At 72.8% G+C, this 110,958-nt stretch carries 105 protein-coding genes and 6 pseudogenes (2 of these 111 cut by a window edge); 61 read left to right on the plus strand and 50 right to left on the minus strand.

Annotation, left to right across the window (positions count from 1 at the left end; genetic code table 11):
• Positions 1–220, minus strand: the start of a protein-coding gene (locus ACVV2G_RS01310) for a DoxX family protein (protein ID WP_453840656.1). It extends 323 nt beyond the left edge of the window; 220 of the gene's 543 nt are visible here — the first part of the coding sequence; it begins with the start codon at positions 218–220; its stop codon lies off the left edge, out of view.
• A gap of 155 nt (positions 221–375) precedes the next feature.
• Between ACVV2G_RS01310 and ACVV2G_RS01315 the strand changes: the two genes are divergently transcribed.
• The gene (locus tag ACVV2G_RS01315) at positions 376–702 is read left to right on the plus strand and encodes a nuclear transport factor 2-like protein (protein ID WP_453840657.1); all 327 of its coding nucleotides are present in this window, start codon (positions 376–378) and stop codon (positions 700–702) included.
• Positions 703–1,033: 331 nt separating this feature from the next.
• Here the strand turns inward: ACVV2G_RS01315 and ACVV2G_RS01320 are convergent, their stop codons facing one another.
• The gene (locus ACVV2G_RS01320) at positions 1,034–1,822 is read right to left on the minus strand and encodes an SDR family oxidoreductase (RefSeq protein WP_453840658.1); all 789 of its coding nucleotides are present in this window, start codon (positions 1,820–1,822) and stop codon (positions 1,034–1,036) included.
• A gap of 132 nt (positions 1,823–1,954) precedes the next feature.
• Between ACVV2G_RS01320 and ACVV2G_RS01325 the strand changes: the two genes are divergently transcribed.
• Positions 1,955–3,607 (plus strand): alkaline phosphatase D family protein, encoded by a 1,653-nt coding sequence (locus ACVV2G_RS01325; RefSeq protein ID WP_453840659.1) that lies wholly within the window; start codon positions 1,955–1,957, stop codon positions 3,605–3,607.
• On the opposite strand, the gene ACVV2G_RS01330 is transcribed toward ACVV2G_RS01325, so the two are convergent.
• On the minus strand, positions 3,594–4,643 hold the full coding sequence (locus ACVV2G_RS01330; protein WP_453840660.1) for a Gfo/Idh/MocA family protein: 1,050 nt from the start codon (positions 4,641–4,643) through the stop codon (positions 3,594–3,596). The two genes, ACVV2G_RS01325 and ACVV2G_RS01330, sit on opposite strands and share 14 nt — an antisense overlap.
• Positions 4,644–4,748: 105 nt before the next feature.
• Between ACVV2G_RS01330 and ACVV2G_RS01335 the strand changes: the two genes are divergently transcribed.
• The 3 genes from ACVV2G_RS01335 to ACVV2G_RS01345 all read left to right on the plus strand — a co-directional run bounded on the left by ACVV2G_RS01335 (position 4,749) and on the right by ACVV2G_RS01345 (position 8,462).
• Positions 4,749–6,143 (plus strand): multidrug effflux MFS transporter, encoded by a 1,395-nt coding sequence (locus ACVV2G_RS01335; protein ID WP_453840661.1) that lies wholly within the window; start codon positions 4,749–4,751, stop codon positions 6,141–6,143.
• A 77-nt stretch (positions 6,144–6,220) separates the two neighbouring features.
• On the plus strand, positions 6,221–7,273 hold the full coding sequence (locus ACVV2G_RS01340) for a serine hydrolase domain-containing protein (RefSeq protein WP_453840662.1): 1,053 nt from the start codon (positions 6,221–6,223) through the stop codon (positions 7,271–7,273).
• A gap of 199 nt (positions 7,274–7,472) precedes the next feature.
• A complete protein-coding gene (locus tag ACVV2G_RS01345; RefSeq protein ID WP_453840663.1) occupies positions 7,473–8,462 on the plus strand; it encodes a small ribosomal subunit Rsm22 family protein in 990 nt (329 codons plus the stop codon).
• 123 nt (positions 8,463–8,585) lie between these two features.
• Here the strand turns inward: ACVV2G_RS01345 and ACVV2G_RS01350 are convergent, their stop codons facing one another.
• Positions 8,586–8,828: a DUF6243 family protein gene (locus ACVV2G_RS01350; protein ID WP_453840664.1), complete on the minus strand. Its 243-nt coding sequence runs from the start codon at positions 8,826–8,828 to the stop codon at positions 8,586–8,588.
• Positions 8,829–8,971: 143 nt separating this feature from the next.
• Between ACVV2G_RS01350 and ACVV2G_RS01355 the strand changes: the two genes are divergently transcribed.
• Complete coding sequence (locus ACVV2G_RS01355; RefSeq protein ID WP_453840665.1) at positions 8,972–9,622, plus strand: TetR/AcrR family transcriptional regulator; 651 nt, start codon at positions 8,972–8,974, stop codon at positions 9,620–9,622.
• A 152-nt stretch (positions 9,623–9,774) separates the two neighbouring features.
• Entirely contained in the window at positions 9,775–10,506 is a 732-nt protein-coding gene (locus ACVV2G_RS01360) for a bifunctional DNA primase/polymerase (RefSeq protein ID WP_453840666.1), read from the plus strand.
• Between the two features lie 49 nt (positions 10,507–10,555).
• On the opposite strand, the gene ACVV2G_RS01365 is transcribed toward ACVV2G_RS01360, so the two are convergent.
• The 5 genes and pseudogenes from ACVV2G_RS01365 to ACVV2G_RS01385 form a co-directional block, all read right to left on the minus strand.
• Positions 10,556–11,557, minus strand: a complete 1,002-nt coding sequence (locus ACVV2G_RS01365) for an SCO2278 family lipoprotein (RefSeq protein WP_453840667.1) — start codon at positions 11,555–11,557, stop codon at positions 10,556–10,558.
• Positions 11,532–11,654 (minus strand): annotated as a pseudogene (locus tag ACVV2G_RS01370) (iron transporter); the annotation flags it as partial. The pseudogene ACVV2G_RS01370 and the gene ACVV2G_RS01365, both read right to left, overlap by 26 nt.
• A gap of 3 nt (positions 11,655–11,657) precedes the next feature.
• Positions 11,658–12,518 carry a heme ABC transporter ATP-binding protein gene (locus ACVV2G_RS01375; RefSeq protein WP_453840668.1) on the minus strand — a complete coding sequence of 287 codons (861 nt, stop codon included), beginning with the start codon at positions 12,516–12,518 and terminating at the stop codon, positions 11,658–11,660.
• Positions 12,515–13,606 carry a FecCD family ABC transporter permease gene (locus ACVV2G_RS01380; RefSeq protein ID WP_453840669.1) on the minus strand — a complete coding sequence of 364 codons (1,092 nt, stop codon included), beginning with the start codon at positions 13,604–13,606 and terminating at the stop codon, positions 12,515–12,517. Before ACVV2G_RS01380 ends, ACVV2G_RS01375 begins: the two co-directional genes overlap by 4 nt.
• On the minus strand, positions 13,603–14,643 hold the full coding sequence (locus ACVV2G_RS01385; RefSeq protein WP_453840670.1) for a heme/hemin ABC transporter substrate-binding protein: 1,041 nt from the start codon (positions 14,641–14,643) through the stop codon (positions 13,603–13,605). Before ACVV2G_RS01385 ends, ACVV2G_RS01380 begins: the two co-directional genes overlap by 4 nt.
• A gap of 100 nt (positions 14,644–14,743) precedes the next feature.
• Here ACVV2G_RS01385 and ACVV2G_RS01390 point away from each other — a divergent pair, with 100 nt between their 5' ends.
• The 5 genes and pseudogenes from ACVV2G_RS01390 to ACVV2G_RS01410 all read left to right on the plus strand — a co-directional run bounded on the left by ACVV2G_RS01390 (position 14,744) and on the right by ACVV2G_RS01410 (position 19,206).
• On the plus strand, positions 14,744–16,186 hold the full coding sequence (locus ACVV2G_RS01390; RefSeq protein ID WP_453840671.1) for an HtaA domain-containing protein: 1,443 nt from the start codon (positions 14,744–14,746) through the stop codon (positions 16,184–16,186).
• 66 nt (positions 16,187–16,252) lie between these two features.
• A complete protein-coding gene (locus tag ACVV2G_RS01395) occupies positions 16,253–17,848 on the plus strand; it encodes an HtaA domain-containing protein (protein ID WP_453840672.1) in 1,596 nt (531 codons plus the stop codon).
• Between the two features lie 210 nt (positions 17,849–18,058).
• Positions 18,059–18,523 (plus strand): annotated as a pseudogene (locus ACVV2G_RS01400) (PhzF family phenazine biosynthesis protein); the annotation flags it as partial.
• A 174-nt stretch (positions 18,524–18,697) separates the two neighbouring features.
• Positions 18,698–18,931, plus strand: a pseudogene (locus tag ACVV2G_RS01405) (PhzF family phenazine biosynthesis protein); the annotation flags it as partial.
• Between the two features lie 104 nt (positions 18,932–19,035).
• Entirely contained in the window at positions 19,036–19,206 is a 171-nt protein-coding gene (locus ACVV2G_RS01410) for a hypothetical protein (RefSeq protein ID WP_453840673.1), read from the plus strand.
• A gap of 81 nt (positions 19,207–19,287) precedes the next feature.
• Here the strand turns inward: ACVV2G_RS01410 and ACVV2G_RS01415 are convergent, their stop codons facing one another.
• Together ACVV2G_RS01415 and map are read right to left on the minus strand one after the other, a co-directional pair.
• Positions 19,288–19,935, minus strand: a complete 648-nt coding sequence (locus ACVV2G_RS01415; RefSeq protein ID WP_453840674.1) for a biliverdin-producing heme oxygenase — start codon at positions 19,933–19,935, stop codon at positions 19,288–19,290.
• Between the two features lie 134 nt (positions 19,936–20,069).
• Complete coding sequence (gene map, locus ACVV2G_RS01420; RefSeq protein WP_453840675.1) at positions 20,070–20,927, minus strand: type I methionyl aminopeptidase; 858 nt, start codon at positions 20,925–20,927, stop codon at positions 20,070–20,072.
• A gap of 58 nt (positions 20,928–20,985) precedes the next feature.
• On the opposite strand from map, the gene ACVV2G_RS01425 reads away from it, so the two are divergent.
• A complete protein-coding gene (locus tag ACVV2G_RS01425) occupies positions 20,986–21,219 on the plus strand; it encodes a hypothetical protein (RefSeq protein WP_453840676.1) in 234 nt (77 codons plus the stop codon).
• 188 nt (positions 21,220–21,407) lie between these two features.
• Here the strand turns inward: ACVV2G_RS01425 and ACVV2G_RS01430 are convergent, their stop codons facing one another.
• On the minus strand, positions 21,408–22,010 hold the full coding sequence (locus tag ACVV2G_RS01430; protein ID WP_453840677.1) for a hypothetical protein: 603 nt from the start codon (positions 22,008–22,010) through the stop codon (positions 21,408–21,410).
• Between the two features lie 142 nt (positions 22,011–22,152).
• Between ACVV2G_RS01430 and npdG the strand changes: the two genes are divergently transcribed.
• Both npdG and ACVV2G_RS01440 read left to right on the plus strand, forming a co-directional pair.
• Positions 22,153–22,860 carry an NADPH-dependent F420 reductase gene (npdG, locus tag ACVV2G_RS01435; protein ID WP_453840678.1) on the plus strand — a complete coding sequence of 236 codons (708 nt, stop codon included), beginning with the start codon at positions 22,153–22,155 and terminating at the stop codon, positions 22,858–22,860.
• 81 nt (positions 22,861–22,941) lie between these two features.
• A complete protein-coding gene (locus ACVV2G_RS01440) occupies positions 22,942–23,133 on the plus strand; it encodes a hypothetical protein (protein ID WP_453840679.1) in 192 nt (63 codons plus the stop codon).
• A 6-nt stretch (positions 23,134–23,139) separates the two neighbouring features.
• Here ACVV2G_RS01440 and ACVV2G_RS01445 read toward each other — a convergent pair whose 3' ends face one another.
• Positions 23,140–23,937 (minus strand): site-2 protease family protein, encoded by a 798-nt coding sequence (locus ACVV2G_RS01445; protein ID WP_453840680.1) that lies wholly within the window; start codon positions 23,935–23,937, stop codon positions 23,140–23,142.
• A 122-nt stretch (positions 23,938–24,059) separates the two neighbouring features.
• Between ACVV2G_RS01445 and ACVV2G_RS01450 the strand changes: the two genes are divergently transcribed.
• Positions 24,060–27,593 (plus strand): AfsR/SARP family transcriptional regulator, encoded by a 3,534-nt coding sequence (locus ACVV2G_RS01450; protein ID WP_453840681.1) that lies wholly within the window; start codon positions 24,060–24,062, stop codon positions 27,591–27,593.
• A 27-nt stretch (positions 27,594–27,620) separates the two neighbouring features.
• Here ACVV2G_RS01450 and ACVV2G_RS01455 read toward each other — a convergent pair whose 3' ends face one another.
• The 3 genes from ACVV2G_RS01455 to panB all read right to left on the minus strand — a co-directional run bounded on the left by ACVV2G_RS01455 (position 27,621) and on the right by panB (position 30,532).
• Entirely contained in the window at positions 27,621–28,439 is an 819-nt protein-coding gene (locus ACVV2G_RS01455) for an ABC transporter permease (protein ID WP_453840682.1), read from the minus strand.
• The gene (locus tag ACVV2G_RS01460; RefSeq protein WP_453840683.1) at positions 28,436–29,461 is read right to left on the minus strand and encodes an ATP-binding cassette domain-containing protein; all 1,026 of its coding nucleotides are present in this window, start codon (positions 29,459–29,461) and stop codon (positions 28,436–28,438) included. The genes ACVV2G_RS01455 and ACVV2G_RS01460 overlap by 4 nt, the downstream gene beginning before the upstream one ends.
• 195 nt (positions 29,462–29,656) lie before the next feature.
• Positions 29,657–30,532 carry a 3-methyl-2-oxobutanoate hydroxymethyltransferase gene (panB, locus tag ACVV2G_RS01465; RefSeq protein WP_453840684.1) on the minus strand — a complete coding sequence of 292 codons (876 nt, stop codon included), beginning with the start codon at positions 30,530–30,532 and terminating at the stop codon, positions 29,657–29,659.
• 314 nt (positions 30,533–30,846) lie between these two features.
• Here panB and ACVV2G_RS01470 point away from each other — a divergent pair, with 314 nt between their 5' ends.
• A complete protein-coding gene (locus ACVV2G_RS01470; RefSeq protein ID WP_453840685.1) occupies positions 30,847–31,899 on the plus strand; it encodes an endonuclease/exonuclease/phosphatase family protein in 1,053 nt (350 codons plus the stop codon).
• Between the two features lie 145 nt (positions 31,900–32,044).
• Positions 32,045–32,590, plus strand: a pseudogene (locus ACVV2G_RS01475) (MFS transporter); the annotation flags it as partial.
• Between the two features lie 3 nt (positions 32,591–32,593).
• Here ACVV2G_RS01475 and ACVV2G_RS01480 read toward each other — a convergent pair.
• Positions 32,594–33,217 (minus strand): annotated as a pseudogene (locus tag ACVV2G_RS01480) (MFS transporter); the annotation flags it as partial.
• 165 nt (positions 33,218–33,382) lie between these two features.
• On the opposite strand from ACVV2G_RS01480, the gene ACVV2G_RS01485 reads away from it, so the two are divergent.
• The 6 genes from ACVV2G_RS01485 (at position 33,383) to ACVV2G_RS01510 (ending at position 38,510) form a co-directional block, all read left to right on the plus strand.
• Positions 33,383–34,153 (plus strand): helix-turn-helix transcriptional regulator, encoded by a 771-nt coding sequence (locus ACVV2G_RS01485; RefSeq protein ID WP_453840686.1) that lies wholly within the window; start codon positions 33,383–33,385, stop codon positions 34,151–34,153.
• Between the two features lie 200 nt (positions 34,154–34,353).
• Positions 34,354–34,521, plus strand: a complete 168-nt coding sequence (locus ACVV2G_RS01490; RefSeq protein ID WP_453840687.1) for a hypothetical protein — start codon at positions 34,354–34,356, stop codon at positions 34,519–34,521.
• A 325-nt stretch (positions 34,522–34,846) separates the two neighbouring features.
• Complete coding sequence (locus ACVV2G_RS01495) at positions 34,847–36,202, plus strand: MFS transporter (RefSeq protein ID WP_453840688.1); 1,356 nt, start codon at positions 34,847–34,849, stop codon at positions 36,200–36,202.
• 499 nt (positions 36,203–36,701) lie between these two features.
• Complete coding sequence (locus tag ACVV2G_RS01500) at positions 36,702–37,388, plus strand: ATP synthase subunit B family protein (RefSeq protein ID WP_453840689.1); 687 nt, start codon at positions 36,702–36,704, stop codon at positions 37,386–37,388.
• A gap of 7 nt (positions 37,389–37,395) precedes the next feature.
• Complete coding sequence (locus ACVV2G_RS01505) at positions 37,396–37,830, plus strand: phage holin family protein (RefSeq protein ID WP_453840690.1); 435 nt, start codon at positions 37,396–37,398, stop codon at positions 37,828–37,830.
• Positions 37,806–38,510 carry a DUF3618 domain-containing protein gene (locus ACVV2G_RS01510; RefSeq protein ID WP_453840691.1) on the plus strand — a complete coding sequence of 235 codons (705 nt, stop codon included), beginning with the start codon at positions 37,806–37,808 and terminating at the stop codon, positions 38,508–38,510. Before ACVV2G_RS01505 ends, ACVV2G_RS01510 begins: the two co-directional genes overlap by 25 nt.
• Positions 38,511–38,779: 269 nt before the next feature.
• Here ACVV2G_RS01510 and ACVV2G_RS01515 read toward each other — a convergent pair whose 3' ends face one another.
• Complete coding sequence (locus tag ACVV2G_RS01515) at positions 38,780–40,141, minus strand: glutamine synthetase family protein (protein WP_453840692.1); 1,362 nt, start codon at positions 40,139–40,141, stop codon at positions 38,780–38,782.
• A 276-nt stretch (positions 40,142–40,417) separates the two neighbouring features.
• Here ACVV2G_RS01515 and ACVV2G_RS01520 point away from each other — a divergent pair, with 276 nt between their 5' ends.
• Positions 40,418–41,086, plus strand: a complete 669-nt coding sequence (locus ACVV2G_RS01520; RefSeq protein ID WP_453840693.1) for a thioredoxin-like domain-containing protein — start codon at positions 40,418–40,420, stop codon at positions 41,084–41,086.
• Positions 41,083–41,709 (plus strand): DUF305 domain-containing protein, encoded by a 627-nt coding sequence (locus ACVV2G_RS01525; protein WP_453840694.1) that lies wholly within the window; start codon positions 41,083–41,085, stop codon positions 41,707–41,709. Before ACVV2G_RS01520 ends, ACVV2G_RS01525 begins: the two co-directional genes overlap by 4 nt.
• Before the next feature lie 133 nt (positions 41,710–41,842).
• On the opposite strand, the gene ACVV2G_RS01530 is transcribed toward ACVV2G_RS01525, so the two are convergent.
• The 3 genes from ACVV2G_RS01530 to ACVV2G_RS01540 form a co-directional block, all read right to left on the minus strand.
• Positions 41,843–42,289, minus strand: a complete 447-nt coding sequence (locus tag ACVV2G_RS01530) for a VOC family protein (RefSeq protein ID WP_453840695.1) — start codon at positions 42,287–42,289, stop codon at positions 41,843–41,845.
• A gap of 141 nt (positions 42,290–42,430) precedes the next feature.
• A complete protein-coding gene (locus ACVV2G_RS01535) occupies positions 42,431–42,685 on the minus strand; it encodes a Txe/YoeB family addiction module toxin (RefSeq protein ID WP_453840696.1) in 255 nt (84 codons plus the stop codon).
• The gene (locus tag ACVV2G_RS01540) at positions 42,682–42,945 is read right to left on the minus strand and encodes a type II toxin-antitoxin system Phd/YefM family antitoxin (RefSeq protein WP_053129810.1); all 264 of its coding nucleotides are present in this window, start codon (positions 42,943–42,945) and stop codon (positions 42,682–42,684) included. The genes ACVV2G_RS01535 and ACVV2G_RS01540 overlap by 4 nt, the downstream gene beginning before the upstream one ends.
• Before the next feature lie 154 nt (positions 42,946–43,099).
• Here ACVV2G_RS01540 and ACVV2G_RS01545 point away from each other — a divergent pair, with 154 nt between their 5' ends.
• Positions 43,100–46,105: a bifunctional [glutamine synthetase] adenylyltransferase/[glutamine synthetase]-adenylyl-L-tyrosine phosphorylase gene (locus ACVV2G_RS01545; protein ID WP_453840697.1), complete on the plus strand. Its 3,006-nt coding sequence runs from the start codon at positions 43,100–43,102 to the stop codon at positions 46,103–46,105.
• A 113-nt stretch (positions 46,106–46,218) separates the two neighbouring features.
• On the opposite strand, the gene ACVV2G_RS01550 is transcribed toward ACVV2G_RS01545, so the two are convergent.
• Both ACVV2G_RS01550 and ACVV2G_RS01555 read right to left on the minus strand, forming a co-directional pair.
• Entirely contained in the window at positions 46,219–47,082 is an 864-nt protein-coding gene (locus tag ACVV2G_RS01550; protein ID WP_453840698.1) for a phosphatase PAP2 family protein, read from the minus strand.
• Between the two features lie 103 nt (positions 47,083–47,185).
• Positions 47,186–48,220, minus strand: a complete 1,035-nt coding sequence (locus ACVV2G_RS01555) for a LacI family DNA-binding transcriptional regulator (protein ID WP_453840699.1) — start codon at positions 48,218–48,220, stop codon at positions 47,186–47,188.
• Between the two features lie 401 nt (positions 48,221–48,621).
• Between ACVV2G_RS01555 and ACVV2G_RS01560 the strand changes: the two genes are divergently transcribed.
• From ACVV2G_RS01560 to ACVV2G_RS01590, 7 genes are all read left to right on the plus strand, one after another.
• On the plus strand, positions 48,622–49,893 hold the full coding sequence (locus tag ACVV2G_RS01560; RefSeq protein ID WP_453840700.1) for an extracellular solute-binding protein: 1,272 nt from the start codon (positions 48,622–48,624) through the stop codon (positions 49,891–49,893).
• Between the two features lie 111 nt (positions 49,894–50,004).
• Positions 50,005–51,009: a carbohydrate ABC transporter permease gene (locus tag ACVV2G_RS01565; protein WP_453840701.1), complete on the plus strand. Its 1,005-nt coding sequence runs from the start codon at positions 50,005–50,007 to the stop codon at positions 51,007–51,009.
• A 13-nt stretch (positions 51,010–51,022) separates the two neighbouring features.
• Positions 51,023–51,934 (plus strand): sugar ABC transporter permease, encoded by a 912-nt coding sequence (locus tag ACVV2G_RS01570; RefSeq protein ID WP_453840702.1) that lies wholly within the window; start codon positions 51,023–51,025, stop codon positions 51,932–51,934.
• 149 nt (positions 51,935–52,083) lie between these two features.
• Positions 52,084–53,766, plus strand: coding sequence for a glycoside hydrolase family 13 protein (locus ACVV2G_RS01575; protein ID WP_453840703.1), 1,683 nt, complete (start codon positions 52,084–52,086; stop codon positions 53,764–53,766).
• Between the two features lie 265 nt (positions 53,767–54,031).
• On the plus strand, positions 54,032–55,405 hold the full coding sequence (locus ACVV2G_RS01580; protein ID WP_453840704.1) for an alpha-amylase: 1,374 nt from the start codon (positions 54,032–54,034) through the stop codon (positions 55,403–55,405).
• Positions 55,406–55,548: 143 nt separating this feature from the next.
• Positions 55,549–60,963, plus strand: coding sequence for a pullulanase-type alpha-1,6-glucosidase (gene pulA, locus ACVV2G_RS01585; protein ID WP_453840705.1), 5,415 nt, complete (start codon positions 55,549–55,551; stop codon positions 60,961–60,963).
• A 68-nt stretch (positions 60,964–61,031) separates the two neighbouring features.
• Positions 61,032–61,388 carry a 5-carboxymethyl-2-hydroxymuconate Delta-isomerase gene (locus tag ACVV2G_RS01590; protein ID WP_453840706.1) on the plus strand — a complete coding sequence of 119 codons (357 nt, stop codon included), beginning with the start codon at positions 61,032–61,034 and terminating at the stop codon, positions 61,386–61,388.
• A gap of 4 nt (positions 61,389–61,392) precedes the next feature.
• Here the strand turns inward: ACVV2G_RS01590 and ACVV2G_RS01595 are convergent, their stop codons facing one another.
• From ACVV2G_RS01595 to ACVV2G_RS01605, 3 genes are all read right to left on the minus strand, one after another.
• Positions 61,393–62,058, minus strand: coding sequence for a TetR/AcrR family transcriptional regulator (locus ACVV2G_RS01595; RefSeq protein WP_453840977.1), 666 nt, complete (start codon positions 62,056–62,058; stop codon positions 61,393–61,395).
• Positions 62,059–62,221: 163 nt separating this feature from the next.
• The gene (locus ACVV2G_RS01600) at positions 62,222–64,153 is read right to left on the minus strand and encodes a hypothetical protein (RefSeq protein WP_453840707.1); all 1,932 of its coding nucleotides are present in this window, start codon (positions 64,151–64,153) and stop codon (positions 62,222–62,224) included.
• Between the two features lie 49 nt (positions 64,154–64,202).
• Positions 64,203–64,712: a tetratricopeptide repeat protein gene (locus ACVV2G_RS01605; protein ID WP_453840708.1), complete on the minus strand. Its 510-nt coding sequence runs from the start codon at positions 64,710–64,712 to the stop codon at positions 64,203–64,205.
• A 153-nt stretch (positions 64,713–64,865) separates the two neighbouring features.
• Here ACVV2G_RS01605 and ACVV2G_RS01610 point away from each other — a divergent pair, with 153 nt between their 5' ends.
• Complete coding sequence (locus ACVV2G_RS01610; RefSeq protein WP_453840709.1) at positions 64,866–65,297, plus strand: hypothetical protein; 432 nt, start codon at positions 64,866–64,868, stop codon at positions 65,295–65,297.
• 71 nt (positions 65,298–65,368) lie between these two features.
• On the opposite strand, the gene ACVV2G_RS01615 is transcribed toward ACVV2G_RS01610, so the two are convergent.
• The 5 genes and pseudogenes from ACVV2G_RS01615 to ACVV2G_RS01635 form a co-directional block, all read right to left on the minus strand.
• The gene (locus ACVV2G_RS01615) at positions 65,369–66,886 is read right to left on the minus strand and encodes a DUF1996 domain-containing protein (RefSeq protein WP_453840710.1); all 1,518 of its coding nucleotides are present in this window, start codon (positions 66,884–66,886) and stop codon (positions 65,369–65,371) included.
• Positions 66,887–67,018: 132 nt separating this feature from the next.
• Positions 67,019–67,270: pseudogene (locus ACVV2G_RS01620) on the minus strand (DNA-binding response regulator); the annotation flags it as partial.
• Positions 67,271–67,316: 46 nt separating this feature from the next.
• Entirely contained in the window at positions 67,317–68,357 is a 1,041-nt protein-coding gene (gene glnII / locus ACVV2G_RS01625) for a glutamine synthetase (protein WP_453840711.1), read from the minus strand.
• Between the two features lie 391 nt (positions 68,358–68,748).
• Positions 68,749–69,480 carry a hypothetical protein gene (locus ACVV2G_RS01630; protein WP_453840712.1) on the minus strand — a complete coding sequence of 244 codons (732 nt, stop codon included), beginning with the start codon at positions 69,478–69,480 and terminating at the stop codon, positions 68,749–68,751.
• 250 nt (positions 69,481–69,730) lie between these two features.
• The gene (locus ACVV2G_RS01635; protein WP_453840713.1) at positions 69,731–70,090 is read right to left on the minus strand and encodes an arsenate reductase family protein; all 360 of its coding nucleotides are present in this window, start codon (positions 70,088–70,090) and stop codon (positions 69,731–69,733) included.
• A gap of 174 nt (positions 70,091–70,264) precedes the next feature.
• Between ACVV2G_RS01635 and ACVV2G_RS01640 the strand changes: the two genes are divergently transcribed.
• Positions 70,265–70,579, plus strand: a complete 315-nt coding sequence (locus ACVV2G_RS01640) for a hypothetical protein (protein ID WP_453840714.1) — start codon at positions 70,265–70,267, stop codon at positions 70,577–70,579.
• 76 nt (positions 70,580–70,655) lie between these two features.
• Here the strand turns inward: ACVV2G_RS01640 and ACVV2G_RS01645 are convergent, their stop codons facing one another.
• From ACVV2G_RS01645 to ACVV2G_RS01655, 3 genes are all read right to left on the minus strand, one after another.
• The gene (locus tag ACVV2G_RS01645) at positions 70,656–71,840 is read right to left on the minus strand and encodes a winged helix DNA-binding domain-containing protein (RefSeq protein ID WP_453840715.1); all 1,185 of its coding nucleotides are present in this window, start codon (positions 71,838–71,840) and stop codon (positions 70,656–70,658) included.
• Between the two features lie 89 nt (positions 71,841–71,929).
• Entirely contained in the window at positions 71,930–72,202 is a 273-nt protein-coding gene (locus tag ACVV2G_RS01650; RefSeq protein ID WP_453840716.1) for an SCO2583/SCO2584 N-terminal domain-containing protein, read from the minus strand.
• A gap of 470 nt (positions 72,203–72,672) precedes the next feature.
• Entirely contained in the window at positions 72,673–73,410 is a 738-nt protein-coding gene (locus ACVV2G_RS01655) for a GntR family transcriptional regulator (protein WP_453840717.1), read from the minus strand.
• A 197-nt stretch (positions 73,411–73,607) separates the two neighbouring features.
• Here ACVV2G_RS01655 and ACVV2G_RS01660 point away from each other — a divergent pair, with 197 nt between their 5' ends.
• The 11 genes from ACVV2G_RS01660 to ACVV2G_RS01710 all read left to right on the plus strand — a co-directional run bounded on the left by ACVV2G_RS01660 (position 73,608) and on the right by ACVV2G_RS01710 (position 79,535).
• A complete protein-coding gene (locus ACVV2G_RS01660) occupies positions 73,608–73,853 on the plus strand; it encodes a helix-turn-helix domain-containing protein (protein ID WP_453840718.1) in 246 nt (81 codons plus the stop codon).
• The gene (locus ACVV2G_RS01665) at positions 73,850–74,260 is read left to right on the plus strand and encodes a hypothetical protein (RefSeq protein ID WP_453840719.1); all 411 of its coding nucleotides are present in this window, start codon (positions 73,850–73,852) and stop codon (positions 74,258–74,260) included. The genes ACVV2G_RS01660 and ACVV2G_RS01665 overlap by 4 nt, the downstream gene beginning before the upstream one ends.
• A complete protein-coding gene (locus ACVV2G_RS01670) occupies positions 74,260–74,409 on the plus strand; it encodes a hypothetical protein (protein ID WP_453840720.1) in 150 nt (49 codons plus the stop codon). Before ACVV2G_RS01665 ends, ACVV2G_RS01670 begins: the two co-directional genes overlap by 1 nt.
• 5 nt (positions 74,410–74,414) lie before the next feature.
• Entirely contained in the window at positions 74,415–74,729 is a 315-nt protein-coding gene (locus ACVV2G_RS01675) for a hypothetical protein (protein WP_453840721.1), read from the plus strand.
• The gene (locus ACVV2G_RS01680) at positions 74,726–75,097 is read left to right on the plus strand and encodes a DUF6907 domain-containing protein (RefSeq protein WP_453840722.1); all 372 of its coding nucleotides are present in this window, start codon (positions 74,726–74,728) and stop codon (positions 75,095–75,097) included. The genes ACVV2G_RS01675 and ACVV2G_RS01680 overlap by 4 nt, the downstream gene beginning before the upstream one ends.
• Positions 75,094–75,294 (plus strand): hypothetical protein, encoded by a 201-nt coding sequence (locus ACVV2G_RS01685; RefSeq protein ID WP_453840723.1) that lies wholly within the window; start codon positions 75,094–75,096, stop codon positions 75,292–75,294. Before ACVV2G_RS01680 ends, ACVV2G_RS01685 begins: the two co-directional genes overlap by 4 nt.
• Positions 75,291–76,544, plus strand: coding sequence for a hypothetical protein (locus ACVV2G_RS01690; protein ID WP_453840724.1), 1,254 nt, complete (start codon positions 75,291–75,293; stop codon positions 76,542–76,544). The genes ACVV2G_RS01685 and ACVV2G_RS01690 overlap by 4 nt, the downstream gene beginning before the upstream one ends.
• Entirely contained in the window at positions 76,541–76,858 is a 318-nt protein-coding gene (locus ACVV2G_RS01695; protein WP_453840725.1) for a hypothetical protein, read from the plus strand. The genes ACVV2G_RS01690 and ACVV2G_RS01695 overlap by 4 nt, the downstream gene beginning before the upstream one ends.
• Positions 76,859–76,944: 86 nt before the next feature.
• Complete coding sequence (locus ACVV2G_RS01700) at positions 76,945–77,151, plus strand: hypothetical protein (protein WP_453840726.1); 207 nt, start codon at positions 76,945–76,947, stop codon at positions 77,149–77,151.
• Between the two features lie 3 nt (positions 77,152–77,154).
• Positions 77,155–77,316, plus strand: a complete 162-nt coding sequence (locus tag ACVV2G_RS01705; RefSeq protein ID WP_453840727.1) for a DUF6257 family protein — start codon at positions 77,155–77,157, stop codon at positions 77,314–77,316.
• A 95-nt stretch (positions 77,317–77,411) separates the two neighbouring features.
• Positions 77,412–79,535: a zonular occludens toxin domain-containing protein gene (locus tag ACVV2G_RS01710; RefSeq protein ID WP_453840728.1), complete on the plus strand. Its 2,124-nt coding sequence runs from the start codon at positions 77,412–77,414 to the stop codon at positions 79,533–79,535.
• 147 nt (positions 79,536–79,682) lie between these two features.
• Here the strand turns inward: ACVV2G_RS01710 and ACVV2G_RS01715 are convergent, their stop codons facing one another.
• Positions 79,683–80,249 carry a hypothetical protein gene (locus ACVV2G_RS01715; RefSeq protein WP_453840729.1) on the minus strand — a complete coding sequence of 189 codons (567 nt, stop codon included), beginning with the start codon at positions 80,247–80,249 and terminating at the stop codon, positions 79,683–79,685.
• 167 nt (positions 80,250–80,416) lie between these two features.
• Here ACVV2G_RS01715 and ACVV2G_RS01720 point away from each other — a divergent pair, with 167 nt between their 5' ends.
• The 9 genes from ACVV2G_RS01720 to ACVV2G_RS01760 all read left to right on the plus strand — a co-directional run bounded on the left by ACVV2G_RS01720 (position 80,417) and on the right by ACVV2G_RS01760 (position 87,524).
• Positions 80,417–80,635 (plus strand): helix-turn-helix domain-containing protein, encoded by a 219-nt coding sequence (locus ACVV2G_RS01720; RefSeq protein ID WP_453840730.1) that lies wholly within the window; start codon positions 80,417–80,419, stop codon positions 80,633–80,635.
• Positions 80,636–80,930: 295 nt separating this feature from the next.
• Positions 80,931–81,815: a bifunctional DNA primase/polymerase gene (locus ACVV2G_RS01725; RefSeq protein ID WP_453840731.1), complete on the plus strand. Its 885-nt coding sequence runs from the start codon at positions 80,931–80,933 to the stop codon at positions 81,813–81,815.
• Positions 81,812–83,524: a DUF927 domain-containing protein gene (locus ACVV2G_RS01730; RefSeq protein WP_453840732.1), complete on the plus strand. Its 1,713-nt coding sequence runs from the start codon at positions 81,812–81,814 to the stop codon at positions 83,522–83,524. The genes ACVV2G_RS01725 and ACVV2G_RS01730 overlap by 4 nt, the downstream gene beginning before the upstream one ends.
• 298 nt (positions 83,525–83,822) lie before the next feature.
• The gene (locus tag ACVV2G_RS01735) at positions 83,823–84,113 is read left to right on the plus strand and encodes a hypothetical protein (RefSeq protein ID WP_453840733.1); all 291 of its coding nucleotides are present in this window, start codon (positions 83,823–83,825) and stop codon (positions 84,111–84,113) included.
• Between the two features lie 2 nt (positions 84,114–84,115).
• The gene (locus ACVV2G_RS01740) at positions 84,116–84,721 is read left to right on the plus strand and encodes a hypothetical protein (protein WP_453840734.1); all 606 of its coding nucleotides are present in this window, start codon (positions 84,116–84,118) and stop codon (positions 84,719–84,721) included.
• 523 nt (positions 84,722–85,244) lie between these two features.
• Positions 85,245–85,703, plus strand: coding sequence for a hypothetical protein (locus ACVV2G_RS01745; protein ID WP_453840735.1), 459 nt, complete (start codon positions 85,245–85,247; stop codon positions 85,701–85,703).
• The gene (locus ACVV2G_RS01750; RefSeq protein WP_453840736.1) at positions 85,700–85,993 is read left to right on the plus strand and encodes a hypothetical protein; all 294 of its coding nucleotides are present in this window, start codon (positions 85,700–85,702) and stop codon (positions 85,991–85,993) included. The genes ACVV2G_RS01745 and ACVV2G_RS01750 overlap by 4 nt, the downstream gene beginning before the upstream one ends.
• Positions 85,990–86,328, plus strand: a complete 339-nt coding sequence (locus tag ACVV2G_RS01755) for a hypothetical protein (protein WP_453840737.1) — start codon at positions 85,990–85,992, stop codon at positions 86,326–86,328. Before ACVV2G_RS01750 ends, ACVV2G_RS01755 begins: the two co-directional genes overlap by 4 nt.
• 77 nt (positions 86,329–86,405) lie before the next feature.
• A complete protein-coding gene (locus ACVV2G_RS01760) occupies positions 86,406–87,524 on the plus strand; it encodes a tyrosine-type recombinase/integrase (protein ID WP_453840738.1) in 1,119 nt (372 codons plus the stop codon).
• 3 nt (positions 87,525–87,527) lie between these two features.
• Here the strand turns inward: ACVV2G_RS01760 and glnA are convergent, their stop codons facing one another.
• Positions 87,528–88,937, minus strand: coding sequence for a type I glutamate--ammonia ligase (gene glnA / locus ACVV2G_RS01765; protein WP_453840739.1), 1,410 nt, complete (start codon positions 88,935–88,937; stop codon positions 87,528–87,530).
• Positions 88,938–89,190: 253 nt separating this feature from the next.
• On the opposite strand from glnA, the gene ACVV2G_RS01770 reads away from it, so the two are divergent.
• Positions 89,191–89,658: an RDD family protein gene (locus tag ACVV2G_RS01770; RefSeq protein WP_453840740.1), complete on the plus strand. Its 468-nt coding sequence runs from the start codon at positions 89,191–89,193 to the stop codon at positions 89,656–89,658.
• A gap of 150 nt (positions 89,659–89,808) precedes the next feature.
• On the opposite strand, the gene ACVV2G_RS01775 is transcribed toward ACVV2G_RS01770, so the two are convergent.
• The 4 genes from ACVV2G_RS01775 to lipB all read right to left on the minus strand — a co-directional run bounded on the left by ACVV2G_RS01775 (position 89,809) and on the right by lipB (position 93,008).
• Positions 89,809–90,513: a DUF4191 domain-containing protein gene (locus tag ACVV2G_RS01775; RefSeq protein ID WP_453840741.1), complete on the minus strand. Its 705-nt coding sequence runs from the start codon at positions 90,511–90,513 to the stop codon at positions 89,809–89,811.
• An 81-nt stretch (positions 90,514–90,594) separates the two neighbouring features.
• Entirely contained in the window at positions 90,595–90,795 is a 201-nt protein-coding gene (locus ACVV2G_RS01780; RefSeq protein WP_453840742.1) for an SCO2195 family GlnR-regulated protein, read from the minus strand.
• 267 nt (positions 90,796–91,062) lie between these two features.
• On the minus strand, positions 91,063–92,016 hold the full coding sequence (lipA, locus tag ACVV2G_RS01785; protein WP_453840743.1) for a lipoyl synthase: 954 nt from the start codon (positions 92,014–92,016) through the stop codon (positions 91,063–91,065).
• Positions 92,017–92,207: 191 nt separating this feature from the next.
• Complete coding sequence (lipB, locus tag ACVV2G_RS01790; RefSeq protein WP_453840744.1) at positions 92,208–93,008, minus strand: lipoyl(octanoyl) transferase LipB; 801 nt, start codon at positions 93,006–93,008, stop codon at positions 92,208–92,210.
• A gap of 235 nt (positions 93,009–93,243) precedes the next feature.
• On the opposite strand from lipB, the gene ACVV2G_RS01795 reads away from it, so the two are divergent.
• Positions 93,244–94,707: an NsdA family TPR-like regulatory protein gene (locus ACVV2G_RS01795; protein ID WP_453840745.1), complete on the plus strand. Its 1,464-nt coding sequence runs from the start codon at positions 93,244–93,246 to the stop codon at positions 94,705–94,707.
• A gap of 107 nt (positions 94,708–94,814) precedes the next feature.
• Here ACVV2G_RS01795 and ACVV2G_RS01800 read toward each other — a convergent pair whose 3' ends face one another.
• Both ACVV2G_RS01800 and ACVV2G_RS01805 read right to left on the minus strand, forming a co-directional pair.
• The gene (locus ACVV2G_RS01800) at positions 94,815–96,218 is read right to left on the minus strand and encodes an NAD(P)/FAD-dependent oxidoreductase (protein WP_453840746.1); all 1,404 of its coding nucleotides are present in this window, start codon (positions 96,216–96,218) and stop codon (positions 94,815–94,817) included.
• Positions 96,219–96,710: 492 nt separating this feature from the next.
• On the minus strand, positions 96,711–97,655 hold the full coding sequence (locus ACVV2G_RS01805; protein ID WP_453840978.1) for a TIGR01777 family oxidoreductase: 945 nt from the start codon (positions 97,653–97,655) through the stop codon (positions 96,711–96,713).
• A 101-nt stretch (positions 97,656–97,756) separates the two neighbouring features.
• Here ACVV2G_RS01805 and ACVV2G_RS01810 point away from each other — a divergent pair, with 101 nt between their 5' ends.
• Entirely contained in the window at positions 97,757–98,278 is a 522-nt protein-coding gene (locus ACVV2G_RS01810; RefSeq protein WP_453840747.1) for a GNAT family N-acetyltransferase, read from the plus strand.
• Here the strand turns inward: ACVV2G_RS01810 and ACVV2G_RS01815 are convergent.
• Complete coding sequence (locus ACVV2G_RS01815; RefSeq protein ID WP_453840748.1) at positions 98,268–99,452, minus strand: MarP family serine protease; 1,185 nt, start codon at positions 99,450–99,452, stop codon at positions 98,268–98,270. The genes ACVV2G_RS01810 and ACVV2G_RS01815 overlap by 11 nt on opposite strands.
• Positions 99,453–99,622: 170 nt before the next feature.
• On the opposite strand from ACVV2G_RS01815, the gene ACVV2G_RS01820 reads away from it, so the two are divergent.
• Together ACVV2G_RS01820 and ACVV2G_RS01825 are read left to right on the plus strand one after the other, a co-directional pair.
• Entirely contained in the window at positions 99,623–100,483 is an 861-nt protein-coding gene (locus ACVV2G_RS01820; protein ID WP_453840749.1) for a peptidoglycan recognition protein family protein, read from the plus strand.
• 87 nt (positions 100,484–100,570) lie between these two features.
• The gene (locus ACVV2G_RS01825) at positions 100,571–100,804 is read left to right on the plus strand and encodes a hypothetical protein (RefSeq protein ID WP_453840750.1); all 234 of its coding nucleotides are present in this window, start codon (positions 100,571–100,573) and stop codon (positions 100,802–100,804) included.
• A gap of 16 nt (positions 100,805–100,820) precedes the next feature.
• Here ACVV2G_RS01825 and ACVV2G_RS01830 read toward each other — a convergent pair whose 3' ends face one another.
• The 7 genes from ACVV2G_RS01830 to ACVV2G_RS01860 all read right to left on the minus strand — a co-directional run.
• A complete protein-coding gene (locus ACVV2G_RS01830) occupies positions 100,821–101,342 on the minus strand; it encodes a DUF4240 domain-containing protein (RefSeq protein WP_453840979.1) in 522 nt (173 codons plus the stop codon).
• The gene (locus ACVV2G_RS01835) at positions 101,342–102,400 is read right to left on the minus strand and encodes a helix-turn-helix transcriptional regulator (RefSeq protein WP_453840751.1); all 1,059 of its coding nucleotides are present in this window, start codon (positions 102,398–102,400) and stop codon (positions 101,342–101,344) included. Before ACVV2G_RS01835 ends, ACVV2G_RS01830 begins: the two co-directional genes overlap by 1 nt.
• Before the next feature lie 62 nt (positions 102,401–102,462).
• On the minus strand, positions 102,463–105,165 hold the full coding sequence (gene aceE / locus ACVV2G_RS01840; protein ID WP_453840752.1) for a pyruvate dehydrogenase (acetyl-transferring), homodimeric type: 2,703 nt from the start codon (positions 105,163–105,165) through the stop codon (positions 102,463–102,465).
• 300 nt (positions 105,166–105,465) lie between these two features.
• Positions 105,466–106,089 carry a GntR family transcriptional regulator gene (locus ACVV2G_RS01845; protein WP_453840753.1) on the minus strand — a complete coding sequence of 208 codons (624 nt, stop codon included), beginning with the start codon at positions 106,087–106,089 and terminating at the stop codon, positions 105,466–105,468.
• A gap of 204 nt (positions 106,090–106,293) precedes the next feature.
• Positions 106,294–108,135 (minus strand): 2-oxoglutarate dehydrogenase, E2 component, dihydrolipoamide succinyltransferase, encoded by a 1,842-nt coding sequence (gene sucB / locus ACVV2G_RS01850; protein WP_453840754.1) that lies wholly within the window; start codon positions 108,133–108,135, stop codon positions 106,294–106,296.
• Positions 108,136–108,200: 65 nt separating this feature from the next.
• Complete coding sequence (gene lpdA, locus ACVV2G_RS01855; RefSeq protein WP_453840755.1) at positions 108,201–109,589, minus strand: dihydrolipoyl dehydrogenase; 1,389 nt, start codon at positions 109,587–109,589, stop codon at positions 108,201–108,203.
• Between the two features lie 297 nt (positions 109,590–109,886).
• Positions 109,887–110,958: the 3' portion of a leucyl aminopeptidase gene (locus tag ACVV2G_RS01860; protein WP_453840756.1), read on the minus strand. Its footprint extends 467 nt past the window's final position; the window shows 1,072 of its 1,539 coding nt (coding positions 468–1,539); the start codon falls outside the window, past its right edge — the gene reads right to left on this strand; its stop codon occupies positions 109,887–109,889.

Genomic DNA, 110,958 nt, shown 5'->3' on the forward strand with positions numbered 1-110,958 from the left:
GCGCCAGCAGCGTCCCGCCGCCGGCCTCGGCCAGCCCCGCCGCGGTGGCGCTGGCGCGGCCCGGCGCGTAGCCCATGGCCTCCATGGCCTGGCCGGTACCCTCGATGCCGCCGCCGCCGAACCAGCCGAGCAGCTTCTGCGCGCCGTGCGCGGCCAGGACGCCGCCGGTGCCCAGCCGGAGCAGCAGCAGCCCCAGGTCACGCCGGTCAGAACAGTTCACGTCGACTCCCTCGCAGACAGCGGCGGCTCACCTCCCCACCGTCACCCGTCCCGGCCGTGCGGGCCTGCCGCGGACGCCGTTCGGGTGGTCGTGGGGGACTGGGCCGGCCGACGGGCCGGGTGGCGGGGGCCCGGAGGCGGTGTGACGCTGCCGGCATGACGATTCAGACCACGCGACTCAGCGATCCGGCCGTCCGCGCCTTCGTCGCCGCCGTCAACGCCCACGACCGCGAGGCCTTCCTCGCGCTGCTCGCGCCGGACGCCACGATGGCCGACGACGGGGACGACCGGGACCTCGCCCAGTGGGTCGACCAGGAGATCTTCTCCTCCAACGGCCACCTGGAGGTCGACAACGAGTCGAACGGCGGTCGCGCCCTCCTCGCCCGCTACCGCAACGACACCTGGGGCGAGATGCGGACGCGGTGGAGCTTCACCGTGGACGAGGACGGCCGGATCGCGCGGTTCGAGACCGGGCAGGCGTGACCCGTGCTCACGTGATCCGCGCGGCAGGTGTGACCCGCACTCACGGGACTCACGCGGCAGGTGTGACCCGTGCTCGCGTGATCCACGCGGCAGCCGTCGCGCCCACCGGCGTGCATCCCGCGGTCCTACGCGGGATCCACCCCCGGCCGGTGCGGCGGGACGGCTGCCGCCTCCCCCCTCGGTGTGGCCTGCGGAGCCGTACGGAAGGCGTGGCGCCGACTGTGAAGCTCCGGTGAAGGAAAGTTGAGCACACGTCCGCAGTCGGCCGCAATATCGCGGGCTGCGGAACTCCGGCGGTGTGCTTCCGGCCAGGGTCCCGGCCGCGCCGCCCTCAGCCGCGTCCCACGTACGGCATCGCCGTCGCCATGACCGTCGCGAACTGCACGTTCGCCTCCAGGGGCAGCTCCGCCATGTGCCGCACCGTGCGCGCCACGTCGGCGACGTCCATCACGGGCTCGGGTGCCGTCTCCCCGTTGGCCTGGAGCGCCCCGGCCTGCATGCCGGCCGTCATGTCGGTCGCCGCGTTGCCGATGTCGATCTGGCCGACCGCGATGCCGTAGGGCCTGCCGTCCAGGGACAGCGACTTGGTCAGACCCGTCAGGGCGTGCTTGGTCGCCGTGTACGCCACCGAGTGCGGGCGCGGGGTGTGGGCCGAGATCGAGCCGTTGTTGATGATCCGGCCGCCCTGCGGGCGCTGCTCCTTCATCTGCCGGTACGCCGCCTGCGCGCACAGGAACGCGCCGTTCAGGTTGGTGTCCACCACGTGCCGCCACGCCTCGTAGGGCAGCTCCTCGACCGGCACACCGCCCGGGCCGAACGTCCCGGCGTTGTTGAACAGCAGGTCCAGTCGTCCGAAGCGCTCGCGTACGGCGGTGAACAGGGCCGCCACGTCCTCGGGGCGTGACACGTCGGCGCGGACGGGCAGCGCCGTGCCGCCCGCGGGCGCCAGGGCGGCCGTCTCCTCCAGGGTCTCGGGGCGCCGGCCGGCGAGGGCCACGGACCAGCCGGCCGCCAGCAGTTCGGCGGCGACGGCCCGGCCGATGCCGGATCCGGCACCGGTGACGACGGCCGTCCTCTGCGCACCGGCGGTTTCCTCGGCGGCGGTTCTCACGGTGTTCATGAGTCGGCAGCGTACGCGTGGCGGAGCATGCGGAACTCATCCATCCGACATGGGTTCGCCATGTCCGCGCCAAGCCAGGGTCGTCCCCGGCCATTCGAATGCCCCGTGCAACCACCGCATGGGGAGGAACGGATGTCACCCGCGAACCACCAGGCCGAGTCCCAGCCCTCGCACGCACCCGAACTCCGCGCCGCCGCCCGGCACCTGGGCCGCCGCGGCTTCCTGACCGTCACCGGCGCCGCCGCCGCGCTCGCCTTCTCGGTGAACCTGCCGGCCGCCGGCACCGCGAGCGCCGCCGAACTCGACGCGGCACGGCTCACCGCCGACCCCTTCACGCTCGGCGTCGCCTCCGGCGACCCGCAGTCCGACTCCGTCCTGCTGTGGACGCGCCTGGCTCCCGTCCCGTACCAGGCCGACAGCGGACTGCCCGCCCAGCGCGTCGAGGTGAGCTGGGAACTGGCCCTGGACGAACGGTTCCGCCGGGTCGTGAGACGGGGCACGGCCACCGCCCACCCCGAGTTCCACCACACCGTGCACGTCGAGGTCGGCCACCTCGTGCCCGGCCACGTCTACCACTACCGCTTCCGCGCCGGCCGCTGGGTCAGCCCGGCCGGCCGCACCCGCACCGCGCCCGCCCGGCAGAGCCGGCCCGCCGACCTCACCTTCGGCGTGGTCTCCTGCCAGAAGTACGACGACGGCCACTACACCGCGTACAAGCACCTGGCCCAGGAGGACGTGGACGTCGTCTTCCACCTCGGCGACTACCTCTACGAGTACGCCGTCAACGCCGTCGGCGGCTCCCGCGCCTACCCCGCGGGCACCCTGCCGGCCCTCTTCGACCACGAGACGGTGACGCTGGAGGACTACCGCCTGCGGTACGCCCTCTACAAGTCGGACCCCGACCTGCGGGCCGCGCACGCCGCGCACCCGTTCGTCGTCACCTGGGACGACCACGAGACCGAGAACAACTACGCCGACGGCACGCCGGAGAACAGCGTCCCGCCGGAGGAGTTCCTCATCCGCCGGGCCGCCGCCTACCGGGCCTACTGGGAGAACATGCCGCTGCGCCGCCCGCAGCTGCCCGACGGCGCCGACCTGAAGCTCTACCGCCGCCTGCACTGGGGCCGGCTGGCCCAGTTCGACGTCCTGGACACCCGCCAGTACCGCTCCGACCAGGCCTACGGCGACGGCTGGCAGTTCCCCGGGCCCGAGTCCGAGGACCCGGGCCGTACGCTGACCGGCGACGCCCAGGAGCGCTGGCTGGTCAACGGCTGGCAGCGGTCCGACGCCCTGTGGAACGTGGTGCCCCAGCAGGTCACCTTCTCGCAGCGGTACAACATGACCACCACGCCGTCCAGGGTCTCCATGGACTCCTGGGACGGCTACCCGGCCTCCCGCGAGCGGGTGCTGGCCGGCGCGCAGGCCGCCGGCGTCGAGAACCTCATGGTCCTCACCGGCGACGTGCACGTCTCCTACGGCTTCGACATCAAGCGCGACTTCTCCGACCCGGACTCCCGGACCCTGGGGACGGAGATCGTGACGACCTCCGTCACCAGTGGCCGCGACGGCTCGGAGAAGCCGTCCAACTGGGACACCCTCATGACCGCCAACCCGCACCTGAAGTTCTTCAACGGGCGGCGCGGCTACACGACCGTGCAGCTCGGCCGGCGGCTGGCGCGCGCCGACTTCAAGACCGTGTCGCACGTGACCACGCCGGGCGCGCCGCTCACGACCGCCGCGTCCTTCGTGACGGAGGTGGGGGAGCAGGGGCTCAAGCCGGCGTGACCGCGCGGTCCTCGGCCTTCTGGCCGGGGTGCTCGCCGGGGTGCTCGCCCGGGTAGCGGACGCCGACGCGGTCCCGGATCGCGTCGAGCGTCCGCATCACGGCCAGGGTGCCGTCGAGCGGGACCAGCGGGGACTCGGTCTCCCCGGCGCGCAGGGCGCGCATCACCTCACGGGCCTCGTGCGCGAGACTGGCGCGGGGCCCGTCGGCCGGATCGGCGCGGAACTCCTCCGGGTCCCGGCCGTCGCGGTGCAGTACGAAGTGGTCCGGGAAGAAGAAGCCGTTCGGGACGTCGATGCGGCCCTGGGAGCCGGTGATCGAGGCGGAGTTGGGCGTACCGCCGCTGATGGAGCAGTGCACCGAAGCGAGAGCGCCGCTCTCGTAGGAGAGCAGTGCACCTGTCTGGAGATCGACGCCCTCGTCCGAGAGCACCGCTCGCGCCGTGACGTCCGACGGCTCACCGAGCAGCAACTGCGTGAACGACACCGGGTACACGCCCAGATCGAGCAGCGCGCCGCCCCCCTGGGCCGGGTCCCGCAGCCGGTGCGCGGGAGGGAAGGGCCCCGCGAGTCCGAAGTCGGCCTGGACGCTGCGGACCTCGCCGATCGCGCCGTCGTCGACCAGCGCCTTCAGCCGCCGCACCAGCGGGTTGCAGTACATCCACATCGCTTCCATGAGGAAGCGGCCGCCCTGCCGGGCGAGCGCGACCAGTTCCTCCGCCTCGCGCGCGTTCAGCGTGAACGGCTTCTCGCACAGCACGTTGCGCCCCGCCTCCAGGCACAGGCCGGCGGCCGTGCGGTGCGCCGAGTGCGGGGTCGCGACGTACACCACGTCGACGTCCTCGTCCCGCGCCAGCGCCTCCCAGCCGCCGTACGCCCGCGGTATCCCGAACCGCTCCGCGAACGCCGTCGCCGACGCCTCGGTCCGCGAGGCCACCGCCACGACCTCCGCGTCCGGCAGATCGACCAGATCCGCCGTGAACCTCGCCGACATCCCGCCGGTCGCCAGAATTCCCCAGCGCACCTTCTGCCCGGTCACCGCTGACACGCTGCCCCACCCTCGCTCAGGTTGTTCGAGTCTGTTCGTTCAAGTGCGTACGAGCTGAGAGCATAGGTGCCGGATCTGCAGAAGAGGGAGGGGCACATGCCCGAGCGCGGGCCGTCCATACCGCACACGTCACCGGACACCACACCGAAGACCTCGAGCCCGGCGCGGGCGGCCGGGCCGGAAACGGGGCCGGCCGCCCGACCGCCGCGGGCCACCCGCCGCACCGGTCTGCTCGTCACGTTCATCCTCGGCGGCCTGACCGCCACGCCGCCGCTGGCCATGGACATGTACCTCCCGGCGCTCCCGGAGGTCACCCGGTCCCTGGGCGCGCCCGCCGCGACCGTCCAGCTCACGCTCACCGCCTGCCTGGCCGGCATGGCCCTCGGCCAGCTCGTGGTCGGCCCGATGAGCGACAAGTGGGGCCGCCGCCGCCCGCTGCTGGCCGGGCTCGCCGTCTACGTCGTCGCCACCGCCCTGTGTGCCTTCGCGCCCACCGTCGGACTCCTCGTCGCCTTCCGGCTGGCCCAGGGACTCGCGGGCGCCGCCGCGATCGTCATCGCCCGCGCGGTCGTCCGCGACCTGTACGACGGTGTGGCCATGGCCCGCTTCTTCTCCACCCTGATGCTGATCTCCGGCGTCGCCCCGGTCGTCGCGCCGCTGATCGGCGGCCAGGTCCTGCGGGTGACCGACTGGCGGGGCGTGTTCGCCGTGCTCACGGTGGTCGGGGTGGCACTGGGCGCCGTCGTGTGGGCCAAGCTGCCGGAGACGCTGCCGGAGGGCGAACGGCACGCGGGCGGGGTCGGCGACACCCTCCGCGCGATGCGCGGGCTGCTCGCCGACCGCGCCTTCACCGGGTACATGCTCACGGGCGGCTTCGCCTTCGCCTCGCTCTTCGCCTACATCGCGGCGTCCCCGTTCGTCGTCCAGGAGATCTACGGCGCCTCCCCGCAGACGTTCAGCCTGCTGTTCGGCCTCAACTCGATCGGCCTGGTCGTCGTCGGGCAGATCAACGGCAAGATCCTGGTCGGGCGGGTCCGGCTGGACCGGGTGCTGGGGCTCGGCCTCCTGATCGTCGTCGCCGCCGCCACCGCCCTGCTGCTGATGTCCCTCGGCGTCTTCGGCGAGGTCGGGCTCGCGCCGGTCGCCGCCGCGCTGTTCGTGCTGATGTCCGCGATGGGGATCAGCCTGCCCAACACCCAGGCGCTGGCGCTGATGCGGGTCAGGAAGTCGGCCGGCTCCGCCTCCGCGCTGCTCGGCACGTCCTCCTTCCTCATCGGCGCCGTCGCCTCTCCGCTCGTCGGGATCGCGGGAGAGGACACCGCGCTGCCGATGGCCGTGGTGCAGCTGGTGGCGGCGCTGGTGGCGCTCGCCTTCTTCGTGGGGATGTGCCGTCCCACGGCCGGGCGGACCGCCGGGCGGGAGACCGGGGAAATCGAAGAGGCCGGGGAGACCGGGAAGGCCGGGAAGGCCTGGGAGGGGGCAGAGCGCTGAGCGCTCCGAGACTGCGCAGCGGCACCCCGGAGCGGGCCGGACTCGACCCCGGGCAGCTGCGCCGTGTCGTCGAGGAGGTGCACGCCCTCACCGCCGGCGAGCGGCCCTGGGCGGCGGGCGCCGTCGTGGCCGTCGGACGCGGTCCCGTGCTCGCGGTCGAGGAGGCGGCGGGCTGGGCGGTGCGCTACGCGTCCTACGACCCGCGCACCGACTCGGGTGTGGAGCTGCCCGCCCGCTCCCGGGTGCCGGTCAGCACCGGTACGCCCTTCGACCTGGCGTCCCTGACGAAGGTGTTCACGGCGGTCGCCGCCGTGCAGCAGATCGAACGCGGCACGCTCGGCATCGACGCGGAGGTCGGCGCCTACCTGCCGGACTTCCGGGCCGCCGCCGCGCACCGCGTCACCGTACGGCAGCTGCTCACCCACACCTCCGGGCTGCGGCCCGAACTCCCGCTGTACGACTGCGCCGACGACGAGGAACGGCTGCGGCGGCTGCGGGCGGAACCGCCGGTGGGGGTGCCCGGCACGTACTGCTACTCGGATCTGAACATGCTGCTGCTCCAGCAGGTCCTGGAGCGCGTCACGGGACGCACCCTCGACGTCCTGGTGAACGACGGGATCACCCGGCCGCTGGGCATGACGGCGACGCATTTCGGGCCGTGCCCGGGTGCGGCGGCGACGGAGGACCAGCGGCGGCCGTGGGCCAAGGCGGACCGGGGGATGCTGCGGGGCGTCGTGCACGACGAGAACGCCTGGGCGCTGGGCGGGGTGGCCGGGCACGCGGGTCTGTTCTCGACGGGGCGGGACCTCGCGGTCTTCTGCCGTGCCCTGCTGGCGGGAGGCTCGTACGGGCCGGCGCGCATCCTCGGGCCGGACTTCGTGGAGCTGCTCCTGACCGAGCCCGGGCTCGGCTTCGCCCTGGACCAGCCGTGGTTCATGGGAGGGCTGGCGGGGCGCGGGGCGGCCGGCCACACCGGATTCACGGGCACGATGCTGGTGCTCGACCGGGTGACGGACACGTTCGCGGTGCTCCTCGCCAACACGGTCCATCCGCGTCGCCGCGCACCGGACAACAGACCCCGGGCGGCCCTGGGAACGCGGGTGGCCCGGGCGGTGCGGGAGAAGATCTGACCGGAGGCGTCCGCGGCGGCCGGTCCGCGCTCCGTACCCGGTACTCCGCCGCCGCCGCCGGCCCGCCCGGCCCGCCCGGCCGCCTGGCGGTCTGGCGGTCTGGCCGCTTGGCTGTCCGGCTGTCCGTCTGGCCGCTTGGCTGTCCGGCTGTCCGGCCGTCTGGCCGCCCGGCCGGCGGCCACCCCCGTAGAATCGCCGGGTGAACGACCCCGCCACCCCCGCCGACGCCCTGCGTGCCGCCCTCGCCGGTCTGGTCGACGGGCTGCCGCCCCGGCAGGCCGCACAGGCCGTGGAGCGGCTGATCGCCAACTACCGCGGGGACACCCCGACGGACGCCCCGATCCTGCGGGACCGCTCGGACGTCGTCGCCTACGCCGCGTACCGCATGCCGGCGACCTTCGCGGCGGTGCGGTCGGCGCTGGAGGCGTTCGCGGACGCGGTGCCCGGATGGACGCCCGGGAACCACGTCGACGTCGGCGGCGGGACCGGCGCGGCGACCTGGGCCGTCCACGCCACCTGGGACGGCGTACGCCCGGTGACCGTGCTGGACTGGGCCGAGCCCGCGCTCGCCCTCGGCCGGGAGATCGCCGCCGACCGTCCGGCCCTGCGCGATGTCCGCTGGCAGCGCTCACGGATCGGAGCGGCGCTCACTGTGGAGAGCACTGATCTCGTCACCGTGTCCTACGTCCTCAACGAACTGACCGACGCCGACCGCGCCGCGCTCGTCGACGCCGCCGCCGGCGCCGCGCAGGCCGTGGTGATCGTCGAGGCCGGCACCCCCGCCGGCCACGCCCGGGTCATCGAGGCCCGGGACCGGCTGGTCTCCGCCGGGTTCCGTGTCGCCGCCCCCTGCCCGCACAGCGCCGCCTGCCCCATCGTTCCCGGCACGGACTGGTGCCACTTCGCGGCCCGGGTCAGCCGTTCCTCCCTGCACCGCCAGGTCAAGGGCGGTTCCCTCGCCTACGAGGACGAGAAGTTCAGCTACGTCGCCGCCACCCGGCTGCCGGCCGATCCGGCCCTCTCCCGGGTCGTCCGGCGTCCGCAGATCCGCAAGGGCCAGGTCCTGCTCGACCTGTGCGAACCCGACGAGCGGCTGAACCGCCGGACGGTCACCAAGCGCCACGGCGACCTCTACAAGGCCGCCCGCGACGCCGACTGGGGCGACCCCTGGCCTCCGCGGGAGGAATGACCAGCCGGCGAGGTGGTGCGGGAGCGCGCCGACGGCGGCAGTGCCGGGCCGGCCGCGGCCCGTGACCCACGCCCCGTGACCCACGCGCCCCCGTGACCCACGCCGTCTCGCCGCTCACGACGCCTAGCAGCTCCCCTCCGCCTCCTCCCGCTTCCCCTGCCTCCCCCGTTTCTCCTGCTTCTCCCGCTCCTGCTCCTCCCGCTGTTCCTGCTCCTGCCGCTGTTCCTTCTGACGCTCCTGGAGCTTGCGCAGCAGTTCCCGCTTCCGTGCCTGCGGGTCCAGACCGCCGCCGATCCGGCCGTTCCGGTCGCCGCCGCGCAGGGCGTCGCGGCCGAGCTTCTGCCGGGTACCACCGACGCCCAGCATGTTTCCGGCTCCACCTCGGGACACGCGGTCCCCCTCTCTCGATGCGATGCACAGCAGTTGCGATGCGATACGTTGCGTCTCGCTTCCTCGCGTATCACCTTCCGGCGAGACGTCACGTCTTGTCAACCTGATAAATTCGAGCCATGGCTGCCCAGAAACCCGCCCACGCCCCGACTCCCGCCTCCGAGCGGCCGCACCCCGACGTCTCGCGTCGTAGCCAGCGGTCCCGCCAGGCCATCTACGACGCCGCCCTCGCCCTCGTCGTGGAGGTCGGCTACCCCAAGACCACCATCGAGGGCATCGCCGCCCGTGCCGGTGTCGGCAAGCAGACGATCTACCGCTGGTGGTCCTCGAAGGCCGACGTCCTGCTGGAGGCCTTCCTCGACCTGAGCGAGCAGGCCGCGCGGGCCGCCGGCGAGGAGACATACACCTTCCCGGACACCGGAGACCTCGCCGCCGACCTCAAGGCCGTGCTGCGCGCCACCGTCGACGAGCTGCGCGATCCGAAGTTCGAGGCCCCCTCCCGCGCCCTGGCCGCGGAAGGCGTCGTCAACGAACAGCTCGGACGGGAGTTCGTCACCAAGCTCCTGGAGCCCTCGCTCCAGCTCTACGTGGGCCGGCTGCGCGCCGCCCAGGACGCCGGCGACGTGCGACCGGAGATCGACCCCCGTATCGGGCTGGAACTCTTCGTCGCCCCGCTCGCGCAGCGCTGGCTGCAGCGCAGCGGCCCCATCTCCCACGCCTACACCGACACGCTCGTCGACTACGCGCTCCACGGGCTCGCCCCGCGGTGACCGGACGAGCCCGGCCGGTGGGACCCGGCGGAGCGGAAGGTGCCTGCCCGAAGAAGTCTGACCAGGGAAGTTTGTCCCTTCCCGACCCCCAAGCGCGGAATGGTGCGACCATAGGGCATGCTGGTGCGCACGACGGCGAGGCGAGGGGATAGATGAGCGCGGAGTTCGGCGGCCGGAGCGGTCTGCAGGGCAAACTCTCCCAGTGGCTGCGCGGACGCCGCCCCAGGAAGGCCGCCGGCGACGGTGGCCGGGAGGATCTGCTGCTCGCCGCCGCCGGTGCGGGACTGCCCCTGGCGCCCGCCGCGCACCCGGCCGGATACCGCTGCTCCTGCGACCGCGTCGGCTGTCCCACACCCGCCCGGCATCCGGTGTCCTTCGCCTGGCAGACGCAGTCCACCACCGACCGCGCGCAGGTCGAGCGCTGGGCCCGCCACCAGCCCGAGGCCAACTTCATCACCGCGACCGGCATGGTGCACGACGTCCTCGACGTCCCCCTCCAGGCCGGTCGCGAGGCGCTCCGGCGACTGCTCGACGCCGGTGTCGAGGTCGGCCCGGTCGCCGAGAGCGACGACGGCCGCATGCTGCTGTTCACCCTCACCCGCGGCACCCCCGAGGACGAGGACGAGTGGTGGCCCTGCGAGCTGGACTGCCACCCCGAGACCATGGACGAGCACCCCGGCCTGCGCTGGCACTGCCGCGGTTCCTACGTCCTCGTACCGCCCGCCCGGCTGCCCGGCGAGGACCGGACGGTGCACTGGGTGCGCGGCCCCGAGCACCCGCTGCCGGACCCGCTGACCCTGCTGGAGATCCTCACCGACGCCTGCGCCCGGCACGCCGGAGAGGTCAGCGACCACGCGGGCACGGCCTGGCCCTCACGCCGCTGAGCACGCCGCGCAGCAAGCCGCTCGGCGGGCCCGACGCCACCCGGCCCCGCTACTCGCCCTTCGCCGAGGTCAGTCCCTGGACCCGCCCCAGGACCACCACCTGCCCGTTGCCCGAACCCTCCGCCGGGGCGAGCGCGACCTCGTTGGAGACGAACTCCATCGTCAGCGACTGCTTGATCTCGCCCTCCGTCAGCGCCAGCACGTCCTTGTTCGGCGTCGGCACGGACGCGTTCGACGCGGCGGTCTGCTTCTCGAAGTGCCGCGAGCTGAAGAACACCAGCGCCCCGCCGTCCTTCGTGCGCAGCGCCAGCGGCGCGTAGTCGCCGTCCGTCAGGGGCTCGTCGATGTACTGGGTGACCAGGCCGGGACGGGTCGACCGCTTCTCGCGCGACTGGCGCCAGGAGCTGGTGTGGACGCCGTCCGCGAAGGTCTCGCCGCCGTCCTTCAGATAGGCCGTGTAGTCCTGGCTCAGGTCGGCGGGCGGCACGGCCACGTCGGTGGAGTCGGCGGGGACCGCCTCGGCCCAGCCGTCCCGGTCGGTCTCGAACTCCGGCACCTTGCCGGGGGCGACCAGCGTCAGGTACGCCGCCTGCCAGGTCTCCTCCAGGCCGTACCGGGTGAAGACCAGCAACCAGCGGGCGTCGCCGCCCTTGTTGGCCTTGGTGTCCGCGACGAACCAGCGCGGCCAGCCGGCCTTCTTCGGGATCGTGAACCTCGCGTCCGTCAGCTCCAGCGGAGCGTGCGACGGGTTGCCGTCCGGACGGTTGGTCCGGCCCGCCTTCAGCCGCGCGGAGTCGATGGCGGCGAGGGCGCCGGTGGTGTGGTCGGCGTCCAGGGAGGCGTCGTAGGCCTTGTCGGCCGCGTTGTACGCGGCGGTGAACTGCTGGAGCGCCTTCGCGGCCTCGGCCCGGGTGGTCGACGGGAGCACCTCGCGCTCGCCGTGCACCACCACGCATCCGCTCGCCGTCAACGACAACGCGGTCGCCGAGGCGGCTGTCAGCACGCTCCGGGCAAGCCTGCGGGGCCTACGAGGGCCGCGATCCCTGCTCATCAGGTGTCTTCACCTTCCCCTTCCCGGAGGCGAACCCTACCGGGGCGGGACGGCCCGCGAACGCCGGGACCGGGGACAGCGGCCACACCGTGACCTCACGTCAGGGATCGCGCCGCGGGACGACCAGCGGCGCCGTCGTGCGCGGGTGCGCCACCACCTCCACCGGCTGGTCGTAGACCTCGGACAGCAGCCCCTCGGAGAGGACCTCCCCCGGCGGGCCGTCGGCGGCGACCCGGCCGGCGCGCAGGACCGCGATCCGGTCCGCGTACGCCGCCGCCAGGGAGAGGTCGTGCAGGACGACGACCACCGCGTCCCCGGCGCGCGCCCGCTCCCGGCACAGCCGCAGGACCAGTTCCTGGTGCCGCAGGTCCAGTGCCGCGGTGGGTTCGTCGAGCAGCAGCAGGGGAGCGCGTTGTGCGAGCACACGGGCGAGCGCGACCCGGGCCCGTTCGCCGCCGCTGAGCGCGGAGAACGGGCGGCCGGCGAAGCCGGCCACCTCCGTGCGGGCCATCGCCTCGGCCACGACCGCGTCGTCCTCGTCCGCCGGGCCGCTCCCCGCCCAGGGCGCCCGGCCCATCCGGACGACCTCCTCGACCGCGAACGGGAAGGACAGCGACGCCGACTGGGGCAGCACGGCCCGGCGCAACGCCAGTTCGGGAGCGGACCACCGGGCCACCGGACGGCCGTGGACGCGTACGACGCCCTCGGCGGCCGGGACGTCGGCGGCCAGCGCGCCCAACAGGGTGGACTTGCCCGCCCCGTTGGGACCCACCAGCGCGAGCACCTCGCCCGCGCGGACGGTGACGTCCACGCCGTCCAGGACCGGCCGCCCCCCGAGGCGGACGCGCAGGCCCTCGGCCTCGGCGAGGACGTCGCCGGGCACGGCGGGGGGCGGCGGCACCGGGCGGGACGGGACGAGGCGCAGCAGCCCTCCGCCGCTCGCGGTCCCGGCGCCTCTCATGCCCAACCCCCTTGCCTGCGCCGGGTGCGGCGCAGCAGCCAGAAGAAGAACGGGCTGCCCAGCAGCGCCGTCAGTACCCCGAGCGGCAGCTCGGCGGGCTCGGCGACGGTGCGGGCCGCCAGGTCGGCGGCGAGCAGCACCAGCGCGCCCAGCAGCGCGCTGCCCGGGATCAGAAACCGGTGCCCGGGGCCCGCCACCATGCGCAGCAGGTGCGGCACGACGAGTCCGACGAAGCCGATGACTCCCGCCACGCTCACGGCCGCCGCGGTCAGCAGCGCGATCACCAGCACCAGCACGATCCGCAGCCGCTCCACGTCCACGCCCAGGTGCCGGGCCGGGCGTTCACCGAGGGCGAGGAGGTCGAGCCGGCGGGAGTACAGCGGGGCGAGCCCCAGTCCGAGCGCCGCGCACGGCAGGACAGCCAGCACCTTCGGCCAGGTCGCCTGGGCCAGCGAGCCCAACTGCCAGAAGGTGATCTGGTTGACCGCCGCCGTGTCCGCGAAGAACAGGAACAGCCCGATCAGCGCGCCCGCGAAGGCGTTCACCGCGATTCCCGTGAGGATCAGCGTGACCACCTCCGTACGGCCGCCCGAGCGGGACATCGCGTACACCACCAGGACGGTGGCCAGGCCGGAGACGAAGGCGAAGACGGGCACCGTCCAGGTGCCGAGGAGGTCCAGGCCGAACGCGAGGGCGGCGACCGCGCCGACCGCCGCGCCCGAGGAGACGCCGATGACGCCCGGTTCGGCGAGCGGGTTGCCGAACACGCCCTGCATCAGGGCGCCCGCGCAGCCCAGTGAGGCACCGACGAGCAGCGCCAGCACGATCCGCGGGAACCGCACGTTCCACAGCACCGACCCGGTCACCCGGTCCAGTTCCGTACCGCCGAGCCCGGCCCGGTGCAGCAGGGAGCCGAGTACGTCGCCGGCCGGGACCGGGTAGGCGCCCGTACCGGCCGCGACCGGGACCAGGGCCAGGAGTCCGGCGGCCAGGGCGGCGGTCAGCAGCCAGGCGGTGGTGCGACGGCGGCGCGGCGGTGGCGCCTCGACGGGCGTCCGGGGGCGGACCGGCTGGTCCCGTACGGTCATCGGGTGCCGTCCCCGCCGTACAGCTGGGACACGACCGACTGCAGCACCTGGTCGGTGCGCGGGCCGTAGTTGAGGAGTACGCCGTCCTCGACCGAGACGATCCGGCGGTCCAGGCCCGCCGGGGTCTGGGCGACACCGGGGATCTTCACCAGCCCGTCGATCCCGCCGACCGACTCGAGTCCCTTGCTCATGACCAGGATCGCGTCGGGTGCGGCCTTCACGAGCGCCTCGCTGGTGAGGGCGGTGAAGTCCTTCTCCAGGCCCGAGGCGGCGCCGGCGTCCACCGCACCGGCCGCCTCGATCAGCGAACCGGCACCGGACTGGCTGCCGCCGATGAGGTAGACGGAGGCCGAGCCGCGCAGGTACAGGAAGGCGACCCTGGGCGAGCCCCCTTCCGCCGAGGCGTCCGGGACGTCCTCGCGCACGGCCGCGATCCGCTGCCGGGAGCGCTCGGTCAGTTCCTCCCCGGCCTCCGGCACACCGAGTGCGTCGGCGACCGCCCGGATGCGCGGGCCCACGTCGTCCAGGCCCTTCGCCGCCGCGACGAACAGCACCGGGACGCCGGCGGCGCGGATCTGCTCCACGGCCTCCTGCGGCCCGGTGGTGGTCTCGGCGATCACCAGGTCCGGCCGCAGCGACAGCACGCTCTCGGCGGAGACGTCGTGGCCCCGGGTGACCACGGGGAGGTCCGCCGCCTGGGCGAAGGTCGCGGTGACGTCGCGGGCGACGACCCGGTCGCCCAGGCCGAGCGTGAAGACGATCTCGCTGAGGCTCCCGGAGAGGGGCACCACGCGCCCGGCCCGTTCCACCGTCACCCGCTCGCCGTCGGCGGAGCGGACGGTCACCGGGAGCCGCGGCACGGGTCTGTGCGCGAGCGGCTCGACCCGGTTCGCGACCGTCTCCGTCTCCGCGGCGGCCGTCGCACCGTCTCCGGCGCCGCTCGCCGCCTCGGAGGAGCCCTGGCATCCGGTCGCGGTCAGGGAGAGGGCGAGCACGGACAGCAGTGCTCCCGCCAGTCGGTTGCGCAAGCGTCGCACGGTGGTGTCCGTTCCTTTCGTCGACCGCCGATCACAGTCGGCTTGACTTAGGTTAGCCTAACCTTCGATCGCTACTGCTCCCCGATCCGGAGGACTTCGCATGCCCGCCCGTCTTCGCGCCCTGCTCACCGTGGTGTGCGCGGCGATCCTCGGGGCCCTGCTCCCCGCGACCGCGGCACACGCCGAGAGCCGCACCGTGCAGGGCGGACGGCTCGACTGGGGCATCAAGTCGTCGTTCCAGAGCTATGTCACCGGGCCGGTCGCCCAGGGCGGTTACTCCCTGAGCGGGGGAGCGGCCACCGTCGGCGGGAGCGGCTTCCGCTTCCACTCGGCGACCGGCGCCTACGACAGCGGCACCGGCGCCTTCCGGGCCGCCTTCCAGGGCGGCGTCCACTTCCTCGGCCACCCCACCGGCACCGGCGCCCACCAGCTCGACCTCACCATCAGCCGTCCCACCGTGAGCATCTCCGGCACCACCGGCACGCTCCACGTGGACGTCGTCAGCAAGGCGAAGGACACCGGGGCGGTCACGACGTCCCGTCAGGTGCCCTTCGCCTCCCTCTCCCTCGGCGGCATCGACATGAGGGGCGGCGGCGGCACCGTGGCCCTCGCCCAGCTGCCCGCCACCCTCACCGCCGAGGGCGCCCGGTCCTTCGCCGGGTACTACACCGCCGGCACCGCGCTGGACCCGGTGAGCCTGTCCGTCGACGTGCAGGCGGCGGCACCGCAGCAGGCGGAGCAGCCGTCCACCGCACCCACCGAGTCACCGCAGGCGCAGCGGACTTCGGGCGCTGCCGGCAAGGAGGGCGCCATCGAGGACGGCGCCGTCGACTGGGGCGTGCGCCGCACCTTCCGCGAGTACGTCACCGGAGACATCGCCGATGGTGCGTGGGCCCTCACCGCCGGCGCCCAGGACGGCGGCGCCCTCTTCCGCTTCCCCGGCGGCGAGGGGACGTACGAGGACGGCGACCTCACCGCCGCCTTCGAGGGCGCGGTGCGCTTCACCGGCGCGCACGGCCTCGACCTCGCCCTCAGCGGCGTACGCGCCACCGTCGAGGACGGCGGGGGGACGCTGTACGCCGATGTGACCAGTCCCGGTCTCACGGCGAAGAAGGTGCCCCTGGTCACCTTCACCGCCGAGGACCTGAAGCCGGCCGACGGCCTGGTGCGGGTCACCGAGGCCCCCGCGAAGCTCACCGCGCGCGGCGCCGAGGCCTTCGGCGGCATGTACCGGGCGGGCACCGAGATGGACCCGGTGTCGCTGGCCGTCGCCCTCACCGCCGACGCGGCGCTGCCCGCCCTGCCCGACCTGGGCAGCGACCCCACGGCGAGCGCGAGCACGAGCGCGAGCCCGCGGCCCGAGGGGACCACCGGTCCCGGAACGTCGGCCGAACCCGTCGCCGGCGCCACCGACGACGGAGGCTTCCCCGCCCTGCCCGTGACCCTCACGGCCGGCGCCCTGCTGGTGGCCGCGGCCCTCGCGGCCGTCACCGTCCGCAGGCGCCGCGCCCGGCCCGCCGCGTCCCCCTCGGACGAGGGCTGAACCCACGACGACCCACGACACCCGGACCGCCCACCCGGCGGGCCACCACGCAAGGAGAACCGAGTCATGCCCGTCAGACGACGCCGCCCCACCGCACTCGCCGCCGCCGTGGCGACGGCCGCCGCGCTCGGCGCCACCGCCCTCGCCACGGCCGGCGCGACCACCGCCTCGGCCGCGGACGTCCCGCTCAAGGACTACGAACTGACGTGGGGCATCAAGCAGTCCTACCGCACTTACGTCGCCACCTACGCGCAGGGCAGTTTCACCCCCTCCGACGGCGCGACGCAGGCCGACGGCAACGGCGCGTTCACCTTCGTCGACGGCACGGGCGCCTACGACTCGGCCACGAACACCGTGGACCTCGCGTTCACGGGCAGCCTCGCGATCGAGTCCGCGGCGCACGGCTTCGCGCTCACGCTGTCGGACGTGCGGTTCGACAGCGAGGACGCCGAGATCACCGCCGACGTGACGCGGGGCGGCACGACCGAGGACGACGTGCCGCTCGCCACGGTCGCCGTCACCCGTGAGATGAAGGACATGGCGACCACGCTGACCGAGGAGGCCGCGGAGGTCTTCGGCAGCGCGAGTTACAGCGGTGCGGCGGGCGACCCGCTGACCGTGGAGCGGAAGGAGGCGCCGGCCCCCAGCCCCACGCCCACCACGAGCGCCCCCACCACCGGCCCCTCCCCGACGGCGACGGCGACGGCGACGCAGACCGGGAGCCCGGAGCCGACGGCCACCGGGACCGCCTCGTCCTCGGCGAGCCCGACCGCGGGCACCGGCGCGTCCCCCACGGCGACGGCGACGGCGACGGCCACGGCCTCTGCCACGGCCACCGCGTCCGAGGCCCCCGCCAAGGGCGAGATAGCCGACGGCACCCTCGACTGGGGCGTGAAGGAGTCCTTCCGCGCGTACGTCGTCGGTGACATCGCCCAGGGCAGGGTCACCGTCTCGGACGGGGCCTCCCAGGCGGCCGGCAACGGCGTCTTCACCTTCAAGGACGCCACCGGAACGTACGACACGGACGCCGGCCGGCTCACCGCCTCGTTCCGGGGCGCCGTGAACTTCAAGGGGCACGAGACGGGCGGCGTCTACGGCCTCGACCTGACTCTGAGCAACCTCAAGGCCACCCTCGACGGCGGCACCGGCACGCTGACCGCCGATGTGAACAGCCTCGGCGAGCGGTCCGAGGGCGTGGCCCTGGCCGACCTCACGGCCGCGTCGGACGACCTGGCCGCCGTGAACGACGTCGTCACCGTCGACGCCGTCGCCGCCACCCTCACCGAGGCCGGCGCGGAGATCTTCGGCAACTACCCGGCCGGCACGGCACTCGACGACGTCGACCTGTCGGTGGCGCTCAGCGACGACGCCCAGCTGCCGGACGGCGACGGCTCGGACACGACGGGCGGCACGGGCGGCACGGGCGGCGCCGGAGGGTCGGGCACGACGGGCGGTACCGGTGGCGGGGCCGGCTCGACCACCGGCGGCACCGGCTCCGTCGTCGGGGGCACGGGCACGACCACGGGCGGCCTGACCGGCGGCAGCCTGGCCTCCACCGGCGCGGACATCCCGGGCCCGGCGCTGGGCGCGGCGGCCGGCGTGGCGGTCGCGATCGGCGCGGGCGCGGTGTTCGCCGCGCGCAGGCGGCGAAACGGCGCGTAGCCGCCCGCACGGCGGCGCGCCGCGCACCGGAGTGGGGCGGGACGGGACGGGGCGGGGCGAGTCTCCCTCGATACGGCCGGTTCCTCCGCAACGGCAGGGGCGACGAGGGAACGGACCCCGGGCCCCGGCCCGCCGGCCCGGACGCTCCCGGACGGGGCCCCCGCCTCGTCCGGGACGCCCTCGCCACCCGCCCGGTGCTTGAATGCCCCGGTGACTGACTACGACGTACTGCGCGTGTTCTGCGCGCCGAACGGCGGCTACGGCAACGAACTCGGCGTCGTCCGGGACGGCTCCGTGCTGCCGGATCCCGCGCGGCGGCAGGAGCTCGCCGCGAAACTCGGCTTCGGCGAGACCGTGTTCGTCGACGATCCCGAGCGCGGCGTCGTCGACCTCTACACGCCCACCCGGCGCCTGCCCTTCGCCGGGCGTCCCTGCGTCGGCACGGCCTGGCTGCTCGACGTCCCCGAACTCGTCACCCCGGCCGGGGTGGTGGGCGCCCGGCTGGACGGCGAGTTCAGCTGGATCGAGGCCCGGCCCGAGTGGGCCCCGCCGTGGACCCTGCGCCGGTACGCGAGCGTCGCCGAGGTCGAGGACCTGCCGGTGCCGCCGCCGGTGCGGCCGGGGGAGGGGCCGGGGGAGGAGCCGGAGGCCGGGACGCAGGCGAGAGCGGAGGCGGAGGTGGAGGCGGAGTCGCCTCCCGCGTCTCCCGCGTCTCCCGCGTCTCCCGCGTCTCCCAGGTCTCTCGCGCCTCTCGCGTCTCCCGCGTCTCCCAGGTCTCTCGCGCCTCTCGCGCCTCTCGCGCCTCTCGCGCCTCTCGCGTCTCCCGCGCCTCCCGGGCAGCGGGGGAGAATCTACGCTTGGGCGTGGGAGGACGAGCCGGCGGGACGCGTCCGGGCCCGTGCCTTCCCGGGGCGCGACGACGGCGTCGACGAGGACGAGGCGACCGGCGCGGCGGCGCTGCTGCTGACCGACCGGCTGGGCCGCGCCCTCAACATCACGCAGGGGACGGGCTCGCAGATCCTCACGGCTCCGCAGCCCGGGGGCTGGGTCGAGATCGGGGGGCGGGTGCGTCTGGAGCGGTGAAGCCGGCCCGGTACCGCGCCTCCGTACGGGTGGAACAGCGTGTGCGCGGGACCGCGAGGGGTTACCTCTGGGCGTAACCGCTCAGTCCCCGCGAGTGGAAACCCATGCGCATCCGTTCCGCCCTTGCCACGGTCCTGCTGACCGCCGCCATGACCGCCACAGGCGCGGCGACCGCCACCGCCTTCGACGGCCACCTGCACGGTGACGAGGACGCCACCTGCAGCCCGTACTTCGGCAGCATCAACTGCCGGAGCGACGACTACGACATCGACTGAGCCGGGCGCTTCGAGCACTGACGGTCCCCCTCGGCCCCGGTGGCCGAGGGGGACCGGTGCGCCCGGGGAGGCCGCGACCGCTCACGCGGTCAGCGGGAACTCCTCGCCCAGCCCCCGGAAGACCGCCGTGTTCAGGGCGAAGGCCCGCTTGCACTCGGTGACGACCCGCTGCTTCTCCAGGTCGTCCGCGCGGATGCCGTCCAGCAGCTCGCGGTACTCGCGCTTGAAGGCCGCCGGGTTGCCGATCCCCTCGAAGACGTAGAAGCGGACCCCGTCGCCCTTCTTGGTGAAGCCCCACGTCCGCTCCGCCCTGTCACGGATGATCTGGCCGCCGGACAGGTCGCCGAGGTAGCGCGTGTAGTGGTGGGCTATGTACCCGGCCGGCCACCGCTCGGCGCACTCGCGCACCCGGGCCGCGTACGCCTCGGTCGCCGGCAGGGCGGTCAGCGCCGCGCGCCAGTCCGGGCCGCGCAGGTGTGCCAGGTCCCGCTCCAGCGAGGTCAGCCGCATCAGCTCGGGCCGCACGAACGGCCCGGCCACGGGGTCCGCCGCCAGCCGGCCGGCCGTCGCCTCCAGCGCCTCGTAGACGAACCACAGCTGCTCGGTGTAGCGCGCGTACGCGTCGACCCCGAGCCGCCCGCCCACCAGGTCGCTCATGAACGTCGAGGTCTCGGCCTCCACGTGCTGTTCGTGGGAGGCGGTGCGGATGAGCGTCGAGAAGGAGTCCATGGCGCTGATTTTTTATGGTTAGGCTTACCTAAGTCAATGGTTTTCCGACGTCCTGTCGGAAAAATCGTGCCGGGACACGCGACGGCCCGCCCTCCGGGGAGAGCGGGCCGTCGAAGAAGGGGTGTGCCGGGCGGCTACGGAAGGGTCAGGATCTCCGCGCCCGTGTCCGTCACCACCAGCGTGTGCTCGAACTGCGCCGTACGCCTGCGGTCCTTCGTCACGACCGTCCAGCCGTCGTCCCACAGGTCGTACTCGTGCGTCCCGAGCGTCAGCATCGGCTCGATCGTGAAGGTCATCCCGGGCTGGATGACGGTCGTCGCGTGCGGACTGTCGTAGTGCGGGACGATCAGCCCCGAGTGGAACGACGAGCTGATCCCGTGGCCGGTGAAGTCCCGCACCACCCCGTACCCGAACCGCTTCGCGTACGACTCGATGACCCGGCCGATGATGTTGATCTGCCGGCCCGGCTTGACCGCCTTGATCGCGCGGGCGAGGGACTCGCGGGTCCGCTCCACCAGCAACCGGCTCTCCTCGTCCACGTCCCCGACCAGGTAGGTCGCGTTGTTGTCGCCGTGCACACCGCCGATGTACGCCGTCACGTCGAGGTTGACGATGTCGCCGTCCCGCAGCACCGTCGAGTCCGGGATGCCGTGGCAGATGACCTCGTTGACGGAGCTGCACAGGGACTTCGGGAAGCCGCGGTAGCCGAGGGTCGACGGGTAGGCGCCGTGGTCGCACATGTACGCGTGCGCCACCCGGTCCAGCTCGTCCGTCGTCACGCCGGGCGCGATGAGCTTGGCGGCCTCCTCCATCGCCCGCGCCGCGATCCGGCCGGCCACGCGCATCGCCTCGATGGTCTCGGGCGTCTGCACCTCCGGTCCGGTGTACGGCGCCGGCGCCGGTTTCCCGACGTACTCGGGCCGGCGGATGTTTCCGGGTACGGAACGGGTGGGAGAGAGCTCCCCTGGTACGAGCAGCGACTGGCCAGACATGCCAGCGAGTCTAACCAGCGGGCATACGAGAACATGTCCCTGGCGAAAGGAGCCGGTCATGGCCCTGTTCAAGAAGCGCACGGTCGGAAAACCGGGCGAGTGGTACTACTGCCTGGAGCACGGGAAGGTCGAGGAGGGCCCGGAGTGCCCGGCCAAGAACCGCTTCGGGCCGTACGCCTCCCGCACGGAGGCCGAGCACGCGATGCAGACCGCCCGCGAGCGCAACCTCGAGTGGGAGAACGACCCGAAGTGGCACGACGCCTCCTCCGCGGGGCGCGCGGACGAGGACTGATCACCCGCTCGCGGCGGCTGCGCGCTTCTCGCGCCGACCAGCAGCGAGCCCGGGCCCGCGCCGGGAGGCCGGGCCGCCGGAGCCCGGCCTCCCGGCGCGGGCTCCACGGCCACGACGGGGCGCGGAGAGCGGCGCCACGGAGGACCCCGCAACGCGCCGGCGGCGTCCCGAGGACCCGGGCCGGGCCCTCACCAGCGCGACGGCGGCGGGGCCGTCAGGTGGTCGGCCAGCCGGGACAGGCGGTCCCGGAACCGGCGGCGGCCCCGGGGCGGCGGCACCGCGTTCTCCCCGGCCGCCGCGCTGACCAGGTGCTGCACCGTGTCCAGGTCCAGCTCGGCGCCGTCCGGCACCGTCAGCGTCTCGTGCGCCATCGCCGTCAGCTCCCGCTCACCCGTGCCCAGCGCCAGCACCGTCGCGCCGGCCCGGCGGGCGTCGTGCACCCCTTCCAGGAGCAGGGCGCCGGGATCGTCGGGCGCCACCACGAGCAGCGTCTCCCCGCGCCGGGCCGCCGCCAGCCGCCCCGGCCCCACCGCCAGGTGCGCCGGGTCCGAGGGGCGCGCGTCGTGCCGCACCAGCGTGGGGGCCAGCTCCGGCGTCCCCGACCAGGCGGCCTCGTCCACCAGGTGGGCCGCCAGGTGCCAGGGCTCGTACGCGGGGGTGCCCACCAGCAGCAGTCCGCCCCCGTGCGGGACCACCGACGACCTGAGCGCTCCCGCGAACCTCCGGGTGGCTCCCAGCCACTCGGTCCCGGCGAGCACTTCCCGCAGCAGCGCGACCCGTACGGCGTCCATGCGCCCGCATCCTGCCGCAACCCGGCCCGCGCGGCCCGGCGTTCGCCCCTGATTCACCCGGCCCGGGGACCTCCCGGGGCCCGCCCGGCACGAGGCGGGACCTGAACCGGCCCGGTGGCCGGGGCGGACGTAGGGTCGGGCCATGACCTCTACCGACAGTGCTGCACAGAAGGCCCCCGCCAAGGACCCCTGGGACCTGCCCGACGTCTCCGGGCTGGTCGTCGGCGTGCTCGGCGGCACCGGCCCCCAGGGCAAGGGCCTCGCCCACCGTCTCGCCAGGACCGGCCAGAAGGTGATCGTCGGCTCGCGCGCCGCCGAGCGCGCGGTGGCCGCCGCCGAGGAGATCGGGCACGGAGTCGAGGGCGCCGACAACGCCGAGACCGCGCGCCGCAGCGACATCGTGATCGTCGCCGTGCCCTGGGACGGCCACGCCAGGACACTGGAGTCCCTGCGCGGGGAACTGGCCGGCAAGCTCGTCGTCGACTGCGTCAACCCGCTCGGCTTCGACAAGCAGGGCGCCTACGCGCTCAGGCCCGAGGAGGGCAGCGCCGCCGAGCAGGCCGCCGCCCTGCTGCCGGACAGCCGGGTCACCGCCGCCTTCCACCACCTCTCCGCGGTCCTCCTCCAGGACCCGGAGATCGACGAGATCGACACCGACGTCATGGTGCTGGGCGAGGCGCGCGCCGACGTGGAGATCGTCCAGGCCCTCGCGGGGCGCATCCCCGGCATGCGCGGCGTCTTCGCCGGACGGCTGCGCAACGCCCACCAGGTGGAGTCCCTGGTCGCCAACCTGATCTCCGTCAACCGCCGCTACAAGGCGCACGCCGGGCTCCGCGTCACGGACGTGTGAGGCGATGGGGGACACTGGTGGGTGCCAGAAGTACCGCATCACCCGCAGTACCCGCCGTGTCCCCCGACAGGAGCCCGCCCCATGCCCCGTCTCGCCCTCTACGCCCTGGCCGTCTGCGTACTCGCCGTGGCCGCCGCCGTCGTCTCCTTCGTGCAGGGCAGTGCGCTGATCGGCGTCGTGTGGGTGATGCTGTCGGGACTGTCGTCCAACATGTGCTGGTACTACGTCAAGCGCGGCCGGGACGAGCGCCGCGCCACGTCCGTCACCGGCTGAGCGGCGTCATCCGCCCGGTGTGCACAGCGGGTCGGTCTGCCAGAAGCGGTACAGCTCGAAGCCGCAGTACGTGTCGAGGTCGCTGATCCCGAGGCCGCGCAGGATCGCGTCGACCGTGTCGAAGAACACGCCGTTGACGGCCGGGATCCACAGCAGCGCGAAGACGATCAGCAGCCCGAAGGGGGCGAGCGGTTCCACCTGCCGCCGCACGGGGTGCGACAGCCACGGTTCGACCACCCCGTAGCCGTCCAGGCCCGGCACCGGCAGGAAGTTCAGGATCGCGGCCGTGACCTGGAGCAGCGCGAGGAACGCCAGCGCCAGGCGGAAGTCGCGCGGCACGCCGTCCAGCGCGTCCAGCCAGAACGGGGCCGTGCAGACCACGGCGAACAGGACGTTGGTCAGCGGCCCCGCCGCCGAGATCACACTGTGCCGCCATCGGCCCCGGATGCGTCCGCGCTCGATGAACACCGCGCCGCCCGGCAGACCGATCCCGCCCATGATCACGAACAGCACCGGGAGCACGATGCTGAGCAGGGCGTGGGTGTACTTCACCGGGTTCAGCGTGAGGTAGCCCTTCGCGCCGACCGAGATGTCCCCGCCGTGCAGGGCGGTGCGGGCGTGCGCGTACTCGTGCAGGCACAGGGACACCACCCACGCGGCCGTCACGAACAGGAACACGGCCAGGCCCGGCTGCTCGGCGAACCCGGTCCAGGCGGCCCAGCCCGTGACCGCGGCGACGGCGACGATCCCGAGGAACACGGGACTGATCCGCCGGTCACTGGGGCGGGCGGTGGCGGTGGTCATGGGACTCCCTGGCTGTCGGACGCACGTGGGGTGCGGGGGCCGCCCGACCGTACCGGACGCCGTCCGGGCGCCCGGTGGCCGGCCGCCGGTTTTCGTGCCCCGCGCCGCGCCGCGGAAACCCCATGACCGGCCGCGACGGCACCGGGGACAATGGGTCCGTGCGCTATCGCATCCTCGGCACCACCCAGGCACTCCGCCCCGACGGCACCGGCGTCCCGGTCGGCGGGGCGCGGCTGCGCGCGCTGCTGACCGTGCTCGCCCTCCGGCCCGGCCGTGCCGTGCCCGCGGCGCTGCTGGTGGAGGAGGTGTGGGACGGCGACCCGCCGGCCGACGCGCCGGGAGCGCTGCAGGCGCTGGTCGGGCGGCTGCGCCGGACGCTCGGCGCGGATGCGGTCGTCTCGGCCGACGGAGGCTACCTGCTCGCCGCCGCCCACGAGGACGTCGACCTGCACCGCTTCGCCCGGCTGGCCGGCGAGGGCACCCGCGCCCTCGCCGACGGCGACCCCGGCAAGGCGGCCGCCGTACTCGACGACGCCCTCGCCCTGTGGCGCGGCCCCGCCCTCGCCGACCTGCCCGACCGCGCCGCGCAGGCGGCCCGCTGGAACACCCGGCACCTGGACGCGCTGCGCGCCCGCCACACCGCCGCCCTGGACCTCGGGCAGGCCGAGCACTCCCTGCCCGAGCTGACCGCGCTCTGCGACGGCCACCCCCTGGACGAGCCGCTCCAGGTCCTGCGGTTGCGGGCCCTGCGCGACACCGGCCGCACCGCCGAGGCGCTGGCCGCCTACGAGGCCGTACGCCGGCTCCTCGCGGACCGGCTCGGCACCCGCCCGGGGGCGGAACTGCGGTCGCTGCACGAGCGGTTGCTCCGTCCCGAGGTGCCGCCGGCGCCGGTCACGACCGCCCGTTCCCCGAGGGCCGGGGCTTCCGCGGGGGCCGGGGCCCGCGCGAAACCTCCCGCGACTCCCGCCGGGCCGGGGAGCCCCGCCGGGCGTGCGGGGTCCGCCGGGGTCGAGTTCCGCGCGGGGGAGGGGACCTCTCCGGCACCCGGGAGCCCCGCCGGGCCTGCGGCACCGGCCGGGCCGGGGAGCCCCGCCGGGGCTCCCGTCGGGGCCGAGTCGCCGCCCCGCCCCCGGGGCAACCTCCGCGCCCGGCTGACCTCTTTCGTCGGCCGCGACGCCGACCTGGAGGCACTGCGCGCCGACCTGGCGACCGCGCGCCTCGTCACCCTGCTCGGACCCGGCGGCGCCGGCAAGACGCGGCTGTCGCAGGAGGTCGCCGAGCACGCCGGGGACGACACGGCCCGGGACGGCGTGTGGCTGGCCGAACTCGCCCCCGTCGACGACCCCGGCGCCGTACCGGAGGCCGTCCTCACCGCCCTCGGCGCCCGTGAGACCGTGCTGTACGGTGCCGGCGCCGAGGAGATGCGCGCCGTCGCCACCTCCGACCGGCAGGCCGGCGCCGTGGAACGCCTCGTCGAGCACTGCGGCCGGCGTCGCATGCTGATCGTCCTCGACAACTGCGAACACGTCGTCGAGGCCGCCGCCCGCCTCGCCGAGGAACTGCTCGCCCGCTGCCCGGGCCTGACCGTCCTCGCCACCAGCCGCGAACCCCTCGGCGTGCCCGGGGAGTCGCTGCGCCCGGTCGAGCCGCTGCCCGAACCGGCCGCGCTGCGGCTGCTCGCCGACCGGGGCGCCGCCGCCCGCCCCGGCTTCCGGACGGACGCCGACGAGGTGACCGCGGCCGCCTGCGCCGAGATCTGCCGCCGCCTCGACGGCCTGCCACTGGCCATCGAGCTGGCCGCCGCCCGGCTGCGCATGCTCACCCCGCGCCAGATCGCCGACCGCCTCGACGACCGCTTCCGCCTGCTCACCTCCGGCAGCCGCACCGTCCTGCCCCGCCAGCAGACCCTGCGCGCGGTCGTCGACTGGTCCTGGGACCTGCTCGACGAGGAGGAGCGGGACGTGCTGCGGCGCCTGTCCGTCTTCGCGGGCGGCTGTGACCTCGCCGCCGCCGAGGCCGTGTGCGGGCCCGCCGCCCTGGACGCCCTCGGCTCCCTCGTCGACAAGTCCCTGGTCGTGGCCGCGCCGTCCGGCGGCGACGGCATGCGCTACCGGCTGCTGGAGACCGTCGCCGAGTACGCCGGCGAACGCCTCGACGAGGCCGGCGGCCGGGCCGCCGCCGAGCGCGCGCACCTGACGTACTACCGCGAACTCGCCCGCACCACCGACCCGTTGCTGCGCGGCCCGCAGCAGCTCACCGCCATCGAGCGGCTGGAGCGGGAGTACGAGAACCTGCGCACCGCCCTTCGCCACGCCATCACCGAACGCGACGAGCAGGAGGCGCTGAGCCTCGCGCTGTCGCTGGTCTGGTACTGGCGGATGCGCGACCTGCGGGTGGAGGCCCGGAACTGGTTCAGCGAGGTCATGACCCTCGGCCCCGACCCCTTCGCCGAGCCGGTGCGCCGCGCCGAGCCGGTGTGGGAGCGGTGCACGGCCGCCCCGCCCCCGATGACCGGCGAAGTGCTCGCCGAGGCCAGGCGCGGGGCCCACCTCGCCCACCTCGCCTGCATGGACACCGAGCTGGACGCCTGGCAGAAACCGGAGGCCAAGCGGAAACTGCGCGCCATCGCCGAAACGTACGAACCGGGCATGCCCCAGACCTGCACCCCGCCCGGCCTGCTCTGGTTCTTCGCCGTGTTGCTCTCCGGCGACACGGACCGGCTACGCGTGATCATGGACGCCACCGTGCGCACCTGCCGCGAGACGCCGGGATACGACTGGGCGCTGGCCGGCAGCCTCCAGATGCGCGCCAACCTCCTCGCCAACCGCACCGAGTGGGCGGGCGACGCGTCCCGCGACGCCGACGAGGCACTGGAGATCTACCGGCGCCTCGGCGACGCCTGGGGCACCGCCGAGGCCCTCTCCGCCCGCGCCGAGGCCCGTGAGCGCAAGGGCGAGTACCAGCTGGCCGCCGCCGACTACCGGGCCGCCGCGGAACACGCCGACCGGCTGGGCGCGCGCGCCCAGGTGGACATCCTGGACGCCCGCCTCGCCGGCGTGCTGCTGGAGGCGGGCGACGCCGAGGAGGGCGAGCGCCTCCTGCGCGCCGTGATCGAGCGGACCAGGGTGGCGGGGCACAACGGCGCCATGCCGGCCGCCCGGCTCTTCCTCGCCGGCCGGCTCGGCATGACCGGGCGGGCCGCCGAGGCCGGCGAGCAGCTGCGGCTGCTGCGCGAGGACTTCGCCATCTCCCACTTCGTCGTCTTCGACGCCTTCATCCTGGCCGTGGAGGCGTGGGTCGCCACGCTGGAGGGCCGGCACCAGGAATGCCTGGACAAGGTGCGCCGGTCGCTGGAGAGGGCCGACGAGCCGCTCTCCGCGGCCATCGCCCCGCACATGCGCTCCTCGCACCTGGCCATCGCCGCGATGGCGCTGGCCAGGGTGGACGGCGGGCGCCGGGCCCCGGACGCCGCCCGCTGCATCGGCGCCGCCGACGCGATGCTGCCGCCGGACCACGTCGAGACGGGCATGGAGCGGGACGCGCGCGGCCGGGCCGCCGAGCGGGCGCGTCAGGCGCTCGGCGACGAGGCGTACGAGGCCGCGTACGCCGAGGGCGTCGGCCTCTCCGCGGAGCAGGCCGTCGCCCTCGTCTGACCCGCATGCCCGCCGGTCAGGACCGGGTCAGCTCTTGGTGCGGAACTTGTGGATGGCGACCGGCGCCATCACCGCCGTGATCGCCACCGACCAGCCGAGCGTGATCCACAGGTCGTGCGCGACCGGGCCGCCGACCATCAGTCCGCGCGCCGCGTCGGCGAGCGTGGACAGCGGGTTGTAGTCGGTGAAGGCCTGCAGCCACCCCGGCATCGACTGCGTCGGCGCGAAGATCGACGAGCCGAACTGCAGCGGGAACAGCACCATGAAGCCCATCGCCTGCACGGACTGCGCGTTCTTCAGGATCACGCCCAGCGTGAGGAACACCCACATGATCGACGAGGCGAACACCGCGGACAGCCCGACCGCCGCGAACAGGCCGGCCCAGTTCCGGATGTCGAAGCCGACCAGGACGGCGACGACCATCAGCACGGTGGTCGCGAACAGCATCCGCAGCATCTCCACCGCGATCTTCGCGAAGAGCACGGAGCCGCGCCCGATCGGCAGGGACCGGAAGCGGTCCATGACACCGGAGTTGAAGTCCTGGCTGAACCCGGTGCCGACGCCCTGGGACAGGGTCATGCTCATCATCGCGATCATGCCGGGGATCACGTACTGCACATAGCCGTCCTGGCCGCCGCCGAGGGCCTGGCCGATCGAGCCGCCGAAGACGTACACGAACAGCAGGGTGAAGACGACCGGCATCAGCAGCGCGTCGAACACGGACTCCGGGTCCTGCCGCATCCACAGCAGGTTGCGGCGGACCAGGGCGCCGGTGTGCCGCAGGTGCCCGCGCGGGGTGATCCGGGCGTCGGCGGCGGGAGCGGGGGGTGCGGTGGCGGCGCTCATACGGCGACCTCCTCGCGGGCTTCGGCGGGCGCGGGGTCCTGCGGGGCACGGGCGCGGTGGCCGGTGAGGGACAGGAAGACCTCGTCCAGGCTGGGCAGTTCGGTGGTGACGGAGGACAGGGTGACGCCGCGCGCGGTGACCGCGCCGACCACGGCGGTCAGTTGCTCGTCGCTGAGGATCGGCACCAGGACGGCGGCGCGCTCGGCGTCCACGGTGGAGCTCGCGAGTCCGGTGATGCCCAGCTCGTCCAGGTGGGAGGCGAGCGGGCGGAGCTGGAGCGGGTCGGCCGGGCGGACCCGCAGGGTGCGGCCGCCGACCCTGGCCTTCAGCGACTCGATGCCGCCGCTCGCGATGACCTTGCCGCGGTCCACGACGGTCAGCTCGGAGGCGAGCTGCTCGGCCTCCTCCATGTACTGGGTGGTGAGCAGCACGGTGACGCCGTCGCCGACCATGCGCCTGACCTCGTCCCACACCTCGTTGCGGGTACGGGGGTCCAGGCCGGTGGTGGGCTCGTCCAGGTACAGCACGGCCGGGCGCCCCATCATGGAGGCGGCCAGGTCGAGGCGGCGCCGCATGCCGCCCGAGTAGGTGCGGGCGGGCCGCCCGGCGGCCTCGGTGAGCGAGAAGCGCTCCAGCAGTTCGCCGGCCCGGGTGCGGGCGTCCTTGCGGGACAGGTCGAGCAGGCGCCCGATCATGTAGAGGTTCTCCCAGCCGGGGAGCTTCTCGTCCACGGACGCGTACTGCCCGGTGAGCCCGATCACCCGGCGCAGCTGTCGCGGCTGCCGTACGACGTCGTAGCCGGCGACGTGCGCCTCGCCCGCGTCGGGGGTGATCAGGGTGGACAGGATGCGGACGAGGGTGGTCTTGCCGGCGCCGTTCGGCCCGAGCACACCCATCACGGTGCCCTCGCGCACGTCGAGGTCGACGCCGTCCAGCGCCTTGGTGTCGCCGTAGTGCTTGACCAGCCCCCGCACGGTGACCGCGCTCCCCGCGGCCCGGGGGCTGTCGTCGATTCGCTTCATGCCGGCGACGTTGTCAGGCCCCGCCGACAAAGCGCCGACATCCCGCCGACGGCGGCCCGGCCCCGCCGACGTCCCGCCGACAGCCGCGCGGCCCCGCCGACGGGAGCCGCGAGCCGGTGGAAGGAGGCCCGGGGAGAAACGGCCGGCCCCGCCGACGGGGGTGGATCGGCGGGGCCGGTGTCGTACCGCGATGGCTCAGTGGACGGAGTGCTCCTCCTGCGGGAACGTTCCGCCGATCACGTCGTCGGCGAACGCCTTCGCCGCGTCGCCGATGACCCGGCGCAGGTCGGCGTACTGCTTGACGAACTTCGGCACCCGGCCGCCGGTCAGCCCGAGCATGTCGGTCCACACCAGCACCTGGGCGTCCGTCTGCGCACCCGCGCCGATGCCGACCGTCGGGATGTGCAGCGTCCGCGTCACCTCGGCGGCCAGCTCGGCCGGCACCAGCTCCAGGACGACCGCGAAGGCGCCCGCGTCCTGCACCGCCTTGGCGTCGCGCAGCAGCTGCTGGGCGGCCTCCTCGCCCCGGCCCTGCACCCGGTAGCCCATGGCGTTGACGGACTGCGGGGTGAGGCCGATGTGCGCCATCACGGGGATGCCGGACTCCACCAGCAGCTCGATCTGCCGGTGCGAGCGCTCGCCGCCCTCCAGCTTGACCGCCCCGACCCCGGCCTCCTTCACCAGCCGGGTCGCCGAGCGCAGCGCCTGCACCGGGCCCTCCTGGTAGGAACCGAAGGGCAGGTCGCCGACGATCAGGGCGCGGCCGGTGCCCCGTACGACCGCGGCCGAGAGCATGGTCATCTCGTCCAGCGTGACGGGCACGGTGGTCTCGTAGCCGAGGTGGCAGTTGCCCGCGGAGTCGCCGACGAGCATGACCGGGATGCCGGCCTCGTCGAAGACGGACGCGGTCATCGCGTCGTACGCGGTGAGCATGGGCCACTTCTCGCCGCGCTCCTTGGCGGCGGTGATGTCCCGGACGGTGATACGGCGGTTGCTCTTGCCCCCGTACAGTGCCCTGCTCCCGTCGGCGGGCCGGCTCTGCGTCGTCGGGGCAGCCGAAAGCTGCGTCATGGCAACGGCTCCTTCATGTCATCTCGAGGCACCCTCACGGCGTCCCCGGATCCCTTCCATGGTGGCACCTCCTGCCTCCCGGCGGCTAGGGGACCCCCGTCATGGGCCGCCGGACCCGTCGACCGGAGGGGCGAATGTGCCCGTTGTGTCACAGAGCGGCCCCTCCCGGCGGTGCACGGAACTCCGGGCGCCGACTCGTACGTCCTCGTGCCCGTACGGCCGTCGGGAGACGGCAGGATCGGAACCGATCATCCCCTAGGGTGCTGAGTCACGGGGGGAGCGACGGTGTGCACGGCAGGCAGTGAGGCGACGGTATGGCGCAGCAGGCGTACATGACGGAGACGGACAACGGCGGCTCGGGGCCCGAGCACCGGGGAGCCCGGCTTCGACGCCTGTTCGACCGTGCGGTCACCGGCTGGCGCGGCGACCGGCGGATCTGGCGCCGGGGCCTGGTCACGGCCGCGGTGGCCGTCGTCCTGGCGGTCGTCATGGCGGCCCACTCGCACATCCCGAACGCCATCGGCAACCTCGGCAGCCTCACGGAGACCTTCCTGCCGTGGTTCGGCCTGCTGATCCCGGTCCTGCTGGTGATCGCGTTCGCCCGCAAGTCGGCGACGGCGCTGATCGCGCTGGTGCTGCCGGTGAGCGTGTGGCTCAACCTCTTCGGCGGCCTGCTCTTCGACAAGACCGGCGCGGGCGGCGACCTCACGGTGGCCACGCACAACGTCAACGCCGACAACACCGACCCGGCCGGCACCGCCCGCGCCGTGGCCGCCGCGGGCGCGGACGTGATGGCCCTGGAGGAGCTGAAGGCGTCCGCCGTGCCGACGTACGAGAAGGCACTGGAGGCCAAGTACCCGCACCACGCGGTCGTGGGCACGGTCGGGCTGTGGAGCAAGTACCCGCTCAGTGACGTGCAGGCCGTCGACATCCGGCTGGGCTGGAAGCGCGCGATGCGCGCCACCGTCGCCACGCCCTCCGGGCAGATCGCCGTGTACGTCGCCCACCTGCCCTCCGTACGGGTGAAGCTGGAGGCGGGCTTCACCGCCCGGCAGCGCGACAAGAGCGCCGACGCCCTCGGCGAGGCCATCGCCGGCGAGAAGCTGTCCCGCAAGATCCTGCTCGGTGACCTCAACGGCACCATGAACGACCGCGCGCTCACCGCGATCACCTCCCAGATGCGCTCCCCGCAGGGCGCCGCGGGGGACGGCTTCGGCTTCAGCTGGCCGGCGTCCTTCCCGATGGCCCGCATCGACCAGATCCTGGTCACCGGCGTCGAACCGGAGACGAGCTGGACGCTCCCGGCCACCGGCAGCGACCATCTGCCGATCGCCGCGCGTGTGAAGGTCGACACAACGGCATCCTGAAAGTCCCTGATCGGCCCCCTGCGGGCGGCTGCCGGAAACCCGCCCGTCACTTCGCGGAATACTCGCCCTGAGAGGCTTTGTTCCGTACGGGAACATAGCGAACAGTCCCGTACGCGACTCCTCCGCTCGAAAGGCGAGACCCTTCATGCCCCTGGCCCTGCTCGCCCTTGCCGTGGGCGCCTTCGGCATCGGTACGACCGAGTTCGTGATGATGGGCCTGCTGCCCGACGTCGCGGACGACCTGCACCTCTCGATCCCCGCCGCCGGCCACCTGGTCTCGGCGTACGCGCTCGGCGTCGTCGTCGGCGCCCCGCTGCTCGCGGCGGCGACCACGCGGATGTCCCGCCGCACCGTCCTCATCGCCCTGATGGCGCTGTTCGTGATCGGCAACGCCCTGTCGGCCGCCGCACCCGGCGAGGTCTCCCTGCTGGCCGCCCGCTTCGTCAGCGGCCTGCCGCACGGCGCCTTCTTCGGCGTCGGCGCCGTGGTCGCCACCGGCATGGTGGCACCGGAACGCAAGGCCCGCTCCGTCTCCCTGATGTTCCTGGGCCTCACCGTCGCCAACATCGTCGGCGTACCCGCGGCCACCGCCATGGGCCAGCAGCTGGGCTGGCGGGCCACCTTCCTCGGCGTGAGCGCGATCGGCGTCGCGGCGATGGCGGCCCTGGCCGCCCTGATCCCGCGCGACCACGCCCCCCCGCACTCCGGCGGGGGCGGCCCGGCGCCGGTCCACCGCGTACGCCGCGCCCGCGACCGCCACGCCGAGGACGGCCAGGGCCGCGCCCGCCGTGGCCGGGGACGTGACGCCGAAGCCCGCCGCGAGGGCGAGGCCGCCGATCCAGGCGCCGCCGGCGTTGGCGAGGTTGAAGGCCGCCTGGTTGGCCGAGGAGGCGAGGGAGGGGGCCGCGGCGGCCTTCTCCATCACCATCAGCTGGAGGGGGGACCCGGTGAGGAAGGCGGCCATGCCCAGCAGCGCCACCGCCGCGGCCGACGTGACCTCCGTGCGCATCAGGAGCGGGAAGAGGGCGAGGACCACGACCAGGGAGGCCAGGCCGCCGAAGAGGGTGCCCCGCAGGGAGTGGTCGGCCAGGCGGCCGCCCAGCAGGTTGCCCGCGGTGGCGCCGACGCCGAACAGGGCCAGCAGCAGCGTCACCCCGGCCTCGGCGAAGCCGGCGGCGTCCGTGAGCATCGGGGTGATGTAGCTGTAGGCCGCGAAGAGCGCGCCGAAGCCCGCCACGGTCGTGCCGAGCGCGAGCCAGACGGGCAGGGAGCGCAGGGCGGCCAGTTCGCCGCGGAGCCCCGTGGAGGGGGCCGGCGGTTGGTCGCGGGGCACGTGCCGGAGAGCGCCGAGGCGGTCCGGCGGTGACGGTCCGGCGTTGCCGGTTCTGTGGTGACGGTCCGGCGTTGCCGGCCCGGCGGTGACGGCCCCCGCGGTGTCGGCCCGGGCGTCCGGTGCCGGCCGGCCGCCGGTTAGCCTGAGCGCATGCGCGTCACCAGGGAGCTGCCGGCGCTCGCCGCCGGTGAGGTGGACGTGCCCTTCGTCATCCAGGGGTTCGAGGAGGTCGTCGCCGCCGACACGGCCTGGAACGAACACTCGCACCCCTGGCACGAACTCCTCTGGAACGGACACGGCGCGTCCACGGTCGTGGTGGGGACCCAGGTGTGGTGCGTCACGCCGACCCTGGGGCTGTGGATGCCGGCGGGGCAGCTGCACTCCGCCTCGGCGGTGGCGGGCACTTCCTACCGGGCGCACTTCTTCCGGCACGGCACGGTCTCGGAGCTGCCCGACGTGCCGGTCGCCGTGGACATCACCCCGCTGCTCCGGCTTCTCCTGGAGCGGCTCGAGGAGGCGGACCTGACGGCGCGCTCCCGGGCCGTGACCGAGGCGATGGTTCTCGACGTCCTGCGGCCCTCGTCGCGGGCGCTGCTGGTGCAGTTGCCCACCTCGACGCTGCTGCGGCCGATCGTGGACGCGGTCCGGGCCGACCCCGCCCACCGGCGGACACTGACCGGGTGGGCCTCCGCCCTCGGGTGCAGCGCCCGTACGCTGACCCGCGCCTTCCAGGCCGAGACGGGCACGAGCTTCGCCCGGTGGGTCGCCGCGGTGCGGGCCCAGCACGCCGTGCAGCTCCTCGCCCGCGGCTTCGAGGTCGACGTGGTGGCCGACGTGGTCGGCTACCGCTCGGCGAGTGCCTTCGGGGCCGCCTTCCGGCGGACGACGGGGACGACGCCGGGCAGGTTCCGGGCGCGGTAAGAGGGCGCACGGGTGTCCCGATCGCTACAAAGCCTGTCGAAAAAACTCGATTGATGCGCGTGCGCCGACACCCTAATCTCTGAGCTGAGCCATACCTGACCTCGATGCCGCGCCTGCCGGGCCCCCTCCGCGACCCCTCACTCCACGGTCCCGGACGCGGGCGCCCCGGCAGCGCCGACCGAAAGCGACCACCCGGGCCGATGAGACCTCCCCGCCTTCGTGCGCCCGCCCGCACGGCGACGCTCCCGTCCGGCCCCACCGCCCGCGGCGACAGCGGCGCCCCAGAGGCGGGCCGCCGCGACGACGGCGGCGGCCGGGACGCGGGCCGCCACGACGGCGGCGGCCACGAGGCGGCCGGCACCGGCTGACCTCGCCGTGACACCTCGGCCCGGAGAAGCGCCGGGCCCCGTCGGGTCGTACACGCGTCGTACACGCGACGGAACCCTCCCGGCCCCCGCCCGCCACCCCGGTCCAGTGCCTCGCCGCGCCCCTGCCCCACCCGGCCGGGCGGGGCACGCCCGGCCCGGCGTCCCGCCCACCACCGATCACACCCGGAGCTCCCGACCCGGCGCCTCCGGCCCAGGAACACGGAGTACGGCCATGTCCTCGTCCCATCCGCACCCGCCCGCCGCGGCGCCACGGCACACGAGCGGCACGCACCCGGCGTCCGGACCGGCCGGGAGCCGCTGAACCATGCCTGCGAAGCTCGCCGCGCTGCTGCCCGACCTCGCGCCCTGGCGCTCCTCCCGGGACTTCCGCCTCCTGTGGACCCAGGGCCTGGTCACCTACCTCGGCAGCGTGATGGCCCTGATCGCGCTGCCCCTCCAGATCAAGGAGCTGACCGGCTCGCCCCTCGCGGTGGGTGCGATGGGCGCCGTCGAACTGGTGCCGCTCGTGGTCTTCGGACTGTACGGCGGGGCACTCGCGGACGCGGTGGACCGGCGCAAGGTCATCGTGCTGACCGAGGCGGGACTGGGACTGCTGGCAGGCGTCCTGCTGCTGAACGCGGTGCTGCCGCGGCCCAGTCTGTGGCCGCTGTACGTGGTGGCGGCCGGGGTGGCGGCGCTCGCCGGACTCCAACGGCCCGCACTGGACTCGCTGCTGGCCCGGATCGTCCCGCACGACCAGCTCGCCGCGGCGGCCGCCCTGAACGCCCTGCGCTGGCAGGCCGGCGCGATCGCCGGCCCCGCGGCGGCGGGCCTCGTCGTGGCGTACGCGGGCAACGTCACCGCGTACGCCACCACCGTGGTCTGCTTCTGCGCCTCGGTGCTGATGTGCCGCCGGCTGTCGCCCGTGCCGCCCGTCGAGCACGCGGCCAAGCCGTCCTGGCGCGGTATCGCCGAAGGCGCCCGGTACGCCTGGTCCCGGCCGGTGCTGCTGGGCACGTACTCGATCGACCTGGCGGCGATGTTCTTCGCCTTCCCGAACACCATCTTCCCCTTCCTCGCCGACGAGCTGGACGCCGACTGGTCGCTGGGGCTGATGTACTCGGCGGGCGCCGTCGGTTCGCTGCTGGTCAGCCTGACCAGCGGCTGGGTCTCCCGAACGCAACGGCACGGCCTGCTGGTGGTGTTCGGCGCCACCGGCTGGGGCCTGGCCATGGCGGCGGCGGGCTGGACGTCGCAGGTCTGGCTGGTGCTGGTGTGCCTCGCCCTGGCCGGAGCGGGGGACATGCTGAGCGGACTGGGCCGCATGACCATCTGGAACCAGACCATCCCCGACCGGCTGCGGGGCCGGCTCGCCGGCATCGAGGTGCTCTCGTACAGCATCGGCCCGCAGCTCGGCCAGGTCCGAGCCGGTGCGATGGCGGGCTGGACCGGCGCCCGCCCGGCGATCTGGACCGGCGGACTGGCCTGCGTCGCCGCGGTCGGCATGCTCACCGTCGCACTGCCCAGCCTCCTCGGCTACGACGCCCGGACCGACGAGGACGCCGCTCGCCGCCGCGCCGACGACGGCACCGTCCCCCGCACCCCGGAGGCGGCCGACCGCGCACCGGACGACGCGGGCCCCGCACCTCTCCTCCCCGAAGCGGATGGGGAGAACCGCTGAGACCACCGATGCACGCGGGCACCCCTCGTCGGGTGGAGGGTGCGGGAGGCGGCCCGTAGCGGCGGAGCGGGGCGCGGGGCGCGGGGCCGCGCGCGCAGAACGGCCTTCGTCCGCCCCGTCCTTCACCGACCCCGTCTCTCGTCCGCCTCGTCCTTCATCCGCCTGGTCCTTCGTCCCTCCGCCCGCCGCGGCGTGACGGCAGGAAGTCGCCGACCCGAGCGGCGCGCCCCGGGCTCGGGGTGCCCGGTGACGGAGTGTCCGCGAAAGGTGACGGACGGGCACTTCGGTCACACGGGGCGCACAGGTGATCACTCGCAGCGGCAAGTGCGGGTCAAGTCCGCGCATCCGCTCGGATAATAGGTGGGCAAAACGTGTCATAAGCCACCAAGTGGCCACCCGGAGGGGGACGGACGGTCACGTGAACCCCGGTTTCCGGCGCCCCGCCGGGCCCTGAGGGACACGGGACCGCACGCAGGACATCCGACGAGGAGAACTGCCGATGAGTGAGTCCGTACAGACCGGAACCGGGGCCACCCAGCAGAAGGCGAGGGCAGAGGCGTCCGCCACGGCCGACCAGACCAGGCAGGCCGCGAGCCAGGTGGCGGGAACCGCCGCGGACCAGGCCCGCTCCGTGGTGGGCGAGGCGCGGCAGCAGGCGGGCACGGTCCTGGAGGACCTGCGAAGCCGTGCGATGGACGAGGCGGAGGGACAGACCAAGCGCGCGGCCGGCCAGCTGCGCCAGTGGGCGAGCGATCTCTCGGGTCTGGCCGACCAGGCACGGGACGACTCCCCGGCCCGCAGCCTGGTGACCCACGCGGCCGACCGGGGCGGCCGGGCCGCCGACTACCTGGACGAGCGGGGCGTCGAGGGACTCGTCGGCGACCTGCAGCACTTCGCCCGGCGGCGGCCCGGTGCCTTCCTGGGCGGGGCCCTGTTGGCCGGACTGGCCGTCGGCCGCCTGGCGAAGGCCTCCGGAGGCTCGTCCGGGGCCGACGGATCTGGGCAGGACGGCCGCACCGCGACGGCGGACCGCGGTGCCCTGGGGCCGTCGGCCCAGCAGCAGGTCGTACCGACCGGTCCTCCCGCGATCTCCGGGCAGGGCACCGCCACGCCGCCGCCGTCCGGGCCGCCGACCGTCGGGTCCTCGTGGGACGGCACCCCGGGCCGTGGCCGTCCGGAGGTGTGAGATGGCCATGATCTCTCCCGTCCACGGCACGGGGGCGCACCAGGAGGACCCGGAACCCCCCGAGCAGGACCGGTCCGTGAGCCACCTGCTGTCCGCGGTGACCACGGACCTGCAGCTCCTCTTCCGGCAGGAGGTCGAGCTGGCCAAGGCGGAGGTCAAGGACGAGGCGAGCCGGGCGGGCAAGGCCGCCGGAATGTTCGGCGGCGCCGGCTTCGCGGGCTGCATGGTCCTGCTGTTCCTGTCCCTGGCCGCCGTGCTCGGCCTGGCCAACGTCATCGACGGCGGCTGGGCAGCCCTGATCGTCGCCGTGCTCTGGGGTGTCGCCGCGGCCCTCCTCTACATGAAGGGCCGGGCGCGGATGAAGACCGTGTCGCCGAAGCCGGAGCGAACCGTCGAGACCATGAAGGAGAACGCGGAATGGGCACGTCACCCGACCAAATGAGGGCCGAGATAGAGGCCACCCGCGGCCGGCTGGCCACGGACGTGGACCGGCTCGCCGACCGGACCAGTCCCCGGCGCGTGGCCCGGCGTCGCAAGGCCCGGATGCGCGGCGCGATGTCAGGCGTGCGCGAGCGGGTCATGGGCCCGGCGTCGTCCACGGCGCACGGCGTGCGCGACGGCGCCCAGTCGGCGGCCGGATCGCTCCAGGAGGGCACCGGACGGGCGGCCGAATCGGCCCGCGACGCGGCAAGTCAGGCGGTCGGCACCGCCCGCGACGCGGCCGAGCAGGCGGGACACGCCGTGCAGCAGGCGCCCGGGATGGCCCGCAGCCAGACCCAGGGCAACCCCCTGGCGGCCGGTCTGGTCGCCTTCGGGGTCGGGGTGCTGGCCTCCTCGCTGCTGCCGGCCTCCCGCACCGAGCGGCAGAAGGCCTCGGAGCTGATGCAGAGCGAGGCCCTGGAACCCGTGAAGCAGGCCGCGACCGAGTCCGCGCAGCACCTGAAGGAAGGCGCGAAGGAAGCGACCCAGGAGGCTGCCGCGGAGGTGAAGGACACCGCGGCGCAGGCGGCCCGCACCACCCAGGACGAGGCACGCGGCCAGGGCGGCAAGGTCACCGAGCAGGCCCGCACCTCCGGCCGCAGCCTCGCGGACGAGGCCCGGAACCGTTCCGGGCCCGGCTGAGGACGCCTCCCCGAGAGGAGGGACCCCCGCACACCGGCCGTCGCCGAGCCGGTGTGCGGGGGTCCCGGACGTCCAGCCGGTGCGGACGCGGCGACACAGGCCGACGACCGCCCCCGACGACCGGCGGTCCGGCCCGCCGCGCCCCGTTCGCCGAACCGACACGCGCCCCGGGCAGGGGCCGCCCTCCGGGCCGGGGAACGCCGGGGGAGCACCGGCCGGGGACCCCCCGGCCCGAGCCGACCGTGCGCGCGACACCCCCGACCGGCCCCCTACAGCACCGGCAGCGACTTCCGCAGCTCGAAGGCGGTGACCTGGGAGCGGTACTCCTCCCACTCCTGCCGCTTGTTGCGCAGGAAGAAGTCGAAGACGTGCTCGCCGAGGGTCTCGGCGACCAGGTCGCTGCGTTCCATCAGGGCGAGGGCCTCGCCGAGGTTCTGGGGGAGGGGCTCGATGCCCAGCGCGCGGCGCTCGGCGTCGGACAGGGCCCAGACGTCGTCCTCGGCGCCCGGCGGGAGTTCGTAGCCCTCCTCGATGCCCTTCAGGCCGGCGCCGAGGAGGACGGCGTAGGTCAGGTACGGGTTGGCGCCGGAGTCGATCGAGCGGACCTCGACGCGGGCCGAACCAGTCTTGCCGGGTTTGTACATCGGGACGCGGACCAGCGCCGAGCGGTTGTTGTGGCCCCAGCAGATGTACGACGGGGCCTCACCGCCGGCGCCGGCGGTGCGCTCGCTGCCGCCCCAGATGCGCTTGTAGCTGTTCACCCACTGGTTGGTGACCGCCGAGATCTCCGCCGCGTGCCGCAGCAGGCCCGCGATGAAGGAGCGGCCGACCTTGGAGAGCTGGTACTCGGCGCCGGACTCGTAGAAGGCGTTGCGGTCGCCCTCGAAGAGGGACAGGTGCGAGTGCATGCCCGAGCCCGGGTACTCCGAGAACGGCTTGGGCATGAAGGTGGCCTGGAGCCCCTGCTCCAGCGCGACCTGCTTCATGACCAGGCGGAAGGTCATGATGTTGTCGGCCGTGGAGAGCGCGTCCGCGTAGCGCAGGTCGATCTCCTGCTGGCCGGGGGCGCCCTCGTGGTGGGAGAACTCCACCGAGATGCCCATCGACTCCAGCATGGTGATCGCCTGGCGGCGGAAGTCCATGCCGATGTTCTGCGGGGTGTGGTCGAAGTACCCGGAGTTGTCCGCCGGGGTCGGCACCGTGCCGTCGACGGGCTTGTCCTTCAGCAGGAAGAACTCGATCTCCGGGTGGGTGTAGAAGGTGAAGCCCAGGTCGGAGGTGCGGTTCAGGGCGCGCTTGAGGACGTAGCGCGGGTCGGCGAAGGACGGCGAGCCGTCCGGCATGAGGATGTCGCAGAACATCCGGGCGGTGCCGGGGGCCTCCGCGCGCCAGGGCAGGACCTGGAAGGTCGACGGGTCCGGCTTGGCGATCATGTCGGACTCGTAGACCCGGGCGAAGCCCTCGATCGCCGAGCCGTCGAAGCCGATGCCCTCGTCGAAGGCCTGCTCCAGCTCGGCCGGGGCCACGGCGACGGACTTCAGGAAGCCCAGAACGTCCGTGAACCACAGGCGTACGAACCGGATGTCGCGCTCCTCCAGCGTCCGGATCACGAACTCCTGCTGCTTGTCCATCTTCCGCTTCCCCATCCTTGCTGGTCAGGCCGCCTGTCTCCGGTACGGCGGAAGGCGGCCGCGCACCTGAGCATCACACCACAGCACGGTTTCGTACGCGTTGCGGGCCCCGGCCGGCCCACCGATCCTCACCGCAGGGTAGAGGCCGCGTGTTCGATCGGGCCATTCCGGCGGCCCCGCCGCGACAGATCCTGTGATCTCCCTACGACGGAGCCCTCCTTCGCCCTTACGATCGGCGGACTCCACCGCCCCACCTTTCCCAGAAGGGCACACCCCATGGGTTCCGCCAAGAAGAGCAGCAACACGGCGCGGCAGGCACGTATAGCGGAGATGCGGCGCGCCGAGGAGGCCCGCGACCGCCGCAACCGGATTCTCACGATCGCCGTCAGCGTCGTGGTCGTCGCCGGTCTCGTCGCCGGCGGTGTCGTCCTGGTCCGGTCGCAGTCCGACGACTCCTCCTCCGCCACGGCGTCCGACGGCAAGGCCTCCGGCGAGTTCGTCGCCGGCGCGGACGGGGTGCGGACCTGGAAGGGGACGCTGTCGCGCGACCACGTCACCAAGAAGGTGTCCTACCCCGCCGATCCCCCCGTCGGCGGTGACCACAACCAGGTCTGGATGAACTGCAACGGCGACGTGTACACCAAGCCGCTGAACGACGAGAACGCCGTGCACTCGCTGGAGCACGGCGCCGTCTGGGTGACGTACACCGACCAGGCCCCGAAGGCCGACGTGGAGAAGCTGGCGGCGAAGGTGAAGAAGACGCCGTACACGCTGATGAGCCCCAACGACGGACAGCCGGACCCGATCATGCTGTCCGCCTGGGGGCACCAGCGCACGGTGACGGGCGCCGACGACCCGGACGTGGACGCGTTCTTCGAGAAGTTCGTCCAGGGCGAGCAGACCCCCGAGCCGGGCGCCGCGTGCACCAACGGGCTGTCGCAGTGACACCGAGGAGGGCCGGCTGGACCGCGGGGGCCGCCGCGGCGGTCCTCGTCGCGGCCGGCGCGATCACCTACGCCGTCGCCGGGGACGACGGTGCGGGCCGCGTCCCGGCCGCCGACTCCGCGGACGCCGGGTTCGCGCGGGACATGGCGGTGCACCACCAGCAGGCGGTGGAGATGTCGTACCTCGTGCGCGACCGCACCGAGGACGAGGAGGTGCGGCGGCTCGCGTACGACATCGCGCAGACCCAGGCCAACCAGCGCGGCATGATGATCGGCTGGCTCGACCTGTGGGGCCTGCCGAAGGTGTCGTCCGACCCGCCGATGACCTGGATGGGCATGGGCGACGCGCCCTCGGCCGGGGAGGGTTCGCTGATGCCGGGGATGGCCACCGACGCCGAGATGGAGAAGCTGGCGACGCTCGACGGGAAGCGGGCCGAGGTCCACTACCTCCGGTTGATGACGGAGCACCACCGGGGCGGCGTGCACATGGCCGCGGGGTGCGCCGACAGGTGCACGGTCGGCGTGGAGAAGCGGCTGGCCCGGGGGATGGTGGAGTCGCAGGAGTCGGAGATCCGGCTGATGGCGGACCTGCTGGCGGAGCGGGGCGCGAAGCCGCCGACGTGAGGCGGGCACCGGCGGCCCCGCCCGGTCATCGATGGTGGTGCGGGCGGGCAGGGGGCCGGCGACGGCCGTACGGCTCCCGATCACCAGCCGCCGGCGGGGGCGGGGCCGAGGGAGCCGCACGGCCGTCCCGCGGCTACCCCTGCCGCTTCTGGTCCGCCAGCACCTGGTGCAGCGGCTCCGTCGCCCGGCGCCGGTACTCCTGGACCGACCAGCCGTTGCCGTCCGGGTCCGTGAAGTACATGAACGTGGCGCCGTCGTCCGGCGCGTACTGCACCGGCTCGGAGACCTCCAGGCCGCGCCCCACCAGCTCCGCGTGGGCCGCCTTGATGTCGGCGACGCACAGCTGCAGCCCCTGGTAGGTGCCGGGGGCCGGCGCGGTCTGTCCCTGCGCCATGTCCCAGATGGCGTCGCCGAGGGCGATCGAGCAGCCCGAGCCCGGCGGGGTGAGCTGGACGATGCGCATCCCCGGCATGACCTCCTGGTCGATGTCGACGTGGAAGCCGACCTTGTCACGGTAGAAGTCCCGGGCCCGGTCGATGTCGGTCACGGGCAGCGGGATCACTTCGAGGGTGAAGTCCACGGCATGGCTCCTTCGACTTCCTTGTGAAGTCCTCGGCGGTCACGGTGTCGTTCGGTGGTGCCAGTACCTGCCAGTACGTGCCAGTACCTGCCAGTACGTGCAGGTGCGGGGCGTGCGGGGTGTGCAGTGGGTGCCGGCGCGTCAGTAGTGGTACCGCGCCTGGACGATGATCAGCTCGTCGTCGGCCGGCTTGTAGACCAGGCGGTGCGTGTCGTCGATACGGCGTGACCAGTAGCCCGACAGGTCGCCCTTCAGGGGTTCCGGTTTGCCGATCCCCTTGAACGGGTCACGGGTGATGTCGGTGATCAGTTTGTTGATCCGTTTGATCACCTTCCGGTCGCTCTCGGCCCAGTGGACGTAGTCCTCCCAGCCGTGCGACGTGAAAGCGACTCTCACGCCCGCTCCGCGTCCGGGTCGATCAGGTCACGCCGGCGCGCACCGCCGGCCTCGGCCTCCGCGATCGAGTCGAGCAGACGGCGGGCGTTCTTGGGCGACCGCAGGAGATGCACCGTCTCCGTCCAGGCGGTGAAGTCCTCTTCCGACATGAGCACGGCGTTTCCCTTGCGGGAGGTGATGTGCACCGGGGCGTGGTCCTCGTTGACCTGCTCTATCAGCGGGAAGAGATTCTGACGGGCTTCGCTGGCGGTGATGGACATACCGATGCCTCCCTTCGCGGCTTGTACAAGATATCGTACGAGTCCATGTCCGGCCACCGGAGGCCGAAGCCGGTACGTCCCGGCGCCCGCACGCCGCCGTCCGGTTACGCTCGGGCCGTACGACCTTGATCCGGAGGGCGAGGAGGAGGCCGGGATGACGGCGCCGGGGCGCAGGAGCAGTACCTTCACGCGGCTGCTGCGGCACGGCTTCACCGATGCCTCGGCCGCCGAGCGGCTGCTGGACGGCACGGAACTGGCCGCCGTCCGCGACGACCCGGTCCTGCTGCAGGCACTGGGTGCCACCGCCGACCCGGATCTCGCCCTGAACGGCCTGGTCCGGCTGCTGGAGGCGCAGCCCGGCCCCACCGCCCGCCGGGAGCTGCTGGACACCCTGACAGCCTCCAAACCCCTGCGCGACCGCCTCCTGGGGGTGCTCGGCGCCTCCGAGGCGCTCGCCGACCACCTCGCCCGGCACGCCGGGGACTGGCAGGCCCTGGTCACCTACGAGCCGCGCGACCTGCACCGCGGGGTCGAGGAGTTCGAACACGGCCTCGCCGAGGCCACCGACCCCGTCTCGCTGCGCGTCGCCTACCGGCGCTGCCTGCTGTCCATCGCCGCCCGCGACGTGTGCGGCACCATCGACGTCGCCGAGACCGCCGCCGAACTGGCCGACCTCGCCACCGCCACGCTGCGCGCCGCCCTCGCCCTCGCCGAGGCCGCCGCGCCCGAGGAGGCCGCGCTGTGCCGGCTCGCGGTGATCGCGATGGGCAAGTGCGGGGGCCACGAGCTGAACTACGTCTCCGACGTCGACGTGATCTTCGTGGGCGAGCCGGCGGAGGCCGCCGAGGGGTCCGACGACGAGACCCGGGCGCTGCGGGCCGCGACCTCGCTCGCCTCGCACATGATGCGGATCTGCTCCGAGACGACCGTCGAGGGCTCCATCTGGCCCGTCGACGCCAACCTCCGCCCCGAGGGCCGCAACGGCCCCCTGGTGCGCACCCTCAGCAGCCATGTCGCCTACTACCAGCGCTGGGCCAAGACCTGGGAGTTCCAGGCGCTGCTCAAGGCCCGCCCGGTGGCCGGCGACCGCGGGCTCGGCGCCGACTACGTCGCCGCCCTCCAGCCGCTGGTGTGGCAGGCCGCCGACCGCGAGAACTTCGTCACCGACGTGCAGAAGATGCGCCGCCGGGTGGTGGAGACCATCCCCGTCGCCGAGGTCGACCGGCAGCTCAAGCTGGGCCCGGGCGGTCTCAGGGACGTCGAGTTCGCCGTGCAGCTGCTCCAGCTGGTGCACGGACGGGCGGACACGTCCCTGCGCAGCGGCACGACGCTGGACGCGCTGGAGGCCCTCGCCGCGGGCGGGTACGTGGGCCGGGCCGACGCCGCCCAGCTCGACGAGGCGTACCGCTTCCTGCGCTCCATGGAGCACCGCATCCAGCTCCACCGGCTGCGGCGCACCCACCTCGTGCCCGAGGACGAGGCCGACCTGCGCCGCCTCGGCCGCTCCCTCGGTCTGCGCACCGACCCGGTCACCGGGCTGCTGCGCGCGTGGCGGCGGCACGCCTCCGTGGTGCGCCGACTGCACGAGAAGCTGTTCTACCGGCCGCTGCTCGACGCCGTCGCCCAGCTGGCGCCCGGCGAGGCCCGGCTCAGCGCCGAGGCCGCGCGGGAGCGCCTGGTCGCCCTCGGCTACGCCGACCCGGCCGCCGCGCTACGGCACCTGGAGGCGCTGGCGTCCGGTGTCACCCGCAAGGCCGCCATCCAGCGGACCCTGCTGCCCGTGCTCCTCGGCTGGTTCGCCGACTCCGCCGACCCGGACGCGGGCCTGCTGGGCTTCCGCAAGGTCTCCGACGCCCTCGGCAAGACGCCCTGGTACCTGCGGCTGCTGCGGGACGAGGGCGCGGCGGCCGAGAACCTCGCCCGGGTGCTCTCCGCCGGGCGGCTCGCCCCCGACCTGCTGATGCGGGCGCCCGAGGCCGTCGCGCTGCTCGGTGACGGCGACGGCGGGGGACTGGCGCCGCGCGCGCGGCCCCAGCTGGAGCAGGAGATACTCGCCGCGGTCCGCCGCGCCGACGGGGCGGTGCAGGCGGTCACGGCGGCGCGCGGGGTGCGGCGCCGGGAGCTGTTCCGGACGGCCGCCGCGGACATCGTCGGCTCCTACGGCACCGAGGCGCGGCCCGTCGAGGCCGACCCGGGCGCCCTGGTGGACCGGGTCGGCGGCGCGTTGTCCGACCTGACGGCGGCGACACTGGCGGGAACGCTCCGCGCGGTCGTGCGGGAGGGCTGGGGCGACACCCTGCCGACCCGGTTCGCGATCATCGGCATGGGCCGCTTCGGCGGGCACGAGCTGAGCTACGGCTCGGACGCGGACGTGCTCTTCGTGCACGAGCCGCTGGACGGGGTCGACGAGCGGGAGGCGGGGGACGCCGCCAACAAGGTCGTCTCCGAACTGCGGCGCCTGCTCCAGGTGCCGAGCGCCGACCCGCCGCTGCTGATCGACGCCGACCTGCGTCCGGAGGGCAAGTCGGGGCCGCCGGTGCGGACGCTGAAGTCGTACGAGGCCTACTACCGGCGCTGGTCCCTGGTGTGGGAGCGGCACGCGCTGCTGCGGGCCGAGTGCGTCGCGGGCGACCCGGACCTGGGTCGGCGGTTCGTCGAGCTGGTCGATCCGCTGCGCTACCCGGCCGACGGGCTCGGCGAGGACGCCGTACGGGAGATCCGGCGGCTCAAGGCCCGGATGGAGTCCGAGCGGCTGCCGCGCGGCGCGGACCCCAAGCTGCACGCCAAGCTGGGGCCGGGCGGGCTGTCCGACGTCGAGTGGACCGTGCAGCTCCTCCAGCTGCGGCACGGGCACACGGAGCCGGGCCTGCGGACCACCAGGACGCGCCGCGCCCTGGCAGCCGCCTGCGAGGCCGGGCTCATCTCCGCGGAGAACGCCGGGACGCTCGACGAGGCGTGGGTGCTGGCGTCGCGGGTCCGCAACGCGGTGATGCTGGTGCGCGGCCGGGCCGGGGACACCTTCCCGTCCGACGCGCGCGAGCTGGCGGCGGTGGGCCGCTACCTGGGCCACGGCCCCGGGCACGCGGGCGACATGCTGGACGAGTACCGGCGCACGGCCCGACGGGCACGGGCGGTGGTGGAGGAGCTGTTCTACGCGTGACGGCCCAGCCGGCGGAGGGCGCCGGGGGCGGAACGCCCTCCCCGGAACCGCCGGTGAGGCGGAACGCGGGGCCGCCCGGCAGGGGCGCGCCCGCCCGCGGCCGGCGGGCGGCCTCAGGCCCGCCCGGGCGGCCGGGCCCCGGGCCGCCGCTCACCCGCCGGCACGCCCCGCGGCAGCGCGTGCGGCAGCGCCCCGTACCAGAGCCCGGCCACCGCGTAGCCGAAGCCCAGGCACAGCACGCCCCCCACCGCGTCAAGCCAGAAGTGGTTGGCGGTCGCCACGATGACCACCAGCGTCAGCACCGGGTACAGGAGCCCCAGCACCCGCGCCCACGGCACCGAGGCGAGCGCGAAGACCGTCAGCCCGCACCACACCGACCACCCGATGTGCATCGACGGCATCGCCGCGTACTGGTTCGACATGTTCTTCAGGTCCCCGGACGCCATCGACCCCCACGTCTCGTGGACCATCACGGTGTCGATGAAGTCACCGCCGTTCATCAGGCGGGGCGGGGCGAGCGGATACAGGTAGTAGCCGGCCAGGCCGACGCCCGTGGTCGCGAAGAGGACCAGCCGGGTCGCCCCGTAGCGGCCGGGGTGACTGCGGAAGAGCCACACGAGCACCCCGAGGGTCACCACGAAGTGCAGCGTGGCGTAGTAGTAGTTCATGCCGACGACCAGCCAAGTCACCGAGTCCACGGCATGGTTGACGGACTGCTCGACGGCGATGCCGAGTTGCCGCTCGGCGCGCCAGATCCAGTCCGCGTTGCGCAGCGCCTGTGCCCGCTGTTCGGGCACCGCGTTGCGGATGAGGGAGTACGTCCAGTAGCTGATCGCGATCAGCAGGATCTCGAACCACAGCCGGGGCCGGCGCGGTGCCCGGAGCCGGTGCAGGAGTCCCCGCCCCGTCTCCTCCGTGACGGGGTGCGGAACGGCCTCGCCCAGCCGTTCCGGAGTCCTCACGGTCGCGTCGCCCATGGGCATGAAGTCTGCCAGAAAAGCCCTGTCCCCCCGATCATCCCCCGGGACGATACGGGCCGCATCCGGCCACCGGGGGCGGGCGGGCCGCCCGGGGCGTTCCTCAGGAGCGGTGCCGCTCGCCCGGCGCCGACGCCGTCGATCCGCGCACCACCAGCTCCGGCATGAACACGAACTCGCTGTGCGGCGCGGGCGTCCCGCCGATCTCCTCCAGCAGCGTGCGCACCGCCGCCTGCCCCATCGCCGGGACCGGCTTGCGGACGGTCGTCAGCGGCGGGTCGGTGAAGGCGATCAGCGGCGAGTCGTCGAAGCCGACGACCGAGATGTCCTTGGGCACGTCCAGGCCGCGCTGCCGGGCCGCCCGTATCGCGCCCAGCGCCATCATGTCGCTGGCGCAGACCACCGCGGTGCAGTCGCGCTCCATGAGCGCCGTGGCGGCCGCCTGGCCGCCCTCCAGGGTGTAGAGGGAGTGCTGGACCAGCTCCTTCTCCACGGTCTCGGCACTCAGGTCCAGTTGCTCCTGCACGGTGCGGACGAAGCCCTCGATCTTGCGCTGCACGGGCACGAACCGCTTCGGACCGAGGGCCAGCCCGATGCGGGTGTGGCCGAGCGAGACGAGGTGCGTGACCGCGAGGCTCATCGCGGCCCGGTCGTCGGGGGAGATGAACGGCGCCTGCACCTTCGACGAGAAACCGTCGACGAGGACGAAGGGCACGCCCTGCGCGCGCAGCCGCTCGTAGCGCTCCATGTCGGCGGTGGTGTCGGCGTGCAGCCCGGAGACGTAGATGATGCCGGCGACCCCCCGGTCGACCAGCATCTCCGTCAGCTCGTCCTCCGTGGAGCCGCCCGGGGTCTGGGTGGCGAGGACCGGGGTGTAGCCCTGGCGGGTCAGCGCCTGGCCGATGACCTGCGCCAACGCCGGGAATATCGGGTTCTCCAGCTCCGGGGTGATCAGGCCGACCAGGCCCTCGCTGCGCTGCCGCAGCCTGACGGGGCGCTCGTAGCCCAGCACGTCGAGGGCGGCGAGTACGGACTGGCGGGTGGTGGCGGCGACGCCCGGCTTCCCGTTGAGGACGCGGCTGACGGTCGCTTCGCTCACCCCCGCCTGGGCAGCGATGTCGGCAAGCCGTGTGGTCACAGGGGTGGACTGTACCTGTCGGCCGCCGCCTTGCCCACCGGCCGGGCGCCGTGGGCGGCCGGCCGGACGGCCCGTCGGACGGCCCGTCGGACGGCCCGGCGCGGGCTGCTGCGTCATCGCGCTCCCTCAGAAAGTGATGGCAAGAGCTTGCAGAGTCTTGCACAACCGGCGCGATACCGCTCGGCCCTTGTAAACAAGCGTCTCACGACGGTCGCCGACAGGTCACGCGCGGATAACTTCGGAGACGTCTTGCACTTTTTTGCTGCAAGACCTTTCGCGGGGCTTGCAGCGCTGTTACGTTCACGTCGCCCGACGGCGGCAAAGGCGCGGTCGGCAGTCGGCAGGAGCGGCGGACGGGCCCGCACCCTGCACCACACGGGCTTTCACCTCAAGGAGAACTCATGCGGCGTGGCATAGCGGCCACCGCTCTGGTGGCGTCCCTCGCCCTCGCGGCGACGGCGTGCGGCGGGGACGGCGACAGCGACAGCGAGTCCGGCGGACCGGTCACCATCACGTACTGGGACACTTCGAACGCGACCAACGAGGCGCCGACCTACCAGGCCCTGGTCGAGGAGTTCGAGGCCGCCAACGAGGACGTCAAGGTCAACTACGTCAACGTCCCCTTCGACCAGGCGCAGAACAAGTTCGACACCGCCGCCGGTTCCAAGGGTGCCCCGGACGTGCTGCGCGCCGAGGTCGGCTGGACCCCCGCCTTCGCCAAGAAGGGCTTCTTCCTGCCGCTGGACGGCACCGAGGCCCTCGCCGAGCAGGACAAGTTCCAGCCCAACCTGATCGAGCAGGCCACGTACGAGGGCAAGACCTACGGCGTCCCGCTGGTCACCGACACCCTCGCCTTCGTCTACAACAAGGAACTGTTCGAGAAGGCGGGCGTCGAGGCACCCAAGACCTGGGACGACCTGAAGAAGGCCGCCGCCACCATCAAGGACGAGACCGGCGCCGACGGCTACTGGGCCTCCACGGCCGGTTACTACGCGCAGCCGTTCCTGTACGGCGAGGGCACCGACACGGTCGACGCCGAGGGTGAGAAGATCACCGTCAACTCGCCCGAGGCGAAGAAGGCGTACGGCACCTGGCTGAGCCTGTTCGAGGGCAAGGGCCTGCACAAGGCCGACGTCACCGCCGACGCCTACGCCCACATCCAGGAGGCGTTCGTCAGCGGCAAGGTCGCCTCGATCCTCCAGGGCCCGTGGGAGATCACCAACTTCTACCAGGGCACCGCCTTCAAGGACAAGGACAACCTCGGCATCGCCACCGTCCCGGCCGGCTCCACCGGCAAGGCGGGCGCCCCGACCGGCGGCCACAACCTGTCGGTGTACGCCGGCTCGGACCAGGCCCACCAGGAGGCGTCGCTGAAGTTCGTGAAGTTCATGACCTCGGCGAAGTCCCAGGAGACCGTCGCCCTGAAGAACTCCACGCTGCCGACCCGCGACGACGCCTACACCGACGAGGTCAAGGCCGACCCGGGCATCGCCGGCTTCCAGACGGTGCTGCCCGCCGCACAGCCGCGCCCGGCCCTGCCGGAGTACAGCTCCCTGTGGACCCCGCTCGACGACGAGCTGCCCCAGATCGCCGGCGGCAAGAAGTCCCTGGACGAGGGGCTGAGCGACGCCGAGGCCGCGATCGCCAAGCTGGTGCCGGACTTCAGCAAGTGAGTCCGCGCGGCTGCCGGGTCCCCCGCGGTGGGGAGGGGACCCGGCGGCCGCCGGCCTGTGCGCCGTACCCCTTGATCGCCCCGCTCGTCCTGCTCCCGAAGGTGTCGAACCATGACAGTCGCCATCGACCGCGCGACCGGCAAGCGCCGCGGTGACCGCACCCCGCGGCCCGGCCTCGGCCGCCGTCTGAAAGACGGCTACCAGAAGCACTGGTACGCCTACGCCATGATCGCGCCGGTGGCCGTCGTGATCGGCGTCCTCGTGCTGTACCCGCTGGGGTACGGCCTCTACCTCACGCTCACCGACGCCAACAGCCTCAACACGGGGCGCACGATCGGCGTCAACGAGATCGAGGCCACGTACACGTTCATCGGCCTGGACAACTACGCCGACATCCTGTGGGGCCCGACCGCCTACGACCGGTTCTGGTCGCACTTCATCTGGACCATCGTGTGGACGGCGGTCTGTGTCGGCCTGCACTTCTTCATCGGTCTCGGTCTCGCCCTGCTGCTCAACCAGAAGCTGCGCGGCCGCACCTTCTACCGGCTGATCCTGGTCCTGCCGTGGGCCGTGCCGACCTTCGTCACCGTCTTCGGCTGGCGCTTCATGCTCGCCGACGCCGGCGTCATCAACGCGGCCCTGGACTGGCTGCACCTGCCGACCCCCGCGTGGCTCGAGGACACCTTCTGGCAGCGGTTCTCCGCGATCATGGTGAACACCTGGTGCGGTGTGCCGTTCATGATGGTCTCGCTCCTCGGCGGCCTGCAGTCCATCGACAACAGCCTGTACGAGGCCTCCGAGATGGACGGCGCGAACGCCTGGCAGCGGTTCCGCCACGTCACCCTGCCCGGTCTGAGGTCCGTCAGCTCCACCGTCGTCCTGCTCGGCATCATCTGGACCTTCAACCAGTTCGCCGTGATCTTCCTGCTGTTCGGCAACACCGCCCCCGACGCGCAGATCCTCGTCACCTGGGCGTACCAGCTCGGCTTCGGGCAGCAGCCGCGCGACTTCGCGCAGTCCGCGGCCTACGGCATCCTGCTGCTGGCCATCCTGATCGTCTTCACCTCCTTCTACCGCCGCTGGCTGAACCGCAATGAGCAGCAGCTCGCGAACTGAGGCAGGAGCCGCCATGAGTACAAGCACCGCGCCGACCGAGGTCCCGGCAGAGCAGGTCCCCGCGTCCACCGCGCCGCCGCGCCGGGTGCGTGGCCGCGGCGAGCGCAGCCGCGCCGCCTCCCTCGCCTCCCACGGCGTCCTGACCGTCGCGAGCCTCATCGCGCTCTTCCCCGTCGCCTGGCTGGTCTACCTCTCCCTGGGCCCGGACAAGAACGACTACCTGCACCCCGAGCGCATCTGGTCGAAGATGACCTTCGACAACTACGCGTTCGTGCTCCAGCACACGAACTTCTTCGACTGGCTGAAGAGTTCGCTGATCGTCTCGCTGGGCACCACGGTCATCGGCGTCATGGTCGCCGCCACCACCGGCTACGCGGTCTCGCGGATGCGCTTCCCGGGCTACCGCAAGCTCATGTGGGTCCTTCTGGTCACCCAGATGTTCCCCATCGCGGTGCTGATCGTGCCGATGTACCAGATCCTGTCCGAGCTCCAGCTGGTCGACAGCTACCTCGGTCTGGTCCTCGTCTACTGCTCGACCGCGGTGCCGTACTGCGCGTGGCTGCTCAAGGGCTACTTCGACACCATCCCCTTCGAGATCGACGAGGCCGGCCGCGTCGACGGGCTGAACCCCTTCGGCACCTTCTTCCGGCTGATCCTGCCGCTCGCTCGGCCGGGCCTCGCGGTGGCCGGCTTCTACAGCTTCATCACCGCCTTCGGCGAGGTCGCCTTCGCCTCGACGTTCATGCTGAGCGACACGAAGTACACCTTCGCGGTCGGTCTGCAGAGCTTCGTCAGCGAACACGACGCGCAGCGCCACCTGATGGCCGCCACCGCCGTGCTCGTCGCGATACCCGTCTCCGCGTTCTTCTACCTGGTGCAGAAGAACCTGGTGACCGGCCTGACCGCCGGCGGCACCAAGGGCTGACGCCCGCCCGGAAACGTCCGGCCGCGGTGCCCATCCGACCCCGCTGCACCGCGGCCGGCCGCCTGACCCCGCACGCCCGAACGCCCAGAATCCCTCCCCCCGCCCCGGCTTCGCCCGACCGGGGGGACCCCCACCGCATCAAGGACGCCATGAGCCAGCAGCACTCCGCCGCACCGGCCCCCACCTCCACCACCGCCACCGTCGCGGGGCACCGCGACTGGTGGCGGGACGCGGTCATCTACCAGGTCTACCCGCGCAGCTTCGCCGACAGCAACGGCGACGGCATGGGCGACCTGGAGGGTGTCCGCACCCGTCTGCCGTACCTGCGCGACCTGGGCGTGGACGCCGTGTGGCTCAGCCCCTTCTACGCCTCCCCGCAGGCCGACGCCGGCTACGACGTCGCCGACTACCGGGCCGTCGACCCCGTGTTCGGCAGCCTGCTCGACGCCGACGCGCTGATCCGCGACGCCCACGCGCTGGGCCTGCGCATCATCGTCGACCTGGTCCCCAACCACTCCTCGGACCAGCACGAGTGGTTCAAGCGCGCCCTCGCCGAAGGCCCCGGATCGCCGTCCCGGGACCGCTACCACTTCCGCCCCGGCAAGGGAGCGGCCGGCGAGCTGCCCCCCAACGACTGGGAGTCCATCTTCGGCGGCCCCGCCTGGACCCGGGTCACCGAGCCCGACGGCACGCCGGGGGAGTGGTACCTGCACCTGTTCGCCCCCGAGCAGCCCGACTTCAACTGGGAGCACCCGGCCGTCGGCGACGAGTTCCGCTCCATCCTGCGCTTCTGGCTGGACATGGGCGTCGACGGCTTCCGCATCGACGTGGCCCACGGCATGGTGAAGGCCGAGGGTCTGCCCGACCTCGGATCGCACGAGCAGCTGAAGCTGCTGGGCAACGATGTCATGCCGTTCTTCGACCAGGACGGCGTCCACGACATCTACCGCCAGTGGCGGCTCATCCTGGACGAGTACTCGGGCGAACGCATCTTCGTCGCCGAGGCGTGGACCCCGACCGTCGAGCGCACCGCGAACTACGTCCGCCCCGACGAGCTGCACCAGGCCTTCAACTTCCAGTACCTGGGCACGCACTGGGACGCCGAGGAGCTGCGCACGGTCATCGACCGCACCCTGGACGCCATGCGCCCGGTCGGCGCCCCGGCCACCTGGGTGCTGTCCAACCACGACGTCACCCGGCACGCCACCCGCTTCGCCAACCCGCCCGGCCTCGGCACCCAGATCCGCCTGGCCGGCGACCGCGCGCTGGGCCTGCGCCGGGCCCGTGCCGCGAGCCTGCTGATGCTGGCACTGCCCGGCTCGGCCTACGTCTACCAGGGCGAGGAGCTGGGCCTGCCGGACGTCGTCGACCTGCCGGACGAGGTGCGCCAGGACCCGGCGTACTTCCGCGGCGCCGGACAGGACGGCTTCCGCGACGGCTGCCGGGTGCCGATCCCGTGGACGCGCACGGGCTCGTCGTACGGCTTCGGCGACGGCGGCAGCTGGCTGCCGCAGCCGGCCGGCTGGGGCGAGCTGAGCGTCGAGGCGCAGACCGGCGAGCCCGGCTCGACCCTGGAGCTGTACCGCACCGCCCTGGCGGTACGCCGCGCCCGGCCCGACCTGGGGGCGGGGGACGCCGTCGAGTGGCTGCGCGCACCCGAGGGCGTCGTCGCCTTCCGGCGCGGGGAGTTCGTGTGCGTCGCCAACACCACCGGCGAGTCGGTGGCGGTGCCCGCCCACGGGCGGGTGCTGCTGGCCAGCGGTGAGGTGACCGAGGCGGACGGTGAGGCCAAGGTGCCGGCGGACACGACGGTGTGGTGGTCACGGGCCTGAGGGCTTCGCTTGCACGGACGGGCCCGCCGCTCCCTTCCGGAGCGGCGGGCCCCCGTCGTGTGCGGCTCCGCCGCGGCGCGCGAACCCGCAGGGTCCCGGGGAAACTTCTTGCCCGGACTTCGCACCGACGGCTGCCCTTTCGGTCGGTGAACCCTTAACATCTGCGTCACCGCAAGGTTTCTGAAGGTTTCAGCAAGAGTCTTCAAGCGGGCCTTCGGGCGCCTGCGGCTCCCCGCAACGCCTTCGACGATGAAGGAAACCCCACATGGCACGCAGAGCCCTCACGGGGGCCGTCGCACTGGCGGCGGCCACCCTTGTCATGTCCCCGACGTCCGCGCAGGCCTCCCCGCCCGGCGCCAAGGACGTCACCGCCGTCCTCTTCGAGTGGAACTTCGCCTCCGTCGCCCGCGAGTGCACCACCGCCCTCGGGCCCGCGGGCTACGGATACGTCCAGGTCTCCCCGCCCGCCGAGCACATACAGGGCGGGCAGTGGTGGACCTCGTACCAGCCCGTCAGCTACAAGATCGCCGGGCGGCTCGGCGACCGCACCGCCTTCCGGAACATGGTGAACACCTGCCACGCGGCCGGGGTGAAGGTCGTCGCCGACGCCGTCGTCAACCACATGTCGGCGGGCGGCGGCACCGGCACCGGCGGCTCCTCGTACGGCAAGTACGACTACCCGGGCCTCTACTCCGCGCCCGACTTCGACGACTGCCGCTCGGAGATCAACGACTACCGGAACCGGTACAACGTCCAGCACTGCGAACTGGTCGGCCTCGCCGACCTCGACACCGGCGAGGACCACGTCCGCGCGCAGATCGCCGGCTACCTGAACGACCTGCTCTCCCTCGGTGTCGACGGCTTCCGCGTCGACGCGGCCAAGCACATCCCGGCGGCCGACCTCGCGAACATCAAGTCGCGGCTGAGCAACCCGGGCGTGTACTGGAAGCACGAGGTCATCCACGGCGCCGGAGAGGCCGTCCAGCCGACCGAGTACACCGGCAGCGGTGACGTGCAGGAGTTCCGCTACGCGTACGACCTCAAGCGCGTCTTCACCAGCGAGAACCTCGCCTACCTGAAGAACTACGGCGAGAGCTGGGGATACCTGGCCGGCGGCGCCGCCGGTGTCTTCGTCGACAACCACGACACCGAGCGCAACGGCTCCACGCTCAGCTACAAGGACAACGCCACCTACACCCTCGCCAACGTCTTCATGCTGGCCTGGCCCTACGGCGCCCCGGACGTCAACTCCGGCTACGAGTGGTCGGACCACGACGCCGGGCCGCCGAACGGCGGTCAGGTGAACGCCTGCTGGCAGAACGGCTGGAAGTGCCAGCACGCCTGGCCGGAGATCAGGTCGATGGTCGCCTTCCGCAACGCCACGCGCGGCCAGGCGGTCACGAACTGGTGGGACAACGGCAACGACGCCATCGCCTTCGGGCGCGGCAGCAGGGGCTACGTCGCCGTCAACCACGAGTCCGGCGCGCTGACCCGCACCTTCCAGACCTCCCTGCCGGCCGGGACGTACTGCGACGTCCAGAGCGGCGAACCGGTGACCGTGAACGGCTCCGGTCGGTTCACGGCGACCCTCGGCGCCGACACCGCGCTCGCGCTGTACGCCGGCAAGTCCGCCTGCTGAACGGGCGGCCGGGGCAAGGGTCGTGACAGTTGGTGAAAGTTCTTTCCGTTACTTTCACGACCCTTGCCGCAAGTCTTGCGGCAGCGCTACCGTCTCGCCGGGGTCGGACCCGATCGAGCCGTCATCGCAAGGAGTTCACGCCCGTGATACCGAGAAGGCCGGTGCCTGACAGGCGCCGCACCGCACGAGTGAGACGGGTCGCGGCCGTCACCGTGGCCGCGTTCGCCGCAGCCCTCCTGCCACCCCTCGCCGCGCGGGCCGACGCCCCGCCCCCGCCCCCGTCGGACGCCAGGCTCGCGAAGGCCGCGGCCCGGCACGACCTCACCCGCGAGCAGTTCTACTTCGTCCTGCCGGACCGCTTCGCCAACGGCGACCCCCGCAACGACAGGGGCGGCCTGACCGGCACCCGGCTCGCGACCGGTTACGACCCCACCGACAAGGGCTTCTACCAGGGCGGCGACCTCAAGGGGCTGACCGAGAAGCTCGACTACATCAAGGGCCTGGGCACCACCTCCCTCTGGATGGCGCCCCTCTTCAAGAACCAGCCCGTGCAGGGCACGGGGGAGAACGCCTCCGCCGGCTACCACGGCTACTGGATCACCGACTTCACCCAGGTCGACCCGCACTTCGGCACCAACCAGGACCTGAGGAACCTCATCTCCAAGGCGCACGCCAAGGGCATGAAGGTCTTCTTCGACGTCATCACCAACCACACCGCCGACGTCGTCGACTACGAGGAGAAGTCCTACGACTACCTCTCCAAGGGCGCCTTCCCGTACCTGACCCAGGACGGCGAGCCCTTCGACGACGCCGACTACGCCGACGGCTCCCGGCGGTTCCCCCGCGTGGACGCCGGCTCCTTCCCCCGCACGCCGGCCGTCCCCGCCGCCGAGAAGGACCTCAAGGTCCCCCAGTGGCTCAACGACCCGGAGATGTACCACAACCGGGGTGACTCCACCTGGGCCGGCGAGTCCGCCACCTACGGCGACTTCTCCGGCCTCGACGACCTGTGGACCGAACGGCCCGAGGTCGTCAGCGGCATGGAGAAGATCTACCAGCGGTGGGTGAAGGACTTCGCCGTCGACGGCTTCCGCATCGACACGGTCAAGCACGTCAACATGGAGTTCTGGACCCAGTGGGCGACCGCGCTGGACGCCTACGCGGCGAAGAAGGGCCGGGACGACTTCTTCATGTTCGGCGAGGTCTACTCCGCCGACACCTCCGTCACCTCCCCGTACGTCACCCGGGGCCGCCTGGACTCCACGCTGGACTTCCCCTTCCAGGACGCGGCCCGCGCGTACGCCTCGCAGGGCGGCAGCGCCCAGAAGCTCGCGGCCGTCTTCGGCGACGACTGGAAGTACACGACCGACAAGGCCAACGCCTACGAGCAGGTCACCTTCCTCGGCAACCACGACATGGGCCGCATCGGCACCTTCCTCCGGCAGGACGACCCGAAGGCCACCGACGCCGAGCTGCTGCAGAAGGACAAGCTCGCCAACGAGCTGATGTTCCTGAGCCGGGGCAACCCCGTCGTCTACTACGGCGACGAACAGGGCTTCACCGGCGCGGGCGGCGACAAGGACGCCCGCCAGACGATGTTCGCCTCCCGCACCGCCGACTACCTGGACGACGACCGGCTCGGCACCGACCGCACCCACGCCGACGACGCCTACGACACGCGAGCACCGCTCTACCGGCAGATCAGTGCTCTCGCGGGGCTCCGCAAGGCCCATCCCGCCCTCGCCGACGGCGTCCAGACCGAGCGCTACGCGGCCGACGGCGCCGGCGTCTACGCCTTCACCCGCACGGACGCCGGGCGCGGCACCGAGTACGTCGTCGCCTTCAACAACGCCGACCAGGCGAAGACCGCGACCTTCGCGACCGGCTCGGCCGGCATGACCTTCAGCGGCCTCTACGGCACCGACGCCCGGGTGCGGTCCGGTGCCGACAAGAAGGTCACCGTCACCGTCCCCGCCGGGTCGGCCGTTGTCCTCAAGGCCGCCGGCAGGCTCGCCGAGCCCGCCACCCGGCCGACGGTCACCCTCACCGCCCCCGAGCCCGGCGCCACCGGCACCGTCGAGCTGACGGCCGACGTCACCGGCGGGCAGCTCAACCGCGTCGTCTTCGCCGCCCAGACCGGCGACGGCACGTGGCGCACCCTCGGCTCCGCCGACCACGCCCCCTACAAGGTCACCCACACCATCGGCGAGGACACCCCGGCCGGCACCCCCCTGCGGTACAAGGCGGTCGTCGTCGACTCCGCCGGCCGCACCGCGAGCGGCACGGCCGCCTCGACGACCGGCACCCCGCCCGTCGAGCAGCCGCCCACCGCCGCATCCCGCGACTACGCGATCGTCCACTACCAGCGGGACGACGGGGACTACGACGACTGGGGCCTGTACGCCTGGGGCGACCTCGCCGAGGGCGAGGCGACCACCTGGCCCGACAGCCACCCCTTCACCGGCCGCGACGCCTACGGCGCCTTCGCCTACGTCAAGCTCAAGCCCGGCGCGACCGACGTCGGCTTCCTGGTCGTCGACGAGGACGGCGACAAGGACGTCGCCGCCGACCGCACCATCGACGTCACCCGCACCGGCGAGGTCTGGATCGAGCAGGGCGAGGAGCAGGTCGTCACGGAGCGGCCCGAGTACCCCGCCCAGGACACCGGCAAGGCCGTCCTCCACTACCACCGCGCCGACGGGGACCACGACGGCTGGGGACTGCACGTCTGGGGCGACGCCGCGAACCCCACCGACTGGTCGAAACCCCTGACGCCGGTGCGGACCGACTCCTTCGGCGCGGTCTTCGAGGTGCCGCTCACCGAGGGCGCCACCAGTCTCGGCTACATCGTCCACAAGGGCGACGAGAAGGACCTGCCCACCGACCAGGTCCTGGACCTCAAGGCCGACGGACACGAGGTGTGGCTGGTGAGCGGTGAGGAGAAGTACCTGCTGCCGCAGCCGGCCGGCTCGGCGGCGGCCGTCGACCTCACCACCTCCGAGGCGGTCTGGATCGACCGGAACACCGTCGTCTGGAACGGCTCCGAGGGCGCCGCCTCCACCCAGCTGCTGGCCTCCCGCACCGGCTCCGTCAAGGCCGCGAACGGCACCCTGACCGGCACCGACGAGAAGTGGCTCCGCCTCACGAGGACCACCCTCACCGACCCGCAGAAGGCGAAGTTCCCGCACCTGGCGGAGTACACCGCCTGGACCGTCGACCCGCGCGACCGCGACCGGGTGCGCGAGGCCCTGCGCGGCCAGGTCGTCGCCTCCCGGCGCACGGCCGACGGGGCCGTGCTCGCGGCGACGGGCGTGCAGACCGCCGGCGCGCTGGACGACCTCTACGCCGCCGACGCGACGAGGACCGGCCTCGGCCCGGTCTTCCGCCACGGCAGGCCCACCCTCTCCGTGTGGGCGCCGACCGCGCAGGACGTGAAGCTGGAGATCGGCGACCGCACGGTCCGCATGCGGCGCGACGACGACACCGGCGTCTGGTCCGCCACCGGCCCGACGTCCTGGAAGGGCAGGGACTACCGCTACGCGGTGACGGTGTGGGCGCCCGACGCCGGCCGGGTCGTCACCAACAAGGTCACCGACCCCTACTCGCTCGCCCTGACCACCGACTCCGAACGCAGCCTCCTCGTCGACCTGGACGACCGCGCCCTCGCCCCGCGCGGCTGGCACGACTACGACAAGCCCGAGGCCGTGCCGCTCAGGGACGCCCGGATCCAGGAGCTGCACATCCGCGACTTCTCCGTCGCGGACCGGACGGCGGACCCGGACCACCGGGGAACCTACCTCGCCTTCACCGACAAGGAGAGCGACGGCTCCGGGCACCTGCGCGCGCTGGCCGAGGCGGGCACGTCGTACGTCCACCTCCTCCCGGCCTTCGACATCGCCACCATCCCCGAGAAGAAGTCCGGCCAGGCCACCGTCGACTGCGACCTCACCGCCTTCCCGGCCGACTCCGCCGAGCAGCAGGCGTGCGTCGCGAAGGCCGCCGCCGAGGACGCCTACAACTGGGGCTACGACCCGTACCACTACACGGTCCCCGAGGGCTCCTACGCCACCGACCCGGACGGCACCGCCCGCACGGTCGAGTTCCGCGAGATGGTCAAGGCACTCAACGAGGACGGTCTGCGGGTCGTCATGGACGTCGTCTACAACCACACCGCGGCGAGCGGCCAGGCCAGGACCAGCGTCCTCGACCGGATCGTCCCCGGCTACTACCAGAGGCTCCTCGCCGACGGCTCGGTGGCGACCAGCACCTGCTGCGCCAACACGGCCACCGAGAACGCCATGATGGGCAAGCTCGTCGTCGACTCGGTCGTCACCTGGGCCAGGGAGTACAAGGTCGACGGCTTCCGCTTCGACCTCATGGGCCACCACCCGAAGGCCAACATCCTCGCCGTACGCAAGGCCCTGGACGCGCTCACCCTCGAGAAGGACGGCGTCGACGGCAAGAAGATCATCCTGTACGGCGAGGGCTGGAACTTCGGCGAGGTCGCCGACGACGCCCGCTTCACCCAGGCCACCCAGGAGAACATGGCCGGCACCGGGATCGCGACCTTCTCCGACCGGGCCCGCGACGCCGTGCGCGGCGGCGGCCCCTTCGACGAGGACCCCGGGGTCCAGGGCTTCGCCTCGGGCCTGTTCACCGAGCCCAACGCCTCCGAGGCCAACGGCACCCCGGCCGAGCAGAGGGCCCGCCTGCTCCACCACCAGGACCTGATCAAGGTCGGGCTCACCGGCAACCTCGCCGGCTACACCTTCACCGACACCAGCGGCACCGAGGTCAAGGGCTCCGAGGTCGACTACAACGGCGCCCCCGCCGGCTACGCCGCGGCCCCCGGCGACGCCCTCGCCTACGCCGACGCGCACGACAACGAGTCGCTCTTCGACGCGCTCGCCTTCAAGCTGCCGAAGGACACGTCCGCCGACGACCGGGCCCGTATGCAGGTCCTCGCCATGGCGACCGCCGCCCTCTCGCAGGGCCCGGCGCTCTCCCAGGCGGGCACCGACCTGCTGCGCTCCAAGTCGCTGGACCGCAACTCCTACGACAGCGGCGACTGGTTCAACGCCATCCACTGGAACTGCGCCGACGGCAACGGCTTCGGCCGCGGCCTGCCCCCGGCCGCCGACAACGAGGACAAGTGGGCCTACGCCAAGCCGCTCCTGGGCACCGTGCAGGTCGGCTGCCCGCAGATCACGGGCGCCTCGGCGGCGTACCGGGACCTGCTGAAGATCCGTACGAGCGAGCGGGTCTTCTCCCTCGCCACGGCGGGGCAGGTGCAGTCCCGGCTCTCCTTCCCGCTCTCCGGGAAGGACGAGACGCCCGGCGTGATCACCATGCGCCTCGGTGACCTCGTGGTCGTCTTCAACGCCACCCCGCAGCAGCGGGAGCAGCGGGTGGAGGCGGCGGCCGGCACCGGCCACCGGCTGCATCCGGTGCAGGCGGCGGGCGCGGACCCCGTGGTGAAGGGGTCGTCGTACGCGGCGAGCACCGGCACGTTCACCGTGCCGGGCCGTACCGTCGCCGTGTTCGAGCGGGCGGGCTGACGGCCGTGGACCGCGGCCCGGGGACTGTGGTTAGGGTGAGCCCTGCTGTTCACGCAACGGGAGGGCCCATGCCGCAGATCACCGTCGACTACTCCGCCCGGCTGGCGGACGACTTCGACCGGCCCGCGTTCGCGCGGGCGCTGCACACCGCCGTGGTCGACATCGCGGCCGCCAAGCCGCCGGCGTGCAAGACGCAGTTCCGCCGCGGCGAGGACACCACGGTCGGCCCCGACACCGAGGGGCACGCCGTGGTCCACGTGACGCTGGGGCTGCTCGCGGGCCGCACCGACGAGACCAAGGCGCGTCTCACCGAGGCCGTCCTGGAGCTGCTGCGGCAGTACGTGAAGCCCGGCGACGGCCTCGCCCTGCACGCCTCCGCCGAGGTCCGCGACCTGGACCCGTCGTACCGCAAGTTCGAGGTCTGAGGCCCTACGGGACGAGGGAGACGAGCCGGCCGGCCAGGTCCCCGAAGGGACCGTCGGCCGGCTCTTCGGCGACGACGCGGCGCAGCAGGGCGCCCATCTCCTCGTCGTAGGCGGCGCTCACCGCGGCCAGCACGGCGAAGCCGTGCACGAGCTGGTTCTCCAGCTCGGCGCGCGGGATGCGGCGCCCGTCCAGCCAGATCAGGGCCGTCGACTCGGCGAGCGAGATCCAGGAGCGGACGACCAGCTCCAGACGCGCGGGCGGGTCGGTGACACCCAGGTGCGAGAGGATCTGGACGTACGCGGCCTGCCGTACGGAGTCCACGAGCGCGTTCGTCGTGGAGGAGCCCACCGCCGGGCCCCCGCGCATCAGGGCCGAGAACCCGGGGCCGTGCTCGTCGACGAAGTCGAAGTAGCGGCCCATCACCCGCAGCAGCCGCGCGCTCAGCGGACCCTCCCGCGGCTCCACGAAACGGGACGCCAGCTCGTCCGAGGCGCGTTGCAACGCGGCCTCGTACAGGCTGAGTTTGCCGGGGAAGTAGTGGTAGACCAGCGGGCGCGAGATGCCCGCGGCCGACGCTATCTCGTCGATGGAGACCTCGTCGGGCGAGCGGCGGCTGAACAGCTCGAGCGCGACCCCGATCAACTGCTGCCGCCGCTCCTCGACGCCCATCCTGCGGCGTACCCGGGTAGTCATACGAACACCTTACCGATCGAATCCGGCCTTCGAACGGGCCGAACCGGGCATCGGTGTGCGCATGGCGGGCACGAGCGCGCTCATCCGGGCACGCGGACGGGCATCGGGCCACCGCGCTCGGAGCCGGGGGACGGCCCGGCTAGCGCAGACCGCCGATCGTCCGCCCGTCGCCCAGGGTGCCCTTCAGCTCGGCCTGCGCGCCCTGTTCGGCCCCGGCCGTCAGCAGGTTGCCGTCGGCGGACCCGCTGATGCCGCCCGTCGCCTCGATCGACTTGGTGTCACGGCCGCCGGCGGCGAGCAGGTACCAGTGCCCGCCCTCCGACTTCCACAGCACTCCGGCCAGCACCTGAGGGTCGCGCTCACCGCACGCCGGCACGTCCTGCGCCTTCGCCGCCACCGCGCCCTGGGCCCCGCCCGGCGTCCGGAACTGGGCCAGCACCCGTGCCCCCTCGCCCCGCCAGGTCTCGGCCCGGGTGCACACCCACGCGGCCGCACCACTCGCGTCGGGCAGCGGCTGCGCCGCGAACTGCCAGGCGTTCACCGACCGCACGCCCTGCCCGCGCACCGAGCCCAGCGAGCAGGCGTACGGCGCCCAGGCCTTCCGCGCCTTCGCGCCGGCGGCGTCCTCGGCCGAGCCGGGGCGCCCGGTGGTCAGCCGGGCCGGGACCAGCTCGCCGAGGTCGGTGGCCAGGCGGGTGTCCGAGCCGTCGGTCAGCTCCAGCGCGTTCCAGGACGTGCAGGCGCCGGACCGCTGCTGCACGGGGCTGGCCAGCGGCGAGGTCACGCCGTCGGTCAGCGCGAGGTCCCGGGCGCCGGAGTCCGGCTCGGTCAGGTCCCGCCCGGCCGCCTTCGTCACCCAGGGGGCCGTCAGGTAGCGGACGTTGCCGTCGGCCCGGCCCAGGACCACCGCGTTCGCCTCGGCCCGGCCCGCGCCGTCGGTGCGCGCGAAGTCCAGGGCGGCACCGGCCGTGCCGTCCCTCGGCTCGGCGTACCGGGCGAGGCGCAGACCGTCGTGGAGGATCACCACGCGCGCGTTGTCGACGGCCCCGGCGTACAGCAGCTGGGGCGGGCCCGCCGGGCCGCCGGTCGGGGTGCCCGGGGTCGCCGACACCCCGACGCTCTCGCCGGGCCGGGCCCAGACGGCCAGGGCGCGGCGCAGCAGTGCCCGGTCACCGGTGAGGTCACCGCGGGCCGGCCACACCGAGAAGTCCGTGCGGGCCGAGGTCTTCCACGCGGCGGGGGCGACCCTCGTCAGCTCGGCGGGGTCGAGCGCCGCCTCGGCCGCCGGGTTCTGCGCGTAGGCCGGGGCGGCGGCGCCGTCCGGCCCCCAGCCGTCGCCGGGCAGGCCCAGCAGCGCCCCGCACACCACGAGGGCCGCCCCGGCGGCCAGGGCCGCCCGCGCGTGCTGCCGGCGGCGCATCAGGTCGGTCGGCCGGGCCTGCAGCGAGCAGGGGTCGAACTCGGGGGAGGCCAGCAGCGCGTACCGGGCGGGCGTCTCGTCGGCCTCCCGCAGCGCGGCGTCGGCGTCGGCGACCCCGGCGGCCGCGAGCAGCTGCCGTACGGCACCGTCGGGGAGGTTCTCCAGGCCGCGCAGCACGTACGCCGCGCGGCCCGGCGCGGTCAGGGCGGACAGCCGCTGGTCCAGGGCGAGTTCGTCGGCGCCGCCGGAGCGCGGGAAGAGCTTGAGCCCCCGCACCCGGGGCAGCAGCGGCGGCAGCTGGGACCGCTTGGGCCAGGCGCGCCGCCTGAGCGGGAGGCCCGCCTCCAGTGCCGTACGGACGACCCGCAGGCGGACCAGGGCGTATCCGGGGTCGGTGGCGCGGCCGGCCGACTGGGCCGGGATCACGGGTGTCGCCGTCCGGTTCCGGGGCAGCGCGCGCTGGGTGAGGGCGTGCGCGGTCAGGACCCGGCGGCTCCGGCCGAGGCCCGGCGGCAGGACCAGGTAGGCGAGCCGGACCAGGCGCGGATAGTGCTCGACGAGCGCGGCCTCGGCCTGCTCGACGTCGACGACCGGGCTGGCCGGGGAGGCGGAGGACGGTGCGGTGGGCGGGGCGACATCCTGTGGCTGCACGTTCAGCAGAACGAGCGAACCGGTGGATGGTCACCGTGCGCAGGCGGCGCTACGCCTCGGGGTCCACCAGCAGCCGTGCGTACCGGGCCATCGAACGCTGGTAGCGCGGCAGATGGGGCGCCAGGGCGCCGAGCGCCAGGGCCAGGCCCTCGCGGTCGCGGCCCATGCTCGACAGGCAGAGCGCGAGCGTGGCCCGCACCGCGTCGTCCAACTCGTCCGAGGGAGCGAGCAGTTCGGGTGACAGCAGCTTGACGCCCTCCTGCGGATGCCCGGTGTTGCGCAGGGAGCTGGAGAGCTGGATCTTCGCCCGGCGGGCCTTGTGGCGGCTGGCCTCGGCCAGCCCGCCCGCCAGCGCCTCGCGGTAGAGGGGCACGGCCCGGTCGGAGTGGCCCGTGGAGTCCCAGGCGCACGCCCGTTCGAACAGGGCGAGGGGGCTGTCCGCGGGCAGCTCGTCGGCGAGGGCGTCGATCACCGCCCGGAAGGCGGGGCCGTCCTCCTCGGCGCAGTCGTCGAAGGCCGCCCAAGCGGCGGTGACGCGGTCTTCCCAGTCCTGGTCCACGGCGCCACTGTCGCACGGAGGCGGGGGCCGGGTCACGTGGGCCGCCGGCCGTCCGCCGGTCGCTGAGTACTTCGCGTCCCGCGTCCGTACCGATGACGAGAGCCCCCGCCGGGGCTCCGTGCGGCATGTCGGCGGAACGGACCGGAGGAACACATGAGGCTGACCCGACCGAGGCTCGCGCTGGCGGGAACGGCGGCGGTACTGGCGCTGGCGGGCTGCGGAGCCGACGGGGACGGCGGGCCCGCCGTCCCCGAGACGGCGACCGGCAGCCTGGAGCACCTGGCTGCCGAGGTGAAGTGCTCCCCGAACATGCAGACCGACGCCGACACCATCCGCCAGGCCCTCTGCGGGAAGGGCGACGAGAAGTACGTCCTCGCCACCTTCGCCACCGACCGCGGGCAGCGCGAGTGGATCAACACGGCGAAGGACTACGGCGGTTACTACCTCGTCGGCCGCAAGTGGGTGGCCGTCGGCCACGAGGACGTCGTGGCGGACCTGCGCGGCCGGCTCGGCGGCACCCTGGAACAGGGGACGCAGCACGGGGGCGGCGGCCACTCGGCGGGGCACGCCGGGCACGGCGGCTGACCCGTACGGGCACGCGGAGGGGGCCGGCGGCGGTTGTCGCCGGCCCCCTCCGCACGCGTCCTCCGGGAGGACTACCGGCAGTTCTTCCCGCGGTTGATGCAGCGGACCACCTTGTTCATCAGGTTCTCGTCCATGACGTTGATGAAGTCGTTGTGATCGGTGATCGGCTTGTGCAGCTGCTCGGGGAAGCCGTCCACGGCGTACGGGTTGCGCACCTGGCCGTTCTCGACGGTCGGGGCGGGGACGTCGTACACCAGGCGGACCTGGAGCTGGGGGATGGCCTGGAAACCGTCCGGGCAGCTGCCGTCCTCCCGGACGAAGGCCACGTGGTCGCGGTGGTTGGCGCTGTCGATGTTCTGGCCGTCCCAGCAGCTCTGGAAGTTGGACGTGCGCACGACCTGACTGCCCTCGGGGCAGAGCACGTACTTGTCGGTGACCTGCCGGTCCTCGAAGCCGGTGCAGCTGAACGAGCTGTTGGCGTTGGCGACGCCGTTGGTGAAGGCCTTGGCGTCACCGGTGATGATCCGCAGGAACTTCGGCATCGCGACGACGTCGCCCTGCCGGCTGCCCACGAACCTGATCTCCGCCTCACTGGCCTTGAGGATCTTGCCGACGTTGCCCTCGGCGCCGCCGCCCAGGTCACCCGCGTCGAACTCCTGGGTGCCGTCCTGGAGCCGCAGGACCGGCCAGTAGTAGGTGGACCTGTCGCCCCGGTTCCGGCACGAGGTGTCCGCGCCGGCGAGGTCCTCGTCGCTGGAGAACGCGTTGTTGTCCTGGTTGCCGACGTAGTCGTGCGTGTGGTGGGCGCCGTTGTCGACGCCCGGGGCCACGATCAGGTTGTCGCTGTTGAACAGGTCGTTCTCGTTGACGCCGCATTGCGCGGTGAAGGAGCCCGTGGACCCGCCGTCGCCGTCGGCGGCCAGGCCGTTCTCGCTGCCTCGGGCGTTCGGCTCGACGTCGTTGATGTCGACGAAGTCGTCCGCGAACGGACCCGCGGCGCCGTTGCCGTTGTCGTCCTGGTTCTGGCCGTCGCCTTCCTGGCCGTCGCCGTTCTGACCGCCGCCGTTCTGGCCGTCGTCCTGACCGCCGTCGCCCTGTCCGCCGCCGTTCTGCGGCTGCTCCGCGGGCTTCCCCTGGCACCCGGCCAGTTCGTCCAGGTTGTCGTCGGCCCGGCCGCCGGCCCGGTTGATCTCCAGCTGGATCCGGTCGATGATCGCCTGCCGCCGGTCCTTCAGCGGGCCGAGAATGGTGTTCTGCACGAACCGCGAGTCACCCTCCTGAGCGCGGCGCGTGGTGGCGAGGCGCTGGTAGGCCTCGGTGATCTGGCTGTCCAGCGTGGCCAGTTCGCCGTCGACCTCCCCGCGCGCCCGGTCCGGCACGCCGGAGATCCGCTGGCCCACGTCGGGACAGTCGATCGTCGCGACCTGCGCGCCGGCGGACCTCGTCCGGTGGTGGCCCGGGCTCTCCTCGTGCGCCGAGGCGTAGAAGTTGGCCCAGACCAGCCCGCCCCCGCCGACCGCCAGGGCCGCCGCCCCGGCGACGATCTTGGTGGCCAGCGGCGAACGGCGTTTTCTTGTGTTGCGTCCCATGGAACTCCTCTGACTTCCTTGCGGGGCATCGAGGGCGCCCGACAGGAGTGAAGCGGCTCCTCTCCATACGGAGCCCGTCCCGGGGATGTTCAGCCGTCCCGGTGATTGCCGGGTTCTGCGGGGCGGGCGGGGTCAGCGCCCGCGGTCCGGGTAGGCCAGAACCGCCGGCACACGGCGGTTGTCGTCGTCCGAGACCTCAAGACCCGGCTTGGCGAAGATGTTCGCCGTGTGTTCGGCGATCGCCCGCTCCGTGACGACGGGCCTGCCGGCGATCGCCGCGTTGGTCCGCCCCTGCGCCAGCACCTCCGGCTCCCGGCGGGTGAGCCGCTCCGGCGGCCGGTCGGCCGCCGCGCGCCGGGTGAGCAGCTGCTGGACGCGAAGGGGCGCCCACCGTCGCGGTGGGCGCCCCTGGGAGCGGGTCGGGGCCGGGTCAGACCTGGCCGGCCTTCTCCAGCGCGGCGCAGCAGGTGTCGACGAGCAGACGGGTCACCACGTACGGGTCGACGTTGGCGTTGGGGCGGCGGTCCTCGATGTAGCCCTTGCCGTCCTTCTCGACCTGCCACGGGATGCGGACCGAGGCGCCGCGGTCGGAGACGCCGTAGGAGTACTCGTTCCACGGGGCGGTCTCGTGCAGGCCGGTCAGGCGGTCGTCGATGCCGGCGCCGTAGTTCTTGACGTGGTCCAGCGGCTTGGAGCCCTCACCGAGCGACTCGCACGCGGTGATGATCGCGGCATACCCCTCGGGTCCTTCGCGCATCGCCTTGGTGGAGAAGTTGGTGTGCGCGCCCGCGCCGTTCCAGTCGCCCTTGACCGGCTTGGGGTCGAGGGTGGCGGAGACGCCGAAGTCCTCGGCGGTGCGGTAGAGCAGCCAACGGGCCACCCACAGCTGGTCGGACACCTCCAGCGGCGCCAGCGGGCCGACCTGGAACTCCCACTGGCCGGGCATGACCTCGGCGTTGATGCCCGAGATGCCGAGACCGGCCTTCAGGCAGTTCTCCAGGTGCGCCTCGACGACGTCGCGGCCGAAGATCTCGTCCGAGCCGACACCGCAGTAGTAGCCGCCCTGCGCGGCCGGGAAGCCGCCCTCGGGGAAGCCGAGCGGGCGGGCGCCCTGGAAGAAGGTGTACTCCTGCTCGATGCCGAAGACCGGCTCCTGCGCGGCGAACCGCTCGGTCAGCTCGGCCAGCGCAGCGCGGGTGTTGCTCGGGTGCGGGGCCATGTCCGTGTCGAGGACCTCGCACAGCACCAGGATGTCGTCGCCGCCGCGGATCGGGTCGGGGCAGGAGAAGACCGGCCTGAGTACGCAGTCCGAGGAACTGCCCTCGGCCTGGTTGGTCGAGGAGCCGTCGAAGCCCCAGACCGGCAGGGCCGCCGGGCCCGCGGGAGCGTCCGTGATGATCTTCGTCTTGGAACGGAGCTTGGCCGTCGGCTCGGTGCCGTCGATCCAGATGTACTCGGCCTTGAAGGTCACGGGGACACATCCTTCGGGGTGGGTCTGGGCGCACTGCGGGTGCTGCGCGCGCCGGCGGGCCGGGGCGTCGCGTCTACTGCCGTGCAGCGTGCCAACAGGCGATTTCCCGTCCGTTGCCCGTATGTGAACCCCGTGTTACCTGGGGTCGGTGTGGCGCGGCTCTCGGGGCTTCCGCCCGTCCTCGGTTTCCGCCCGTCCTCGGCTTCCGTCCGTCCTCGGTTTCCGTCGTCCTCGGCTTCCGCCCGTGCGTCGGCCGGCGACCGTCACCCCCGTACGGTCGCCGGCCTCACCGCCCCGTCCCGCGCTGCCGCACGCCGTCCCGTCCGGATCGGACCGCCCGGACGGACCCCCGCGCCCGGGCGGCCTCCTCACCGCGCCGTGCGGCCGGGCCTCACGCCACCTTCTCGATCAGCGCCCGGCGGATCAGGAACTTGCCCTGCTCCCGGACCTGCTCGAAGGCGGCGTCGTTGAGGAGTACGCAGCTGCCCGAGACGGAGGCGACCTCCACCGTCGTCGACCTGGCGTTGTCCAGGTTGGTCACCTTGAGCCTGGTGCCCACCGGGAACCGGTCGCTGGACGCGGCGGGTGCGCCGCCCTCACCGGAGAGGGTGACGGTGGAGCCTTCGCACACCTGCTCGCCGGCCTGCGCGGCACCTCCCGGCCGGCCCCCGTCCTGCTGTCCGGCTTCCTGCCCTGCCTCTTGCCCGGTCTCCTGCCCCGCCTCTTCCCCGGTGTCCTGTCCGGCCTGCTGCCCGGTCTCCTGGCCGCCCTGCGGGGGTTGCGCGGCCTGGGAGTTTTGAGCCGACTCCCCGACCGCGCAGCCCGACGCCGCCTGCTTGCGCTCGATCTCCGCGACGACCGCCTCGCGGTTGGCGATCCTGGCCTCCGACTGCGCGTCGGGAGCGGCCCGCTGGCCCTCGATGAACCGCTGGTTGTTGCCGAGCGCGGTGGCCAGGCCCCGGCAGACGGTGGAGTCCTGGGCGGCCTTCGTCCGCGCCTGTGGGGCGGTCTGCGTCGCGTTCGAGGCGTTCGCCATCACGAACGCCCCGCCTGCGGCCACCGTCGCCGCGCTGACCAGCAGTGCGATCTTCTTCTTCGTACCGGGACTTCTCCTGCGCGACATGCGCGCCTCCTGACGGCTGGGGGAGCGTACGCCACTGGGTACGAGCTGCCGGACGAAGTTGCTCAGCGGCCGGGCCGACGGAGGGCGCGTCCCCCGCCGGCCGACGCGACCCGGTCCGTGGTGCCCCGCTGCCCGGGCCGGCCGTGCTGTTCGTACGGCCGCCCGTGCCGCGGGCCGTGAGCACCGTGGCCATGGCGGCGCAGGGCGACAGCGCGGAGCCCCCGGGTCCCGGCGCCCGGCGGACCACCGCCTAACGGGACAGGGCGTCCCGTACCGCCTCGTCGGTGCGGCCCACGACGGCCGTTCCGTCGTCCGCCGTGATGATCGGGCGCTGGATCAGCTTCGGATGCTCGGCCAGCGCCGTGACCCAGCGCTCGCGTGACGTCTCGTCACGGGGCCAGTCCTTCAGACCCAGTTCCCTCGCGGCCGCCTCCTGGGTGCGGGTGATGTCCCACGGTTCCAGGCCCAGCCGGTTGAGCACCTCGTGGATCTCGTCCTCGCTCGGCACGTCCTCCAGGTAGCGGCGGACGGTGTACTCGGCCCCCTCGGCGTCGAGCAGGCCGATCGCGCTGCGGCACTTCGAACAGGCCGGGTTGATCCAGATCTCCATGCCGCACACGGTAGCCCTAGGGGTGTGGAAACCCGTTCGCCCCGTGCGTCACGGTGACCTCGAAAGCCCTTGTGGCCAGGGGCTTTTGTCAGTGGTGGGCGGTAAAATAGAAGCAGTGTTCGAGGGTGTCGCCGGGAGGTCCGGAGGCGCGCCGACCGCGACAGGAGGATGCCCGTGCCCGCTGCCGCACTGAAGCAGAAGCCGTTGCCCACCCAGTCCACCGCCAAGCGGCCCGTCCTGCTCGATATGCCGTACGAACCCGTGGAGAAGCGTCCGCTGCCGGCGGGCCGCCCCCGCGAGTGGTACGTCTCGCACAACCGCCGGCTCAAGGCGATGCGGCTCGCCATCGCCCTGCTCGACTCCGGCGTCTACCTGCCGAACCAGGCGCGCAACGAGAGGATACGGAGGGCCGCCGAGACCATCGGCGTCCACCCGCCGTCGGACACGACGTGCCACATGGTGCGGGCGCTGATGCGGTACTCGCGGTGAGCACGGCGCCGGGCGCCCGCACGTGGTCCAGGGTGCCCGGCGTCGCCGCCGTCGGGGCTGCCGTTCCGCAGGCGCCCTACGCCGACAGGTCACGCTCCAAGGACGTCCGGAACCGCGGAGTCACCCGTGTCGTCCCCACCCAGGACGCCAGCCGCTCCGCCTCCGCGGCGATCGCGGTCTCCGCCTCGCGGCCGAGCCCCTCGCCGGCCGGCACCCGCCAGACGATCTCGCCGTCGGCCCGCTGGGCCCAGCCGCCGATCACCCGGCCGTTCCACCACACCGTCGGCCCCACGTTGCCGCTGCGGTCGAAGAGCATCGGCCGCAGCTCGGGGGCGAGGTACCAGTCCCGGTGCCGCCAGCCCATCGCCGTCGGGTCCAGGGCGGGCAGCAGCGCCGCCCACGGTTCGGCGGGCCCGGCGGCCGGACCGGCGTCGCCGGCGGTCACGTACCCCGTGCCCTCGTCCAGGGACACCGCCTCCGCGCCGATCGCGGCCAGCGCCCGGCGCACCTCCGTCACCCGCCACCCCGTCCACCACTTCAGGTCGTCCTCGGTGGCCGGCCCGCACGCCGCCAGCCACCGCCGCAGCAGCTCCGCCTGCGCCTCGCCCGGGTCCAGCCCGGGATGCTCGGGCGCCGGCGCCCAGCGGAACTGGCCGGACGTCCACGAGCCCAGCGGCCGGCCCCGGACGACCTTGCCCTCCACGCCCAGCACCTTGAGCAGCCGGGTGGAGACGGTGTGCACACCCTCGTAACTCTTCCCGGCCGCGTACACGAACTGCTCCTTCAGGCGCGGCTCGTCCCGGGCCAGCTCGGCCGCCGTGGCCTGGCCGCGCCGGGCCAGCGCGGCCAGCGCCGACTCCTCGACCTCCGTCAGCCAGGCAGCGTCCGGCGCCCCGGCCTCCGCCATGTTCTTGAGCAGCGCGGCCCGCTCCCTGGCGGCGACGGCGAGACCGGTCGAGGCGTGCACGACCGCCGTCAGCTCCGTCGGGAACACGAACACGGTGTGCCGCATGCCGTGCATCCGGACCAGCGTCCCGTCCTCGTACAGCGCCCGCGCCGTACCGCCCACGGTCTTCGCCGCGTCCGCGAGCCGCGCGCCCACGGCCAGGTACACCGTCGCGGGGTCCGTACCGTGCAGCGCGACCAGCGAACCGGCGACCTCCTCGGGGCTCCCCGCCCGCGACGGGCCCGCCAGCCGCTGTCGCAGCCCGAGCCGGTCCCGCCGCTCCGCCGTCCCGATGTGCCGCCGTCCGTCACCCATACCGGCCTCCGCCCGCCCGTCGCGTCCTCGGTACGGCCATCCTGCCCGACGGCACTGACAGCGCCGGGCCGTCCGGCCCGGTGAGCGCTCTAGTGGGGCGCCCGGAAGTCGGCGTACCCGAGCAGGACGATCACCGCGGCCACGCAGCCCAGCACCAGGGCGGTGGACACCCACGACGACCGGCGCCCGGAGCGGCCCACGTGCTCGGGGTCGGCGCGGAAGGGGACCGGTCCGGGCGGGTTCTCCTTCCAGCGCGCGGCGAGCATCCGGGCGCGTGCGGAGGGCTCCTTGTGCTCGGCCCCGTCCGCCCACCTGATGTCGAACTCGCGTTCCTCGTCGCCTCGGTCGTCTCGATCGGACATGTTCGGTCCCTCTCCCCGTCCCTGACTCGAACAGTCGTGTCAGTACCCATGATCCTGGGCCGGGTCCCCCCTGTGAAGCTTTTCGGCCAACGAGCCAGTGAACCGACGGGCCGCAGCGAACCGACGAGCGGACGAACCGACGACAGCGCCCCCGCCCCCTGACAAGCAGGAGACGGGGGCGCCGGACGACCCGGGCCGACCCGGGAGTCGGTCACACGTCGAAGTACATCTCGAACTTAGATGGCCGATCCGCCACCTGTGGTTCACCCCGCATAGGGCGTTGACCTGCGTGTTTGACCGTTTGGACACGTTGGGAAACGCTAAGAATGTTGGAATGTTCTGCGGACTGATTGCGGACCGCCAGCGTCACTCACGGTCGCACCGCATACGAGGGCCCCCTCGCCTGACTCCACCAGGCGAGGGGGCCCTCTTTGCGTTCCGCCCAACTCCACTGGGCAGACCGCCCCCAGTCAGTCGAGGTCGTACTCGGAGGACAGCTCACGGCCGGCGCCGAGGTAGTCGACGGCGTACTCGGTCGGCTCGCCGTTCTGGTCCCAGTAGTGATTGATCACCACCACGGTCGGTGTGCCCGCCTCGACTTCCAGGGGACCGGCGACGTCCTCGGGGACCTCGCGGAGCGCCACCGTGTCCCGGCGCCGAGCTACCCGCCGCCCGGTGCGATCCTCGATCAGGCCGAACGTCATCTTGGGGAGCGGTGCGGCCTCGAGGAACTCTGGCGCCTGGTCGGCGATCGAGCCGGACACCCACGTCGTGGACACCGTGACGACGCCCACGCTGTCGAGGTACCGACGGCGTCGCCGTGCGACCTCGGCCCCGGCCTCCAGGCCGAGGGCGTCAGCGACTTCCTGGGATGCCGCTTCCCGCACGGCGTCGAGGATCTCGACGCGCTCGCTGTCGCCGAGGGTTGCCCCACCGGCCTGCAGCTTGGCGAGACGGTCGGCACCCGCGGTGAGCTTCTTCGGCTTGGTGACGATGGTTCCCACGCCAGGCGTGGCGGTGGCGTAGCCCTCTGCTCGCAGCACGCCGGGAACTCGCGCGGCCGTGGCCCGGCTGACGCCTTCGGTCTCCATGATCTGACTGACGGAGGGGACGCGGTCGCCGGGCTGGAGTTCGCCGCTCTCGATGCGCTCGATGATCTGCGCCGCAATCCGCTGGTAGGGCGGCAGTCCCGAGAGATCACGAACCATGAAAACTCCTAACTTCTAGAATGTTCTGCAATGCCTGTTGACTCTGTGCAGCCTTCTAGAACATCCTAGGCGTGTACCCAATCGGCACGTCAGATGCCGATCGGGACAAGTCAGTCATGCCAAAGCCCTGACGGGGTGATCTCGGTGTTCCCGCACCGAGCCCGCCAGGGCCTCGCATCCAAGAGTCGAGGTCTCAGATGCACGCTGAGCTTATCCCGCCTGCCCAGACGCAGGCGCCCACTCCGGAACCGCTCCGAGTCAAGGACATCGCCGCCGCTTTGCGCGTCGAGCCGGGCACGGTCTACGCCGAGATCAAGGCGGGCCGTCTGGAGTCGTACCGCGTCGGTCAGGGCCGCGGCACCATCCGCGTCTCCCGGGCCGCGTTCGCGCAGTACCTCACCGACCGCGGCATCCCCGCCGCAGAGCTGGCGGTGACGCTGTGACGACGAGCGCCGTCGAACGCCACGTTGCCGCTCTCGCCGGCGTCCCGCTGCAGCCCACGGCCGCCGACAAGTCGCGTGCCGTCAAGCCGTCCGTCGACCACCTGATGGACACCCCTCTGCCCGTGCTCATCAACGAGCTGGGCGTCACCCTGCTGGACGTCGGGATCGAGGACGCCGGCTTTTTCGGCGCCGTCGTCCAGCGGAAGACCGGGGAGCTGCTGCTGACGCTCCCCGCGGGCCGCTCCGAGCTGGAGCACGACACGATGGCCCGCTACCTCCTCGCCCAAGTGCTCGGTGTGGACGTGCCGCCGATGCCCGCCCCCATCGTCACGACCGAGATGGCCGGCGGCGACCCCGACCCGGACATGGACGAGGCGCTGCGCCGGGTCCGTGGGGAGGCCGTCTGATGCCGCGCCGTAACCACAACGTGAACCGCTCCCGCTACCCGCAGGTCGAGTCGGTGGACCTGTCGCGTGTCGAGGAGACGCCGGCTCCGCGTCCGCTGCCCATGAAGGCGTCCTCGCGCCGCCGCGCGATGCGCGTCCGCGGGTGGTGACCGGGATGAACGACGACGTTCGCGACCTCCTCGCCGCAGTCCTGGAGGCCATCGATCTGCCGCACGCGGCGACGACCGGCGGAAGCGAGGTGCACGACCGGCTGCTGTCGGCCCGTGTCGTGCACGCCCGTGTCGCCCTGCGGAACCTGCTGGACGACGGTCCCGACCTCGGGCCCTCTTGGACCGCGAAGTATCTGCGTGAGCGGCTCGCCGAGCACCCGGTCGCCGGTTACGTGACGGTCGACCAGGCGCAGGCCGCGCTCGACGCCGGCAAGACGTGGTCCGAGGCCGTCACCCTCCCCACGGGGGAGGACCGGTGAGCGAGCCGCGAACGGTCGTCCTGGAGACGACCACTCACGGGCCCGTGGAGTTCACCTGCCCGGCGTGGTGCATCGGCCACGCCTGGCAGGTGGGCGCCGGCATCGGGCGGAACGACGTCACCCACAACTCCGTGCGCGTGAAGGCGTCCTCTGACACCTACAGCCACGGCTACGCGACGGTCCTGCGGGTGTGGATGTCGTGGGCGCCGTTCGTGGAGCTGGTGCCGCGGGTTGCCGTCGAGGTCGACATGCAGGGCGACTTCGAGGCCGAGGAGATCACGCATCTGGCGGGCGTGCTGCGTACCGCCGCCACCCGTATGGAGCAGGTCGCCGCCCAGGCAATCCAGACCCGGGGGGACGTCGTATGAACGCGAAGTGGCCCGTTCGCCGGCCGACCGAGCATGCCGCCCTGCGCGCGGTGTGCCGGTCGGCCCGGCCGACCCCGTCTGTTCCCGCCTTGATGGCCGCGCTGCTCGACGCGAACGAGCGCCGCGACCGTGAGGGCATCTGCCTGGCCGCGCACCGCGTCGTGCGCGCCGCTGCCCCCTCGGAGGTGGGCGAATGAACACCCTGACCACGTGGGCACAGACCCACCCATGGGCGGCCGGCGCTGCTGGCGTCGCCGCCCTGGCGGTGGCCGCGATCCTGTTGCGGCCGCTGCGCCGTACTCCGGCCGCCGTGGCGGTCGCCGCCATCGCCGCCGCCGCGTGCACCGCGTACAGCGCGGACACGTCGTGGCGCTTCGCCGAGCACGAGCTCGGCATGGTGTCGACCGTCGAACGCGCGGCGATGTTCGCCGCCGCCGAGCTGGCGTTGCTGGCAACTGCCCTGATGGCCCGGCAGAACCTGCGCGCCCAGGGCGCCCCAGGTACACCCGGTGTACTCGTCTGGCTGATCACCGGAGTACAGGTGATCCCGGCGTACTCCGAGTCCGGGTTCGTCGGCGGCACCGTGCGCGCCGTGGTCGGCCCCGTACTCGCCGCGGTGCTCTGGCACCTGGCGATGGGGATCGAGCTGCGGCACGCCAAGCCGGACGCCGAGTCGGCATCGCTGCCCGCTGTACTCGCCCGTGAGGTACGCGAGCGGCTGCTGTCCCGGCTCGGCCTGGCGGTGCGGGACCGGTCGGCAGAGCAGATCTCCCGCGACCGCGCCATGGTCAAGGCCGTGGCCCTGGCCGCGAAACTGTCCGAGATGAAGCCCGGTGCCCGGGGCCGTGCCCGTGTAGCGCGGCGCCTGTCCGTGGCCGTGGGCAAGGCGCAGGCCGGCGCCGACGAGGAGCAGCGGCAGAAGCTGCTTGATCTGCTGGCGGCCCGCCGCCACGCTGCCTCCCTCGCCACGATCGACCTGCCGTCGCCGTGGCAGGGCGACCCCGAGCCGGTCGTCGAGTACACGGAGCCGGTCAAGGTCGAGGCGTACCCGGAGCCGACGAACGCTGTACCCGAGGGGGCACGGCTGCTGCCGATCGTGACCCGGCCGGAAGTCGATCAGGAAGACGTGGATGTTATACACGTCAGCCCGGTGGCCGCCGCGGAACAGCCGCGTACCCGCACCGAGGTACACGCCGAGTACGTACCCGAGCCCGTACCTGACGCGCCGGAGGGCAACCCGGCGCAGGCCGACCCGCTCACGGAAATGGGTCTCGGCTGGGCTGCCGAGCAGTTCAAGGCCGAGCTGCTGGCCGGTGACATGCCGTCCATCCGCGCCATCAAGGACCGACTGCACGTCGGCCAGAACCGGGCCAAGGAGATTCAGGACGGCTTCAAGAAGGCTCAGGCCGCGTGGGCGCTTGCCGGACCGGGCGGGGGCGAGTCGTGAGCGACGCCCTGGAGAAGGCGGAGGCCGCCGCCCGCGAGGCCGCCGCGAACACGGACGTTGCCCGGATCGCCCTCGCCGCGCTGGAGCTGGCCAAGACCACGCAGCAGTCGGCCTCGCAGCACCACCAGTGCGAGCACCAGCACAAGGCCCGCCGCTCGGCCGGCGAGTGGATCGGCATCGCCTGCGCCGTCTGCGTCGGCGGCGTCGGCATCGCCTTCGCGTCCCTCGCCCTGGCCATCCTCGGCGGCACCGCCGCCATCGTCGTCCTGGTCCTCCGCTCCATGTGGACCGACTACCAGCGCAAGGGCCGCTGACCTGCCCTTCCGTCCCACTTACTTCCCGCGAGGAAGTAAGTCGGGCGGTGGGGCCGGACAGCCCGGCCCGCCCGAGGAGGAACCCCATGGACCGCACCGAGCAGCTGGAGCAGGCGCGCGTCGCCATCGCCGAGGCTCGCAATCTCGCCCACGAAGCCAAGCGCGAAGCCCTCAGCGGCAGCAGCAGGGCGAACGGACTCGCCGCCACGGCCGCCGCCTGGTCCGACATCGCACGCACCCACACCCGCATCGCGGCCGCCCTGCTCGACACCGACCAGACCACGGAGGTCTGACCCATGGCCGACGACGTCAAGTTCGGCGACTTCACCCGCGGCGAGCAGGCCGCCATCGCCGGCCTGGTGGCCCGCATGGCCATGCCCCGCGCCGACATCAAGAAGCTGCAGCGCCGTGTCGAGCGCATCGAGCGCCAGGCCGCCAGCCGCAAGAACGGCAAGTAGCTACACCCCGGGGCGGCCGTCTGCTGCCAGGCGAAACCGGCCGCCCCGGGCCCGGTCCGAAACGAAAAGCGAAACGGAAACCAGGAGAGGCCAGCATGACGGACACAGCACCCGAGAAGGTGAACGGGCACGTCAAGCCGCAGGTGTCGCTGCTGAAGTTCGCGCCCGAACAGCAGCCGGCCCCGAACGTCGAGGAGACCAGCAAGCCGCGGCGCCGGGTCCGTATCGACCACCTGCGCCGGGTCGTCGTCGAGGTCCGCACCAACAGCGGCTACCGGGCCGCCGTCCGGCACGGCGCCTACACCCTCGGCGGGGCCCGCATCCTCACCCGCCGCGCCTGGGACTCGAGGACGACCGCCCGCCACGACCGCATGATGCGCATCGCCGAAGCCTCCGGGAACGAGGAGCTGGTGCGCGAGTGGGAGCAGCGCGCCCAGGCGTACCGGGCCGCCCGCCAGAAGCGGCGCATCGAGATGCTGCAGATGATGGTGAACGCCCCGAAGGCCATCGCGATGGGCGTCGTCGGCGGCGCCGGCATCCTGCTCATCCTCGGCATGCTCCTCGCGTGGGCCCGCCGTGACGTCGCAGACGTCCTCACCCCGCTCAACACGGTCGTTGACCTGGTCGGATGGGTGGCGTTCCTGGCGTCCGTGATCTGGGAGCCGCTGCTGACCGCGCTGCCGTTCCTGGCCGTGGCCGGCGCCTGGGCCGTCGGACGCAACCAGAAGTCCGCCCCAACGTGGGCCCTGCCCGCCGAAGCCGGCGACCAGGGCGTCATCCCCGACGAGAACGCGATTCTCCGGGCCCTGGGCAAGCTGTCCATCCGGCAGATGAACGCGGCCATCAAGGAAGGGTGGCAGCCCCGTTGGGTGTCGCCCACGACCCGTCTCGGCAACGGCTACCACACGCAGCTCCAGCTGCCGATGGGCGTCACCGTCGAGATGATCAACGTCAAAAAGAAGGTGCTCGCCCACAACCTCCTGCGCAAGCCCGTCGAGACGTGGCCGACCGAGCCGCCGAACATGCCGGGGGTGCTCGACCTGTGGGTGGCCGACCAGGGTTCGCTGAACGGCCCGGTGCCGGACTGGCCGCTGCTGCACGAGGGCACGACCGACTACTTCAAGGGCGTACCGGTCGCGGTGTCCCAGCGCGGTGAACCGATCATCGGCAAGCTGATGGCGGCGAACTGGATCGTCGGCGGCATCATGGGCTCGGGCAAGACGTCCATCGTCGTGTCCCTGCTGCTCGGGGCGATCCTTGACCCGCTGGTCATCGCGGAGGTCTACGTGATGGCCACGAACGTCGACTACGACCCGCTCAAGCCCCGGTTGCGGCACCTGGTCAAGGGCGACGACCCCGAAGACCTGCGGGCCGCCCTCGACGCGCTGCGCGGCCTGTCCAACGAGGTGACCGAGCGGGGCAAGCTGCTCGAGGAACTGGGCGGCGAGTCGACCAAGCTCACCCGCGAACTGGCGCTCAAGGATCAGCGGATGAGGCCCAAGGTCGTGGTGTTCGACGAGTGCCACGAGCTGTTCATGTCCAAGGAGTACGGCAAAGAGGCTGCTGAGCTGGCCATCCGTGTGATGAAGAAGGCGCGGAAGGTGGGCATCACCCTGATCTGGGTCACGGTCTCCCCGACCGCGGACAGCATCCCGCGCGACGTCACCCGCAACACCTCCCACCGGGTGGCGTTCGCGGTGGGCGACCAGGTCGCCAACGACGGGTTGCTCGGCTCGGGCAAGTACAAGGCGGGTATCCGGGCCACGGAGCTGGTGCCTGGCCAGGACGTCGGTACCGCAGTCACCTACGGGTTCACCGCCAAGCCGTTCGAGATCATCCGGTCCCACTACGTCGCCCGGGACCCCGAGCGGGGCATCGACGAGGTGACGCCGGTCGTCGAGCGGGCCATGGCGCTGTACGAGGGCGGGCCGGCCGACGCTCCCGCGTTCGCTCCCGTCGACCACCTGGCCGACATCGCGGCCGTCCTCGGGCACGAGACGAAGATGCTCACGCAGGACGTCCTGCGGGGTCTCCAGGACCGGAACCCGGCCGAGTACGGCAGTTGGACGTTCCGGAACCTGCGGAGCGTCCTGGACGACGCCGGGCACGGCGAGTACAAGACGAACGGCGGCCGGCAGCACGTCAGCCTCGACCGGATCCTCGACGCCATCGCATCCCGCGACGAGGACGATTCCGACGAGGGAGGCCACGAAGAGTAGGGAGTTCTCCCCGCTCACCTCCCCGCACTGCCTCCCTGTACATGACCTGGTGGAACGGCCAGTCAGGGAGGCAAGGGAGGCAGTGCGAGAAGGCGCCCGGCACCCCCGAAAACGGGATGCCAGCCTCCCCTCCGTCGCCTCCCTCCCTCAGGAGGAACGACCGGGGCGACCGGGGGGAAGGAGACCGAGCTCCCGGGCCCGCGCGGTCCACCGCTGAACGGTCCGGGGGGTGACGCCCTCAGCCTCCGCCAAGTCGGTGGCCGGCCGCGAAGATTCGGCAGCGACCCGCAGGTAGCGGAGGGCGAGCCGCGCGAAAAAGCGCGTGTCGTCCGGACCGCTGGGGTTGCCGAGGGGCCCCTCGTGGGGGTCGCCGGGGCCAGCCATCACCGCGGCCTGAACGGTGGCGCCGGCAGTCGCTCGCCGGGATCGCACGGCCGCCTCGATCGACGCCAGAGGGATCAACCGCAACTCACGGATCCCGACAGCATCAGGACCAGGCACGTAGACACCGGTAATCACAAGCCCGCTGTCGTCGACACCGAACCGCAGCATCAGACGACGACCGGTCTCCGAGTTCTCGATCAAGTCCCAGGACACCGGATCTTCGACACCGGTCTTCAGCCCGGCCACAGCGTCCAGCTGGGTGGAGCTCTCCTGAGCGATGGGGGAGGCGACCACGCGCCACGGCTTCGGCAGGTCTTGGTCAGTAATCACGAGCCCGACGGTATGCCCGACTCCAACGCCAGTCAACGTGATGGCCCCATCACGGCAACAGGCTGGCGCCAACACGACAACCTCATGTATAACAGCGTCATCGTTAGCTGTCGCGTTGGCGCCAGCCTGACGACCCTGGCTATATGCCACACATCCGGAGAGGCGAAATGGACCTCGCGCAGCGCACGACCCTGCAAGAACGCATCGACAAGTACATGACCACCGAAGAGGTAGCCCGCCGCTACCGCGTAGCACCGGGAACCGTCCGCTACTGGCGGCACATCGGCTACCTGCCCGACGGCGTCAAGCGCGGCCGGCGCGTCCTCTACGACCCGGACGTCCTCGACAAGTGGGACGCAGACCAGGCCGGAGGCGCCGCAGCATGACCAGGAACGCAGAAACGCCCCGGCGGCTATCCGGGGCGTTTCAGGAAGACTCCGCAGCGGGCGGTTCGTCTGCTGCCATCTTGGCACACGGAGACCCGCAGCGTGTAGCGGGCCGGCTCGACACGTACCGGTCCCGTTCTCGGAAGTGGCACCGGCAAGTCAAGGTCGAGAAGTGCCCCAGCTGCGGGCACCCTCACCTGCACCGGGCGCCGCTGCCGCTCGTCCAGTCCGTCCTCAAAACCGCACCCTGCGGCGCCGTGTACGTCGTGCAACTGCGCGTCGAGGCGGTGACCGTATGAGCAACCACGAGAAGGCCCTCGACAACGCCCTCCGAGCCGCGGCCCTGAGCTACGCCGTAGCGCCGACGACCATCAACAAGACGCCGGCCATCCCGTCCCCGCACGGCAAGGGACACAGCTGCAAGGGAGACTGCGGACAGCCCGGGCACGGCGTGTACGACGCCACCACCAACGCGGCTGATGTACGTCGTCTGTTCGGACTGGCCCCGAAAGCGGTCGGATACCTGGTCGCCTGCCGTGGCCGCCTGGTCGGCCTCGACATCGACCGGAAGAACGGCGTCGACGGCTACGCCACACTTGCCCAGCTGGGCCGTGAGCACGGGTTCGAGGTCCCCCAGATGACGACCACCGTGTTCACTCCGTCCGGAGGTGCCCACGTGTGGCTGACCGTTCCCGACGGCGTCACCGTGCCGAACTCCGTCGGACGCCTCGGTCTCGGCCTCGACGTCCGCGGAACGGGCGGGTACGTCGTTGGGCCCGGCAGCACCGGCCGGAACGGGGAGTACACCTTTCACCCCCGGCGCGGCTACACGCCCCCGCAGCCCGTCCCCGAGGCGCTGCTGAAGCTGATGCTGCCTCCGGCCCCCGTCGTCCGCCCCCAGCGTCGCGTTACCCCCACGTCCGGCGACGCTGCGGGGCGGGCCCTCGAAGGACTCGTGAACGTTGTTCTCCGCGCCCCCGCCCCTCACTCCGGCCGCCCCGGAGGTCGCAACGCGGCTCTGTACTGGGCTGCCTGCAAGGCGTGGGATCACGTGCGAGACGGACATCTCGCGGCCAGCGACGTTGAGGCTGAGCTGATCGGAGCGGCTATCCAGGTCGGTCTATCCGACGGCGAGGCCCGCCGCACCGTCGCCTCCGCCGAGCGGGGGGTGCGGGTATGACCGACGAAACGACCGAGCAGGCAACCGAGGAATGGACGGACCGTCATGGTCTCGTTCCCGAGGGCGTCCGCATGCCCACCGGCTACAAGATCAGTTACGGCGGGGTGTGGGTCGAGAAGCAGGTCGCCAAAGAGACGTTCATCGACGTTCGGATCGCGTGGTCGCCCCTGGTCATCCGGTCCGTCTATGTCGACCCGATCGGCGACCAGGCCGTCGAGTTGGCGTGGGTCGATCGCGGCCAGGTCGTCACCAGGACCGTGCAACGCTCCGTCGTGCGACGGGGCCGCATCCTGGTGGCCACCCTCGGGGATGCGGGCCTGCCTGTCATCGAGGCTGACGCCAAACTCGCCGAGCGCTACCTCGCCGCGTTCGAGTCCATCAATCAGGGGAAGATCCCGCGCGTTCATCTGGCCCGGCAGCTGGGCTGGCAGAAGGACGGCACGTTCGTCACCGCGCAGGACTCCCCGCACCGTGTCGAGGTCAAGTACGACGAGCAGAAGCCAGCGTTGGCCGCGCATGCCCCTGCTGGGACGTTCGCGGGCTGGCAGGCCGCGGTGAAGCCGATGGAGGTGTACCCGGCCGCGCAGATGGCGCTGTACGCGTCCCTCGCCGCTCCGCTGTTGGAACTGGTCGGGGTCAACTCGTTCACGGTCGACATCAGCGGGCGGTCGACGCGCGGGAAGACCACGGCGGCCGGCGCCGGGATGAGCGTGTGGGCAGACCCCAGCGAGAAGGCGGACGGCATGTATTCGTGGCGCACCACGATGCTGGCCGCAGAGAAGCGCCTGAACCTGGTCAACGGGCTGCCGGTCGTGTTCGACGAGACCAAGCTCGTGCGTGACCCGGAGCTGGTGCACGCGCTGTTGTACTCCATCCCGAAGAACCACGGCCAGGCCCGCGGCGGTGGCTGGCCGTCGGGCCTCCCGTGGCGAACCATCATGATCTCGACGGGAGAACAGTCGGTCCTCACCTTCACGACCGACCAGGGCGCCGGGGCCCGCGTCCTCACAGTGAAGGAAGCGCCGTTCGGCACGGACGGACCGGAGTCCGCCACGGCGGCCGTCGATGTCCGGGACGGGTGTGCGGAGCACTACGGCACGGCCGGCCCCCGGTTCGTCGAGAAGCTGCTCGAGGAGACCGCAGGGGACGGGAAGCGCCGCCTGGTCGCCCGTCACAAGGAACTGACGGAGGCTCACCGGTACGACAGCGACATGTCGGCCCGCAGGGCGCCCCTGGTGGCCGTTCTCGCCCTCGCTGCGGAGGTCGGCCACGAATGGGGCATCGTCCCCTTCCCGGCGCCGCCTATGTCCGTCTGGGAGCGGCTGTTCGCCGTGGGAGACCAGACCGACAACCGGGGCGAGATGGCGCTCGACGTCGTCCGTGAGTACGTCGCTTCCAACCGGCGTTCCCTGTGGTCGCCGGGTACCGACAACGAGCCCCCGTTCTCCGGATGGATCGGGCGGGAGCTGGACGTCGACGGGCTGCCCTCGGTCGGTCTGCTGGCGCAGCGGCTCAAGGAAGCGCTCCACCGTGCCGGGTACGAGCTGGAGTCGGTCATCCCCAGCTGGCGGGAAGCGGCCGTGCTGGTCGAGAACGCCTCGTACCGGCCGCCCTACCTCGCCAAGAAGAAGATGAACGGCGGTCAGGTCCGTCTCTACATCTTCAAGCCCGAGGTGTTCGCCGCCCCGGACGGCGAGGACGGAGAGTGACATGAGCCTCCACCCCCGGAGAAAAACCCTCCCTCTCTCCACCCAAAGTGCGTACCCCCTCTCCCAGGGGGAATCACCGCAGGTCAACGCCCATCCGGAAGGGGTACGCAGCAGTGCGTACCCCCCGGGGTCACGGCCAGGGGGTACGCGCCAGTGCGTACCCCCAACGCCCCAGGCATCGCCGCAGGTCAACCGGCGTAAGGCACCCCCCATCGCAGGGGGTACGCACTTGGGCCACCAAGAGAGCCCGAATATCTGCGACACCCCCCGACTTCACTACGCCCCGTAAGGAGAACCAGTGACCGACACCATCTCGCAGAACACCGCGCTGACCCTCGTGGTCGTGGACCGCGCCATCAGCTGGCACGGCGACCTCGGCTCGTACAACACGATCGCCGACATCCTCGCCAGCCGCGACGTCGAGCAGCTGCGGGAACTCGCCCTCGCCGCCATCTGGCAGCTCGGCACCACCCTCCACAGCCACGCCCCGGACACCGTCGCCACCATCCCCTACCCGAACACGTTCGCCCCCGACGGAACCCTCACCGTCGCCCTGTCGACCAAGCCCAACACCCCGGAAGGAATCTGACCATGACCAGGACCCCCGCCGACAGCATCCGTGCCGAGCGTGACCGCACCCTCGCCCGCATCCGCAACCGCCGAGACCTCACCGCCCAGGCCAAGCAAGTCGCCATCGCCCGCGCCCAGCAGGACGCCGAGCAGAAGCTGGCCGCCCTCCTGGAGGAGAACACCGCCAGCTACGAACGACAGCGCGCCATGCTGGAGCGGAAGCTGTTCGGCGGCGACGACTCCACCGGCTACAACGCCATGTCAGCACGCGACGCGCGGGAGAAGGCCGCACAGCTCAACGACCCCCGCGACGCACGCGACGCGTTCCAGCGAGCCCAGCGCGCCGGCGACACCGACATGGTCAAGGCCATCGCCTCCCGCGCCGCCGACCTGTCCCAGGTCCCCATCCTCGGCGAGGCGTGGCAGCCCATCGTCTCCGCCTACGCCGAGACCTCACCCAGCAAGGGCGACACCTACAAGCAGCTCGCCGAACTGCAGCGACCCAACAGCGGCAGCGACTGGTCGTTCGCCCTCGACACACCCAGCGAACTCGGCAGGCTCACCACACAGCAGGTACTACAGCTGGCAGGCAGCGACCTCACCGTATGGGGCAACGACGCAGCCTGACCCACCACAGACTCGGCGTGAACGGCATCGTGCGAGCAGCCGAAGGCTCGACGCGAACCGATGGTGACGAGCAGTCGAAGACTCCTCTTCGGGCAGCTGCACTGACTCACCAGCGTCGACCGCGGTCCGGCCGGCAGCCTTGGGGCGCCGCGCCGGCCGGACCGCACACCCCCACCCCCCACCGGGGGCAGGGGCAAGGGCAGAGACAAGACAAAGAACAAAAGACAAAAGATCAAAACGAGAATCAAAGATCGAAGATCGAAGAACACAACTGAAGATCGAAAGCTGAATCGATCAACGATCAGAACAACATCAACAACAGCACCAAGGCGACCACGCCGACGCCGACCGCGAGACCAGGACACCTCGGCTCAACGGACGCCACGAGCAAGCAGCAGCGGACAGACCAGGACTAACCACCCTGGGGACGGCTCCCCCTGGGGGATCTTCCCCGGATCGGGACCGTATAGCTGCTGCCTGTCGATGCGACGCAGAAACGCTGGATTTACCAGGGAGGCCGACCGTGTCGGACGATGAGTACACCCCTCCACCGGCCCCCGATGGGCTCGGAGAACGGGGTCTGAGGCTGTGGCACGACACCCTCGAGGAGCTGGAACTCGACCCGGACGAGCTGCTGTTGCTGGAGGAAGCGGCCCGCCTGGCGGACGAGATCGACACGATGGGTGCCGCCCTCGACGCGGGCGAGCTGCTGTCGAAGGGCTCACGCGGCCAGCCGGTCGCCAACCCGCTGATCCGGGAGATCCGCGGGCACCGTCTCGCGCTGTCGCGCATCCTGCGGCAGCTGGGGGCGACCAGGCCCGGCGAGGAGAGCGGGGAGCGGTCGACGCCATCTCAGCGCGGCCGTAAGGCTGCACTGTCGCGGTGGCACGGGGACCGTGCGGCCCCGGCCCGGCCGCAATGGTCGTCGTCCACGGCCTCGCTGGACGACTACCGGCAGGCGTTCCGGGGTGATGCGTCGTGAGCCGGCGCCGCGCCGTGCCGGGTCCTCCGACGGTTCCGGAGTACGTCTCGGAGTTGCAGCCGGACCGGTACCGGGATGCGGCGGCCGGCTACCTCGAGCGGCACCCGGATGACACGTTCTGGGCGGCGATGGCGGTGTGGCGTGCCTTCCTGGTGGAGCGGCAGACGTGGCTGCGGAGCCATGGTGTGCCGCGGCGGGTCGACGGCCGCGACCGGTTCGGTACGCCGCTGCCTCCGGTGGCGTGGGTGCAGGAGACGTTCGGCACCCCGCAGGCGAGGTGGCCATCGTGAGCCGACGCCGACGACCGTCTGCCGCCCGTATGCCCGTGTGTCTGGCCCGGTTCGATTGGCGGGAGTGGCGTCCGCCGGCCCCGGCCGACCATCCCGATCCGTCGTATGTCGAGTGGTACCTGGCGCTGGGGGATTGGCAGGCCGCCAAGGATGCGTGGCTGGCGGGCGAGCCGGTGTTGCTGCCTTCGGAGCGGCCGTTGCCGGACCCGATCCCGTACACGGGTCTTCTGACGCCGGTCGGGGGCCAGCAGCTACCGGCACAGGATGCCGTGACGGTTCACGAAGCGAAGTTCATCGCTACGTACTACAAGCGGGGCCGGCCGCGGCGTTCGTAGCTCTCACAATCCGAAAGGCCCCCCGCCCTCAAGAACTCCCTGGCAGCGTTGCAGCTCCCCTGAAGAAAGGCCGAGGAGTGGCAAGCAAGAGCATCAAGAAGCGCCCGAACGGTAAATGGCGGGCCCGGTACCGGGATCTCGCCGGCAAGGAGCACGCCCGGCACTTCGAGCGGAAGATTGACGGGGAACGGTGGCTCGATGAGGTGACGGCCGCGCTGGTCACGAACACCTACGTCGACCCGCAGGACAAGAAGATGACCGTCGACCAGTGGTGCGATGCGTGGCTGGAGACCTACGCGCACCGGAAGTCGACGGAGCGGCAGGCCCGTGTGCACCTGGCCCGCATCCGCAAGGAGTTCGGGCCCCTGCCGCTGATGGCCGTCGACAAGATGGCCGTCAAGCGGTGGACAGCGAAGCTTCAGCGAGAGGGCTTGTCCCAGTCCTACCGCTTCGCTCTGCACAACCGGCTGAAGCAGGTTCTCCAGGACGCCGTGGAGGCGCGGAAGCTGGCCAGCAACCCGTGCGGCAAGAAGACGACGCCAGGGACGGGGAAGCAGCGGCCCTACGTGGCGACCGAGGCGCAGCTCTGGAGCCTGTACGGGGAGGCCGAGGAGAAGTACCGGCCGGCGATCCTGCTGGGGGCGTTCGCCGGGCTGCGCGTCGCCGAGGTCTGCGGGCTCCGCGTCGGCGACGTCGACCTGGAGGCGCGCGTCATCAACCCGGCCGTGCAGTACCCGGCGGAGCCGCTGAAAACCGAGATGAGCATGGCCGCCGTGCCGATCCCGGACGCGTTCGTCGGGGAGCTGAAGCGGCTACTCGACGGCCGCACGGACGGCTGGGTGGTGCCAGACGACGACGGCGCCCAGCTGGGACCGTGGAAGGTCGAGCGGCACATAAGGCGGATCAGGAAGCAGGTCGCCGGCCTGCCCGAGGGTTTCCGCTTTCACGACCTCCGCCACTTCTTCGCCTCGCTGCTGATCGCGGGCGGCAGCTCAGTGAAGGTGGTCCAGCAGCGGCTACGGCACTCGTCCGCGAAGACGACGCTCGACACTTACGGTCACCTCTGGCCCGACTCCGACGAGTCCACCCGGGCCACTGTCGAGCGGACCATGGGCCCCATGATCAACAAAATTGCGGACCCTGTGCGGACTGGCGATGAGTCCGAACAGGGTCCGCGCAGCGTAGAGCCCTCTTGATCTTTACACGTCGAAGTACATCTCGAACTCGTGCGGGTGCGGACGCAGCTGCAGCGGCGCGATCTCGTTGGCGCGCTTGAAGTCGATCCACGTCTCGATCAGGTCCGGCGTGAACACGTCGCCCTGGAGGAGGAACTCGTGGTCGGCCTCCAGGCGGTCCAGGACCGCGCCGAGGGAGGTCGGGACCTGAGCCACGTTGGCGTGCTCCTCGGGAGCCAGCTCGTAGAGGTCCTTGTCGATCGGCTCGGCCGGCTCGATCTTGTTCTTGATGCCGTCCAGGCCCGCCAGCAGCAGCGCCGAGAAAGCCAGGTACGGGTTGCCGGAGGCGTCCGGCGCGCGGAACTCGACGCGCTTGGCCTTCGGGTTGGAGCCCGTGATCGGGATGCGCATCGCGGCGGAGCGGTTGCGCTGCGAGTACACCAGGTTCACCGGCGCCTCGAAGCCCGGCACCAGGCGGTGGTAGGAGTTCACCGTCGGGTTGGTGAAGGCCAGCAGCGACGGGGCGTGCTTGAGGATGCCGCCGATGTAGTAGCGGGCGGTGTCGGACAGGCCGGCGTAACCCTGCTCGTCGTAGAAGAGCGGCTCGCCGCCCGACCACAGCGACTGGTGGACGTGCATGCCCGAACCGTTGTCACCGAAGATCGGCTTCGGCATGAAGGTCGCCGTCTTGCCGTTCTTCCACGCCACGTTCTTCACGATGTACTTGAAGAGCTGGAGGTCGTCGGCGGCGGCGAGCAGCGTGTTGAACTTGTAGTTGATCTCGGCCTGGCCGGCGGTGCCCACCTCGTGGTGCTGGCGCTCGACCTGGAGGCCGGACCGCTCCAGCTCCAGGGAGATCTCGGCACGCAGGTCGGCGAAGTGGTCGACCGGCGGGACCGGGAAGTAGCCGCCCTTGTAGCGGACCTTGTAACCGCGGTTGCCCTCCAGCGCACCGGTGTTCCAGGCGCCGGCCTCGGAGTCGATGTGGTAGAAGGACTCGTTCGCGCTGGTGGCGAAGCGGACGGAGTCGAAGACGTAGAACTCCGCCTCCGGGCCGAAGAACGCCGTGTCGGCGATGCCCGTGGAGGCGAGGTAGGCCTCGGCCTTCTTCGCCACGTTCCGCGGGTCGCGGGAGTACTGCTCGCCCGTGATCGGGTCGTGGATGAAGAAGTTGATGTTGAGGGTCTTGTCCCGGCGGAACGGGTCGACGCGCGCGGTCGACAGGTCGGGACGCAGGGACATGTCCGACTCGTGGATGGCCTGGAAGCCGCGGATCGAGGAGCCGTCGAAGGCCTGCTCGTCGTCGGGGTCGAACGCCGCGGCGGGCAACGTGAAGTGCTGCATGACGCCCGGCAGGTCGCAGAACCGGACGTCGACGAACTTGACGTCCTCGTCGGCGATGTACTTCTTGGCCTCGTCGGCGTTCTGGAACATCCAGCTCCTCCTACTCCCGACCGTCCCGCCGGGGTGGTAGATCGTTCGTGCGGCCAGTGCGGGTGGCACACGCTTCCTCGACCCTAGGGACGGGTGATTTCTCGGGCGTGACCCGTTTGTTTCGCTGAAGTTAACCGGCTCCGTTCCACCCTAGGCCCCATCCCGACCCGCCACACCCCCGCCCCGGGCCCCTCGGGGCGGCCTTCCCGCCCCCTCCCTCCCCGGTCGTACCGGGCCGCAGTACCGTGGACGGGTGGACAACAGGCAAGCAATCGGATCGTGGCTTTCCGGGCCGCGCGCGGCCCTGGAAGACGCCGGCGCCGATTTCGGATACCGGGGCGAGCAACTCGGTCTGCCGGAGGAGGGGCCGGGCTCGATCGCCCGTCCGGGCCGGCGGATCGGCGCCCTGGCCGTCGACTGGGCCCTGTGCCTCTTGATCGCATACGGCCTCATCACGGACGGCTACGACCAGGCGACCGGCAACTGGGCCCTGCTGATCTTCTTCGTGCTGAGCGTGCTGACGGTGGGCACGGTCGGCTACACCCCGGGCAAGCGCCTGCTCGGCCTGCGCGTGGTGGACCTTGCCACGGGCCGCCCGAGCCCCCTGCGCGCCTTGCTGCGCTCCGTCCTGCTGTGCCTCGCCCTCCCGGCGCTGATCTGGGACCGCGACGGGCGGGGCCTGCACGACCGGCTGGCCCGTACCGTGGAAGTACGGGTCTGACCCGGCGGACGCCTCGCACGGGACGGCCCCCGTACGAGACGGTGCCCGCGCGAGACGAACCCCGTGTGGGACAGCCCCCGTACGACGATGGGGCACCCGGATCTCTCCGGGTGCCCCATCGTCGTACGGCCGGGGTGTGGTCCTGCGCGGTCAGCGCTGACCGGGGTTGCCGCCCCTGGGCATCCGCATGCCCTTGGGCATAGGCCCCTTGGGCAGGGGCATGTTGCTCATCAGGTCGCCCAGGGCGCGCAGCCGGTCGTTGGTCACGGTGACCTGCGGACCGGACAGCACCCGGGGGAGCTTGAGCATGGTCGTGCGCAGCTTCTTCAGCTCGACCCGCCCCTCACCGGTGCCCACGACCAGGTCGTGCACGGGTACGTCGGCGACGATGCGGTTCATCTTCCGCTTCTCGGCCGCGAGCAGGGACTTCACCCGGTTCGGGTTGCCCTCCGCCACCAGCACGATGCCGGCCTTGCCGACCGCGCGGTGCACCACGTCCTGGTTGCGGTTCATCGCCACCGCGGGCGTCGTCGTCCAGCCCCGGCCGATGTTGTCCAGTACGGCCGCCGCCGCGCCCGGCTGTCCCTCCATCTGACCGAAGGCCGCCCGCTCGGCCCGGCGCCCGAAGACGATCGCCGTCGCGAGGAAGGCGAGCAGCACGCCCAGGATGCCGAGATAGATGGGGTGACCGATCAGAAAACCGATCGCGAGGAAGACACCGAAGACGACGATGCCGACACCCGCGAGTACAAGACCGATCTTCTTGTCGGCCTTGCGGGTCATCTTGTAGGTCAGAGCGATCTGCTTCAGTCGCCCGGGATTCGCAGCGTCCGCTGCAGGTTCCTTCCTCGCCATGGCACGAAGTCTACGTGCCTCCGAAAGCGCCGACGACGGCAGTGTCCGGCGCGGGCGGGTGGGGCGGCGGCGGGGCGGGGGTCAGGGGCGGCCGGCGACGGACTGGCTCAGTACGCGCTCCGTCTCGATCCGGTCCTTGGCGCGGCGGCGGTCCTCCAGCACGGAGTTCCAGGCGTTGCGCCGGGCGGTGCGCTGGCCGCCGCTCATCAGCAGCGACTCGACGGCCCGCAGGGCGGTGGTGAACGACGGGATGGCGGTGGCGCGAACGGGCGCGGCCTGCATGGCGGAGGTCCCCCTCGGTACGGCTCCGGGTGCGGAGACGGGCGTACGTGGTGTGATTCCAGGGTCACTGACTGGTGTTACCAGGGCGTGACCCGCCGGTCAAACGGACATGAAGCCACGATGCCGGGGGCCACAACGGCGGCGCGGCCCCGACCGGTGTCCTCAACTGCGAGGACGGTCGGGGCCGCGGCACTTCGGCCACTACTGGCGAGTAAGTCCTTGTGCGTGAATTCACACGCGGCGCGCGCCCGTGGGTGTGGCCGGCTGTCAGACCGCGGCGCCGTGACGCTGTTCCATGGCCATCCCGTACAGCCGTCCGGCGCGGTAGGAGGAGCGCACCAGCGGGCCCGACATCACGCCGGAGAAGCCGATCCGCTCGGCCTCCTCCTTCAGCTCCACGAACTCGTGCGGCTTGACCCAGCGCTCCACCGGGTGGTGGCGCACGGACGGGCGCAGGTACTGGGTGATGGTGATCAGCTCGCAGCCGGCCTCGTGCAGCTGCTTCAGCGCCTCGCTGATCTCCTCACGGGTCTCGCCCATGCCGAGGATCAGGTTCGACTTGGTGACCAGCCCGTAGTCGCGGGCCTCGGTGATGACCTTCAGGGAGCGCTCGTAGCGGAAGCCGGGGCGGATGCGCTTGAAGATCCGGGGGACCGTCTCGACGTTGTGCGCGAAGACCTCGGGGCGGGAGGCGAAGACCTCCTGGAGGAGTTCCGGCACCGCGTTGAAGTCGGGGGCGAGCAGCTCGACCTTGGTGCGGCCGGCCTCGCGCTCCGCCGTCTGCTGGTGGATCTGGCGCACCGTCTCGGCGTACAGCCAGGCGCCGCCGTCCGGCAGGTCGTCACGGGCGACGCCGGTGATGGTGGCGTAGTTCAGATCCATGGTGACCACGGACTCGCCGACCCGGCGCGGCTCGTCGCGGTCGAGCGCCTCCGGCTTGCCGGTGTCGATCTGGCAGAAGTCGCAGCGCCGGGTGCACTGGTCGCCGCCGATGAGGAAGGTCGCCTCGCGGTCCTCCCAGCACTCGTAGATGTTCGGACAGCCGGCTTCCTGGCAGACCGTGTGCAGACCTTCGCTCTTCACCAGGTTCTGCATCTTCGTGTACTCGGGGCCCATTTTCGCCCGGGTCTTGATCCACTCGGGCTTGCGCTCGATGGGGGTCTGGCTGTTGCGGACCTCCAGGCGCAGCATCTTGCGTCCGTCGGGTGCGACTGCGGACACGACCGGCTCCCTAGCGTTTGATTCTTCGGCGACCTTCAGGGTACGCCCGTTGATTTGATGCCCGGCGGGGGTGCCGGTCCTGCCGTCGGCTGTCGCCTCCGGCCCCGCGTCGGCCCGGAACGGGCCGTGTCGTCAAACGCCGGACGGGCCGGAAATATGCCCTCGACCGCGACGGGCCGGACGGGCCGGCCTCACGCCGCCGGGGCCTTCTCGACCGCCCGTGGCTTCGGTTCCGCGTTCTCCAAAACGTCCCGCAGGTGGCGTTCGGCCACCGGCAGCACCTCCTCGATGCTCACGTCCCGGCCCAGCTCGTTCGCGAGGGAGGCGACGCCCGCGTCGCGGATGCCGCACGGGATGATCTTGTCGAACCACTGGTTGTCGGGGTTCACGTTCAGTGCGAAGCCGTGCATCGTGACGCCCTTGGCGACCCGGATGCCGATCGCGGCGATCTTGCGGTCCTCGCGGCGCTGGCCGGCGTTGGACGGGGCGTAGTCCGGGCCGTTCAGGCGGGGGTCGAACTCCTCGTCCGTCAGCCGGGGGTCGAAGTCCAGGGAAAGGCCGCCGAGCGCGGGGCGCCGCTCCACCGGGTCACCGAGGACCCACACCCCGCTGCGGCCCTCGACCCGGGTGGTCTCCACGCCGAACTCCGCGCAGGTGCGGATCAGGGCCTCCTCCAGCCGCCGTACGTGCGCCACCACGTCCACCGGGCGCGGGAGCTTCTGGATCGGGTAGCCCACCAGCTGGCCCGGGCCGTGCCAGGTGATCTTCCCGCCGCGGTCCACGTCGATCACCGGCGTGCCGTCCAGCGGACGCTCGCTGTCCTCGGTGCGCCGGCCGGCGGTGTAGACCGGCGGGTGTTCGAGGAGCAGCACGGTGTCGGGGACCTCGTCGGCGAACCGCGCGGCGTGCACCCGGCGCTGCTCGTCCCACGCCTCCTGGTACTCGACGCGGTCGGCGCCGAACCCCATGCGGACGAACCGCAGCTCACTCACGGCAAGTGCCTCCCTGGAAGGTCGTCAGGCACGAAGGGTGCCCATGCCACTGTACGACCGCCCGCCCGCCGTCAGCCGGGCGGGCAATCCTCACACGATCGGATGAATGCCGGTCAAAGCGTGCGACCGGGTGCTCACTCTCCGCTACATTCGCGCCGTTCACCAGGCCATAAGGGCTGTTCACAGGCGCTCCGGGCACTTCGAACGCCCGGAAGGCAGGAGACCGCACCGCACCATGACGGAACGACCCGCGCAGCGCACCCCCAACCGCCAGCTCGCCGCGCTCATCGCCGAAGCGGGGTTCTCGAACGCGGGTCTCGCGCGTCGCGTCGACCAGCTCGGACTCGAACACGGCCTGGACCTGAGATACGACAAGACGTCCGTCACCCGGTGGCTGCGCGGCCAGCAGCCCCGCGGCACCACCCCGGCCCTGATCGCCGAGGTCTTCACCCGGCGCCTCGGCCGCCGCCTCAGCGCCCAGGACCTCGGACTGGACGCCTGCGCCCCCGTCTACGCGGGGCTGGAGTTCGCGGCCACCCCGGACGAGGCGGTCGACATCGTCGCGGGGCTGTGGCGCAAGGACTCCGGCAGCCAGGCCGAGCTGCGCAAGATCGCCTTCACCCCGGCGGGCCTCGTCGTGCCCAGCCGGGACTGGCTGATCGGCCGGGCCGACGAGAAGGTGGCCCGGGCCGAGGTGCCCGTCCGGATCCCCGCGCAGGGCCGCCCGGTGGTGCCCCGGGTGCCCGCCCCGCTCGGTCCGGACCGCCGGCGGGCCCCGGCCGAGCGCGGCCCCGGCCAGAAGGTCACCGGCGGCGACCTCGCCGCGCTGCGCTCGGTCGGCGAGCTGTTCCGCAGCCTGGACGACCGGTACGGCGGCGGACACGCCCGCCAGGCGCTGGTGCGCTATCTGGAGCACGAACTGGAGCCGATGCTGCGCGGCACCTACGGCGAGCAGACCGGCCGCCGGCTGTTCGCCGCCGCCGCCGACCTGACCCGGCTCGCGGGCTGGACGTCGTACGACATCGCCGCGCACGGCCTCGCCCAGCGTTACTTCGTCCAGGCGCTGCGGCTCGCGCAGGCGGCGGGGGACCGGGCGTACGGCTCGTACGTGCTGGTCACCATGAGCAGGCAGGCCGTCTACCTGGGGCACGGGCGCGAGGCGGTCCAGCTCGCGCGGGTGGCGCAGCAGGGGGTGGGGACCTCGGCGCCGCCGGTCGTGCAGACCCTCCTGCACGCCGCCGAGGCGCGGGCGCACGGCCTGCTCGGCGAGGTGCGGGCGTGCACCGCCTCGCTGGTCCGGGCCGAGCGGGCCCTGGAGGCCGCCCGGCCCGGCGACGAGGTGCCGCACTGGGCGCGCTTCTTCGACGAGGCGCAGCTCGCCGACGAGTTCGGGCACTGCCACCGCGACCTCCAGCAGTTCCGCGCCGCCGCGCAGTACGCGGAGCGCTCGCTGCTCCTGCGCGCCCCCGTCTACGCCCGCAGTCGGCTGTTCTGCCGGGTCGTCCTCGCCACCGCCCGCCTCGGCCTCGGTGAACTGGACCAGGCCTGCCGGCTGGCCGCGGAGGCGGCCGGACAGGCGGCCGAGATGAGGTCGGTGCGGGCGGCGGAGTACGTCCGCGACTTCGAACGGCGCCTGGAGCCGTACCGGGACGCGGCGCCGGTGCGGGGGTACCGCGACAAGGTGGCGGCGCTGGGTTAGCCGCCCGCCTCCGCCCCGCTGGGCCCGGGGCGGAGGCGGGCGGGCGGCCGGTGGCGGCGCCGTCCGGACGGGAGGGCGGCTCGTCGGGCCGGTGTCCTACGCGGGTCCTACGCGGCGCGGGCCGTTGCCGGTGCCTCCGCCGCGTGCATCGGACGCCCCGCGCCCAGATCCGCCAGGATCGCCGAGGAGGCCCGGTGGCCCGAGCGCAGCGCCCCCTGGACGGTGCTGGTGTCGCGGTGGTCGCCGCACACGTACAGGCCGGCCAGCAGCCGCACCGGCCTGCGCAGGTCGTGCGGTGGGCGCATGGCCGGCACCGCCTCGGGCGTGTGGTGCACGGCCAGGGTCTCCCAGCGGGTGGTCGGGGTGCCGTAGAGGCGGGACAGATGGATGCGTACGGCGGTGTCGACGTCGGGCGGGGGAGGGCCGAGGAGCGTCGACGAGACGAGGGCGCGCCCGGCCGGGGCGCGGGACGGGTCCACGTGACTGGCCACCGTGGTGTGGGCGACCGGCCCGCCGCGGTCCGCGTCGAGCAGCAGGGACGCGCCGGTCGTCGGCGGCTCGTCCGTCGTGTGGTGCACCACCGTCACCGGGTGGAAGTCCGGCACCCGCAGGCCGGGCAGCAGCTCGCCGGCGGCACGGGCGCCGGTCGCCACCAGCACGGCCCGGCAGCGGATGACGCCGTGCTCGGCGGTGGTCACGGCGGTGGTGGCGACCGAGGTGACCCGGACGCCGGTGCGCACCGTGCCCGGCGGCAGTGACCGCGCCAGCCGCTCCGGCAGTGCCTCCGCGCCGCCCTCGGGCAGCACGAGCCGTCCGCAGGCGAAGGCGCGCAGCGCGAGGTCGGCGCACCGGCTGGAGGTGGTCAGGTCCGGGTCGCACAGCAGGGCGGCGAGCAGCGGACGCAGGAAGCCGTCGATCGTGCGGGCCGGCAGTCCGCGGACCGCCAGCGCCCGGGCGGTGGACAGTTCCGGGCGGGCCAGCAGCCGTTCGACGGGGGTGCCCGCGAGACGGGTCAGCGCGGCGCCGAGCCTGGCCTGGTCGACGGCGGTGCCGAGCGGGGCGCCCGCCCGGGCGCGGGGCACCGCCGCGAGCCTCCTCGGGGCCCCGGTCACGGAGGCCGGGCGCAGGGGCGCGGCAGCCGAGCGGGGGGCGCTCGCCAGGGCGCGCACGGCATGAAGTGCGCCCCGCGCGCCCCGTGCGCCCGCCGGGACGCCCGCGCGGTGGTGGCGGCCCTCGCTGTGCAGCAGGACCCCGGGGGCGAAGGGCATCAGCGCGAGGCCGTCCGACCCGAGGGCGCGGCGCAGTTCCGGATACGCCGTGGACAGCAGCTGACCTGTTCTGTCGAGCCGGAATCCGTCGACCTTCTCCGTGGTCATCCGGCCGCCCACCGCGTGGGCGGCCTCCAGGACCGTGGTCGTCACTCCTGCGCTGGTCAGCCGATGGGCCGCGGCGAGTCCGGCGATGCCGGCCCCCACGACGACGACGTCCGCCTGGTACGCGGGCTCAAGCACGTGCCCCTCCTCGAGGTTGCGCGGCCGCTGGAGACGTCTTGCCCCCAACCGGCTTGAGGGATACCCGAGTTCGATTCGAGGTTAGGACCCGGAACGGTCGGTGGGGGTCGCACGGGAACAGGGCACGGTCGCACGGCGGTCGCATGCGGGGGCGGTGCGGTCGGCACACGGCCGTCCAGCGGTCCGCACACGGCCGTCAAGCGGTCGGCGGGCGGCTCCCGTGCGGTCGGTGTGCGGGCGGCGCACGGTCGGCACACGGGCGGCGCGGGGCGGCCCGGGGGGCGTGCGCCGGTGGGCGTGCGTCGCGGGACCGGGGCCAGGGTCGGAACCGGGACCGGAACCGGGACCAGGGCCGGTCGAAACCGGGAGCAGAGCCGGTCGAAACCGGGAGCAGGGCCGGTCGGAACCGGGACCAGGGCCGGGGCCGGCCGAGGGGCAGGTGCCGCGTCGCCGCCGGCCGCGTCGCCGCCGGTCCGCGCCCCCGCCCTCACCTCACAGCGCGGCCCGGATCGCCCCGTCGATCTCCGGGAACGCGAAACGGAAGCCCGACGCCAGCAGCCGGGCCGGAAGCACCCGCGCGCTGCCCAGGACGTCGCCGGACATCTCGCCGAGCGCCGCGCGCAGCACCGGTGCCGGCACCGCGAAGGGGGCGGGGCGGTGCAGTACGCGCCCCATGGCCGCGGTGATCTCACGGTTCGTCAGCGGGTGCGGGGCGGTCAGGTTGAACGGGCCGGACAGGTCGTCGTGGTCCAGGAGGTGCCGGATCGCCGCCACCTCGTCGTGCAGCGCCACGAAGGACCAGTACTGGGACCCGTCGCCCAGCCGCCCGCCGAGCCCCACCCGGAAGAGCGGGAAGAGCCGGCCCCAGGCCCCGCCCTGCCGGGCCACGACCAGCCCCGTCCGGGCGAGGACCGTCCGCACGCCCGCGTGCCGGGCGGGGTCCGCGGCGGCCTCCCACTCCACGCACAGGGACGGCAGGAAGCCCTCTCCCGCGGGCGCGTCCTCGTCGACGGGCCGGTCGCCGGTCTCCCCGTAGAAGCCGATCGCGCTGCCGTTCAGGAAGACCCGCGGCGGCCGGTCCAGTGAAGCGACCGCCTCCGCGAGCGCCGTCGTGCCGTGCACCCGGCTGCTGCGGATACGGGTCTTGTACGCGTCGGTCCAGCGGCGGTCGCCCACCCCGGCCCCGGCCAGATTCACCACGGCGTCGCATCCGGCGAGCCCGGCCGCGTCCACACGCCCGGCCTCCGGGTCCCACCGGACCTCGTCCGCGCCCCGGGGCGCGTGTCGCACCAGGCGCACCACCTCGTGCCCGTCCGCGGCCAGCGACCGCACCAGCGCGCCGCCGACGAGACCGGACGCGCCGGCCACCGCGACGCGCGAACGCCGCCGGTCCACACGTTCCCGTCCCGCGTCCATCCGTTCCCGTCCCGCGTCCATGTGCCCCCCGTCCCTGCGTCCACCGTCCATGGGCCCATCCTGCCCCGCCGCCCCGGAAAGCGCTGGACCAGGCCGTACCCCCGCGCCGTAGGGTGACCGCCATGCCGGCTCCGCACATACGCCACGCCAGGTCCGACGACGAGCAGCCGCTGCGCCGGCTCGACCGCGAGACCTGGTCGTCCCTGCACGCCGTCTCGCCCCCGCCGGGACCGGACGACCCCTTCTTCCGGGAGCACGCGGGCCCCGCCGACCACCTGGTCGCCGAACTCGACGGCGCCGTCGTCGGCTACCTCCGCCTCGGCTTCCCGACAGGGCTGGCCTCCAACGCCCACGTACGCCAGATCCGCGGCCTGGCCGTCGCCGAGGCGGCCCGCGGCAACGGCGTGGGCCGCGCCCTGGTGCGGGCCGCCGTCGACGAGGCCCGCCGGCTGGGCGCCCGGCGCCTCACCCTGCGGGTGCTCGGCCACAACACCGCGGCCCGGGGGCTCTACGAGTCCGAGGGCTTCACCGTCGAGGGCGTACACCCGGAGGAGTTCCTCCTCGACGGCCGGTACGTCGACGACGTGCTGATGGGGCGGTCGTTCACCACCGGGGGCCCCACAGGGGGCGGCCCTACGACGTGACCGGCTCGCCCGTGTCCACCGCCTCCGTCGCGCCGGCCGCGCGCCGCGCCTCGGCGGCCACCTCGTCCGCCGTCAGCACGTAACCGGTCCCGGCGTCGGAGGTGGAGCGGGCGAAGACCACGCCGTACACCCGGCCGTCGGTGGTCAGCAGCGGACCGCCGGAGTTGCCGGGGCGGACGGTGGAACGTACGGAGTAGATCTCCCGGGTGACGTTCGCGTCGCTGTAGATGTTCTGCCCGGTCGCCCGCATCCGGTTCGCCACCGTCGCCGCCCGCAGATCGAGGGCGCCGTCCTGCGGATAGCCCGCGACCACCGCCGCGTCGCCGCGCTCCGCGTCGTCGTCGAACCGCAGGACGGGCGCGGACAGCCCGGGGACGTACAGCACGGCCACGTCCGTGCCCGGGTCGAACAGCACCACCCGCGCCTCGTACGACGGCCCCACCCCGCCGACCCGCACGGTCGGGTCGTCGATGCCGGCCACCACGTGGGCGTTGGTCATCACGCGCTCCGGCGCGTAGACGAACCCGCTGCCCTCCCGGCCCCGGCCGCCGGCGACGCCCTCGACCTTCACCGTGCTCAGCTTGGCCGCCTCGGTGGCCGCCGCCGTGACGCTGTCGCCGGAGGGCTCCGCGACCTCGGCGGTCGACTCGTTCTCGAAGGGGTTGAAGACCTGCGGGAAGCCCGCCTCGGTCAGCGCGTTCGTCGCCCCGGAGAACCACGCCGGCGTGGTGTCCGGCATCGCCCGCTGGACCGCGCCCAGCACCGTCGAGCCCCGGATCGCCGAAGTCAGCAGCGAGGAGGAGGACGCCGCCAGGACGCTCGCCGCCACCCACGCCACGATCAGCGCGGCCGCCGCGTTGGCCACCGCCCCGCCGGCTCCGTCGGCCACCCTGAGCGGCCCCGCGTCCAGCTCCCGGCGCAGCCGCAGCGCGGGCCGTCCCGCCAGCTCGTGGCCCACCACCGCCGGGAGCAGCACCGTGACCACGGCGGTCACCGTCGCCGCCGTCGAACCGGGCTCCACCAGATCCATCACCCACGGCAGGATCCACACGCCGATCACCGCGCCACCCACGAAGCCGGCCAGCGCGACACAGCCGGCCACCAGCCCGCGGCGGTAGCCGGACGCCGCGTAGGCCAGCGCCACCAGCACCAGCGAGATGTCGAGCAGGTCCACGCGAGCCGCCTTTCCACCGGGCCCCCTGAGGGCCCCGGGCCCCTCGGTACGTGCCGGACGGGTCCGGTGATCAGCCGGGGGCACGCGGCTGACCGGGAACCGGCCACCCGCGCGCGTCGGCCCGTGTGCGAGTGAGTGCCGTCGACCGGAAAACGTCCCGGACCGGGAGAATGGTTCCACCGGGTGGCACAGCACACGTCGCGGGCGGCCCCGGTCCGCCGGACAGTGGGACCATGCGTGTCTTGCGAGGACCGCGCGAGGCCCGGCAACGGCGTGCGGTCCGGATACCCGGCGCGGCCCCGGCGCTGCTCGGCTGTCTGCCCGGACTGGCCGCCGTCGCCGCGCTCGCCCTGTGCGCGAGCGGCGTCGAACGGGCGGCCGAGACGCACGCCCGCCCCGCCGCCGACCGGTACCACGCGCCCCGCCCGCCCATCGTGCCCCGGTCGGCCTGGCTGGGCGACGCCGCCCGCGAGCAGCCGCCCCCGCGCTACGACGACGAGGTCCTCGCCGTCTTCGTCCACCACACCGACACGCCGAACGGCTACGAGTGCGCCGAGGTGCCCGCCATCCTCCGCGGTGTCTACTCGGGGCAGACCGGGGCCCGGGACTGGGACGACATCGGCTACAACTTCGTCGTCGACCGCTGCGGCACCATCTACGAGGGCCGCGCCGGCGGCGTCACGCGCCCCGTCACCGGCGCCCACACCCAGGGCTTCAACCACCGCACCACCGGGATCGCCGCCCTCGGCACCTTCACCGCCGGCGTACCCGTGCCCGACGCGCTGACCGACGCGCTCGCCGCGCTCGCCGCCTGGAAACTCGGCCCCGCCGGCACCGACCCGCGCGCGAAGGTCCCCCTGGTCTCCAGCAACGGCCTCAGCCGGTACGCCGCCGGCGCCACCGCCACCCTGCCCGCCGTCGCGGGGCACGACGAGGGCTACCCGACCAGCTGCCCCGGCGCGGCCCTCACCGCCCGCCTCCCGGACGTCAGGGACCTGGCGGCACGGCTCCAGGGGCGGACGCCCGGCTGACCCACAGGGTCCCCACAGCACCCGCGCAGCCCGCTGAGATCCTGGCCCCGTACGGTCGCCCGTATGAGCCGACCGGAGGTGGGGACCATGACCAGCAACCGACACGGGACCGAGCGGACGGGCACCCGTGCCCGAGGCGTACGCGGCGTCGTACGCGCGCCCTGGACGGTGCTGTGCGCGGCCGCCGCCGTCCTGCTGGGGCCGGCCGCCGTCACCGCCTCCGCCCTGGACGAGGCCAACGCCGCGCCGCCGCACCACGCGGTCCGCGCCGAACCGGCCCTGGTCCTCCCGTCGGACACCGGCCGTCGCCGCACCGCGTGAGCGCGGTCGGGGCGCGTCAGTCCCGCCCGAACCGCTCCCACAGGCGCGGGAAGCGCTCGGCGAGGGCCCGGTCGTCCTCCAGGTCGACCGGGGTGCCCAGCGGTTCCGCGGGCGCGGGCGCGATCCCCAGGTCGGGGGCGACGGTCCCGGTGAGCTGCTCGTAGGCCTCGTCGGCCGCGTAGCCGAGCTCCTCGCCGTCGCCGTCCAGTTCCTCGTCGAAGTCGTCCAGCAGCTCGGCGAGCGCGTCGGGCTCGTGCACCGCGCCCTCGTACACCTCCCGGCCCTGGCCGATCAGCCAGCACCGGAAGTAGTCGAAGGCGTCGTCGCTCGCGCCGCCGAGCAGCACCCACGCCGCGCCCCAGAGGTCCCAGGTGCAGGCGCGGTTGTACCGGGCCTCGAAATGGCGGGCGAAGTCGAGCACCAGGTCCGGGTCCATCCCGAGGAGCCGCTCCACGAGCAGGTCGGCCTGGTCCTCGGGATCGCCGTCGGCGCCCTGCCGGGCGGTGTCGACCAGCTCCCAGAACTCCGTCTCGTCCATCACGCGTCCAGCATCGGCCCTGAAGGGGTGGGACGCATGTGGAGTGCGGCGGACCGTCGTGTCCCGGCCGGGTCCGCGTCGGCGTACAGCCCGGCCAGCCGTCGCGCGTCCCGGGCGAAGCGGTCCCGCAGCGTCGCCGGTGCCAGCACCTCGGCCTCCGGTCCGAGCCCCGTCAGCTGGGTGTGCGCGACCTCCTCGGACTCCACGGGCAGCGTCACCGTCACCCGGCCGTCCGCGTCCGGCGCGTCCGCCGCCGCCAGCGCCTCCCGGGCGATGGGCGCGTCGACGGCGTACGGCAGTGCGCGCGCCCCCGCCGGCGACAGCCGCACCACGACCTCCGCCCGCAGGATCGACCGCGCGAACTGCTCGGCCCGCTCCGCCCAGAACGCGGGCAGGTCGAAACCGTCGTCCCGCGCGAAGCGCTCCTCGCCCGGTTCCACCGCCGTGAACCGGTCGATGCGGTACACGCGGAAGGCGCCGCCGCCCTCGGCCCGCGCCACCCGCGCGCACAGGTACCAGACGCCCGCCTTCAGCACGAGTCCGTACGGATCCAGCTCCCGTACGACCTCCTCCCGCCCGCGCCGGTAGCGCGCGGTGACACACCGGTCGTCCCAGACGGCGTCCGCCACCGTCGGCAGCAGCTCGGGCGTCGCCGGCTCCCGGAACCAGTTCGGCGCGTCCAGGTGGAAGCGCTGCGCCGCCGTGCGGGAGGCGTCCCGCAGCGAGGGGAGCAGGGCGGCCGACACCTTCAGACGGGCCGCCGACGCCGCGTCCTCCAGCCCCATCTCGCGCAGCGCGCCCGGCACCCCGGACAGGAACAGCGCCTCGGCCTCACCGCGGGCCAGCCCGGTCAGGCGGGTGCGGTATCCGCCGACCAGCCGGTAACCGCCGGCCCGGCCCCGCTCCGCGTACACCGGCACCCCCGCCTCCGACAGCGCCTGCGCGTCCCGCGTGACCGTGCGCTCCGAGACCTCCAGCTCCCGGGCCAGCTCCGCGGCGGTCATGGCCGGGCGGGACTGGAGGAGCAGCACCATCTTGATGAGGCGGGCAGCGCGCATCCGCCCATCATGCAGGAGGCCCCCGCCGCGGCGGGGGCCTCCTCTCGGCTCGTGCCCGTCGCCTACAGGCCGTAGCGCTCGCGCGCCTCCTTCACGGACGCCGCCTTGACCTCGCCGCGCCCGGCGAGCTGGGCCAGGGCCGCGACCACGATGGACTCGGCGTCGACACCGAAGTGGCGGCGGGCGGCCTCACGGGTGTCCGACAGGCCGAAGCCGTCGGCGCCCAGCGAGGACCAGTCCTGCCCGACCCACTGCGCGATCTGGTCCGGGACCTGGCGCATGTAGTCGGAGACCGCGAGGACCGGGCCCTCGGCGCCCTGGAGCGCCTGGCGGACGTACGGCACCCGCTCCTCGCCGCGCAGCAGCGCCGCGTCGGCGTCCAGCGCGTCCCGGCGCAGCTCCGTCCAGGAGGTCGCGGACCACACGTCGGCGGCCACGCCCCACTCCTCGGCGAGCAGCTTCTGCGCCTTGAGCGCCCAGTGGATCGCCGTGCCGGAGCCCAGCAGCTGGATGCGCGGGGCGTTCGCGGCCGGGGTCAGGCCCGCCGACTCCGCCGTGTTGAAGCGGTACAGGCCCTTGACGATGCCCTCGTCGACGCCGGGTGCGGACGGCTTGGCCGGCTGCGGCATGGGCTCGTTGTAGACGGTCAGGTAGTAGAAGACGTCCTGGTCCTCGCCCGGGGCCGCCTCGCCGTACATCCGGCGCAGGCCGTCCTTGACGATCGCCGCGACCTCGTAGGCGAAGGCCGGGTCGTACGTCAGCGCGGCCGGGTTGGTCGCCGCGATGGCGGGGGAGTGGCCGTCCGCGTGCTGGAGGCCCTCACCGGTCAGCGTGGTCCGGCCGGCGGTGGCGCCGACCAGGAAGCCGCGGCCGAGCTGGTCGCCCAGCTGCCACATCTGGTCGGCCGTGCGCTGCCAGCCGAACATCGAGTAGAAGATGTAGAACGGGATCATCGTCTCGCCGTGCGTCGCGTACGACGTCGAGGCGGCGATGAAGTCGGCCATCGAACCGGCCTCGGTGATCCCCTCGTTGAGGATCTGGCCGTTCTCGGCCTCCTTGTAGTACATCAGCTGGTCGCGGTCGACCGGCTCGTACGTCTGGCCCTTGGGCGAGTAGATGCCCAGGGACGGGAAGAGGCTCTCCATGCCGAAGGTGCGCGCCTCGTCGGGGACGATCGGCACCCAGCGCTTGCCGGTCTCCTTGTCGCGGACCAGGTCCTTGACCAGGCGGACGAAAGCCATGGTGGTGGCCACGTTCTGCGTGCCGGAGCCCTTGTCGAAGGACGCGAACGCCTTCTCGGCGGGCGCGGGCAGCGGCGCGACCGGGTGGACGCGGCGGGCCGGGGCCGGACCGCCGAGGGCGGCGCGGCGCTCCTGGAGGTAGCGGACCTCGGGGGAGTCGGCGCCCGGGTGGCCGTAGGGGACCACGCCGTCGACGAAGTCGCTGTCCTTGATCGGCAGGCCGAGCAGGTCGCGCATGTCCTTGAACTCGTCCACCGAGAGCTTCTTCATCTGGTGGTTGGCGTTCTTGGAGGCGAAACCGGTGCCGAGGGTGTGGCCCTTGACGGTCTGGGCCAGGATCACGGTCGGCGCGCCCTTGTGGGCGAGCGCGGCGCGGTAGGCGGCGTAGACCTTGCGGGACTCGTGGCCGCCGCGTGAGCGGTGGAAGCACTCGAGGATCTTGTCGTCGCTCAGCAGCTTCGCCATCTCGACGAGCGCCGGGTCCTTGCCGAAGAAGTCCTCGCGGATGTAGGCGGCGTCGCGCGTCTGGTACGTCTGCACCTGCGCGTCCGGTACCTCGCGCAGGCGGCGTACGAGCGCGCCGGTGGTGTCGAGCTGGAACAGCTCGTCCCACGCCGTGCCCCACAGCGACTTGACGACGTTCCAGCCGGCGCCGCGGAACTGGGCCTCCAGCTCCTGCACGATCTTGAAGTTGGCGCGGACCGGACCGTCCAGGCGCTGCAGGTTGCAGTTGATGACGAAGGTCAGGTTGTCCAGGCCCTCGCGGGAGGCGAGGGTGAGCGCGGTGGTGGACTCCGGCTCGTCCATCTCGCCGTCGCCGAGGAACGCCCACACGTGGGAGCCGGTGAGGTCCTTGATGCCGCGGCTGGTCAGGTAGCGGTTGAAGCGCGCCTGGTAGATCGCGGAGATCGGGCCGAGGCCCATCGACACCGTCGGGAACTCCCACAGCCAGGGCAGCCGGCGCGGGTGCGGATAGGACGGCAGTCCCTTGCCGGCGGCCTCGCGGCGGAAGTTGTCGAGGTGCTCCTCGCTCAGCCGGCCGTCGAGGAAGGCGCGGGCGTAGATGCCCGGGGAGGCGTGGCCCTGGACGTAGAGCTGGTCGCCGGACCCGTCACCCTCCTTGCCCTTGAAGAAGTGGTTGAAGCCGGTCTCGTACAGCCAGGCCGCGGAGGCGAAGGTGGCGATGTGCCCGCCGACGCCGTACTTGCTGCCGCGGGTCACCATCGCCGCCGCGTTCCAGCGGTTCCAGGCGGTGATCCGCTGCTCCATCGCCTCGTCGCCGTCCACGGCGGGCTCGGCGGGGGTGGGGATGGTGTTGACGTAGTCCGTCTCGAGGAGCTTCGGCAGCGCGAGGCCGGCGCCCTCGGCGCGCTCCAGCGTGCGGCGCATCAGGTACGCGGCACGGTGCGGCCCGGCCGCCTTGGTGACGGCGTCCAGGGAGGCCTGCCATTCGGCGGTCTCCTCCGGGTCGCGGTCCGGGAGCTGGTCGAGCTCGCTCGGCTGGATGGCTTCGGGGTCGGTCATGTCGCCGCCTTCCTCAGTCGAAGGGGGTTCCCTCATCGTCAAGGGTTCGGGGTTGCCCTAGGTCTTTGGCAGGACAGGGCTGGGGCTTGGGTGGAAGCCCGTCCGTGACTGTAACTCCCTGATCGATGATCGATCAAAGGGTTGAGGGGCAAAAACTCTTGATCACGAGAAAGTCGGCACGCGGTGCCTCCGGCGGTGGCACGGAGTGACCTGGAAATCAGCGGTTTGTGCAGGTGAGCGCGGTGCAGCTCGGGTGGTTCGCCTTGGTTCACCTGGTTCGGCGGCGGCCGGGCGGGGGAGCTACGCGCGGGGCGCGCAGCCCAGGACGTGGGCCTTGACGATCTCGGGGATGCGGGGATCGCGGCGCCGGAAGGCCGCCACCAGTTCCTCGTGCTCCTCCGCGTACGACTGCTGCACCGTGCCCAGCCACCGTATCGACAGCGCCGTGAACACCTCGATGCCCAGACCCTCCCAGGTGTGCAGCAGCACCGAGTTGCCGGCCGCCCGCACCAGTTCCCGGTGGAAGCCCACGGTGTGCCGCACCTGGGCGGTGCCGTCGGCGGCCCGGTCGGCCTCGTAGAGCGCGGCGACGTGCGGCTCCAGGGCCGAGCAGTCCCCGGCGAGGCGGTCCGCCGCCAGTTCCGCGGCGATCGCCTCCAGGCCGGCCCGCACCGGATAGCTCTCCTCCAGGTCGGCCGCCGTCAGGTTGCGCACCCGCACGCCCTTGTTCGGCGCCGACTCGATCAGCCGCAGCGACTCCAGCTCCCGCAGGGCCTCCCGCACCGGCGTCTGGCTGACCTCCAGCTCGGTGGCGATCCTGCGCTCCACGATCCGCTCGCCCGGCTGCCAGCGTCCGCTGATGATCCCTTCCAGGATGTGCTCGCGGATCTGTTCGCGCAGCGAGTGGACGACGGGCGCGGTCATGAGAGCTCCTTCGGGAGGGTCCCCTTCGGACCCCTGGGGCGTTCGACGCTTAGACAATACGGCCGGGGCCGCGGGCGGGAAGGGCGCACGGGGGCGCTTTCACGCAGGTGAGACGAGGCTTACACGACGCGCACGGCCGCACACGACGGTGCCCCCGCCCGGAGGGTTCCGGGCGGGGGCACCGTACAGGTCCGAGGCAGCGGATTACAGGCCGAGCTCGACCTCGAACTCGCCCGCCTCCAGGATCGCCTTGACCGCCGTCAGGTAGCGGGCGGCGTCGGCGCCGTCCACCAGACGGTGGTCGTAGGACAGGGTCAGGTACGTCATGTCGCGGACGCCGATGACCGGGCCGTCCTCCGTCTCGATGACGGCCGGACGCTTGACCGTGGCACCGATGCCGAGGATGGCGACCTGGCCCGGCGGCACGATGATCGTGTCGAACAGCGCGCCGCGCGAACCGGTGTTGCTGATGGTGAAGGTCGCGCCGGCCAGCTCGTCCGGGCTGATCTTGCCGGCCCGCACCTTGCCGGCCAGGTCGGCGGTCGCCTTGGCGATGCCGGCCAGGTTGAGGTCACCGGCGTTCTTGATGACCGGGGTCATCAGGCCCTTCTCGGAGTCCACCGCGATACCGACGTTCTCGGTGTCGAAGTAGGTGATGGTCCCCTCGGCCTCGTTGATCTTGGCGTTGATCGGCGCGTGCGCCTTCAGCGCCTGGGCCGCGGCCTTGACGAAGAACGGCATCGGCGAGAGCTTGACGCCCTCCCGGGCCGCGAACGCGTCCTTGGCACGGGCGCGCAGCTTCATCAGACGCGTGACGTCGACCTCGACGACCGACGACAGCTGGGCCTGCTCGTGCAGGGCCTTGACCATGTTGTCGCCGATGACCTTGCGGATGCGCGGCATCTTGACGGTCTGGCCGCGCAGCGGGGAGGCCTCCAGGGCGGGGGCCTTCTTCGCGGCGGGCGCGGCGGCAGCGGCGGCCGGAGCCGGAGCCGGAGCGGCGGCCTTCGCGGCTTCGGCGGCGGCGATGACGTCCTGCTTGCGGATACGGCCGCCGACGCCGGTGCCCTTGACGGAGGACAGGTCGACGCTGTTCTCCGTGGCGAGCTTGCGCACCAGCGGGGTGACGTAGGCGCCGTCGTCCGCCGGCTGGGCGGCGGCGGGAGCGGCGGCCGGGGCCGGCGCGGGCGCCGGGGCGGCCGGAGCCGGGTCGGGCGCCGGAGCGGTCTGCTGCTGCGGCGCCGGGGCCGAGGGGGCCTGCGGAGCCGGAGCGGCCGGGGCCTGCTGGGCCGGGGCGGCCTGCTGCGGCGCCGGGGCCCGGTCGGGCTCGGGCTGCGCGGGCTCGGGCTGCGCGGGGGCGGCCGGGGCCTGCTGGGCCGGGGCGGCGGCGGGAGCCGCGCCCGCCTCGCCGATGACGGCGAGCTTGGCGCCGACCTCGGCGGTCTCGTCCTCGCCGACCACGATCTCCAGCAGGGTGCCGGAGGCGGGGGCGGGGATCTCGGTGTCGACCTTGTCGGTGGACACCTCCAGCAGCGGCTCGTCGGCCTCGACGCTGTCGCCGACCGACTTCAGCCAGCGGGTGACGGTGCCCTCGGTGACGGACTCGCCGAGCGCGGGCAGGACCACGTCCGTGCCCTCGGCGGCGCCGCCGCCCTGACCGGCGGAGGCCTCGGCGGAGGGAGCGGGCGCCGGGGCGGCCTGCTCGGTGGAGGGGGCGGCCGGGGCGGGCTCGGGGGCCGGCTCGGCGACCTGCTCGGCCTGCGGGGCCTGCTCGGCGGCCGGGGCCTGCTCGGCCGCGGGGGCGCCGGAGCCGTCGTCGATCAGCGCCAGCTCGGCGCCGACCTCGACGGTCTCGTCCTCGGCGACCTTGATGGAGGACAGCACGCCGGAGGCGGGGGCGGGAATCTCGGTGTCGACCTTGTCGGTCGAGACCTCGAGCAACGGCTCGTCGGCCTCGACGCGCTCACCCTCGGCCTTCAGCCAACGGGTGACGGTGCCCTCGGTGACGCTCTCGCCGAGCGCCGGCAGGGTTACGGAAACCGCCATGGTTTCGGTTGCTCCTTACGAAAAGTGCGGAAGTCTGTGTCGTCGCGCCCCGTGACCGAGGGAGGTCAGTCGTGGGAGTGCAGGGGCTTGCCGGCCAGCGCCAGGTGGGCCTCGCCGAGCGCCTCGTTCTGCGTCGGGTGGGCATGGACGAGCTGGGCCACCTCGGCCGGCAGCGCCTCCCAGTTGTAGATCAGCTGGGCCTCGCCGACCTGCTCGCCCATGCGGTCGCCGACCATGTGGACGCCGACCACGGCACCGTCCTTGACCTGGACGAGCTTGATCTCGCCCGCGGTCTTCAGGATCTTGCTCTTGCCGTTGCCCGCCAGGTTGTACTTCAGGGCGACGACCTTGTCCGCGCCGTAGATCTCCTTGGCCTTGGCCTCGGTGATGCCCACGGAGGCGACCTCCGGGTGGCAGTACGTCACCCGCGGCACGCCGTCGTAGTCGACCGGGACGGTCTTCAGACCGGCGAGCCGCTCCGCCACCAGCATGCCCTCGGCGAAGCCGACGTGCGCGAGCTGGAGGGTCGGGACGAGGTCGCCGACGGCCGAGACGGTCGGGAGGTTGGTCCGCATGTACTCGTCGACGAGGACGTAGCCGCGGTCCATCGCGACCCCGGCCTCCTCGTAGCCCAGGCCCTGCGAGACCGGGCCGCGGCCGATGGCGACGAGGAGGACCTCGGCCTCGAACTCCTTGCCGTCGGCGAGGGTGACCTTGACGCCGTCCTGGGTGTACTCGGCCTTCTCGAAGAAGGTGCCCAGGTTGAACTTGATGCCCCGCTTGCGGAAGGCGCGCTCCAGCAGCTTGGAGCTGTTCTCGTCCTCGACCGGCACGAGGTGCTTGAGGCCCTCGACGATCGTGACGTCGGTGCCGAAGGACTTCCACGCGGAGGCGAACTCGACGCCGATGACGCCGCCGCCCAGGACGATCGCGGACTTCGGCACGCGGTCCAGCTTGAGGGCGTGGTCGGAGGAGATGATCCGGTCGCCGTCGATCTCCAGGCCCGGCAGCGACTTCGGCACGGAGCCGGTCGCCAGCAGGACGTGGCGCCCCTGGACACGCCGGCCGTTCACATCGACGGAGGTCGGCGAGGACAGCCGCCCCTCACCCTCGATGTAGGTCACCTTGCGCGAGGCGATCAGACCCTGCAGGCCCTTGTACAGGCCCGCGATCACGTCGTCCTTGTACTTGTGGACGGCCGCCATGTCGATGCCCTCGAAGGTGGCCTTCACACCGAACTGCTCGCTCTCGCGGGCCTGGTCGGCGATCTCACCCGCGTGCAGCAGGGCCTTGGTGGGGATGCATCCGTTGTGCAGGCAGGTACCGCCGACCTTGCCCTTCTCGATCAGGGCGACGTCCAGGCCCAGCTGCGCCCCGCGCAGCGCCGCGGCGTAACCACCGCTGCCACCGCCGAGGATCACTAGGTCGAAAACGGTGCTGGCGTCGTTCGCCACGTCACGTCCTCCATGCATGTGCGCCACGCCGGTCTCCAGTGACCGGTCGGCGGCTGGTGTCCGGCCGCTCATTGTTCTCGGCCCTTAGGTGGGGCCCTGTCCTGCCGAGCCCCATCTTCGCACTTGTGGGGGACCGACGAGACGTGGGGCCGGTGTGTGAGACGTCCCACGTTCCCCGGGCGAGGGCGGTGGGACGGCCCCGTGGGGGCGCGGGGTTCTTCCGGCCCGCGGCACCGCCGCGCCGGGGGGACGGGCCGCGACCGCCCGTCCCCCCGCACCCCCGGATGTCCGGGCGTCCTAGCCGAGGTCGCCCGCGGCCGCCAGTTCGGCGACCCGCACCAGCGTCCGCACCGCGGTCCCGGTGCCGCCCTTGGGCGTGTAGCCGAAGGGCCCGCCATCGTTGAAGGCCGGACCCGCGATGTCCAGGTGCGCCCAGGTGACGCCCTCGCCGACGAACTCGCGCAGGAACAGGCCGGCCACCAGACCGCCGCCCATCCGCTCGCCCATGTTGGCGATGTCCGCGGTCGCCGAGTCCATGCCCTTGCGCAGGTGCTCCGGCAGCGGCATCGGCCAGGCCGGCTCGCCGACCTCCTCCGCGGCCTCGTGTACCGCCGCGCGGAACGCGTCGTCGTTCGCCATGATCCCGTACGTTCGGTTGCCCAGCGCCAGCATCATCGCGCCGGTCAGCGTCGCCACGTCGATGATCGCGTCCGGCTTCTCCTGCGAGGCCGCCCACAGCGCGTCGGCGAGCACGAGCCGGCCCTCGGCGTCGGTGTTGAGCACCTCCACCGTCTTGCCGCTGTACATGCGCAGCACGTCACCCGGGCGGGTGGCGGAGCCGGACGGCATGTTCTCGGCCAGCGCCAGCCAGCCGGTCACGTTGACCTCCAGGCCGAGGCGCGCGGCGGCGACGACCGCGGCGAACACGGCGGCGGCGCCGGCCATGTCGCACTTCATCGTCTCGTTGTGCCCGGCCGGCTTCAGGGAGATGCCGCCCGAGTCGTAGGTGATGCCCTTGCCGACGAAGGCGAGCGTCTTCTTCGCCTTGGAGGAGGTGTACGACAGCTTCACCAGGCGCGGGCCCGCCGCCGACCCGGCGCCGACGCCGAGGATGCCGCCGTAGCCGCCCTTGGTCAGGGCCTTCTCGTCGAGCACCTGCACCTTGATGCCGTGCTCCTTGGCCGCCGCCTGCGCGACCGCCGCGAACGCCTCGGGGTCGAGGTCGTTCGGCGGGGTGTTGACCAGGTCGCGGGCGCGGTTCAGCTCCTCGGCGACGGCCGCGGCACGCTCGACCGCCGCCTTGCGGGCCTTGTCGCGGGGCTTGCCGCCGAGCAGCACGGCCTCGGCCAGCGGGGCCTTGCCGTCCTTG

This window comes from Streptomyces sp. JK94, from assembly GCF_053613315.1.

What these genes read in the sequence shown, in the direction of transcription:
- ACVV2G_RS01315 (WP_453840657.1), top strand. Translation starts at nt 376, where the DNA reads ATGACGATTCAGACCACGCGACTCAGCGATCCGGCCGTCCGCGCCTTC.
- ACVV2G_RS01320 (WP_453840658.1), bottom strand. Translation starts at nt 1,822, where the DNA reads ATGAACACCGTGAGAACCGCCGCCGAGGAAACCGCCGGTGCGCAGAGG.
- ACVV2G_RS01325 (WP_453840659.1), top strand. Translation starts at nt 1,955, where the DNA reads ATGTCACCCGCGAACCACCAGGCCGAGTCCCAGCCCTCGCACGCACCC.
- ACVV2G_RS01335 (WP_453840661.1), top strand. Translation starts at nt 4,749, where the DNA reads ATGCCCGAGCGCGGGCCGTCCATACCGCACACGTCACCGGACACCACA.
- ACVV2G_RS01350 (WP_453840664.1), bottom strand. Translation starts at nt 8,828, where the DNA reads ATGCTGGGCGTCGGTGGTACCCGGCAGAAGCTCGGCCGCGACGCCCTG.
- ACVV2G_RS01355 (WP_453840665.1), top strand. Translation starts at nt 8,972, where the DNA reads ATGGCTGCCCAGAAACCCGCCCACGCCCCGACTCCCGCCTCCGAGCGG.
- ACVV2G_RS01360 (WP_453840666.1), top strand. Translation starts at nt 9,775, where the DNA reads ATGAGCGCGGAGTTCGGCGGCCGGAGCGGTCTGCAGGGCAAACTCTCC.
- ACVV2G_RS01365 (WP_453840667.1), bottom strand. Translation starts at nt 11,557, where the DNA reads ATGAGCAGGGATCGCGGCCCTCGTAGGCCCCGCAGGCTTGCCCGGAGC.
- ACVV2G_RS01375 (WP_453840668.1), bottom strand. Translation starts at nt 12,518, where the DNA reads ATGAGAGGCGCCGGGACCGCGAGCGGCGGAGGGCTGCTGCGCCTCGTC.
- ACVV2G_RS01380 (WP_453840669.1), bottom strand. Translation starts at nt 13,606, where the DNA reads ATGACCGTACGGGACCAGCCGGTCCGCCCCCGGACGCCCGTCGAGGCG.
- ACVV2G_RS01390 (WP_453840671.1), top strand. Translation starts at nt 14,744, where the DNA reads ATGCCCGCCCGTCTTCGCGCCCTGCTCACCGTGGTGTGCGCGGCGATC.
- ACVV2G_RS01395 (WP_453840672.1), top strand. Translation starts at nt 16,253, where the DNA reads ATGCCCGTCAGACGACGCCGCCCCACCGCACTCGCCGCCGCCGTGGCG.
- ACVV2G_RS01410 (WP_453840673.1), top strand. Translation starts at nt 19,036, where the DNA reads ATGCGCATCCGTTCCGCCCTTGCCACGGTCCTGCTGACCGCCGCCATG.
- ACVV2G_RS01415 (WP_453840674.1), bottom strand. Translation starts at nt 19,935, where the DNA reads ATGGACTCCTTCTCGACGCTCATCCGCACCGCCTCCCACGAACAGCAC.
- map (WP_453840675.1), bottom strand. Translation starts at nt 20,927, where the DNA reads ATGTCTGGCCAGTCGCTGCTCGTACCAGGGGAGCTCTCTCCCACCCGT.
- ACVV2G_RS01425 (WP_453840676.1), top strand. Translation starts at nt 20,986, where the DNA reads ATGGCCCTGTTCAAGAAGCGCACGGTCGGAAAACCGGGCGAGTGGTAC.
- ACVV2G_RS01430 (WP_453840677.1), bottom strand. Translation starts at nt 22,010, where the DNA reads ATGGACGCCGTACGGGTCGCGCTGCTGCGGGAAGTGCTCGCCGGGACC.
- npdG (WP_453840678.1), top strand. Translation starts at nt 22,153, where the DNA reads ATGACCTCTACCGACAGTGCTGCACAGAAGGCCCCCGCCAAGGACCCC.
- ACVV2G_RS01440 (WP_453840679.1), top strand. Translation starts at nt 22,942, where the DNA reads ATGCCCCGTCTCGCCCTCTACGCCCTGGCCGTCTGCGTACTCGCCGTG.
- ACVV2G_RS01445 (WP_453840680.1), bottom strand. Translation starts at nt 23,937, where the DNA reads ATGACCACCGCCACCGCCCGCCCCAGTGACCGGCGGATCAGTCCCGTG.
- ACVV2G_RS01450 (WP_453840681.1), top strand. Translation starts at nt 24,060, where the DNA reads ATGACCGGCCGCGACGGCACCGGGGACAATGGGTCCGTGCGCTATCGC.
- ACVV2G_RS01455 (WP_453840682.1), bottom strand. Translation starts at nt 28,439, where the DNA reads ATGAGCGCCGCCACCGCACCCCCCGCTCCCGCCGCCGACGCCCGGATC.
- ACVV2G_RS01460 (WP_453840683.1), bottom strand. Translation starts at nt 29,461, where the DNA reads ATGAAGCGAATCGACGACAGCCCCCGGGCCGCGGGGAGCGCGGTCACC.
- panB (WP_453840684.1), bottom strand. Translation starts at nt 30,532, where the DNA reads ATGACGCAGCTTTCGGCTGCCCCGACGACGCAGAGCCGGCCCGCCGAC.
- ACVV2G_RS01470 (WP_453840685.1), top strand. Translation starts at nt 30,847, where the DNA reads ATGGCGCAGCAGGCGTACATGACGGAGACGGACAACGGCGGCTCGGGG.
- ACVV2G_RS01485 (WP_453840686.1), top strand. Translation starts at nt 33,383, where the DNA reads ATGCGCGTCACCAGGGAGCTGCCGGCGCTCGCCGCCGGTGAGGTGGAC.
- ACVV2G_RS01490 (WP_453840687.1), top strand. Translation starts at nt 34,354, where the DNA reads ATGAGACCTCCCCGCCTTCGTGCGCCCGCCCGCACGGCGACGCTCCCG.
- ACVV2G_RS01495 (WP_453840688.1), top strand. Translation starts at nt 34,847, where the DNA reads ATGCCTGCGAAGCTCGCCGCGCTGCTGCCCGACCTCGCGCCCTGGCGC.
- ACVV2G_RS01500 (WP_453840689.1), top strand. Translation starts at nt 36,702, where the DNA reads ATGAGTGAGTCCGTACAGACCGGAACCGGGGCCACCCAGCAGAAGGCG.
- ACVV2G_RS01505 (WP_453840690.1), top strand. Translation starts at nt 37,396, where the DNA reads ATGATCTCTCCCGTCCACGGCACGGGGGCGCACCAGGAGGACCCGGAA.
- ACVV2G_RS01510 (WP_453840691.1), top strand. Translation starts at nt 37,806, where the DNA reads ATGGGCACGTCACCCGACCAAATGAGGGCCGAGATAGAGGCCACCCGC.
- ACVV2G_RS01515 (WP_453840692.1), bottom strand. Translation starts at nt 40,141, where the DNA reads ATGGACAAGCAGCAGGAGTTCGTGATCCGGACGCTGGAGGAGCGCGAC.
- ACVV2G_RS01520 (WP_453840693.1), top strand. Translation starts at nt 40,418, where the DNA reads ATGGGTTCCGCCAAGAAGAGCAGCAACACGGCGCGGCAGGCACGTATA.
- ACVV2G_RS01540 (WP_053129810.1), bottom strand. Translation starts at nt 42,945, where the DNA reads ATGTCCATCACCGCCAGCGAAGCCCGTCAGAATCTCTTCCCGCTGATA.
- ACVV2G_RS01545 (WP_453840697.1), top strand. Translation starts at nt 43,100, where the DNA reads ATGACGGCGCCGGGGCGCAGGAGCAGTACCTTCACGCGGCTGCTGCGG.
- ACVV2G_RS01550 (WP_453840698.1), bottom strand. Translation starts at nt 47,082, where the DNA reads ATGGGCGACGCGACCGTGAGGACTCCGGAACGGCTGGGCGAGGCCGTT.
- ACVV2G_RS01560 (WP_453840700.1), top strand. Translation starts at nt 48,622, where the DNA reads ATGCGGCGTGGCATAGCGGCCACCGCTCTGGTGGCGTCCCTCGCCCTC.
- ACVV2G_RS01565 (WP_453840701.1), top strand. Translation starts at nt 50,005, where the DNA reads ATGACAGTCGCCATCGACCGCGCGACCGGCAAGCGCCGCGGTGACCGC.
- ACVV2G_RS01570 (WP_453840702.1), top strand. Translation starts at nt 51,023, where the DNA reads ATGAGTACAAGCACCGCGCCGACCGAGGTCCCGGCAGAGCAGGTCCCC.
- ACVV2G_RS01575 (WP_453840703.1), top strand. Translation starts at nt 52,084, where the DNA reads ATGAGCCAGCAGCACTCCGCCGCACCGGCCCCCACCTCCACCACCGCC.
- ACVV2G_RS01580 (WP_453840704.1), top strand. Translation starts at nt 54,032, where the DNA reads ATGGCACGCAGAGCCCTCACGGGGGCCGTCGCACTGGCGGCGGCCACC.
- ACVV2G_RS01590 (WP_453840706.1), top strand. Translation starts at nt 61,032, where the DNA reads ATGCCGCAGATCACCGTCGACTACTCCGCCCGGCTGGCGGACGACTTC.
- ACVV2G_RS01595 (WP_453840977.1), bottom strand. Translation starts at nt 62,058, where the DNA reads ATGGGCGTCGAGGAGCGGCGGCAGCAGTTGATCGGGGTCGCGCTCGAG.
- ACVV2G_RS01610 (WP_453840709.1), top strand. Translation starts at nt 64,866, where the DNA reads ATGAGGCTGACCCGACCGAGGCTCGCGCTGGCGGGAACGGCGGCGGTA.
- ACVV2G_RS01615 (WP_453840710.1), bottom strand. Translation starts at nt 66,886, where the DNA reads ATGGGACGCAACACAAGAAAACGCCGTTCGCCGCTGGCCACCAAGATC.
- ACVV2G_RS01630 (WP_453840712.1), bottom strand. Translation starts at nt 69,480, where the DNA reads ATGTCGCGCAGGAGAAGTCCCGGTACGAAGAAGAAGATCGCACTGCTG.
- ACVV2G_RS01635 (WP_453840713.1), bottom strand. Translation starts at nt 70,090, where the DNA reads ATGGAGATCTGGATCAACCCGGCCTGTTCGAAGTGCCGCAGCGCGATC.
- ACVV2G_RS01645 (WP_453840715.1), bottom strand. Translation starts at nt 71,840, where the DNA reads ATGGGTGACGGACGGCGGCACATCGGGACGGCGGAGCGGCGGGACCGG.
- ACVV2G_RS01650 (WP_453840716.1), bottom strand. Translation starts at nt 72,202, where the DNA reads ATGTCCGATCGAGACGACCGAGGCGACGAGGAACGCGAGTTCGACATC.
- ACVV2G_RS01655 (WP_453840717.1), bottom strand. Translation starts at nt 73,410, where the DNA reads ATGGTTCGTGATCTCTCGGGACTGCCGCCCTACCAGCGGATTGCGGCG.
- ACVV2G_RS01660 (WP_453840718.1), top strand. Translation starts at nt 73,608, where the DNA reads ATGCACGCTGAGCTTATCCCGCCTGCCCAGACGCAGGCGCCCACTCCG.
- ACVV2G_RS01670 (WP_453840720.1), top strand. Translation starts at nt 74,260, where the DNA reads ATGCCGCGCCGTAACCACAACGTGAACCGCTCCCGCTACCCGCAGGTC.
- ACVV2G_RS01675 (WP_453840721.1), top strand. Translation starts at nt 74,415, where the DNA reads ATGAACGACGACGTTCGCGACCTCCTCGCCGCAGTCCTGGAGGCCATC.
- ACVV2G_RS01685 (WP_453840723.1), top strand. Translation starts at nt 75,094, where the DNA reads ATGAACGCGAAGTGGCCCGTTCGCCGGCCGACCGAGCATGCCGCCCTG.
- ACVV2G_RS01690 (WP_453840724.1), top strand. Translation starts at nt 75,291, where the DNA reads ATGAACACCCTGACCACGTGGGCACAGACCCACCCATGGGCGGCCGGC.
- ACVV2G_RS01700 (WP_453840726.1), top strand. Translation starts at nt 76,945, where the DNA reads ATGGACCGCACCGAGCAGCTGGAGCAGGCGCGCGTCGCCATCGCCGAG.
- ACVV2G_RS01705 (WP_453840727.1), top strand. Translation starts at nt 77,155, where the DNA reads ATGGCCGACGACGTCAAGTTCGGCGACTTCACCCGCGGCGAGCAGGCC.
- ACVV2G_RS01710 (WP_453840728.1), top strand. Translation starts at nt 77,412, where the DNA reads ATGACGGACACAGCACCCGAGAAGGTGAACGGGCACGTCAAGCCGCAG.
- ACVV2G_RS01720 (WP_453840730.1), top strand. Translation starts at nt 80,417, where the DNA reads ATGGACCTCGCGCAGCGCACGACCCTGCAAGAACGCATCGACAAGTAC.
- ACVV2G_RS01725 (WP_453840731.1), top strand. Translation starts at nt 80,931, where the DNA reads ATGAGCAACCACGAGAAGGCCCTCGACAACGCCCTCCGAGCCGCGGCC.
- ACVV2G_RS01730 (WP_453840732.1), top strand. Translation starts at nt 81,812, where the DNA reads ATGACCGACGAAACGACCGAGCAGGCAACCGAGGAATGGACGGACCGT.
- ACVV2G_RS01740 (WP_453840734.1), top strand. Translation starts at nt 84,116, where the DNA reads ATGACCAGGACCCCCGCCGACAGCATCCGTGCCGAGCGTGACCGCACC.
- glnA (WP_453840739.1), bottom strand. Translation starts at nt 88,937, where the DNA reads ATGTTCCAGAACGCCGACGAGGCCAAGAAGTACATCGCCGACGAGGAC.
- ACVV2G_RS01775 (WP_453840741.1), bottom strand. Translation starts at nt 90,513, where the DNA reads ATGGCGAGGAAGGAACCTGCAGCGGACGCTGCGAATCCCGGGCGACTG.
- ACVV2G_RS01780 (WP_453840742.1), bottom strand. Translation starts at nt 90,795, where the DNA reads ATGCAGGCCGCGCCCGTTCGCGCCACCGCCATCCCGTCGTTCACCACC.
- ACVV2G_RS01795 (WP_453840745.1), top strand. Translation starts at nt 93,244, where the DNA reads ATGACGGAACGACCCGCGCAGCGCACCCCCAACCGCCAGCTCGCCGCG.
- ACVV2G_RS01805 (WP_453840978.1), bottom strand. Translation starts at nt 97,655, where the DNA reads ATGGACGCGGGACGGGAACGGATGGACGCGGGACGGGAACGTGTGGAC.
- ACVV2G_RS01810 (WP_453840747.1), top strand. Translation starts at nt 97,757, where the DNA reads ATGCCGGCTCCGCACATACGCCACGCCAGGTCCGACGACGAGCAGCCG.
- ACVV2G_RS01820 (WP_453840749.1), top strand. Translation starts at nt 99,623, where the DNA reads ATGGTTCCACCGGGTGGCACAGCACACGTCGCGGGCGGCCCCGGTCCG.
- ACVV2G_RS01825 (WP_453840750.1), top strand. Translation starts at nt 100,571, where the DNA reads ATGACCAGCAACCGACACGGGACCGAGCGGACGGGCACCCGTGCCCGA.
- ACVV2G_RS01830 (WP_453840979.1), bottom strand. Translation starts at nt 101,342, where the DNA reads ATGGACGAGACGGAGTTCTGGGAGCTGGTCGACACCGCCCGGCAGGGC.
- ACVV2G_RS01835 (WP_453840751.1), bottom strand. Translation starts at nt 102,400, where the DNA reads ATGCGCGCTGCCCGCCTCATCAAGATGGTGCTGCTCCTCCAGTCCCGC.
- aceE (WP_453840752.1), bottom strand. Translation starts at nt 105,165, where the DNA reads ATGACCGACCCCGAAGCCATCCAGCCGAGCGAGCTCGACCAGCTCCCG.
- ACVV2G_RS01845 (WP_453840753.1), bottom strand. Translation starts at nt 106,089, where the DNA reads ATGACCGCGCCCGTCGTCCACTCGCTGCGCGAACAGATCCGCGAGCAC.
- sucB (WP_453840754.1), bottom strand. Translation starts at nt 108,135, where the DNA reads ATGGCGGTTTCCGTAACCCTGCCGGCGCTCGGCGAGAGCGTCACCGAG.